The sequence below is a fragment of the Amaricoccus tamworthensis genome, assembly GCF_049800875.1.
Classification (GTDB): Bacteria; Pseudomonadota; Alphaproteobacteria; order Rhodobacterales; family Rhodobacteraceae; genus Amaricoccus; species Amaricoccus tamworthensis.
In genome coordinates this window covers 1-86574 of sequence record NZ_JBNAFV010000019.1, presented here as the reverse complement: position 1 = coordinate 86574, position 86574 = coordinate 1, and the positions used below count along the sequence as shown (strand labels likewise).

The 86574-nt window shown below is 55.5% G+C and carries 83 protein-coding genes; 57 read left to right on the top strand and 26 right to left on the bottom strand.

Annotated features, from left to right (window positions below; genetic code table 11):
- The first annotated feature begins 109 nt into the window (after positions 1-109).
- The 12 genes from tnpA (at position 110) to ACP15P_RS20485 (ending at position 10550) form a co-directional block, all read left to right on the top strand.
- The gene (tnpA, locus tag ACP15P_RS20540; RefSeq protein ID WP_424928839.1) at positions 110-493 is read left to right on the top strand and encodes an IS66-like element accessory protein TnpA; all 384 of its coding nucleotides are present in this window, start codon (positions 110-112) and stop codon (positions 491-493) included.
- Positions 490-843, top strand: a complete 354-nt coding sequence (gene tnpB / locus ACP15P_RS20535; RefSeq protein WP_424928840.1) for an IS66 family insertion sequence element accessory protein TnpB — start codon at positions 490-492, stop codon at positions 841-843. The genes tnpA and tnpB overlap by 4 nt, the downstream gene beginning before the upstream one ends.
- Before the next feature lie 52 nt (positions 844-895).
- Positions 896-2410 carry an IS66 family transposase gene (tnpC, locus tag ACP15P_RS20530; RefSeq protein WP_424928841.1) on the top strand — a complete coding sequence of 505 codons (1515 nt, stop codon included), beginning with the start codon at positions 896-898 and terminating at the stop codon, positions 2408-2410.
- A 760-nt stretch (positions 2411-3170) separates the two neighbouring features.
- Entirely contained in the window at positions 3171-4385 is a 1215-nt protein-coding gene (locus ACP15P_RS20525; protein WP_424930349.1) for an NAD(P)/FAD-dependent oxidoreductase, read from the top strand.
- 98 nt (positions 4386-4483) lie between these two features.
- Complete coding sequence (locus ACP15P_RS20520) at positions 4484-5098, top strand: ribonuclease D (RefSeq protein ID WP_424930348.1); 615 nt, start codon at positions 4484-4486, stop codon at positions 5096-5098.
- A gap of 12 nt (positions 5099-5110) precedes the next feature.
- The gene (locus tag ACP15P_RS20515; RefSeq protein ID WP_424930347.1) at positions 5111-6097 is read left to right on the top strand and encodes a KpsF/GutQ family sugar-phosphate isomerase; all 987 of its coding nucleotides are present in this window, start codon (positions 5111-5113) and stop codon (positions 6095-6097) included.
- Positions 6098-6100: 3 nt separating this feature from the next.
- Positions 6101-6715 (top strand): LPS export ABC transporter periplasmic protein LptC, encoded by a 615-nt coding sequence (gene lptC / locus ACP15P_RS20510; protein WP_424930346.1) that lies wholly within the window; start codon positions 6101-6103, stop codon positions 6713-6715.
- A gap of 88 nt (positions 6716-6803) precedes the next feature.
- Positions 6804-7232, top strand: a complete 429-nt coding sequence (locus ACP15P_RS20505) for an LptA/OstA family protein (RefSeq protein ID WP_424930345.1) — start codon at positions 6804-6806, stop codon at positions 7230-7232.
- The gene (gene lptB, locus ACP15P_RS20500) at positions 7229-7984 is read left to right on the top strand and encodes an LPS export ABC transporter ATP-binding protein (RefSeq protein ID WP_424930344.1); all 756 of its coding nucleotides are present in this window, start codon (positions 7229-7231) and stop codon (positions 7982-7984) included. The genes ACP15P_RS20505 and lptB overlap by 4 nt, the downstream gene beginning before the upstream one ends.
- 42 nt (positions 7985-8026) lie before the next feature.
- A complete protein-coding gene (rpoN, locus tag ACP15P_RS20495; protein WP_424930343.1) occupies positions 8027-9355 on the top strand; it encodes an RNA polymerase factor sigma-54 in 1329 nt (442 codons plus the stop codon).
- A 124-nt stretch (positions 9356-9479) separates the two neighbouring features.
- Positions 9480-10052: a ribosome hibernation-promoting factor, HPF/YfiA family gene (gene hpf, locus ACP15P_RS20490; protein WP_424930342.1), complete on the top strand. Its 573-nt coding sequence runs from the start codon at positions 9480-9482 to the stop codon at positions 10050-10052.
- 33 nt (positions 10053-10085) lie between these two features.
- A complete protein-coding gene (locus tag ACP15P_RS20485) occupies positions 10086-10550 on the top strand; it encodes a PTS sugar transporter subunit IIA (RefSeq protein ID WP_424930341.1) in 465 nt (154 codons plus the stop codon).
- Positions 10551-10612: 62 nt separating this feature from the next.
- Here the strand turns inward: ACP15P_RS20485 and galU are convergent, their stop codons facing one another.
- From galU to ACP15P_RS20465, 4 genes are all read right to left on the bottom strand, one after another.
- Positions 10613-11527, bottom strand: coding sequence for a UTP--glucose-1-phosphate uridylyltransferase GalU (gene galU / locus ACP15P_RS20480; protein WP_424930340.1), 915 nt, complete (start codon positions 11525-11527; stop codon positions 10613-10615).
- A 136-nt stretch (positions 11528-11663) separates the two neighbouring features.
- Positions 11664-12464, bottom strand: coding sequence for a 3-deoxy-manno-octulosonate cytidylyltransferase (locus ACP15P_RS20475; RefSeq protein WP_424930339.1), 801 nt, complete (start codon positions 12462-12464; stop codon positions 11664-11666).
- Positions 12465-12469: 5 nt separating this feature from the next.
- Positions 12470-13267, bottom strand: coding sequence for a 3'(2'),5'-bisphosphate nucleotidase CysQ (gene cysQ / locus ACP15P_RS20470; protein WP_424930356.1), 798 nt, complete (start codon positions 13265-13267; stop codon positions 12470-12472).
- Between the two features lie 214 nt (positions 13268-13481).
- A complete protein-coding gene (locus ACP15P_RS20465) occupies positions 13482-14090 on the bottom strand; it encodes an alpha-ketoglutarate-dependent dioxygenase AlkB family protein (protein ID WP_424930338.1) in 609 nt (202 codons plus the stop codon).
- A 296-nt stretch (positions 14091-14386) separates the two neighbouring features.
- On the opposite strand from ACP15P_RS20465, the gene dnaK reads away from it, so the two are divergent.
- From dnaK to mutS, 3 genes are all read left to right on the top strand, one after another.
- Positions 14387-16309, top strand: coding sequence for a molecular chaperone DnaK (dnaK, locus tag ACP15P_RS20460; protein ID WP_424930337.1), 1923 nt, complete (start codon positions 14387-14389; stop codon positions 16307-16309).
- A 73-nt stretch (positions 16310-16382) separates the two neighbouring features.
- Positions 16383-17531, top strand: a complete 1149-nt coding sequence (gene dnaJ / locus ACP15P_RS20455) for a molecular chaperone DnaJ (protein WP_424930336.1) — start codon at positions 16383-16385, stop codon at positions 17529-17531.
- A 101-nt stretch (positions 17532-17632) separates the two neighbouring features.
- Positions 17633-20263: a DNA mismatch repair protein MutS gene (gene mutS, locus ACP15P_RS20450; RefSeq protein ID WP_424930355.1), complete on the top strand. Its 2631-nt coding sequence runs from the start codon at positions 17633-17635 to the stop codon at positions 20261-20263.
- On the opposite strand, the gene grpE is transcribed toward mutS, so the two are convergent.
- Both grpE and hrcA read right to left on the bottom strand, forming a co-directional pair.
- Positions 20264-20872, bottom strand: a complete 609-nt coding sequence (gene grpE, locus ACP15P_RS20445; protein WP_424930335.1) for a nucleotide exchange factor GrpE — start codon at positions 20870-20872, stop codon at positions 20264-20266.
- Between the two features lie 11 nt (positions 20873-20883).
- Complete coding sequence (hrcA, locus tag ACP15P_RS20440; protein WP_424930334.1) at positions 20884-21951, bottom strand: heat-inducible transcriptional repressor HrcA; 1068 nt, start codon at positions 21949-21951, stop codon at positions 20884-20886.
- Positions 21952-22097: 146 nt separating this feature from the next.
- Between hrcA and rph the strand changes: the two genes are divergently transcribed.
- Genes rph through hemW form a run of 3 tightly spaced genes read left to right on the top strand, consistent with a single transcriptional unit; the run spans position 22098 to position 24572 of the window.
- Positions 22098-22811 (top strand): ribonuclease PH, encoded by a 714-nt coding sequence (gene rph, locus ACP15P_RS20435; RefSeq protein ID WP_424930333.1) that lies wholly within the window; start codon positions 22098-22100, stop codon positions 22809-22811.
- On the top strand, positions 22808-23419 hold the full coding sequence (rdgB, locus tag ACP15P_RS20430) for an RdgB/HAM1 family non-canonical purine NTP pyrophosphatase (RefSeq protein ID WP_424930332.1): 612 nt from the start codon (positions 22808-22810) through the stop codon (positions 23417-23419). Before rph ends, rdgB begins: the two co-directional genes overlap by 4 nt.
- A complete protein-coding gene (gene hemW, locus ACP15P_RS20425) occupies positions 23412-24572 on the top strand; it encodes a radical SAM family heme chaperone HemW (RefSeq protein ID WP_424930331.1) in 1161 nt (386 codons plus the stop codon). The genes rdgB and hemW overlap by 8 nt, the downstream gene beginning before the upstream one ends.
- A gap of 1 nt (position 24573) precedes the next feature.
- On the opposite strand, the gene ACP15P_RS20420 is transcribed toward hemW, so the two are convergent.
- From ACP15P_RS20420 to ACP15P_RS20390, 7 genes are all read right to left on the bottom strand, one after another.
- Positions 24574-25452: a ParB/RepB/Spo0J family partition protein gene (locus tag ACP15P_RS20420; RefSeq protein ID WP_424930330.1), complete on the bottom strand. Its 879-nt coding sequence runs from the start codon at positions 25450-25452 to the stop codon at positions 24574-24576.
- A gap of 15 nt (positions 25453-25467) precedes the next feature.
- Positions 25468-26286, bottom strand: a complete 819-nt coding sequence (locus ACP15P_RS20415) for a ParA family protein (protein WP_424930329.1) — start codon at positions 26284-26286, stop codon at positions 25468-25470.
- Positions 26276-26905: a 16S rRNA (guanine(527)-N(7))-methyltransferase RsmG gene (gene rsmG, locus ACP15P_RS20410; RefSeq protein ID WP_424930328.1), complete on the bottom strand. Its 630-nt coding sequence runs from the start codon at positions 26903-26905 to the stop codon at positions 26276-26278. Before rsmG ends, ACP15P_RS20415 begins: the two co-directional genes overlap by 11 nt.
- Positions 26906-26909: 4 nt before the next feature.
- On the bottom strand, positions 26910-28784 hold the full coding sequence (gene mnmG / locus ACP15P_RS20405) for a tRNA uridine-5-carboxymethylaminomethyl(34) synthesis enzyme MnmG (protein WP_424930327.1): 1875 nt from the start codon (positions 28782-28784) through the stop codon (positions 26910-26912).
- Between the two features lie 2 nt (positions 28785-28786).
- Complete coding sequence (gene mnmE, locus ACP15P_RS20400) at positions 28787-30094, bottom strand: tRNA uridine-5-carboxymethylaminomethyl(34) synthesis GTPase MnmE (RefSeq protein WP_424930326.1); 1308 nt, start codon at positions 30092-30094, stop codon at positions 28787-28789.
- 18 nt (positions 30095-30112) lie between these two features.
- Entirely contained in the window at positions 30113-31396 is a 1284-nt protein-coding gene (rho, locus tag ACP15P_RS20395; protein ID WP_424930325.1) for a transcription termination factor Rho, read from the bottom strand.
- A 79-nt stretch (positions 31397-31475) separates the two neighbouring features.
- Positions 31476-31928 carry a CopD family protein gene (locus ACP15P_RS20390; RefSeq protein ID WP_424930324.1) on the bottom strand — a complete coding sequence of 151 codons (453 nt, stop codon included), beginning with the start codon at positions 31926-31928 and terminating at the stop codon, positions 31476-31478.
- A gap of 297 nt (positions 31929-32225) precedes the next feature.
- Here ACP15P_RS20390 and ACP15P_RS20385 point away from each other — a divergent pair, with 297 nt between their 5' ends.
- The 5 genes from ACP15P_RS20385 to dnaQ are packed head-to-tail and all read left to right on the top strand — an operon-like array spanning position 32226 to position 35249.
- Positions 32226-32429, top strand: a complete 204-nt coding sequence (locus ACP15P_RS20385) for a hypothetical protein (protein ID WP_424930323.1) — start codon at positions 32226-32228, stop codon at positions 32427-32429.
- Positions 32430-32484: 55 nt separating this feature from the next.
- Positions 32485-33120, top strand: a complete 636-nt coding sequence (locus tag ACP15P_RS20380) for a Maf family protein (RefSeq protein WP_424930354.1) — start codon at positions 32485-32487, stop codon at positions 33118-33120.
- Positions 33117-33953, top strand: a complete 837-nt coding sequence (locus tag ACP15P_RS20375; RefSeq protein WP_424930322.1) for a shikimate dehydrogenase — start codon at positions 33117-33119, stop codon at positions 33951-33953. Before ACP15P_RS20380 ends, ACP15P_RS20375 begins: the two co-directional genes overlap by 4 nt.
- On the top strand, positions 33950-34555 hold the full coding sequence (coaE, locus tag ACP15P_RS20370) for a dephospho-CoA kinase (RefSeq protein WP_424930321.1): 606 nt from the start codon (positions 33950-33952) through the stop codon (positions 34553-34555). The genes ACP15P_RS20375 and coaE overlap by 4 nt, the downstream gene beginning before the upstream one ends.
- On the top strand, positions 34548-35249 hold the full coding sequence (gene dnaQ, locus ACP15P_RS20365) for a DNA polymerase III subunit epsilon (RefSeq protein WP_424930320.1): 702 nt from the start codon (positions 34548-34550) through the stop codon (positions 35247-35249). Before coaE ends, dnaQ begins: the two co-directional genes overlap by 8 nt.
- Before the next feature lie 51 nt (positions 35250-35300).
- Here dnaQ and secB read toward each other — a convergent pair whose 3' ends face one another.
- Positions 35301-35813 carry a protein-export chaperone SecB gene (gene secB / locus ACP15P_RS20360; RefSeq protein WP_424930319.1) on the bottom strand — a complete coding sequence of 171 codons (513 nt, stop codon included), beginning with the start codon at positions 35811-35813 and terminating at the stop codon, positions 35301-35303.
- Positions 35814-35897: 84 nt separating this feature from the next.
- The gene (locus tag ACP15P_RS20355) at positions 35898-36392 is read right to left on the bottom strand and encodes an FxsA family protein (protein ID WP_424930318.1); all 495 of its coding nucleotides are present in this window, start codon (positions 36390-36392) and stop codon (positions 35898-35900) included.
- 122 nt (positions 36393-36514) lie between these two features.
- Between ACP15P_RS20355 and ACP15P_RS20350 the strand changes: the two genes are divergently transcribed.
- The 4 genes from ACP15P_RS20350 (at position 36515) to radC (ending at position 39512) form a co-directional block, all read left to right on the top strand.
- Positions 36515-37177, top strand: a complete 663-nt coding sequence (locus ACP15P_RS20350; RefSeq protein WP_424930317.1) for a Tim44/TimA family putative adaptor protein — start codon at positions 36515-36517, stop codon at positions 37175-37177.
- 255 nt (positions 37178-37432) lie between these two features.
- Positions 37433-37765, top strand: coding sequence for a Smr/MutS family protein (locus tag ACP15P_RS20345; RefSeq protein WP_424930316.1), 333 nt, complete (start codon positions 37433-37435; stop codon positions 37763-37765).
- Between the two features lie 65 nt (positions 37766-37830).
- On the top strand, positions 37831-38586 hold the full coding sequence (locus ACP15P_RS20340; RefSeq protein ID WP_424930315.1) for a sulfotransferase-like domain-containing protein: 756 nt from the start codon (positions 37831-37833) through the stop codon (positions 38584-38586).
- A 92-nt stretch (positions 38587-38678) separates the two neighbouring features.
- Entirely contained in the window at positions 38679-39512 is an 834-nt protein-coding gene (gene radC, locus ACP15P_RS20335) for a RadC family protein (RefSeq protein ID WP_424930314.1), read from the top strand.
- Here the strand turns inward: radC and ACP15P_RS20330 are convergent.
- Positions 39509-40687, bottom strand: a complete 1179-nt coding sequence (locus ACP15P_RS20330; protein ID WP_424930353.1) for an acyl-CoA dehydrogenase — start codon at positions 40685-40687, stop codon at positions 39509-39511. The genes radC and ACP15P_RS20330 overlap by 4 nt on opposite strands.
- A gap of 243 nt (positions 40688-40930) precedes the next feature.
- On the opposite strand from ACP15P_RS20330, the gene ACP15P_RS20325 reads away from it, so the two are divergent.
- Genes ACP15P_RS20325 through ACP15P_RS20300 form a run of 6 tightly spaced genes read left to right on the top strand, consistent with a single transcriptional unit; the run spans position 40931 to position 45883 of the window.
- Entirely contained in the window at positions 40931-42070 is a 1140-nt protein-coding gene (locus ACP15P_RS20325; protein WP_424930313.1) for an ABC transporter substrate-binding protein, read from the top strand.
- A 15-nt stretch (positions 42071-42085) separates the two neighbouring features.
- Entirely contained in the window at positions 42086-42529 is a 444-nt protein-coding gene (locus tag ACP15P_RS20320; RefSeq protein ID WP_424930312.1) for a DUF1801 domain-containing protein, read from the top strand.
- Positions 42526-43443, top strand: coding sequence for a branched-chain amino acid ABC transporter permease (locus ACP15P_RS20315; protein ID WP_424930311.1), 918 nt, complete (start codon positions 42526-42528; stop codon positions 43441-43443). Before ACP15P_RS20320 ends, ACP15P_RS20315 begins: the two co-directional genes overlap by 4 nt.
- Position 43444: 1 nt before the next feature.
- The gene (locus tag ACP15P_RS20310; protein WP_424930352.1) at positions 43445-44428 is read left to right on the top strand and encodes a branched-chain amino acid ABC transporter permease; all 984 of its coding nucleotides are present in this window, start codon (positions 43445-43447) and stop codon (positions 44426-44428) included.
- Positions 44421-45176 carry an ABC transporter ATP-binding protein gene (locus ACP15P_RS20305; protein ID WP_424930310.1) on the top strand — a complete coding sequence of 252 codons (756 nt, stop codon included), beginning with the start codon at positions 44421-44423 and terminating at the stop codon, positions 45174-45176. Before ACP15P_RS20310 ends, ACP15P_RS20305 begins: the two co-directional genes overlap by 8 nt.
- Positions 45173-45883, top strand: a complete 711-nt coding sequence (locus tag ACP15P_RS20300) for an ABC transporter ATP-binding protein (RefSeq protein WP_424930309.1) — start codon at positions 45173-45175, stop codon at positions 45881-45883. Before ACP15P_RS20305 ends, ACP15P_RS20300 begins: the two co-directional genes overlap by 4 nt.
- Positions 45884-45980: 97 nt before the next feature.
- Here ACP15P_RS20300 and ACP15P_RS20295 read toward each other — a convergent pair whose 3' ends face one another.
- The 5 genes from ACP15P_RS20295 to chvE all read right to left on the bottom strand — a co-directional run bounded on the left by ACP15P_RS20295 (position 45981) and on the right by chvE (position 51768).
- Positions 45981-46898: a dihydrodipicolinate synthase family protein gene (locus ACP15P_RS20295; protein WP_424930308.1), complete on the bottom strand. Its 918-nt coding sequence runs from the start codon at positions 46896-46898 to the stop codon at positions 45981-45983.
- Positions 46899-46927: 29 nt separating this feature from the next.
- Entirely contained in the window at positions 46928-47851 is a 924-nt protein-coding gene (locus ACP15P_RS20290; protein ID WP_424930307.1) for a Gfo/Idh/MocA family protein, read from the bottom strand.
- A 91-nt stretch (positions 47852-47942) separates the two neighbouring features.
- The gene (mmsB, locus tag ACP15P_RS20285) at positions 47943-49145 is read right to left on the bottom strand and encodes a multiple monosaccharide ABC transporter permease (protein WP_424930306.1); all 1203 of its coding nucleotides are present in this window, start codon (positions 49143-49145) and stop codon (positions 47943-47945) included.
- Between the two features lie 9 nt (positions 49146-49154).
- A complete protein-coding gene (gene mmsA, locus ACP15P_RS20280; RefSeq protein WP_424930305.1) occupies positions 49155-50675 on the bottom strand; it encodes a multiple monosaccharide ABC transporter ATP-binding protein in 1521 nt (506 codons plus the stop codon).
- Between the two features lie 49 nt (positions 50676-50724).
- A complete protein-coding gene (gene chvE, locus ACP15P_RS20275) occupies positions 50725-51768 on the bottom strand; it encodes a multiple monosaccharide ABC transporter substrate-binding protein (RefSeq protein WP_424930351.1) in 1044 nt (347 codons plus the stop codon).
- Positions 51769-51945: 177 nt separating this feature from the next.
- Between chvE and ACP15P_RS20270 the strand changes: the two genes are divergently transcribed.
- From ACP15P_RS20270 to ACP15P_RS20245, 6 genes are all read left to right on the top strand, one after another.
- Positions 51946-52869: a LysR family transcriptional regulator gene (locus ACP15P_RS20270; RefSeq protein WP_424930304.1), complete on the top strand. Its 924-nt coding sequence runs from the start codon at positions 51946-51948 to the stop codon at positions 52867-52869.
- A gap of 307 nt (positions 52870-53176) precedes the next feature.
- The gene (locus ACP15P_RS20265; RefSeq protein ID WP_424930303.1) at positions 53177-54208 is read left to right on the top strand and encodes an extracellular solute-binding protein; all 1032 of its coding nucleotides are present in this window, start codon (positions 53177-53179) and stop codon (positions 54206-54208) included.
- A gap of 33 nt (positions 54209-54241) precedes the next feature.
- Entirely contained in the window at positions 54242-55093 is an 852-nt protein-coding gene (locus ACP15P_RS20260) for an ABC transporter permease (protein WP_424930302.1), read from the top strand.
- Between the two features lie 62 nt (positions 55094-55155).
- A complete protein-coding gene (locus ACP15P_RS20255; protein ID WP_424930350.1) occupies positions 55156-55869 on the top strand; it encodes an ABC transporter permease in 714 nt (237 codons plus the stop codon).
- Positions 55866-56960 carry an ABC transporter ATP-binding protein gene (locus ACP15P_RS20250; protein ID WP_424930301.1) on the top strand — a complete coding sequence of 365 codons (1095 nt, stop codon included), beginning with the start codon at positions 55866-55868 and terminating at the stop codon, positions 56958-56960. Before ACP15P_RS20255 ends, ACP15P_RS20250 begins: the two co-directional genes overlap by 4 nt.
- Positions 56961-56971: 11 nt before the next feature.
- Positions 56972-57754 carry a 5-formyltetrahydrofolate cyclo-ligase gene (locus tag ACP15P_RS20245; protein WP_424930300.1) on the top strand — a complete coding sequence of 261 codons (783 nt, stop codon included), beginning with the start codon at positions 56972-56974 and terminating at the stop codon, positions 57752-57754.
- Here the strand turns inward: ACP15P_RS20245 and ACP15P_RS20240 are convergent.
- Positions 57748-58725 carry a LacI family DNA-binding transcriptional regulator gene (locus ACP15P_RS20240; protein WP_424930299.1) on the bottom strand — a complete coding sequence of 326 codons (978 nt, stop codon included), beginning with the start codon at positions 58723-58725 and terminating at the stop codon, positions 57748-57750. The two genes, ACP15P_RS20245 and ACP15P_RS20240, sit on opposite strands and share 7 nt — an antisense overlap.
- A gap of 176 nt (positions 58726-58901) precedes the next feature.
- Here ACP15P_RS20240 and ACP15P_RS20235 point away from each other — a divergent pair, with 176 nt between their 5' ends.
- Positions 58902-60182, top strand: a complete 1281-nt coding sequence (locus tag ACP15P_RS20235; RefSeq protein WP_424930298.1) for an ADP-ribosylglycohydrolase family protein — start codon at positions 58902-58904, stop codon at positions 60180-60182.
- A gap of 49 nt (positions 60183-60231) precedes the next feature.
- Here ACP15P_RS20235 and ACP15P_RS20230 read toward each other — a convergent pair whose 3' ends face one another.
- Together ACP15P_RS20230 and ACP15P_RS20225 are read right to left on the bottom strand one after the other, a co-directional pair.
- The gene (locus tag ACP15P_RS20230) at positions 60232-61593 is read right to left on the bottom strand and encodes an MATE family efflux transporter (RefSeq protein WP_424930297.1); all 1362 of its coding nucleotides are present in this window, start codon (positions 61591-61593) and stop codon (positions 60232-60234) included.
- Positions 61594-61714: 121 nt separating this feature from the next.
- Positions 61715-62497: a GntR family transcriptional regulator gene (locus ACP15P_RS20225; protein ID WP_424930296.1), complete on the bottom strand. Its 783-nt coding sequence runs from the start codon at positions 62495-62497 to the stop codon at positions 61715-61717.
- Positions 62498-62777: 280 nt separating this feature from the next.
- Here ACP15P_RS20225 and ACP15P_RS20220 point away from each other — a divergent pair, with 280 nt between their 5' ends.
- From ACP15P_RS20220 to ACP15P_RS20180, 9 genes are all read left to right on the top strand, one after another.
- On the top strand, positions 62778-63881 hold the full coding sequence (locus ACP15P_RS20220) for an ABC transporter ATP-binding protein (RefSeq protein ID WP_424930295.1): 1104 nt from the start codon (positions 62778-62780) through the stop codon (positions 63879-63881).
- Entirely contained in the window at positions 63878-64873 is a 996-nt protein-coding gene (locus ACP15P_RS20215) for an ABC transporter permease (protein ID WP_424930294.1), read from the top strand. Before ACP15P_RS20220 ends, ACP15P_RS20215 begins: the two co-directional genes overlap by 4 nt.
- A gap of 13 nt (positions 64874-64886) precedes the next feature.
- Entirely contained in the window at positions 64887-65768 is an 882-nt protein-coding gene (locus ACP15P_RS20210) for a carbohydrate ABC transporter permease (RefSeq protein ID WP_424930293.1), read from the top strand.
- Positions 65769-65797: 29 nt separating this feature from the next.
- A complete protein-coding gene (locus ACP15P_RS20205; RefSeq protein ID WP_424930292.1) occupies positions 65798-67369 on the top strand; it encodes an extracellular solute-binding protein in 1572 nt (523 codons plus the stop codon).
- Positions 67370-67449: 80 nt separating this feature from the next.
- On the top strand, positions 67450-69768 hold the full coding sequence (locus tag ACP15P_RS20200; RefSeq protein ID WP_424930291.1) for a DUF4962 domain-containing protein: 2319 nt from the start codon (positions 67450-67452) through the stop codon (positions 69766-69768).
- 50 nt (positions 69769-69818) lie between these two features.
- Positions 69819-70151 (top strand): cupin domain-containing protein, encoded by a 333-nt coding sequence (locus ACP15P_RS20195; RefSeq protein WP_424930290.1) that lies wholly within the window; start codon positions 69819-69821, stop codon positions 70149-70151.
- 39 nt (positions 70152-70190) lie between these two features.
- Positions 70191-71102, top strand: coding sequence for an NAD(P)-dependent oxidoreductase (locus ACP15P_RS20190; protein WP_424930289.1), 912 nt, complete (start codon positions 70191-70193; stop codon positions 71100-71102).
- A 28-nt stretch (positions 71103-71130) separates the two neighbouring features.
- Positions 71131-71874: an SDR family NAD(P)-dependent oxidoreductase gene (locus tag ACP15P_RS20185; protein ID WP_424930288.1), complete on the top strand. Its 744-nt coding sequence runs from the start codon at positions 71131-71133 to the stop codon at positions 71872-71874.
- Positions 71875-71919: 45 nt separating this feature from the next.
- On the top strand, positions 71920-72822 hold the full coding sequence (locus tag ACP15P_RS20180) for a sugar kinase (RefSeq protein WP_424930287.1): 903 nt from the start codon (positions 71920-71922) through the stop codon (positions 72820-72822).
- Positions 72823-73159: 337 nt separating this feature from the next.
- Here ACP15P_RS20180 and manD read toward each other — a convergent pair whose 3' ends face one another.
- Together manD and ACP15P_RS20170 are read right to left on the bottom strand one after the other, a co-directional pair.
- Positions 73160-74386 (bottom strand): D-mannonate dehydratase ManD, encoded by a 1227-nt coding sequence (manD, locus tag ACP15P_RS20175; protein ID WP_424930286.1) that lies wholly within the window; start codon positions 74384-74386, stop codon positions 73160-73162.
- Positions 74383-75537, bottom strand: coding sequence for a Gfo/Idh/MocA family protein (locus tag ACP15P_RS20170; RefSeq protein WP_424930285.1), 1155 nt, complete (start codon positions 75535-75537; stop codon positions 74383-74385). The genes manD and ACP15P_RS20170 overlap by 4 nt, the downstream gene beginning before the upstream one ends.
- Before the next feature lie 240 nt (positions 75538-75777).
- On the opposite strand from ACP15P_RS20170, the gene ACP15P_RS20165 reads away from it, so the two are divergent.
- From ACP15P_RS20165 to ACP15P_RS20130, 8 genes are all read left to right on the top strand, one after another.
- Entirely contained in the window at positions 75778-76263 is a 486-nt protein-coding gene (locus ACP15P_RS20165) for a flavodoxin family protein (protein WP_424930284.1), read from the top strand.
- Between the two features lie 304 nt (positions 76264-76567).
- Complete coding sequence (locus tag ACP15P_RS20160) at positions 76568-77140, top strand: TetR/AcrR family transcriptional regulator (protein ID WP_424930283.1); 573 nt, start codon at positions 76568-76570, stop codon at positions 77138-77140.
- An 18-nt stretch (positions 77141-77158) separates the two neighbouring features.
- Positions 77159-78235: an efflux RND transporter periplasmic adaptor subunit gene (locus ACP15P_RS20155; RefSeq protein WP_424930282.1), complete on the top strand. Its 1077-nt coding sequence runs from the start codon at positions 77159-77161 to the stop codon at positions 78233-78235.
- Between the two features lie 4 nt (positions 78236-78239).
- A complete protein-coding gene (locus ACP15P_RS20150; RefSeq protein WP_424930281.1) occupies positions 78240-81281 on the top strand; it encodes an efflux RND transporter permease subunit in 3042 nt (1013 codons plus the stop codon).
- Between the two features lie 468 nt (positions 81282-81749).
- Entirely contained in the window at positions 81750-81995 is a 246-nt protein-coding gene (locus tag ACP15P_RS20145; RefSeq protein ID WP_424930280.1) for a hypothetical protein, read from the top strand.
- Positions 81992-84442 (top strand): beta-mannosidase, encoded by a 2451-nt coding sequence (locus tag ACP15P_RS20140; RefSeq protein ID WP_424930279.1) that lies wholly within the window; start codon positions 81992-81994, stop codon positions 84440-84442. Before ACP15P_RS20145 ends, ACP15P_RS20140 begins: the two co-directional genes overlap by 4 nt.
- 3 nt (positions 84443-84445) lie before the next feature.
- Positions 84446-85483: a LacI family DNA-binding transcriptional regulator gene (locus ACP15P_RS20135; RefSeq protein ID WP_424930278.1), complete on the top strand. Its 1038-nt coding sequence runs from the start codon at positions 84446-84448 to the stop codon at positions 85481-85483.
- Between the two features lie 129 nt (positions 85484-85612).
- Positions 85613-86573, top strand: a protein-coding gene (locus ACP15P_RS20130) for an IS630 family transposase (protein ID WP_424926437.1) whose coding sequence is annotated in 2 segments (ribosomal slippage) — positions 85613-85957 and positions 85959-86573 — 960 coding nt in all. Because the reading frame shifts where the segments join, the coding sequence is not laid out codon by codon here.
- The last annotated feature ends 1 nt before the right edge of the window (position 86574 follow it).

Here is an 86574-nt window from a genome sequence, read left to right as displayed (position 1 = left end):
GTAAGCGGTGTTTTGATCCCACCTTCCTGAAGGCTTCCTGATCTGCGAGTCCGTTTCCGAGTATAGATTGGAATTGGAGGCTGGGTTGGTAGGAGATATATCGCTCCATATGGAGGATACTGGCCGTATGGATGTCATGGTCGGTCCTTCCGGGAAACGGCGCTGGTCTGATGCCTATAAGGGCCGTGTGGTCGCCGAAACACTGGTGCCGGGTGTTACCGTCAATGAAGTGGCGCGGCGGCACGAACTGCTGCCAAATCATTTGTCGGCGTGGCGTCGGCTGGCGAAGGAAGGCAGGCTGGCGGTTCCGGATCTGGCCGGAGCGGAGTTTGAGTTTGCGTCGTTGGTGGTTGAGCCTGTGACCGCGCCGGCTCCCGCCGCGTCCAGTGATGCGGTTGAGATCCTCTGTGGCGATGTCACGGTTCGTCTGGGGGCTGATACATCTCCCGAGCGGATAGCGGGGATTGTTCGTGCCCTGTCCGGGTCCGGATGATCTTCCCATCACAACGGGTTCGGATTGTTGTGGCGACGAAGCCGGTGGATTTCCGCAAGGGCCACAATGGACTGGCGGCTCTGGTAAAAAATGAACTGCATAAGGAGCCGTTCACCGGAACCGTTTTTGTGTTCCGCTCGAAACGTGCGGACCGTCTGAAGCTGCTCTACTGGGATGGGACGGGACTGGTTATGACGTACAAGCGGCTGGAGGAGACGACTTTCACGTGGCCTGCGGTTCGAAACGGTCTGATGTCACTTAGCCACGCGCAGTTTGAGGCCCTGTTCTGCGGTCTGGACTGGCGGAAAGTGAAGGCCCTGTCGGCCCGTCCACCGACTGCGGCAGAGTAAAAAACCATCCTTTACCCTGGTCCCCGGGCACTGGTTTTGGTAGTCCGGGATCATGATTTCGACGGCTGATCTTCCGGATGACGTGGATGCGCTCAAGGCCATGATCGTGGCGCAGAGTGAACGGAATGACCGTCTGGAAACTCTGGTTGCATCCCTCAGACAGGCCCTGTTCGGACGAAGATCCGAAAAATCCGATCCTGACCAGTTTGAACTGGCCCTCGAAGATCTTGAGACCGGTATTGCTGAGGTGGAAGCCGAACGTGAGGCTGATCCAGCGGGTGCGCAAACCCGGACCTCAAAGCCGCGCGCAACCAACCGGGGGGCGCTGCCCAAACACCTGCCGCGCATTGAGGAGGTGGTCGAGCCGGACAGCACGATCTGTCGTTGCGGTACCGAACGCCATGTTATTGGCGAAGACGTGAGTGAACGTCTGGACATTGTGCCGGCACGGTTCCGGCTGATTGTGACCCGACGCCCGAAATATGCCTGCCGTTCCTGTGAGGACGGTATCGTCCAGGCCGCCGCACCGGCACACCTGATCCCGGGCGGCATGCCAACCGAAGCCACCATTGCCCATGTGATCGTCAGCAAATACGCGGATCATCTGCCCCTGTACCGGCAGGCGCAGATCTACGGACGTCAGGGGATTGAACTTGACCGCTCCACACTGGCTGACTGGGTTGGTCGCGCGGCATTCGAGCTGCGACCCGTTTTTGATGCCCTGATCTCCGACCTGAAAAAATCGCCGAAGCTGTTCATGGATGAGACCAGAGCCCCTGTTCTTGATCCTGGCCGGGGAAAGACGAAAACCGGATACTTCTGGGCGCTGGCCCGCGACGACCGGGCGTGGGGTGGAGATGATCCGCCCGGTGTCACGTTCACTTACGCGCCCGGACGATCCGGCCAGTATGCGGATCAGATACTGCAGGACTTCCGCGGCATTCTGCAGGTTGACGGGTATGCCGGCTACAACCGGCTGATCAGGCGGCCGTCACAGGGTATTCAGCTGGCCTACTGCTGGGCGCATGCGAGGCGGAAGCTCCACGAGGTTGCCCGGACTGGAACCACACCGATCGCCGATGAGGGTTTGCGACAGATTACCGCCCTCTACAGGATCGAGAAAGAGGTCCGCGGCGAAAGCCCCGCCAGGCGGTTGGCTGCAAGACAGGAGCGCTCCAAACCCGCCCTTGAGGCATTCGGGACATGGCTCACGGCAAACCGTGCGCGGGTGTCAGCCAAATCGCCCCTTGGAGAAGCCCTGAAATACATCGCCAAATACTGGGACGGCCTCTGCCTGTTTCTGACCGACGGGCGCATCGAGATGGACTCGAACCCCGTGGAGCGAACAATCCGCCCCATCGCTCTAAACAGGAAAAACGCACTCTTCGCGGGTCATGATGCCGGAGCACAAAACTGGGCAATCATGGCGTCCCTTATCGAGACCTGCAAACTCAACGCCGTCGATCCCCACGCCTGGCTGACCGAAACCCTCACCGCAATTGTGAACGGCCACCGACAGGCCAACATCAAAGCACTGCTGCCGTGGAACCATCAACCGAAGGTGTGATCAGGACTTCGCTTACGTCGTACCGTCTCTCGTACCAGTGCAAAATTTGAAATCACCAGAAAAAAACACGTAGTACAAAAGGTATCACAAATCTGAACTCGCACTGCGAAATCCATTTCGGAGGCCAAGCCAACACGTGTGCGGTTCATGTGTGTGGCAAACGTGTGTGAAAGAAAATTCTCTGCCGCATAAAGCCAATTTTTTTCAATAGCTTGTACAAAAAAATCTAATGGCGGAGACGAAGGGATTCGTGGACGCAACATCTACCTGCGGCTTCAGGTCACCAAGCAGCAGTAAATACGGAGGTCCAGTACTTAGGCTTCTAGAAATGCAGCAAATGTGATTGAGTCATCGGCTGCGGCCAACACTCCAATGTGTGCTCTCACCCCTATGCGAGATCTCAAGTTGGCTAAGAGAACGAGGTAGCACAAGAGGTACCACATTCCCGGATATCCAAGTTGCTTAGTCTAACGATTTCATATAGATAACAATAATAAATTTCCATCCACTTACCTCTCCTGGGCACCATCGCAATAAATCTCTCGAAACATACATTGAGTGCTCCGGGCGATTTGGACTCAAGAGCCATCCGGAAACTCGATGATCGTAGTCGCGAGCTAACACGAAGCCTCCTCTTGCAAGTAAGGAAAGCCTTAATAAAGGCGTTTCGCGCCAGCGCTCTTTGCTGCGTTCTAATTGCGAATCCCATCGGCGGCAGGTACCGGTTAACGGATGTACGCGACCACGAAACCGGGTGCCGATGAAGTATGACGCAATAGTACTCGGAGCAGGAATGGTTGGTGTCAGTACAGCGCTGGCACTTCAGTCCAGTGGCAGGAAAACTGCGCTCGTTGACCGCCGGGAACCCGGACAGGAAGCAAGTTTTGGTAACGCAGGGATCATCCAGGCGGAAGCGGTGACACCCTACGGGTTCCCGCTCGACCTCGCGACGCTCGGAAGAATCGCCATTGGCAGATCTGGCGCGGTCCGCTGGAACCTTCGCGGTGTTTTCAGTTCTACGCGCCCCCTCGCGGCCTACCTTCGGAATTCTCTACCAGCTACACACGCTAGAGTTTCCGAGCGTTACGGCCGAATGATCCGGAAAGCGACTGAGGATCATGAGAGGCAGATTGGCGCGGCGAATGCTGACCGCCTTGTCAGGCGTGACGGCTTCATTGAGGTGTTCAGGTCAAGTGGAAGTTTGGCGGCGGGAATCAAAGAAGCAGAGCGCGCTCGGTCCAGCTTCGGCGTCAACTCCAGTGTTCTCGACGGCGATGAATTGGCCAAGGCCGAACCCGGCCTCCGTGGCGAATTCGCCGGCGCCATCCACTGGACCGACAGCTGGTCATGCAATGATCCGAGCGCTTTGGTATCAGCCTATGCGAATCTTTTTCGGTCCCGGGGCGGTGAAATCCATCAGGGGGATGCCAACAGTCTTAACGAGCACGAAGGTTCCTGGATCGTATCGATGGCAGATAGGCGCGTGTCAGCTTACAACGTGGTGGTATCATTGGGCGCCTGGTCCCCCGGCCTTCTAAAGCGCTTTGGGTACAACTTTCCGATGATTCTGAAACGCGGATATCACCGGCACGTCGATACGGGCAGCGGACCGCGCCTACCGGTGGTCGATGCCGATAACGCCGTGGTTTTTTCGCCGATGACAGCCGGTTTGAGAGTTCTTACAGGTGCCGAACTCACTCCAATAAATGGACCGGTGAACCGAACACAGATTGATCGGGCGACCGCCCTTGCCGGGGAGATGTTTGACGCCTCCATCCCGGAGGATAGCCCGATCTGGTATGGTACACGACCCTGCATGCCGAACATGCTGCCAGTGGTGGGACCTGCCCCGCGTCACCACGGGCTGTGGTTTAACTTCGGCCATGGACATCAAGGCTTCACTCTTGGCCCAACCACGGCGAGAATTCTCGCGGCAAAGATGGACGGTCTTGCGGATGAACAAGCAGTGCCATAACTACCTCAGTGGTTGGCAGCCAAAGGACGGTAGTTGGGCGCTTCTTTACAAATTTCCCATACCCACCAAGAATTCCGGAACGAAAGAAGGACAGCACCATGGCCAATACACTTCATCAGGGCGATCTTCCGGATGATCTAGATCTGGGGCCGATTGTAGCCATTGATTGTGAGACGATGGGGTTGAGGCCGCACCGGGACCGCCTGTGTCTTGTCCAGATGTCGGCCGGTGACGGCAATGCGCATATGGTTCAAATCGGACAGGATCAGACCTCTGCCCCCAATCTGACTCGCATGCTGACCAATCCGGATCAGCTGAAGCTGTTCCATTTCGGCCGATTTGACATTGCGGTTCTCCTCCACCGGTTCGGCGCTTTGACGGCTCCAGTGTACTGCACGAAAATTGCCTCTCGGCTCGTCCGGACCTACACCGACCGGCATGGGCTTAAGGAATTGACCCGCGAACTCCTCGATGTGGATATTTCGAAACAGCAGCAGTCCAGCAACTGGGGCGCCGAGAAATTGACCGACGCGCAACTGGATTACGCGGCGTCGGATGTTCTGTATCTGCACCGCATGAAGGAGAAGTTGGACGCCCGACTCGCGGTTGAGGGGCGAACGGCGCTGGCGCAGTCCTGCTTCGATTTCCTTCCCACAAGGGCCGCTCTCGACATTGCGGGCTGGGAAGATCAGGATATTTTTTCCCATTCATAGGGCCAAAGCGCAATGACACCACGGCCAGGTCCGACGAATCCGGAAACGCTGATCGCGGCGGGGCAAAAGGTCATCATGACCGAAGCCGCCGCACTGGGGGCGCTCGCTGACTCGCTGGGTACCGCATTTGCATCTGCCATTGAGATGATACTGGCTGCCGAGGGCCGTGTCATCGTGTCAGGGATGGGAAAATCGGGCCACATAGCCCGGAAAATTGCTGCCACGTTTGCCTCGACCGGCACACCATCCATCTTCGTGCACCCGGCAGAAGCAAGTCACGGTGATCTTGGTATGATCACCGGACACGATATCGTTTTGCTGTTGTCCAATTCCGGAGAAACCTCGGAACTGTCGGACCTTATGGCCTACACCAGACGGTTTTCCATACCGTTGATCGGTGTTGCCAGCCGCGCTGAGAGCACGCTTATTCGCAAATCCGACCTTGGTATGGTTTTGCCCCCCGAACCGGAAGCATGCTCTTCCGGTCTGGCACCCACCACTTCGACAACAATGACCCTGGCACTCGGTGACGCACTGGCAATTGCGCTCATGGAGCACCGGGAGTTTTCGCCCGAGGATTTCCGGCGCTTTCATCCTGGCGGGCGCCTTGGAGCAAGACTGGCGACAGTGGCAAACCTGATGCATGACGGAAACGACCTGCCTTTGGTTGCTCTCGGCACACCGATGTCCGACGCCCTGCTGATCATGAGCCAAAAGAGTTTTGGGGTTGTCGGAATTCAGAATTCGGCGGGAGATCTTGTTGGCATCATCACAGATGGCGACCTCAGGAGACACATGAACGGCCTTCTCGACCGTACTGTGGATGACGTCATGACACCCGATCCCACCACCGTGGCCGCGGATGCTCTGGCATCTGAAGCGCTCGGTACAATGAACCGTCTGAAGATCACAACGCTTTTCGCTTTGGAGTCAGACCGCTCGCATAAACCCGTCGGCATCCTTCACATCCATGACTGTCTCCGCGCCGGGGTAACCTGATAGATGGCGGAGGGCCCCGATCTCTATTCGCGGTTTGTTGCGATTTCGAAGATCGTTCTGCCCCTTACTGCGATTGCCCTTCTCGCAGGTTTGTTTCTTATCAAGTCCGACGATGACTTTGGGGGTGAGATTACCTTCTCTCAATCGGACCTGGAACAGTTCGGCAAAGGCCTGCGCATCAGTAATCCCGTGTTCAGTGGCTTCACAAAGTCACGGGACGCATTCCAGTTTACCGCTGATCTCGTAGTTCCCGATGCCGCCCCACCCCAGCATGCGGAGATTACCTCCCTGTCCGGAAAGATAGACTATGTGAACGGCAGGACGATCACCGTTGAGTCGAATTCGGCCAACCTCGACATCCCCGGGCAGATGCTGGACCTGAACGGCGATGTCTCTCTTGGTACTTCGGACGGATACGGGGTCTCGGCGCCACGCCTGAGCCTTAATCTGGGAAATGGTACCCTGAAGGGCGATGAGAGAGTTCAGACCAAAGGCCCGGTTGGCCAGATTGATTCAGGTTCCCTGGAAATTCGACCGTCCAGTTCAGACAGCCAGTCGCGGATATTTTCATTCGGCAAAGGCGTCAGACTGGTATACGATCCCACCGCGACCAATTGACGAGCCTGGATTCCGGATGATTGCCCGACAGTTACTGCTTTTTTTATTTCTTGTTTCCGCCGGAACCGCTCTGGGCCAAGGCACGACCGTGCCATTCAGCGGGCTGAGCCACGACGCATCCCTGCCTGTCGAAATTGCGGCTGACAATCTTGAACTGAACCAGGGAACCGGGACCGCGGTTTTTTCCGGCGGCGTACAGGTCGCACAGGGCGCTTTGCGTTTATCGGCCGAAAAAATTGAGGTCTACTACGCGGAAGATGCCAACCAGTCGAGTGGCAGTGTGGAGAGTATGAAGGCCACGGGCGAGGTACGCCTTTCAAACGGCGCGGAGGCGGCCGAGGCTGAAACCGCGGAGTATTTTGTCGCAGATGGCGTGGTAGAAATGGAGGGCAATGTCCTTCTCACACAGGGAAACAATGCCCTTTCGAGCGAGCGGCTTCGAATAAATCTTGTGGACGGTACCGCAACCCTCGACGGCCGAGTACAAACCATATTCGATCCGGCAACATCACAATGACCCCTCCCCCCCTTAGCGTTACCGATGGCGATCAGGGCCTTCAGGTCCGTAACCTGGCCAAAAGCTACAAAAAGCGCCCGGTTCTTCGAGATGTTTCACTTTCGATCAGACGTGGCGAAGTGGCCGCGCTTTTGGGGCCCAACGGTGCTGGTAAAACGACCTGCTTCTACACAATCGCAGGGCTGATACCTCCTGATACCGGCAACGTCTTTGTCGACGGAACCGACGTAACGTTTCTGCCCATGTACCGGCGGGCCAAAATGGGCATCGGATACCTGCCTCAGGAAGCCTCGATCTTCCGGGGCATGACGGTCGCGAACAACATTCGTTCCATACTGGAACTGACGTACCGCGACCCGGAAAAACGCAATGCGATGCTCGACGAGTTAATGGGGGAGTTTTCGATCACCCATCTTCGCCGCACACCGGCGATCGCGCTATCGGGCGGAGAGCGGAGACGGGTGGAAATTGCCCGGTGTCTTGCGACGCAGCCAAAATACATACTGCTGGACGAACCCTTCGCCGGCGTTGATCCGCTGGCAATCAATGACATTCGATCACTGGTCGGCCACCTGAAGGACCGTGGGATTGGCGTTCTCATCACCGACCACAATGTACGCGAGACGTTGGAAATCGTGGATCGCGCCTATATTCTTCACGGCGGTACCGTGATCATGTCCGGCCCACCAGACCAGGTAATACAGGATGACAATGTCAGACGGGTGTATCTTGGGGACTCTTTTCGAATCTGACACTGGAAGTCTTTCGAAGTCGGATCGTGCCCGGGTAACCTGATGGCGCTGGGTCCCAGACTCGAGGTTCGTCAAAGCCTCTCTCAGAAGATGACGCCACAGTTGCAGCAGGCGATTCAGTTGCTGCAGTTAAACAGCGTTCAGATCGCCGAGTTTGTAAAATCGGAAGTTGAGAAGAATCCACTCCTGGAAATGGCTACACCTGAGCCCGAGGTGTACTCCCCACTTCCGTCCAGTTCCGCAACAACTGAGCACGATGCGGGCCCGTTTCAAAACATCGCGTCAAAGGTATCGCTCACGGAATTTCTGAGGGCTCAACTTAGGGAAATGCGACTGCCTGCGGAAGATTTGGAACTGGCATTGATCGTCGCGGACGAAATCGATCCGGACGGTTACCTCAGGGAACCAGTTTCTGATGTCGCGGGGCGTTATCACATCCGGTCGAAAGACATCGTTCAGGGACTGAAACTGGTCCAGCGCTGCGAGCCTGCAGGCGTCGGCGCAAGGAACCTCCGGGAATGTCTCGCGCTACAGCTTCAGGATCGCGATCGTTTCGACCCTGCAATGCGCACGCTGATCGAAAATGTCGAGCTCGCAATCAATGGCGATTCGGCAGAATTGGCAAGGCTTTGCAGAGTAAGTCAGGACGACATTGAGGACATGCTTCTGGAAATACGGGCGCTCAATCCAAAACCAGGGGCCCGCTTTGGCGAAGATCCTGTCCTCACGACAGCACCGGATGTTTTTGTGTCAATCAATGACGCGGGACACGTTAAAGTTGAAATAAGCACCTTGAACCTGCCTAAAGTTCTGGTGAACAATATCTATGCGACGGAAATATCCGGGCAGAGCGACGAGGCCAGAGCCTATATATCGGAATGCAGGACAAGGGCGAACTGGCTTGTGCGCTCTTTGGAACAAAGAGCCAGAACCATACTGAAGGTCAGCACCGAAATCGCATCTTTTCAGAAAGATTTTTTTCGTCACGGTGTTTCCGGGTTGAAGCCACTTACACGGAAAACCATTGCTAAGCGGATCAAGATGCACGAATCGACAGTCGGCAGAATAGCCAACGGCAAATACCTGTCCTGCGCGCACGGAAACTTCGAACTGCGATATTTCTTCAGTTCATCAATAGGTTCCATCAACGGAGGCCAAGGGTTTTCCGCGACACTGGTACAGAACCGAATGCTCTCAATGATAAAATCCGAGCGTTCGACCGATGTACTTTCGGATGATAAAATCGTAACCATGTTAAGAGATGAGGGGATAGATATTGCGCGCCGAACGGTTGCGAAATACCGTGAGCAAATGGGCGTCCCCTCCTCCTCGGTGCGGAGACGTCAAAAAGCCGGAACCGGAAAGGTCTGAATTCGAAGGGAGGCGAGCAAACAGTCATCCAAGGTTGACATTTTATCCGAGTACGTGGATAGGGACCGCGTTCACGGCGCAGTCCTCAAACGCTAAAACTACAATCTTCCAAAGGAAAAACGATATGCGCCTACAGGTTAGTGGAAAACAAATTGATGTCGGTGATGCTCTCCGGACTCATGTGGAAGACCGCCTCGAAGAAGCCGTAAGCAAATATTTCGACCGTCCCGTGGAAGCATTTGTTACCTTCTCCAAAGACCGCCATGAATTTGTAGCCGACCTGTCCGTTCACCTGCCCACCGGCATGTCGGTTCAGGCCAAGGCGCGTGCCAATGACGTTTACGCAAGTTTCGAAGGCGCGGCCGACCGAATGGAGAAGCAGCTCCGTCGATACAAGCGGCGCCTGAAGAACCACCATCAGCATCGTGCCGATCCGATCCAAGCGATCGGGGAGCCGTCCTACATCCTGGATGGCGGTCAGAATGACGACGCCGAGCCGGACAGCCTTCAGCCGGTCATCATCGCGGAAATGGAAACCAAAATCTCCAATATCTCCGTGGGCGAGGCCGTGATGCAGATGGAGCTTGCCGGAGCCCCGCTGCTGGTGTTCCGCAATGAGAAGCATGGCGGTGTGAATGTGGTATACACCCGCGAAGACGGTAACATTGGCTGGATAGACCCCAGAAACTCCCAATAGATCGCCGCTAAACTACCTGAATGGAGCCCCTTGATGGAGCTGTCTGAAATTGTACGCGTGGACGCTGTTCGCAGTCCGGTGAAAGCAACGAGCAAGAAACGCCTGTTGCAGGATCTCTCGGACATGGCGGATACCGTGTATGGTCTTCCCACAGCTTCCACTTACAAGGCGCTTATGGAGCGCGAGGCCCTCGGTCCGACAGGTGTTGGCCGGGGCGTCGCGATTCCGCATGCAAGGTTCGACGAGGTCGACAGGGTTGTCGGGTTTTTCATTCGACTCGAAAAACCGATTGATTTTGAGTCCGTAGACCGCCAGTCGGTTGATCTCGTGTTCGCCCTGTTCGCGCCAAAATCTGCTGGCGCTGAGCATCTGAAGGCTTTGGCGAGAGTTTCCCGGACCCTAAGGGACGAGCGCGTGTGCGCAAAGCTCCGGTCGACTTTCGATCCGGCCGCACTCTATGCAATCCTGACTGAGGGGACCGCAGAAAAAGCCGCTTGAGGCTTTTCTGTGTAAATTCCCCAGCCGAGCGAAATCATTCGGCCGGGGATAGATCGGATGTATTATCCGTTCGCAGCTTTTGCTGCTGGGACGGGTGCTTCATTTTCAACGACGCCTGCCAGAAAATCGAGGAAATCCTCTCGCAGGTCTGGCCTCGCGAGACCAAAAGCAACGGTTGCCTGGAGATAGCCGCTCTGGGAACCGCAGTCGAACCGACGACCCTTGAACCTGAACGCGTGTACGTTGCCCTTGCGTTCGATCTCGGTAGCAATTGCATCGGTCAACTGCACCTCACCTCCGGCACCTTTCTTGATACGGTCCAGATTTTTAAGCACGTGCGGCGTGAGGATGTATCGACCGATCACCGCGATGTTCGACGGTGCCTCCGCCTCACTCGGCTTTTCGACCATGTTTTTGACCTTCATGGTTCGGCTCGAGGGCTTGTCGACATCCAGAATACCGTAGGAAGACACACGCTCATGAGGAACCTCCATGGCAGCAACCATGTTGCCGCCGGTTTCCTCATAAGCCTCTACCATCTGTTGGAGGCAGGGCTTTTGTGCCTCAATAATATCGTCCGGCAAAATAACGGCGAAAGGCTCGTCACCGATCAGTCGCCGTGCACACCACACAGCGTGGCCCAAACCAAGGCGCTCCTGCTGACGGATATATGCGACTGCGCCGCTGTCCATATCCGTCTGTTCGAGCGTTTTCATCAGTTTGGTTTTGTTTCCGTCAGCAAGCGCTTTTTCAAGTTCCGGAGCGTTGTCAAAGTAGTCTTCCAGTGCGCTTTTTCCGCGGGATGTAACAAAGATGAATTCCTTGATACCCGCCGCCCGCGCCTCGTCGATGGCGTACTGGATCAGAGGCCGGTCCACCAATGGCAGGATTTCTTTCGGTACCGATTTTGTCGCAGGCAAAAACCTCGTGCCCAATCCGGCCACAGGAAAAACAGCTTTGCTAACCTTTTTTGTCATTCGACCTCCTACACATTGGCCTTTAAAAAATACACGGTAGCAGTCTGGAGCATTGTTCCTGTCGCTATCATGAATTTTTTTTTACTCCAAAATTAATCTGTCTCTTGGTAAACGGGACTGTACGCCTCGATCGTGACTACGATACGCCCAGTTCCCGCAATATTCTCTCGATACGTATAACATCAGACGGGTTGTTCAGCTCCCAAAAGGCGTGGCCCCTTGCTTCAACCTCAACACAATGAACGTCGATCCCATTTTCCATGAATCGCAACTGCTCAAGGCCTTCCCAAAACTCGAGGGGCCCCGGCGTCAGGGCTCCATAAGACGCAAGTGCGGCCTGCCTGTATCCATAGACCCCAACGTGATGAAAAACCGGGATCTCTTCTTCGGCCGCGAGCTCGCGTCCGGTATAGGGCACAACTTCCTTGGAAAAGTACAGCGCGCGGCCTGCCCTGTCGAACACCGCAGTCGTGCCTCCGACACGTCCATTCTTCCGATCCTCAAGAAACCCCGCCAATGCGTCCGCATCACAGCGCAACACCGGCGTCACGACCTGTCTTGTTGGGTTTTCATAAAACGACCGGATCAATTCAGTCACAAACCATGGCGGCGTCAGCGGCGCATCGCCCTGAAGGTTAATAATGATATCGTAGTCAGCCCCGAGCCCCTTGGCCACCACAGCACAACGCTCCGTGCCGTTTCTGCAGCTGTCGGGTGTCATTACCACTTCGGCGCCAAAAGCTTCAGATGCTTCAGCTATCCGGGAATCGTCGGTTGCGACAACGACCCGGTCCGCGCCCTCAACCTGCTTGGCGGCCAGCCAGCTTCTATGGATGAGGCTCCGCTTCTGACCGTCAGCCCCCTCAAGTTCGACAAGGGGTTTTCCCGGATATCTGCTGGATGCGTAGCGTGCGGGAATGACGATCAGTGCGGACATTTTTCTCAGCCCTGGTTGAGGGTAATTCCCGGCGCATATGCCACGAAAAATGGATTGTCGAGACCGGGCTTGCCGTATCCAAGGTCGGTGTGGTCGTCAAAGCGCACCACTTTGCCACCAGCACCGATTAGTACGGCGTGACCGGCAGCAGTATCCCATTCCATTGTACGCCCAAGTCGGGGGTAAAGGTCGGCCTCACCAGCTGCCACAAGGCAAAACTTTAAAGAGGAACCCGCGGACCGGAAATCGGACACCTTGTAGGTATTGATATAGTCATCGGTGGCCTGATCCCGATGAGATTTCGAGGCGACCACCACGAGTGCCTCCTCGTTCGGTGCGGAAACCGACATGGGCTTGAGGGCGCCGACCGCGTCAACCGAATGGGGTCCGGTCTCTTCGACGGATCTGCCATCGGCATCAGTGTAAAACAGCCGATCTTTCGCCGGAGCATAAACAACGCCCCGTGTCGGAACGCCATTTTCGACCAAAGCAATGTTCACCGTAAAATCACCACGCCGGTGAACAAATTCCTTCGTTCCATCAAGCGGATCCACAAGAAAAAAAACACCGCCGGTGTCGATGTGGGTGTCGGCCTGCTCTTCGGTTACAATTCGAATGTCCGGAAATGCCCCGGCAAGGCCTTTGCAAATGATTTTGTCAGCCGCGAGATCCGCTTCCGTCACCGGAGAGTCATCCGACTTGGCCTGTACGTCAAAATCCGGCTTGTTGTACACATCCATGATTGCCGCACCTGCATGAAGTGACAGTTCCCGCATGGAAGCAACAATTTTACCGTAATCCATTTTACTCGTCCTCAGATCAACAACCCAAACATTGGAGACCGACAGCTTCTTCGGTCGGAGCAAGCTATGGACCAGAGTTTCCGCACTTGCAAACACTTGGTCGTTCGAAACGTACTTAAGGCGGTATTATGCCTCTTTTTCGACATAATCGTGAAACTCGGACCATAGCACCGCTTCGCTCTCATAAGTTGACGCTGGGGAATTAGGCCAACTCCTAATCAACGACCCGGAGCGTCAAATTGAGCCTACCGCCGCGGGGAAGCAACTCGCTGGACCCAAATTTAATCCTGTCAACGCCGTGATAGACTTGTCGCGCTTCACCACCCAGAACCACAACATCGCCGCTTTGCAACCAAACAGATGCGGTCGGTTCAGCGCGCTCCAATCCACCAACCCTAAAAAGCCCTTCGTCACCCAAGCTGATCGAAACAACGGGCCACGAGAAATCCGCCTCGTCACTATCCGTATGAAGGCCCATTCTTGCGTTTTCCCTGTAGTAGTTGATCAAACAACAATCCGGATCGCGTTCACCGGGGACGAGATCTCTCCAAACCCGTATTGCGGTTTCGGGAATTGCTGGCCAGTTCACTCCGGACGGATGTCGATCAATGTATCGGTAGCCTCTACTGTCACTGAACCAGCCATATTTTCCAGCGGAAGTCATGCCTACGCTCATCGGCTTCCCCCATCTGGTTTTCGGTGAGAAAAGCGGCGCATTCCCAACGACGTCGGAAACTTCTCCGACCAAAGCCTTCTGCTCCAACTTCGGGAGGTAGCTCGGGAGATGAGAAAAACCGTCAATTTTAGGCAATGGTCTCTTCATGGAATTACTACTGTCATCCTGTGCCGTCCATGCCGGCCATATTGGGTTCAAAACGTCCGAAATGAACCGACTGACCCGTGAATTGTGGCGAATTTCCCTTGATCTTCGGCCTCAGCCAATATTTGCCACAAAAAGGTCATTCGTTCAGGTTCGACCGGTTGCAGGCTGCTGGACAGAAACCTATATACCCTCCGAAAAGCGGTTACGCACATTTATGTGAAGTGCCGCACAAGGGATGCGGGCAGGTGCTGGTCACCGGGCCTGTCACGCGAAATTGCCGCTCGAAAGGACTGCTTATGTCGAAAGTCATCGGTATTGACCTCGGTACTACGAACTCCTGTGTCTCCATCATGGATGGCAGCCAGCCACGGGTTATCGAAAACTCCGAAGGTGCAAGAACCACACCCTCCATCGTTGCATTCACCGACGATGAACGCCTTGTTGGTCAGGCCGCCAAGCGCCAAGCCGTAACCAACTCCGAAAATACACTGTTTGCCATCAAGCGTCTCATTGGACGCCGCCATGACGACCCGACGGTCGCCAAGGACAAGGACATGGTGCCCTACAAGATCGTCCCCGGCCCCAATGGCGATGCCTGGGTTGAGGTGAAGGGCGAAAAATACTCCCCCAGCCAGATTTCCGCCTTCACGCTGCAGAAGATGAAGGAAACTGCGGAATCTTACCTCGGTGAAGAAGTGTCCCAGGCCGTGATCACTGTTCCGGCTTACTTCAACGACGCACAGCGTCAGGCCACTAAAGACGCCGGTAAGATCGCTGGCCTCGAAGTCCTTCGCATCATCAACGAGCCGACTGCTGCCGCACTGGCCTACGGTCTCGACAAGGAAGGCTCCAAAACCATCGCGGTATACGACCTTGGTGGTGGTACGTTCGATATTTCGATCCTCGAAATCGATGAGGGCCTGTTTGAGGTTAAGTCCACCAACGGTGACACGTTCCTCGGTGGTGAGGACTTCGACATGCGGATTGTCGAGTATCTTGCCGAGCAGTTTCAGAAGGAAAACGGCGTCGATCTGACGAAAGACAAGATGGCTCTCCAGCGGCTTAAGGAAGCTGCGGAAAAAGCCAAAATCGAACTTTCCAGCTCGTCCCAGACTGAGATCAACCAGCCGTTTATCTCGATGGACCCGAAAACCCACCAGCCCCTGCACCTCGTGCTGAAGCTGACCCGCGCCAAACTCGAAAGCCTGGTTTCGGACCTGATCGTGCGCTCCATGAAACCGTGTGCGGCAGCGCTTAAAGACGCAGGTATCGCCAAGTCTGAAATCGATGAGGTTATCCTCGTTGGTGGTATGACCCGCATGCCGAAAGTCATGGAAGAGGTTTCCAAATTCTTCGGGAAAGAACCTCACAAGGGAGTGAACCCTGATGAGGTTGTGGCCATGGGTGCCGCTATTCAGGCTGGTGTACTTCAGGGTGACGTTAAGGACGTCGTTCTGCTCGACGTGACACCTCTGTCCCTCGGCATTGAGACCCTGGGCGGTGTGTTCACTCGACTGATCGACCGCAACACCACCATCCCGACCAAGAAGAGCCAAATCTTCTCGACGGCTGAGGACAACCAGAACGCAGTGACGATCCGGGTTTTCCAGGGTGAGCGTGAAATGGCCGCGGACAACAAGATCCTTGGTCAGTTCAACCTTGAACAGATCCCGCCTGCCCCGCGTGGCGTGCCCCAGATTGAGGTAACCTTCGACATTGACGCCAACGGCATTGTATCCGTCAGCGCCAAGGACAAAGGTACCAATCAGGAGCAGAAGATCACCATTCAGGCTTCCGGCGGTCTCTCGGATGAGGACATCGACCGCATGGTTCGGGAAGCCGAGGAGAACGCGGACGCCGATAAGGAGCGCCGCGAACTGGTCGAAGCCCGCAACCAGGCTGAAAGCCTGATCCACGGAACGGAAAAATCCGTGTCGGAACATGGCGACAAAGTTGATCCGTCGACTCTTGAAGTGATTGAAATGTCGCTGAAAAACCTCAAGGAAGCGCTTGAGGGTGACGATGCGGAAACCATCAAGGCCCGTATTCAGGATGTCACGGAAGCGTCCATGAAACTTGGCGAAGCCATCTACAAGGCCCAGGCCGAGGAAATGGCAGCGTCGTCCGAAGAGGATGGTGGCGCGGACAACACCGCACAGGAATCCGATGACGTGGTCGACGCCGACTTCGAAGATATCGATGACGACAAAAAATCCTGAACTGGATAATTGCGTCAAAATGGTCTCCCCATAACGGGGGGGCCATTTTGCCGTTTGAAGGGACCACTCCCACATGGCAAAACGTGACTATTACGAAACGATTGGCGTATCCAAAGGTGCCTCCGCTGCGGAGATAAAAAAGGCTTTCCGCAAGAAAGCCATGGAACTGCATCCTGACAGAAATCAGGACAACCCAAACGCCGAAGCCCAGTTTAAGGAAGTCAACGAGGCCTACGAGGTTCTCAAGGACGAACAGAAAAAAGCTGCCTATGACCGCTTTGGGCATGCCGCATTTGAAAACGGCGGTGGCGGAGCCGGCGGATTTCGCGGTGGCCATGCGCATGGCGACTTCTCCAGCGCATTCTCCGATGTATTCGATGATCTGTTTGGCGACTTCATGGGTGGCGGCGCCCGCGCGCGCGGCCAGAGAGCAAGTCGCGGGTCAGACCTTCGCTACAATCTGACGATCACCCTTGAGGAAGCATACGAGGGCAAACAGGCAACCATCAGCGTTCCAGGGAGCGTAGCCTGTGACACCTGTAACGGTTCCGGCGCGGAAGGTGGCGCCGAGCCCGCAACCTGTCCGACCTGTTCCGGTCAAGGTAAGGTTCGGGCGCAGCAGGGCTTCTTTACTGTTGAGCGCACCTGCCCGACCTGCGGCGGCAAAGGTCAGATCATCAAGAACCCCTGTGGCGCCTGCGCCGGAGCGGGGCGTCTTCGTAAAGACCGCACTCTGAATGTAAATATTCCGGCTGGCGTTGAAACGGGAACCCGGATCCGACTCGCGGGTGAAGGTGAGGCGGGTCTGCGTGGCGGACCGGCAGGCGATCTCTACATTTTCATCGAGGTTGCGGACCACCAGATTTTTGAGCGTGACGGCCAAAATCTCTTCTGCCGCATTCCGGTTTCGATGACGACGGCTGCACTTGGTGGTGAGATCGAAGCACCCACCCTTGATGGCGGCCGAACACGGGTGAAAGTTCCGGTTGGAGTTCAGTCCGGCAAGCAGCTTCGTCTGCGGAGCAAGGGCATGCCGGCACTTCGCGGAGCGGGCTCGGGCGATCTTTACATTGAGCTGCACGTGGAAACGCCTGTTAATCTGACCAGCCGTCAGAAGGAACTTCTCGCCGAGTTCGAGGAACTGGGCAGCAAAAACAACAATCCGGAATCCCATGACTTTTTCAGCAAGGTGAAGAGTTTCTGGGACGGGATGACCGGCTGACTTTTCTATCGACCGCCCCCCTGTTAACCCGCTGTAAGCCGATGTAAAACTCACTCGGATCAGCGGGGGCCAACGTGAGCGGTGACGGCAAAATCACACCTATGATGGTGCAATATCTCGAAATCAAAGCGGAGCATTCCGATGCTCTGCTTTTTTATCGGATGGGCGACTTTTACGAACTATTTTTCGATGATGCCGTTAAGGCCAGCGCCGCTCTCGACATAGCTCTAACAAAACGCGGCAGCCATCAGGGTGAGCCCATTCCGATGTGTGGTGTGCCGGCTCATTCCTCCGAAAATTATCTGCTCACCCTGATCCGCAAGGGATTCCGCGTGGCAGTCTGTGAGCAAACGGAGGACCCTGCAGAAGCTAAGAAACGCGGATACAAAGCCGTCGTCCGGCGTGAGGTAGTTCGGCTGGTCACCCCAGGCACGATTTCAGAAGACAGCCTTCTAGAAGCCCGACACCATAATTACCTGGCCGCCTTTTCCGAAATTCGGGGTAATGGTGCGTTCTCGTGGGTGGATATGTCTACCGGAGAGCTCACGGTAGCAGACTGTCCACCCAATCGAATTGGCCAATACCTTGCCAGGTTGGCTCCCCGGGAAGTTCTTGTTTCGGAACAAACCAACAATGAAATTACCGCGGTCATTCAGGACAACGGTGCGGTGGTTACACCGGTGGCGCGATCATCTTTCGATTCGAGCCTTGCGGAAAAACGCATTTCCAACGCTTTTGGCGTTAATTCACTCGACGGTTTTGCCGAGTTTGAGCGCACGGAGATTTCGGCAGTTGGTGCAATCATCGACTACCTGGAAGTCACCCAAAAAGGAAACCTTCCACTCCTCCGTCGGCCAAAACGAGAAACCCAGGGCGCGCAGATGCGGATGGATGCGGCTACGCGCCGCAACCTCGAGCTGACACGAAGCCTGTCCGGTTCCAGAGAAGGCACACTCCTTTCCACGGTCGATCGCACGCTTACCGGCGCTGGTGCGCGTTTGCTGGAATCGCGCATCAACGCACCGTCGACCTCACCAGCTGAAATTCGCGCCACCCAGGACGCCATAAGGCATTTTGTAGAAGATGGATCCCTTCGCCCACAAATTCGGGAACACTTACGTAAGATCCCGGACCTCGAAAGGGCCCTGTCCCGACTTGGTCTCGATCGGGGAGGCCCAAGAGACCTGGCGACCGTTCGAGACGCACTGCAACATGCGAATGATATCTCATCTATTCTGGAAGACGACCTTCCGGAAAACCTTGGACGAAGCAAGTCGGCCCTGACCGGCCATAGCGACCTCATCGAACTACTGGAACGCGCGCTCGTCGCTGAACCTCCAACGCTCGTTCGGGACGGGGAATTCATTGCGGGAGGCTACCTTCAGGATCTGGATGATACCCGACGACTGCGCAGCCAGGGCCGCGAAGTCATAGTCTCACTACAGGAAAAATATCGCGATGAGACCGGCATTTCGGCACTGAAGATCAAACATAACAATGTGTTGGGCTATTTCGTGGAAACTCCGGCAACTCACGCGGAAAAAATGCGTGAAGAGCGGAATTCGAACACATTTTCGCACCGACAGACCACTGCCAACCAGGTTCGGTTTTCCACACTTGAGCTCGCTGAAATAGAAACAAAAATCCTGAATTCCGCGAGCCATGCCCAGGAACTGGAGAAAAGGATTTTTGCCGAACTCCGCCAGGCGGTTCTGGACCGTTACGGTGCAGTATCGGCAGCTGCTGCCGCAATTGCGGAGATTGACTACTGCGCCGCACTTGCGGACCTGGCGGTGGACGGCGACTGGACCTGCCCCGTCATGGATGACAGCCGGGCATTTGAGATCGAAGCTGGACGGCATCCGGTCGTTGAAAGCGCTTTACGCAAAACCGGCCAGCCTTTTGTGGCTAATGACTGCGATCTTTCAGCCGACGGCTCCGATGCGCGTCCACTATGGCTCATCACCGGCCCCAACATGGCCGGTAAATCGACTTTCCTCAGGCAAAACGCACTAATAACCGTTCTTGCGCAAATCGGATCATATGTTCCTGCGACAAAAGCTCGGATTGGAGTGGTCGACCAACTCTTCAGTCGGGTTGGCGCTGCCGACGATCTGGCGCGCGGTCGGTCAACCTTTATGGTCGAGATGATTGAGACTGCCGCGATCCTGAATCAGTCCGGAGAAAACGCCTTCGTCATTCTCGATGAAATTGGGCGTGGCACCGCCACGTATGACGGTCTATCAATCGCCTGGGCGGTGCTGGAACACCTGCATGATGTGAACCAGTGCCGTGCGCTTTTTGCTACTCATTACCACGAACTGACCGCTCTGACGGCGAATTTAACCGGCCTGATGAACGCAACCGTCGCGGTAAGGGACTGGCAGGGAGAAGTGATTTTCCTGCACGAAGTTCGTGAAGGCACAGCAGACCGGTCGTATGGGGTTCAGGTTGCCAAACTGGCCGGCCTGCCTGACAGCGTGATCACCAGAGCCCGCACGGTACTGGACGCACTTGAGCAGGGTGATCGTGACCAGGGTGGCAAGGCCAAGGCATTGATCGACGATCTGCCTCTGTTCAGCGTCGGGATTAATGCCCAGCCCGTATCGGATCCGGGCCAACCATCAGCAGTGGAAAAAAGAATTCGGGACATTCGCCCCGACGATCTCTCGCCAAGGGAAGCCCTCTCCCTGATTTATGAACTCAAGGAGATGGCAAACCAAACTGAGTGATTATTTGCTGTCCGAAGGTTCGGGTTCCTGCGGTACGGCAGGTCCACCGGAGGACACACCGACCTGCGCAGGCCGGAGGAGCCTTTCGCCGATCGTAAACCCGACACTCATGACCTGAATAATGTCGCCACTTTTACTGCCGGGTACAGGAGCCTCAAACATTGCCTGGTGCAATTTGGGATCGAATCTCTCGCCGTTCTGAGGCTCGATTTTGACAATTTTGTGCTTCTCAAACGCGGAAACGAGGTCTTTCTGGGTCAGCTCAATGCCTTCGATCAGACCCGGTGCCGATGCACGGGTTTCGTCGGTGCAGCTCTGCATTGCACGATCAAAGTTGTCGTAGACGTTCAGCATGTCACGTGCAAAGCGGGTTGAGGCATAGAGCTCCGCGTCGCGTTTGTCTCGGTCAGCCCGTTTCCGGATGTTCTCCACATCCGCGAGAGCTCGAAGCAGCCGATCTTTCAGCTCACGGTTCTCGGCTTTTAGAGCCGAGGCTTCCTCTAGTTCGATGTCCTCGTCACTAATTTCCTCATCCTCGGGAAGTTCTGCCTCCGGGTCATCCAGAAACGCTTCGTCGTCCAAATCCCGATACTCGTTTTCTCTGTTCATCTCTGTCTGTCCTAACCCTGAGGTCGACCGGAAATCAGTCGACCGACAAGTTGCGCGGTATAGTCCACAATCGGTACGATTCTTCCGTAATTCAGCCTCGTTGGCCCAATCACCCCGACCGCACCGATGATTTTTCGGTCAGCATTCATATAGGGAGACACAACCAGAGAGGAACCCGAAAGTGAAAAAAGCTTGTTCTCTGAGCCTATAAAAACACGCACGCCCTCACTTGATTCACTCAGTTCCAGCAATTGAGCCAGATCACGCTTGCGTTCCAGTTCGTCGAACAGTTCGCGCACTTTCTCCAGCTGCGCCTCATCATCCGTAGCTTCCAGCAGATTGGATCGTCCGCGGACGATGAGCCTCTCTCCACCTCCTGGTTCCTGGGACCAGACAGCCAAACCACTCTCGATGACAGTCTTTGATTCCTGATCCAGTTCCGCCTTGCGCCTTGCGATCTCAGCGGCGACCACACTGCGCATCTCCGACAGCGTGCGATCTACCAGTATATTGTTAAGAAAATTCGCTGCCGACTGCATGGTCGAAGGAGTCATGCCGGGCGGTGGAGAAAACAAACGATTTTCCACCTGTCCATCTGCCGTCACCAGGACAACCAGAGCCTTATCTGACCCCAGCGACACGAACTCGATGTGCTTAATGGGCGCTTCCGTTTTTGGCGTGAGAACAAGGCTCGCGCCATGGGTCATGCCAGAAAGCAAATCCCCTGCCCGATCCAACACCGCTGAAAGATCCCCGTCATCGGAACTCAGCGTTTTTTCAATTTCCGCGCGCTCGACATTATTTACGTCGCCGACCTCCATGAACCCGTCCACAAACAGACGCAACCCACGCTGAGTAGGCACGCGACCCGCGGAAACGTGCGGGGAATCAAGCAACCCCAGCATCTCCAAATCCTGCATCACGTTCCGGATTGTCGCTGATGAGACCTTCTGCTTCATGGAACCGGTCAGCGTTTTTGATCCTACCGGGCCGCCAGTGTCCAGGTAGGTTTCGACCAGGCGCCGGAAGACCTCCCGGCTTCGTTCATTCAATCCGCCAAGCGGTGACTCGTCATTCATGTCAGTCTGCTCACCTTCTCCACTTCGTCAGGAAACTATGCATCGCAATTCCGCAGGTCAATCTCGCCAATCTCCATCTCGCCGCTGGACCCCAATGGGTTTGCGCGATATGCGGTCACTCACCATTAAACATGCAGGAGACGACAATGCGACCTTCCGGCCGATCAAACGATGCCCTCCGGGACATTACGATTGAAACCGGCGTGACAATGCACGCAGAGGGCTCCTGCATCATCAAAATGGGAAATACTCACGTACTCTGCACGGCAAGCGTAGAGGAAAATGTTCCTCCCTTTCTCCGCAAGTCGGGACTTGGTTGGGTAACAGCCGAATACGGGATGCTGCCACGCGCCACCACTTCCCGCAACCGGCGGGAAGCCACAGCCGGCAAACAATCAGGACGCACCCAGGAGATTCAGCGCCTTATTGGCCGTTCGCTTCGCGCCGGGATTGATCGGGTGGAGTTGGGGGAACGGCAGATCACGGTAGACTGTGATGTCATTCAGGCCGATGGCGGTACGAGGTGCGCTTCGATAACCGGCGGATGGGTGGCGTTGCGGCTGGCGGTCAACAAGCTACTTGCGCAGGGCACCCTCAAAAATGATCCTCTGACCGGTCATGTCGCTGCTGTCAGTTGCGGTATCTACGGGGGGCAACCGGTCCTCGATTTGGATTATGCTGAAGACAGTACCGCTGGCACCGACGCGAACTTTGTGATGACCGACAGTCTCAACATGATTGAGGTTCAGGGAAGTGCGGAAGGCGCCACGTTCTCCCGTGATGAGTTCAATAAGCTTATTGATCTGGCGGAAAAAGGTGCGTCTGAACTGGTCGCCGCGCAGAAAGCCGCGACATCATGACACGTCGCTTTGACGATCCGAAGCTTGTGGTCGCTACGCACAACCAGGGCAAGCTCGAGGAGATCAAAAAACTGCTTGAAGATTATTCCGTGACCGTTATCTCGGCCAAAGAGCTTGAATTACCGGAACCGGATGAGACCGAGAACACTTTCGTGGGCAATGCCCGAATTAAAGCCCATGCCGCCGCCCAAGCGACCGGACTGCCTGCTTTGGCGGACGATTCCGGAATTGAAGTCGATGCGCTGGATGGCGCGCCCGGCGTTTATACCGCTGACTGGGCTGAAGTTAACGGAAAGCGTGATTTCGTCCATGCGATGACCCGTACATGGGAGGCGCTTGAAAAGGTTGACGCTCCTGCCCCAAGGACCGCGCGTTTTCGTTGCACTTTGGTACTTGCATGGCCTGATGGCCATGACGAGGTCTTCGACGGTCGCATCGAAGGTGAATGTGTTTGGCCCATGCGCGGTGATCAGGGGCACGGTTACGATCCAATTTTCGAACCCGTTGGCTACGATATTACGCTCGGTGAAATGGACCGGTGGGAGAAGAACCGCATAAGCCACCGGGGCGATGCATTCCGAAAACTCATCGCAGGCTGTTTTGCCTGAAGACTGGCAACACGGGGGATTTGGTGTCTATGTGCATTGGCCTTTTTGCGCGGCTAAATGCCCCTACTGCGATTTCAACAGTCATGTCAGGAAGACCGTAGACCAGGATCGCTGGGCTCGGGCACTGGTTCGTGAAATCGAAACACAGGCCGAAATTACTCCAAACCGTGTGGTAAATTCTGTCTTCTTCGGGGGTGGCACCCCTAGCCTGATGGACCCGAAAACTGTCGGAGCAGTACTCGACGCGATCGCCAACTCGTGGACAGTTGCGAACGACATTGAAGTATCCCTGGAGGCAAATCCGACTTCGGTTGAAGCAGAAAGATTTCGGAGCTACCGTTCAGCTGGCGTAAATCGATTGTCGATGGGCATTCAGGCTCTCAATAATAGAGATCTTAAAGCGCTGGGGCGAATGCACACTGCTGAGGAAGCAATATCGGCATTTGAGATAGCGCGAACGAACTTCAACAGAGTTAGTTTTGATCTCATTTATGCCCGTCAAAATCAGACCTTGGCCGATTGGCGCAGTGAACTGTCAACGGCCTTGGATATGGCCGTTGACCATCTTTCACTCTATCAGCTCACGATTGAACCGAACACGAGGTTCGGCGAAATGGACAAACGTGGAATCCTGCGCGGAATACCATCAGACAATGCCTCAGCCGATATGTATGAACTGACCCAGGAAATTTGCTCAAAGTACCTGATGCATGGATATGAGGTATCCAACCACGCCCGGAGTGAAGCCGAATGCCGTCACAACCTGATCTATTGGAGATACGGCGATTACGCCGGTATTGGCCCAGGCGCCCATGGACGATATACTCGGCGTTCCAACAGATATGGCACAGTCGCATGGAGCAACCCGGAAAAATGGCTTAGCGAGATTGAGGCCCAAAACACAGGGATACGATCAACAACACCTCTCGACCGTGAGGATCAGGCACGGGAAATGATGTTAATGGGGTTGCGGCTCAAGGAGGGCATTTCGCTGAGCCGCTACAAAAATTTGGCGGGACGAGACCTGAATCAGGCGTCAATCCACGAACTTGAGCATTTAGGAATGCTGGAAAGAGAAGACGACCGGGTAAAAGTCACTTCCCAAGGGCGCCCAGTTCTTAATTCAGTTCTAAATAACATTTTAAATCAATAACTTACGCTGACATCAACTGGCACAGCCTATCGAGGTCTGCGAGATTGGTGTACTTGATCCGTAGCTCACCTGCCTGCTGGCCAGGTTTGTGATCAATCAACACTTTCATACTAAGAGTAGCAGAAAGATCCTCTTCCAACGCCCTCGTATCTGCATCTTTCGATGGCCCGGTAGCCTTCTGTTCGCCAACTTTTTTGGTAAAGTCTTTCTTTGCCAACTGCTCGGCCTGTCTAACCGACAGTTGCCTTTTGACTATCTCAGCTGCCAGTTGTTCCGGTCGACCCGAAGTAATGATAGCGCGGGCATGCCCTGCGGACAGCAACCCCTTCCGAACCATCTCCTGAACCGATTCCGGCAGCGACAGAAGCCTGAGTAAATTCGCAATATGGCTCCTACTCTTGCCGAGTGCCTCAGACAGCCTTTCCTGAGTATGGCCAAACCTATCCATCAACTGTCGATAGCCCAACGCTTCTTCAAGCGCGTTGAGATCTGAACGCTGAATGTTCTCAATAATGGCAAGCTCTAGAACTTCGGTGTCGTTGAGTTCACGAATAATAGCGGGAATTTCATGCAGATTGGCTAACTGGGCCGCGCGCCAACGTCTTTCACCAGCGACAATCTGGTAGTCATCCGGATAGTTTGGATCCAAACGCACAATTAACGGTTGAATGATTCCCTTCTCACGGATCGAGGAGGCCAGATCCTGAAGCTCAGCGTCATCAAATGTTCGCCTGGGCTGATCCGGATTGGCCCGAACACGCTCAATAGCGATCATCTGGTCACCACGCACAGGCATCGCTACGTCAGTCGTAACAGGCTCCATAGGACCTACATCAGCCAGTAAAGCCGACAACCCCCGACCCAGACCCTTTTTTTCCATTAATTTTGGCCTCTCTTACGCGATTTCTTCTGACAATGAGTTCTTCCTGATCCTCGCCAAGAGTTCACCCGCCAATTTTTGATATGCGATGCTACCCGCACTTGTATGATCGTACACCAGAGCAGGAATGGCATGGGACGGTGCTTCGCTCAATCTCACGTTTCGTGGAATGACCGTATCGAATACCAGCGACCCCAAATTTGACCGTGCATCTTCAGCAACCTGACTGGAGAGGTTGTTCCGTTTGTCAAACATGGTCAAGACAACGCCCTCAATCATCAAATCACGGTTTGAACCCGACCTGATTGACTGAACAGTCCGCATCAATTGCGAAAGCCCTTCGAGAGCAAAGAATTCACACTGCAGCGGCACTAAAACGGAATCAGCGGCTACGAAGGCATTTAAAGTGAGTAGGTTTAAAGACGGAGGACAATCGATCAATATAAAGTCATTGTCGACTATATTTTGTGGTGATGTGGCAAACAAATCCCGTATTTTGTGCAACCGTCTAGCATCAGGAACAAGTTCAACATCGGCTGAACTGAGGTCGGGAGTTGCGGGCACAATGGTTAAGCCAGGTACGGCCGTGGAACTGATGCGAATATTGGTATTTTGGTTAGCAAAAATCAAATCATAGGCTGTAAAGCTTCGATCCTGTGTTGCCACTCCTAAACCGGTGGAGGCGTTCCCCTGCGGATCAAAGTCCACCAACAAAACTCGACTACCGAGAGCTGCAAGTGCCGTACCCAGGTTGATTGCCGTTGTAGTTTTTCCAACCCCACCTTTTTGGTTTGCGATTGCAATTACTCGCGGATTTGAACCACTATTTTCCACGTTGGAATGCTCCAATTTCCACAATCGAGGCACCATCGTCCGTCAAACTGGGATGAAGTTTGTAATCCAACTTCCAATTCTGAAGAGCCTCTTCCAACTCTTTATGCACCGATTGTCCCTTGTGAAACAAGCAAATACCGTCAGGATCTCGGTGTTTTTCGGAAAATTCCAGCAATTTTGTCAGAGACGCCAGAGCTCTACCGGAGACAACGCAGGAACCTAACGCAGGCACTTCCTCAATACGAACATTTTTGATTGTTACCGCGACGTCGCAAGCCCTCGCCACCTCCCGAAGAAACGTACACTTCCGTTGGTCACTTTCGATTAAAGTGACTTGAGTATGCTGTTTGCGGTCTGATGCGGCGATTGCAACTACGAGACCTGGAAACCCACCCCCGGAACCGAAGTCACACCAAGATTCCCAGCCAAATGTAGTGCTGGCTAAATCAAAAATTTGCAGCGAGTCGACAAAGTGCCTGTTCCATGCTTCGGATATGGTTGTTTTTGATACCAGATTGATACGCGGGTTCCACTTCTTCAGCGTGGCCAGATAAATCTCCAGTTTTTCCAATGTTTCACGTGAAACATTGAGGCCGTTTGAAAACCCGTTATCAACCATAAAATCAACTTGCCCTGGAAGATGCAGATTTGGAATGAAGTAGAACCAAGGTTAGCGCTGACGGTGTCATACCTTCTATTCTTGAAGCTTGACCCAGTGTCCGAGGCTGAATTCTGTTCAGTTTATCCTGTAACTCCCCCGAAATACCCGAAATACCCAAATAGTCCAATGATTCCGGAATTGTTACGGCCTCGTCATCCCGAAGTTTCTGAACATCAGCAGACTGTCTTGCCAGATATGGCGCATACCTCGCGTCATTGCACAATTGAGAGACGATTTCTTTGTCAAAGTCTGCTATTGAAGGAATGACCTTCTGAAACTTGTCTATGGATACACCCGGAAACGAAAGGTATTCATAAATGTTTCGGCGCACACCATCCTGAGCCACTGAAATGCCTAGATCCCCAGCTTCCTTCGGTGGCAATGTCACAGATTCCAAAGATGTTTGAAGGCTGGAGAGCTTTTTCAATTTGTCTTCATATACTCTCTTTCGGTTCTCCCGAATAAATCCTGAGGTGATTCCAAGTCCGGTTAACCGTTGATCAGCATTGTCAGCTCTTAACGACAAACGAAATTCCGCGCGCGAAGTGAACATACGGTATGGCTCTGTGACTCCCCGGGTAATGAGATCATCAATCATTACCCCGATGTAGGAATCGGCTCTTGAAAAATGGACAGGATTATCGCCTTTAACCTGTAGAGCGGCGTTCAAACCAGCCACGAGTCCCTGACCGGCCGCCTCCTCGTATCCAGTTGTACCGTTGATTTGGCCAGCAAAATATAGTCCAGACATTCCTTTTAGGGATAAACGGCTATCAAGACTGCGCGGATCTATGTAGTCATACTCTACCGCATAACCCGGTTGAAGTATTTCTACGAACTCCAAGCCACTAATTGTAGTGACGTATTGTTGTTGGACATCAATAGGTAGAGAAGTAGAAATGCCATTGGGATATACGACGTCAGTATTCAATCCCTCGGGTTCGAGAAAAATCTGATGCGACTCTTTGTCGGCAAACCTTGAGATTTTGTCCTCAATAGATGGACAGTAACGTGGCCCGACACCACTAATATGACCACCATACATTGCGGATTTTGCCAGGTTACCTCGTACGATGTCATGCGTTTTCGAGTTTGTGTGCGTAATCCCGCAAGAAATTTGTTTTTGGAGGGTTTTTTGGGGCATGAAGGAGAACCTGGACGGTTCATCGTCCGCATTTTGAGTGTCCAAAGCGTCCCAATTTATCGTTTTTCCGTTCAACCTTGGCGGCGTACCAGTTTTTAGTCGCCCTATCGGGAGATTGTAATCGCGAATCCGATCGGCCAGTCTTGTGGATGAACCATCACCCATTCTTCCTGCAGGACTGCTAACGTCACCGATGTGGATCACTCCACCGAGAAAAGTCCCGGTTGTCAGTATTGTTGCTTGACCTTTGATCTTGGTCCCATCAGCCAACTCGATTCCACGGATGTTTCCACTGCGTTCTATTAGATCTACAACCTCAGCATCGAGTACGATTAAATTCTCGTATTGGCTCAACTGTCGTTGAACCGACGCTCGATACAGATTTCTATCCGCCTGTGTCCTGGGGCCCTGTACAGCTGGTCCCTTCCTTCGATTCAAGAGACGATACTGAATACCTGCATCATCAGCGGCAATTCCAATGATACCGTCCAGAGCATCTACTTCCCGTACGATATGACCTTTACCAAGACCACCGATCGCGGGATTACAGGACATTTCACCAATCTTCCGTCGATCATGGGTAACCAGGAGGACTGACACACCGATCCGACAAGCTGCAGCGGCGGCTTCTGTCCCCGCATGACCGCCGCCGACAACTATCACATCGTACGAAGATTGTTTCACGTGAAACATTCCTATTTTCCCAAACAGAAGCTGCTGAATATCACACCAAGTACAGATTCGATATTGAATTTTCCGACAACTTCATCGAGCGCTATCATTGATGCTCTAAGCTCTTCGGCGACCAATTCAACCTCTTCGAAATTATGATCGACCATCGCAATAACGTTGTGCAGATGACTCATACACTCGATTATCAATGACCGTTGCCGTTCATGTGCTGTCAGACCGATATTTGATAGTCGATCCGCAAAAATGAATTTCACCTGCGACAAAAGATGATCTACTCCATCACCCGTCAATCCGGAAACGGAGTTGGAATCGCCCCTGTTGGAGATGTCGGATTTGGCATGTAGGATAATGTCATCGCTTCGAATTGTAACCCCGCCAGGTTTCCTTTCACTGGTTGGGTCGACGAGCACTACACGTAGATCTGCCTGATCGGCCTTGGTAAGTGCTCGCTCGATACCCAGACCCTCGATCACGTCTTCAGTATCTCTTATTCCGGCCGTATCTAAAAAAGTGATCGGAATACCATCAAGATCAACTGATACCTCAATAACGTCCCGTGTCGTGCCAGCGATTTCCGACGTAAGCGCGACATCGCGACCAGCCAGGAAATTTAGCAACGTTGACTTTCCGATATTTGGTTCACCAACGATGGCGACCTGAAAACCGTTTCTGAGACGCTCGGCGGTTTGATGGCCGGACAATGCTGCTTCCATATCTCGGACGAGGTCGCGCAATTTGGTAGAAAATTCTTCCAAAATATTGTCAGGAAGTTCTTCATCCGAAAAATCAATTGATGCAGTGATCATTGATAGATTATTTAAAATAATACTATGCCATTCTTCGCATTTTTTTGATAATCGGCCGCCCATAAGATTTAGGGCCTGCTGTTGCTGCATTTTGGTTTCAGCCGACAGCAGGTCACCCAAACCTTCGGTTTGCGCTAGATCGATACGCTGATTCGTAAGAGCCTGGCGGGTAAATTCGCCAGCCTCTGCCATCCGTAGTCCGTCTAAAGTTCCCAACAGTTTTAGGACGCTATCAACGACAGCACGACTACCGTGAACCTGGAGCTCTACGACGTCCTCGCCCGTAAAACTGGCAGGACCTGGAAAATATAGGACAACTGCCTCGTCCAACATGTCATTGGTCACGGGGTCGACAATGGACCTTACATGCGCGTAACGGGGTTTGGCATCTCTGCCTGTAATTCTGGTAAGAGTATCATACGACTTTGGGCCGGAAATCCTGACTACGGATATACCAGCCCTACCTGGCGCAGTGGCCTGCGCAAATATCGTATCCCTGCTCAACCAACACCCGATTCAATTTTAGCTGTTCATCGAATCAAAGAAGTCGCTGTTCGTTTTCGTCTGCTTGAGTTTACCAAGCAGGAACTCAATCGCGTCAGTCGTTCCCATCGGATTGAGAATTCTGCGCAGAACAAACATCTTCGTAAGATTGGCCTTGTCGACCAGAAGATCTTCTTTTCGTGTGCCGGATTTCAGGATGTCGATTGCCGGGAACACCCGCTTGTCAGCAATCTTACGATCGAGCACGACTTCCGAGTTACCGGTACCTTTGAACTCCTCAAAGATGACCTCATCCATGCGGCTACCTGTATCAATCAGGGCCGTCGCAATAATAGTCAGAGACCCACCTTCCTCTATGTTACGGGCGGCACCAAAGAAACGCTTCGGCCTCTGCAATGCGTTCGCGTCTACGCCACCGGTGAGCACTTTACCAGAGGACGGTACGACCGTGTTAAATGCGCGACCGAGACGGGTAATCGAGTCGAGAAGGATAACAACGTCCCTTTTGTGCTCAACGAGACGCTTGGCTTTCTCAATAACCATTTCCGCAACAGCCACGTGACGCGATGCCGGCTCGTCAAATGTCGAGGCAACAACCTCACCATTCACGGATCTCTGCATGTCCGTGACCTCTTCCGGTCTTTCGTCAACCAGAAGAACAATCAAGAAACATTCAGGATGGTTCTTGGCAATTGAAGTTGCGATGTTCTGCAGAATAACGGTCTTACCACTACGGGGCGGCGCCACAATCAAGCCGCGCTGACCCTTACCGATGGGAGCCACGAGATCGATAACACGTGCCGTCTTGTCCTTGATCGTCGGATCATCAACCTCCAGATTGATCCGCTCGTCAGGGTATAGTGGTGTCAGGTTGTCGAAATGAACTTTGTGTTGAGCGTGTTCCGGATCCTCAAAGTTGATTTTCGATACTTTGATCAGGCCGAAATAGCGTTCGTTGTCCTTCGGCGCGCGGATCACCCCTTCAACTGTATCGCCAGTGCGGAGATTAAATTTCCGAATCTGCGACGGGCTTACATATATATCGTCGGGTCCAGCCAGATAGTTGGCTTCAGGGGACCTGAGATAACCAAACCCATCCTGTAGGACTTCCAGAACGCCATCCCCGGATATCTCGACACCTTCCTCCGCCATATCCTTGAGAATGGCGAACATCATGTCGCCCTTACGCATGCTCGATGCGTTTTCGATCTCCAGCTCTTCAGCCAGTTTCAATAGATCAGCCGGGGTTTTAGCCTTCAGATCAGCCAAGGAAAGCTGTTCGAAATCGGTCGAAAGATCCATTTAGGTACTCGAATAGGGAAGGGGATGTGCCAAATTGGCCGGTGAGGTTGCGCGCTCATGCCACAGGGTGAGGTAAAAGTCAAATAGGACGTGCGACAGCCATTACAACTATCACCACCAAAGCCAATGCGGGGATTTCATTCATAATTCGAAAGTATCGGCTCGTACGCGTGTTCAGGTCGTCGGAAAAATTCTTTCGGACCTTACTGCACCAGTGATGATACCAGGTCAGAAAGAAAACCGCAGCCAGTTTTGGATAAATCCAGAGCCCGCCGGTCCAGTCCACAATACCAGGGGTGGCTATCAGGCAGAGACCAAAAAACCATGATGCTATCATGGGACCCCGCATGAACAGGTCCAGGCGACGTTCCATAATCTTGAACGTTTCCGATACCTCAGTTCCGGGAGCTCCTCTCTCCGCATGATAAACGAATAACCTGGGGAGATAGAACAGTCCGGCCATCCAAGTGATCACACTGAACACGTGCAAAACCTTGGTCCACGGATACAGGTACACCAAAAACTCGATCATAGATTTCTCCACAGGATGTCTGTGCTTGCTAACACGGTTTTTCCAAGGCTCAAGACCAGCTTTCCATTCTTAAAATAGAGATATTTTTTGAATTTTGTGGTGGAAGATAGATCCCCTGAAACACGGGGATTAAATTTTCAATCGAATTTCCCACATAGTTTTCCACAGCCTCGGGAGTTTGTGAATCTCCGATTATCCTTATGACGTTAGCAAAATATTCATAAAATAATCAAGCGAAAACAATGACTTAGAAAATCAAGCTGTGCTCGCCAACAGGTTTATCCCCAGGTGTAAACGTTGCTTTTTACGTGGCAAAAAAAAGTTATCCCACTTGCCCGTGAAAAACCCAGGTTGGGCAAATTCGCTGTTTATGAATTTACGGTTAATGTTGGCGGAATTTGCGGCCGCCTGGTTCAGGGTGGTTTCCCACAAAATCCTGGCGCAACTGTCCACAGATTTATCCGCAAGATTTTGGCGTTGATTTTTGGAAGAACCACCTGATCGAGAGGCGAATCCGTCTGGCGGTCGGGTCTTGCCATTCCGTAGCGCCCTGGTAATGAGGCGCCTACGTAAATTTTGCCTCGAGAGGACCATGTCTGAACCACTGATTCTTGCCTCCGGATCCGCTATTCGTGTCCAGCTCCTGCGGGATGCGGGTGTCGTAGTTGAGACAAAACCGGTGGATATTGATGAAGGCGCTATCACGGCCGCGATGCTTGCGGAGGACGCAAGCGGGCAAGACATTGCCGATACGCTGGCTGAGTTGAAGGCTCAAAAGGTCGCAATGAAGTTGAAAGGCGGTCTCGTTCTTGGTGCGGATCAGGTCCTGATCCAAGGAAGGGAACTTTTTGGTAAACCCGCGTCAATGGAAGTGGCGGGAGATCACCTCAGAAAACTACGTGGAAAAACACATCAGCTTTTGTCCGCGGCCGTGATTTTTGAGGATGGTGCGCCGGTCTGGCGTCATGTTGGAAGAGCACAGATGATCATGCGGCCGTTTTCTGACGAGTTTCTGGAGAACTATCTCGCTGAGCAGGGGGAAAAAATACTCGCGTCCGTTGGCTGTTACATGTTGGAAGCTGGCGGAGCGCAGTTGTTCAGCCGTATCCAGGGGGACTACTTTTCGGTTTTGGGTTTGCCGCTTCTGGAAGTACTTGGATTTTTGCGCACGAGGGGAATTTGTATAGAATGAGCGGAAATCCAATTCTGGCCGGTGTTATTGGGTTTCCAATACAACACTCAAAGAGCCCGTTCCTGCATGGCTATTGGCTAAAACGTTTTAGAATCCGCGGTCATTATGTACCGTTTGCGATTTCTCCTGAAAATTTGGAGCGTGGATTGGCCGCGTTGAATCAGCTTGGGTTCTCGGGAGTGAACGTCACGATTCCCCACAAATCCGCAGTGCTTGAGCTTGCTACATCCGTATCTGATCTTGCTGCCCGGATAGGCGCAGCAAACACCCTGACTTTCGACGGGCGTGGAGGCTTTCACGCGGATAATACAGACTGCTACGGTTTCCTGAAAAATGTCTGTGACGCGGCTCCCGAATGGTCTGCGGAGGAGCGACCAGCATTGGTGGTGGGGGCCGGCGGTGCATCGCGTGCTATTGTCGCCGGTCTTGTCACCGAAGGGTGCACGGAAATCCGAGTAGCGAACCGAACGCGCAGCCGGGCCGAAGATTTGCGACGGCATTTTGGAGACTCCGTGGTTGTGGTTGACTGGCAGGACCTTTCATCAGCAACTGAAAACACCGGTTTGATCATCAATACGACCTCGCTTGGGATGAACGGCGGCCCTGAACTAACCATCGATCTTGTGAAGGCACCCTCGGATGTTGTCGTGACCGACATCGTATATACACCACTCAATACTCCGTTCCTTAGATTGGCGCGCAGCCGTGGATTGAAGACCGTTGACGGGCTGGGCATGCTGCTTCATCAGGCCGTGCCGGGTTTTGAACGGTGGTTTGGAAAAACGCCGACAGTTGACGAGGAGTTGCGTCAAATTATCCTCGATTTGTCATGAATGAACCTTTCCTATTAGGCCTGACCGGGTCAATTGGGATGGGTAAGTCGACAACGGCAAAAATGTTTGCCGAGTGCGGTGTGCCCGTATGGGATGCAGACGCGGTGGTTCATTTGCTGTACAACCGCGGCGGCACTGGTGTCTCCGAGATAGCCAAAATTGTTCCGGAGGCCGTTGAAGATGGTCATGTCATCCGGGAACGATTGCGGGCTGCGGTTACCGGAAAACCGGATCTCGTTGAACGGATTGAAAAGGTTATTCACCCGCTGGTTGCAGAGAACCGGCGCGGTTTCATTGAGACCCACAAACGTGAGCCGATGCTCCTGTTTGACATTCCGCTGCTTTTCGAGACGAACGCGCAGCAGTGGCTGGATGGTGTTGTGGTTGTGACTGCTCCAATTTCTGTTCAAAAAGAAAGAGTATTGAGCCGTCCCGGGATGAATGAAACGCTGTTCAATAATATCCTGGGCCGGCAAACACCTGATGAGATCAAAAAAAAGCAGGCTGACTACATAGTCGAAACCCACCGGGGTATGCAGTTTGCCCGCGAGCGAGTGAAAAGCATCGTAAATGAGATTAGGGGAGCACACGGGAATGCGTGAAATCGTGCTCGATACGGAGACAACTGGGCTGGATCCGTTTTCAGGTGACCGAATTGTAGAAATCGGCGGTGTGGAACTGCTCAACCACGTTCCCACAGGACGAACGTACCATCAGTACATAAATCCGGAACGCGACATGCCTGAAGAGGCATACAGGGTTCATGGCCTGAGTGCGGAGTTCCTGTCAGACAAGCCTGTTTTCTCAGAGATTGCCGATGAGTTTGTGACATTTATCGGTGACTCCAAAATGGTCATCCACAACGCCGCATTCGACGTCAAATTCATCAATGCCGAGCTTGGTTGGGTCAACCGGGGCTCATTTCCGTGGTCACAGGCTGTGGATACTCTTGAAATCGCGCGCCGACGGTTTCCAGGTGCGCAAAACAGTCTTGATGCGCTCTGCCGACGTTTTGGTGTCGACAACTCAAACCGTCAGAAACACGGAGCATTGCTGGACTCGGAACTTTTGGCGGAGGTTTATCTTTCGCTCAAAGGCGGCCGCCAGCACTCAATGTCTCTGAATGTCGCGTCAAACGAGGATGACGGTCCAGTACAGACTGCCCGGAATGCCAGGCCGCGTCCGGTTCCCCTTCCGGCGAGGCTTACAGAGGAGGAAACCGAAAGCCACAAGGCTTTCGTGGCGGAACTCGGTGATAATTCTTTGTGGAGCCGCTATCTTTCAGACGTCCACTGAGAGACTGCCAGTCCCGCACGATGTTGCCGCTCGGGACTGACGTAGTGGTAATCAGGCAGTGCCAGCGGGCTGAGCTTCCTGTGCTTTTTTCGCCGCTTCCGCCTGACGGGCGATGTTGTTGCGATAAAGCGCAAGAAAATCGATAGGCTCAAGATTCAGAGGCGGATAGCCACCGTCATGTGTAATGTCTGCAATGATCCGGCGCAGGTACGGGAAGAGTTGGCGCGGGCATTCGATCATCAGGAACGGATGCAGCTGTTCATCGGGCACGTTTTCCACGTGGAACAGACCGGCATATTCAAGTTCCAGGATGAACACCGGATTATCAGCTACGCTGGATGTTGCGTTGATTTTGATTGCAACCTCATAGCGGTCTTCCGGACGCTTTTTCGCATCCAGATTGACCTGAACCTTGATGTCGGGCTTGCCCTCGGCCGGGATGCCTTTCTGGACAGCAATATTCTCAAAAGACATGTCCCGGATGAACTGGGTAACAATCTGCAGGCGCGGGGCCTGGGGTACGGAAGCTGCTTCCGGTGCGGCGCCGTTGGATTCTTCTGCCATTGATATGGTTTCCTCTTACGAAACTGGGTTTTGCCGGGGGTCTACCACGCCTGAAGCCGGCCGACAACGCGGCAGGTAGCAGCGTCAGCTGTTACGTTTGGTCCAGCCGGAATTGCCGGGTTCCGAGGGCTCGTCGCCATCAAGAACCTCGTAATCAGTCTCAATGGTGCTGTTGTTGCCGGGGTTTCGCCGGGTTCGCGTGGTTCGCGATGTGCCGAATGAGACCGCATGAAGCGCGATATGCGACGCACCCCAGGCTATAACCTTTGTCCGAACGGCTGGTATCAAAAGCAGGAAACCAGTCGCATCAGTGAAGAAGCCAGGCGTCAAAAGCAGAATGCCTGACACAAGTATCAATGCACCATGCGCAATCGGTCCCACGGGATCCTGACCGGATTCGAGGGATCTTTGCAGTTTCGTAAGTGCCTGCATCCCCTGAATGCGCATCAAAGTGGTTCCGATGATGGCTGTCAGGATCACAATCAGGAGTGTTGGCCACAGCCCGATTGCCCCGCCGACCTGTATAAACAAGGCGATTTCGAGGATCGGCACCCCAATGAATAAAAGTAACAGCCACATATACGGCTAAACTCCCTGTCAGCGACACCCTGCTCCGATGGACTTGGCGGTGCATAGTGCTTACATAAGGGCGGAACGTCAAAAACGCCATCGCCGGGCGTGAATTTGTGAAAGGTTGCTCGATGGGGTCCCAGTTGGTCCAAATCATAATACTCGCAGGGATCGCACTGTTTTTGATCCTCCGCCTGAAGAATGTTTTGGGAACACGGGAGGGTTTCGAGAAACCTCGGGAGATCAAAAGTCAGCACGACGGTACCGCCAACCGGAACTTCGAAGTGATCGAGGGCGGTACGGTCGATCACGACATTGCTGACTTCGTTGATGTCGAGAGCGATACCGGCAAAGCGCTGGTCGAAATGAAAAAGGCTGACCCGGAATTCAGTGTTGCCGAGTTTTCCCACGGAGCTCGCGCCGCATATGAGGCCATCGTTGTTGCCTACGAGGAAGGTGACACAGATACCCTCCGTGACCTGTTGTCGCCCGACGTCTATCAGCATTTTGAGGCGGCGATCGATGAGCGTGCGAACAGGGGTTACAGTGTTGACGCCACGTTCGTTGGTATCCGTGAGGTCCGTATCACTGATGCCCTGTACGACAAAACAACCAACGAGGCTGACATAACCGTACGGTTTGTTGGCGAGTTGACTTCCGTGGTCAAGGACGCGGACGGTGAGATCGTTGAGGGATCGCCGGATGAGGTCAAGCAGCAGAAAGATGTCTGGACGTTTACCCGTGACATGACATCGGAAAATCCGAACTGGCTGCTGTCTGGCACCGGTGGATGATAGAGACTTTGGGGGTGGGTCGTGGTTCGGCGACGGAGAAGTCTGACGCCGGAAGACAGGGCGTTATGGGATCGGGTCAAGTCTACGGCCCGACCGTTGAAGCCGGAACCCGTGCGGCAGGAGCCGTTGCCGCACGCACCGGTCGAGACCGTAAGGACTGATCCACAGCCACCCAAATTTCATGCCGGCAATTCTCCGCTAAGGCCGGTAGCGCCTCCGTCGCCCAAGCACAAGTTCAATGCATCGCAGCTCCATATGGACAAGCGGCGCTACGAGAAGATGAAGCGTGGCAAACTCCGTCCGGATGCGAGGGTGGATTTGCACGGTATGACCGCCGAACAGGCTTTTGGTGTCTTAAACGGGTTCATACTATCGGCCCACGCGAGCGGCCACCGACTGGTTCTTGTGATCACAGGCAAAGGTAAGCCTGCCAGAGACAGCTATGGTGCTTCTCAATATGGGGTTCTACGTCACAACGTTCCGCACTGGCTAAATTCACCGAGGCTTGCGGGTAAGATCCTTCAGGTTGAATCGGCTCATCAAAGACATGGCGGGGACGGAGCTTTTTACGTTTACCTGCGGCGCTAGCGGAGCCAAACTCCCAACGAAATTACCGAGTCGACGGTCCCTTGGTAGGACCGCTTGGTGACAGAATGGAACAGCGTGGGGCAACTGTGGCAGAAGTTTCGAGAAGAATCGCCGTTTGGTCGGGGCCCCGAAACCTTTCCAGTGCGATGATGCGGAGTTTCGGAAACAGATCCGACATGTACGATGTCCGCGACGAACCCCTGTATGCCGCCTATCTGGCTCTTTCCGGGAAAACACATCCAATGCAGGAAGAAATTCTTGCGGCCCAGCCGAGCGATTGGAAAGAGGTCATTGCGGACTGCACCGGTTCTGACCTGCCGGACGGTATGTTCCAGTACCAGAAGCACATGAGCCACCACATGCTGCCGGAAATTCTGCGCGACTGGGTCTATGACCTGAACAACGTATTTCTTATCCGAAACCCGCGTCGGGTGGTTGCCAGTTATGCCAACCGGTTTGAAACAGTTTCATTGGACGACCTTGGATTCCGACAGCAGGCCGAACTGTTTGATCGAATAGCGGTTCATACAGGAACGAGACCTCCCGTTGTTGATGCGGAGGAAATTCGTGCCAACCCCGAGGACGTGCTCGGCAGGCTATGCGAGGCAATTGGTATTCCGTTTGAGGCCCGTATGCTGTCCTGGGCGCCTGGGCCACGACCGGGTGATGGGGCCTGGGCGCCACATTGGTATGCGTCCCTGCACAAATCGACAGGTTTTGCGCCACCTGACCAGGAACCTGGGCCCATGTCGACGGAAATGGAAGTCTTAGCCGACACGGCGAAGCCCTATTACGATCACATGCACAAACATCGGATCTGACGCGGCTGCGGGGGCAGAAGCCCATTTTCCGCTCTGGAAACCTTCGCTTAACCCAAGCGTATCACATTTCGCTCCGTGCAGCGGAGTCGGTAATGTCGATTGAAAAACGCAATTTTGGCTTCTCTGAAGAGGCGATGAGGAGCCTTGAGGAATTCGAGAGCCGGCAACCGCCTCCAGAAGCCCAACTTGAACGACCGGATGTCAATTATGCCCGGCCCTTTCTTCCCAACAGGAATGTGCCTGCTTCGGGAAGGCCTCATTACTGGGGCCACAGGGAGCGTTTGCGGCAGAGATTTCTGTCCGGCGGCCATAAGTCGATGCCGGAATATGAGCTGTTGGAACTGATTCTCTTCAATGCGATTCCACGGATTGACGTGAAACCTCTCGCCAAGCAGTTGCTGGAGGTGTTCGGCGATCTGAACGGTGTTATCGCAGCGTCGGAGCATCGTTTGCTGAAAGTTCCGGGAACTACGCAGAAGGTCTATATTCAGCTTAAACTTGCCGAAGCCGTATCCCATCGGATGGCGCAGGCCAAAGTCATGCAAAGGTCGGCGCTCCATTCCTGGGATGACCTGATGACTTACTGCAAAACCACGATGGCTTACCGGGAAACAGAGCAGTTTCGGATACTTTTTCTCGATCCTAAAAATACGGTCATTGCTGATGAGGAACAGGCACGCGGTACCGTGAACCACGTTCCGGTATATCCGCGCGAGGTTGCCAAGCGTTGCCTTGAAATCAATGCAAGCGCGCTAATCCTCGTTCACAATCACCCATCCGGGGACCCAACACCGAGCCGCGCGGACATAGACATGACCGAACAGATCGCGCAGGCCTGTGAGGCAATCGGCGTTCGCGTCCACGATCATGTCATTATCGGGAAGGAAGAAGACGCGTCCTTCCGCTCGCTGGGCCTATTGAACTAACTGAACGCCTGAAGCCCGGTTTGCGCACGACCAAGGATCAGTGCGTGGATGTCATGCGTGCCTTCGTAAGTGTTCACGGCTTCAAGGTTCATCACATGGCGAATAACACCGTATTCGTCCGACACACCGTTGCCGCCATGCATGTCCCTCGATACACGTGCGATATCCAGCGCTTTACCGCAGTTGTTACGCTTCATGAGGCTGATGAGCTCTGCTGGCGCGCGATGCTCGTCGAACAACCTGCCAAGACGCAGACATCCCTGAAGGCCCAGAGAAATTTCGGTCTGCATGTCCGCAAGCTTCTTCTGGACGAGCTGAGTGGATGCCAGCGGTTTTCCAAACTGCTTGCGGTCAAGAGTGTATTGCCTGGCAGCATGCCAGCATGCCTCAGCCGCGCCCATCGCACCCCAGGCGATCCCGTAACGGGCTCGATTGAGGCAACCGAACGGACCGGCCAACCCGGCAACTTCTGGTAGCAGGTTTTCCTCCGGGACAAATACATCGCTCATCTGGATCATCCCGGTCGTCGAAGCCCGAAGTGAGAATTTTCCTTCTATCTTTGGCGCACTCAGGCCTTCCATTCCTTTTTCAAGGATAAAGCCTTTGATCCGGTTTTCATGGGCACCCGATTTTGCCCAGACAATGAACACATCCGCGATCGGCGAATTGGTGATCCAGTTCTTGGCCCCGGAAATCAGAAAGCCACCGTCAACTTTTTTTGCCCGCGTCAGCATCCCGCCAGGATCGGAGCCATGATCGGGTTCAGTCAGGCCAAAGCAGCCAACCCATTCACCGGATGCAAGTTTCGGCAGGTATTTCTGTTTTTGATCCTCGGTCCCGTAGGCAAAAATCGGATGCATAACGAGACTCGACTGCACCGACATTGCGGACCTGTATCCGCTGTCGACCCGCTCAACTTCGCGGGCAATCAAGCCGTAAGACACGTAATTGGCCCCAACGCCACCATATGCCTCCGGGATTGTGGCGCCCAGGAGTCCCAGTTCACCCATTTCAGACATTATTTCGCGATGGAAAATTTCCTTGCGATTGGCCTCGATCACGCGGGTGGCCAGTTTTTCGGAAGCATAGGCCTGTGCCGTGTCCTGGACCATCCGCTCTTCTTCGGCAAGCTGGTCCTCGAGCAGAAAGGGATCTTCCCAGACCATCTTTGGCATTTTGGCTCGGGCTGTCTCGGAAGCCGAATTGTTGAGCTGTGTAGCGGGTTCACCTGGCATATCTGATCCTCCGGAAATCGTTTTAAGCTGGATAGACCTTTGCTGCGGTCACGACAAATGCAGAATATCGCCTTCCACTACAAATTTCAGAACTTTTCGAACTGGATCATACTGGCTATCGTTGCGCAAAACCGCAGCGTGGGAAAAATGCGCTGCGGATTCAGTTCAACGGGAGCAACAGGAATGTACGGTGGAAATGTGTTTGCGGCTATTGGCGTCGCGGTTTTGATGGCCGGTTCGGCGCTGGCCGATCCGGTAAAGGTTGGAATGATAACGACGCTTTCCGGAGGCGGAGCGGGTTTGGGAATTGATGTCCGTGATGGGTTCATGCTGGCTTTAAAACAGTCGGGCAACACGGATATAGAGGTGGTCATCGAAGATGATCAGCGCAAACCGGACACTGCTGTTCAGATCGCTGACAAAATGATCCAGTCGGAAAAGGTCGATGTTTTGACCGGCATCATTTGGTCCAACCTAGCGATGGCGGTGGTTCCATCCGCGACGGCGCAGGGCAAGTTTTACCTCTCGCCCAACGCCGGTCCGTCGGCATTGGCCGGACGGGGCTGTCACCCGAACTATTTCAATGTGGCCTGGCAAAACGACAACCTCCATGAAGCCGCCGGTGCCTACGCCACGGATGCGGGATACTCCAACAGTTTCATTCTCGCCCCGAACTACCCGGCGGGTCAGGATGCCCTCACCGGATACAAGAGGTTTTATGAGGGTGAGCTGGCTGGAGAAATCTACACCAAGCTCGGCCAGACCGATTATGCCGCTGAGATAGCCCAGATCCGGGCGTCGGACGCCGACAGTGTTTTCTTCTTCCTTCCCGGAGGAATGGGCATCTCGTTCCTCAAGCAGTATGCAGGGTCAGGTGTGGATCTGCCATTGACCGGACCGGCCTTTTCGTTTGATCAGGGGATACTTCAGGCCGTCGGTGAGTCTGCGCTCGGTGTGAAAAATACCTCGCAGTGGAGCAAGGACATTGATAACTCAGTCAACGCCGCGTTTGTGAGTGACTTTGAGGCGGAATATGGTCGCCTTCCGTCACTTTATGCGTCCCAGGGCTTCGATACGGCAAACCTGTTGATCTCCGCTGTTGAAACCGCGGACGTCTCGGATCCTGACGCGTTCAGAGCCGCTCTTGAGGCCGCGGATTTTGACTCCGTGCGAGGTGAATTCTCGTTCGCTTCAAACCATCATCCGATCCAGGACATATATGTGCGTGAGGTCATCAAAGAGGGTGATGTTTTCACGAACAAGATTGTGGCAATTGGATTGACCGATCATTCCGACGCCTATGTTGCGGAGTGCAGCATGTAGGCCCTGGAGACTTTCTTGACCGATTCTCGCTGTCGCGCCATGTCGGATGAGGTGGCCCTGGTTTTCCAAGGGTTTCCCTCCCCGGCAAGGGAGACAGTGTCCGAAATTCGCGAACTGATTTTCAGTGTTGCTGACAGCACAGATGGTGTCGGTCCATTGACGGAGTGCCTAAAGTGGGGTGAGCCCGCTTACCTGACGGAAAAAACCAAGAGCGGGAGTACGATAAGGCTTGGCTGGAAATCGGCGGAGCCGGAAATTTGCATGATGCATTTCATTTGCCATTCCGGGCTCATTGATACTTTTTGGGAGCGTTTTGAGGACGTACTCGAGTTTCGAGGAAACCGATCAATCGTGCTCCAGGCGGGCGAGGCGTTACCTGAGGATTATCTGAGAGCATGTATCGCACTGGCGCTCACCTGGCATCTTCGGAAAAAGTCGGAAAGAAGGCCCTCAGTTTGACAGCCTCATTGATTCTGGAACAACTGCTCAACGGTGTTCAGTTCGGGGTCATGATATTCTTGATGGCCGCCGGGCTTACCCTCGTTTTTGGGGTCATGGGTCTGATCAATCTTGCGCATGGCTCACTATACATGATCGGAGCCTTCGCCAGCGCGGCGGTTGCAGCGTTTACCGGATCTTTCTTTTGGGGGCTCGCTGCCAGCCTCGCCGCAGCGGCCGCCGCTGGAGTTTTGGTCGAGGTTCTCGTGATGCGGCGTCTGTACGATCGAGATCATCTGGATCAGGTGCTGGCAACCTTCGCGCTCATTCTGATTTTTTCAGAAGGGACCCGCTGGGTCTTCGGGTCATTTCCACTCTATTTGGATATCCCCGAAGTCCTTTCTGGAGCGGTTCCGATACCAGGCGGAGGACAGTATCCGGTTTACCGTCTTTGCATCATTTTCGTGGGTCTCGCCGTGGGGCTTCTGCTCTATTGGCTGATCCATCACACGCGTCTCGGCATTCGTATACGTGCTGGTGAAAACGATCGGGAAATGATCGATGCGCTTGGTGTAAATATCTCGAAGCTATACACGGCCGTTTTTGCGATTGGTGCCGCACTTGCCGGTTTGGCAGGTGCGATGGTCGGTGCAATTCAGTCCGTTCAGGTGGGAATGGGTGAGCCGGTTTTGATCCTCGCCTTCGTCGTCATTGTCATCGGTGGCATAGGTTCCATCCGCGGGGCATTCATAGGGTCACTTCTGGTCGGAGTAACCGACACGATGGGGAGGTTTCTCCTTCCAGAATTTTTCCGACTGTTTTTTGATCCGGCAGGCGCGACCGCGGCTGGTTCAGCGATTGCGTCAATGGCGATCTATCTTCTGATGGCCGTAGTGTTGATTTTCCGGCCAAGCGGTTTGTTTGGAGCGCGTTGAGTTGAATCGTGAACTGCTGCTGAATTTCGCCATTGGGCTGGGTCTGCCACTTGTTGCCGGTGTCGCGCTACTTTTGGATGAGCCCTTCGTCGTCACATTGGCCACGCGTATAGCCATTCTTGGTCTCGCGGGCGTTGGTCTGAATTTGGCTCTGGGCCTTGGTGGGCTGGTGTCTTTTGGGCACGCCGTTTTTTTTGGAATTGGTGGCTATGCGGTCGGGGTTTTGGCATCCCACGCGCAACTTTATACACCGATTATGACTTGGCCGATCGAGATTTCGGGCAGCAGCTCCATGCCGGTAATCTGGCTTGTCGCCATTGTAGCCTCAGCACTGGCAGGACTTTTGATTGGCGCTATATCGCTGAGAACCTCGGGTGTGTACTTCATCATGATCACGCTTGCCTTTGGACAAATGGCCTATTACTTCGCCATATCCTGGCCAGCTTATGGCGGGGAGGATGGTCTCTCGATCTACGTCCGCAACAGTTTCCCAAGACTGAAATTGCTTGTACCATTCGATTTTTTCGTGGTCGCTTACTGCGTACTCCTTTGCGCAATCCTGTTGTTTTCACGCGTCGCGATTTCGCCCTTTGGCCTCGCCCTGAATGCCACGCGCCAAAACCTGGCAAGAGTTCAGTCCGTGGGGATCGAAACCTACCGCCTTCAGCTGACGGCATTTGTTCTTTCGGCCGTGATTACAGGACTTGCGGGAGCCCTGTATGCGGACCTGAACCGGTATGTTAGCCCATCCATGCTGAGTTGGACGATTTCCGGAGAGATCATGATTTTTGTCATTCTCGGCGGCGTTGGTAGAACCTGGGGACCGGTGTTGGGGGCTGCGGTTTTTGTGATTTTGGAGCAGTGGCTCGGCGGGGTGAGCGAATACTGGCAGATATTCCTGGGAGTGATTTTGCTGGCTGTGGTCCTGTTCGCTCGGGGCGGCCTTTATGGAATGATTGCTGGCGAGGCTCGTCATCATGGATGACCCGGTCCTCGAACTTCACAACCTTTCGAAAAGTTTTGGCGCTTTGCGCGTGACCAATGATGTCTGCCTGAAGGTGGAGCGGAAAACCATCCACGCATTAATCGGACCGAATGGAGCGGGAAAATCTACGCTGATCGGCCAAATCGCGGGCTCAATACTCCCGGATTCCGGTCAGGTGATACTGGATGGCGAGGACATTTCGAATGTCAGCGTTGCCGGGAGAACGAGGCGCGGGCTGGCGCGTAGTTTTCAGGTCTCAGCGGTGATACCTGATTTTACCGTTTTGCAGAATGGGGTGCTTGCCGTTCAGGGATCCCGTGGAATTGTCTATCGTTTTTTCCGGCCCGCCTTGGGGGAGGGGGCCGTGGTCGACCAGGCAAGAACGAGGATTGAGGCTGTGGGTCTTGCGGATCGTGAACATGTTCCGGCCGCAGCGCTGTCCCATGGCGAACGGCGGCGGTTGGAACTGGCGATGGCAACCGCGCTCGATCCAAAGATATTTCTGCTTGATGAACCGATGGCTGGCATCGGGACTGACGGCTCTGAAGAAATCACTACGATCCTCGATGGGTTGCGGCATACCGCGCCGGTCCTTCTTGTTGAGCATGATATGGACGTCGTGTTTCGACTTGCGGATATGGTGAGCGTACTGGTGGACGGAAAAATTTTGGCGACAGGAAAGCCTGCAGAAATCCAGGAAAATCCCGACGTACGTCGCGTATACTTGGGCGAGGATTTTGAATTTTGAGCCCAATTCTCAAACTGTCACAGGTATCAGCAGCCTACGGCCCGTCGCAGGTGCTGTTTGGTGTCGATCTTGAGGTGGAGTCGGGGCAGGTCGTGGCTCTCATGGGGCGGAACGGCATGGGCAAAACAACGACCATCCGTGCCATTTGCGGGTTGCTGCCCGTGCTTCAAGGTAATGTTTCGTTCGACGGCGAAACTGTCAAAGGCAAAAAACCTTACCAAATTGCGCAAATGGGTATCGGATTGGTCCCAGAAGGGCGACGGTGTTTTTCCAGTCTTACGGTTGAAGAGAACTTACTGGCCGTCGCAAGACCCGGGCCGTGGAAACTGGAGCAAATATGGGGGCTGTTTCCCCGACTACTTGAGCGACGCGGACAGGTCGCGCGAAATCTTTCGGGCGGCGAGCAGCAAATGCTGGCAATTTCCCGTGCCCTGGTGACGAACCCGAGACTATTGGTTCTCGATGAGGCGACCGAAGGTCTGGCGCCGGTTGTACGCCAGGAGATATGGAGAGCCGTGGTGGCGTTGAAAGGAAATAGCGGACTGTCAATTTTGATCGTCGATAAATCACTGCGCGAACTGTCACAGGTGGCGGACAGCGTCATTCTTCTGGAAAACGGTCGTTCGGTGTGGAACGGAACGTTTGAGAAATTATCCGCGCACCTTGTCGAGAAATACCTCGGTGTTGGCCGGGTCGGTGTAGACTGACGCTGGATTGAACGCGCTATAATCGACTGCTTTTTTTGGTGGTCCGCTGCAACAGCGGACCATTTATCTGATTCACCATTGAGCAGAAAATCGGCCGCTATTTGCCCCAGCGCAGAGCGATCAAGTCCAAATCCTCAGCAAGACTCAGCAGCCGTGACTTTGTTCGATCCGTCATCGGTCGCAAGGGATGTCGCACGTGGTCGCTACCGATCACACCACCGGCGGCGAAAACGGTCTTACAAGCCCGCAATCCGCATTGCCGGTTTTCGTGGTTGATGAGCGGAAGGCACTTTTGCCAGCCTGCGAGGGCGGCATCTTTGTCACCCGCCAGATAATTTGTAACGATCGGACCAATATGTTCGGGGAAAAGAGCCGATGTCATCGTTCCCGTACAGCCGGCGTCGAGATCGGCCAGCAGGGTAACGGCCTCTTCTCCGTCAAATGGTCCAACAATGTCATCTCCTCCTGCTTCGATCAGAGCCGCAAGTTTGTCGGCTGCGAAAGGACATTCGATTTTGAAGTAGCTTACATTCTCAATTTCTTTGGCCATTCTGGTGAGAAGGGGAACCGAAAGTGTGACCCCGGAAAGTGGAGCGTCCTGAACCATAATGGGAACTGGTACGGCATCACTCACTGCCTGAAAATGCTCGAGTACGCCCGTGTCATCAGCCCGCAAACCGGTTCCGTGGTAGGGTGGCATCATCATCAACATGCTGGCACCCATCGAGTGCGCATCTTTGGCACGCTCGACGACGACATCAGTGGAGAAGTGACTGATCGTTGCAATCATAGGAACCCGACCGGCGACGTGTTCCAGACTTAACCGCATCAGCAACGCGCGTTCGGCATCCGAGAGGACAAACTGTTCCGAATAGTTTGCAAGGATGCAGATTGCGTCGACACCCTGGTCGATCATGCAGTCGAGTACGCGGCGCATGCCATCCTCGTCCACGGCTCCGTCTGCGTGAAATGGCGTTGGGGCTACTGGCAGAATTCCGGTCAATGGTTTGTTCATTTCCGTGTCCTTGTTTTTTTAGGCTTTTGTCACCAGTCGAACGGTTCGACCGTCACGCGTTTTCCAAGTGTGAATGCGTCCGAGACGTGCAGCATTGGTTTCAAATCGACGTCACTTTCTCCGGAATCGAGCAGGTCTGCAAAACGGGCATAAAGTCCGGGATATTCGGCATCATGACCTACCGCCGTTTCCGTTCCATCGATTTCCATTTTGGCGCCGCCTTCGCTTAATTTTGCCGTTCCAACTGTCGTTTCGACCTCGATGTTCCACGCGGGTGGTCCCTGTTCGCGCCAGTCAAGTTCCGCTGAGATTTCCGCCTCACACGGATCGTGGAATTCGAGCTGCGCGGCGATGGGAGTTTGCCGGTTTGACGGAAAAAACAGCTCAGCCTGTTTCAAATGCACAGATTGAGGAAGGATCTCTGTCATAACTGACAGCGCGTTGATGCCGGGATCAAAAATACCCAGACCACCAGCTTCCCAAATCCATTCCTGACCGGGGTGCCACTGGCGAACGTCTTCTTTCCAGCTGATTGCGAGGCGCAGGATCTTTTTGCCTCTCAGCCAATTCCTTGCATGCGCAACCGCTGCGGCGTGTCGGGAATGCCAGGTGGCAAACAAAGTCAGTTCGCGTTCCTTTGCTATCCGAACGAGATCGTGCACCTCACTAAGTGTGGCACCGGGTGGTTTTTCCAGCATCACGTGGCGGCCCGCTTCCAGAGCCAGGCGCGCATCCGAATACCTGACCTGGGGAGGTGTGCAGAGCGATACGCAGTTTATTTCCGGTTTGGCATCCAGGAGAGACGCGAGGTCCCGCCACGCGGGGACGCCCCCTACCTCCGCATTGCGACTGGCGGTAGCGGTCAGCTCAAAGTTTGGATTGGCGGCAATAGCAGGGATGTGCTGATCCCTTGCAATTTTTCCGACGCCAACGATAGCCAGTTTGTGGGTCACCAGTGAAAATCCTTTGATACGTTTTGACTGATTACGCCGATGGAAGGCGGTAATGCAGGAGCGGCCTTTAGGGCTTACAGGGGACCCGAATTCAGCTCTGTTTTTGCTTGTTATAGACATCAAAAATCACAGCTGCGAGCAGGACGAGACCCTTGATGACCTGTTGATAGTCAATGCCTATTCCCATGATCGACATGCCGTTGTTCATGACGCCCATGATGAACGCACCAACGACCGCGCCAATGATTTTACCCACACCGCCAGACATTGATGCTCCGCCAATGAAGACGGCAGCAATTACGTCCAATTCAAGAGCGAAGCCGGCTTTGGGCGTCGCGGTATTAAGGCGCGCGGCGAAAATGAGACCGGCGAGGGCTGCAAGAAAGCCCATGTTCAGGAACGTTAGAAACGTAAGCCGTTCGGTGGGAATGCCGGACAATTTTGCCGCTTTCTCATTGCCGCCGAGCGCATAGATGCGACGGCCCAGGGTCGTGCGCTCTGTGATAAAAGCATACACAATTGTGAGTATGCCCATCGTGATCAGCACGTTCGGCAACCCGCGGAAGGTGGACAATTTGTAGACCAGAAACATCAGTGCACCGGCCACAATCAGGTTCCGGGCGACGAAAAACGCTTGTGGTTCATCCTCGATACCATATGCACGGTTTTGCGCACGCTTTCTCAGGCCCATCCAGATGATTGCAGCTACCGCAATCGCCCCAACCACCAGAGCAAAAACGTTCGGCCGGCCAACTCCGAAGAAATCCGGGATGAAGCCAGTGGATAGAGCCTGAAACGACGCTGGGAAGGGGCCCACTGACTGCCCTGCCAGTAGCCACAGCGACAGGCCCCGAAACACCAGCATGCCAGCGAGGGTCACAATAAACGAGGGAATTTTCCAGTAGGCTACCCAATAGCCCTGCGCCGCGCCGATCAAGGTACCGGTCACAAGACAGGCGATGATCGCCCCAATCACGGGCCAGTCCCACTGAACGATCATTACGGCGGCGAGTGCGCCGACAAATCCCATGACCGATCCTACGGACAGGTCTATGTTGCCGCCGACGATGACGATCAGCATGCCGAGGGCCATAATGATGATGTAACTGTTTTGCAGGAACAGGTTGGTTATGTTTACCGGGCGCAACAGGGTGCCGTCCGTCACCACCTGGAAGAAGAGCATGATCGCTATCAGGGCAAACAGCAGCCCATATTCCCGCATATGGGAGCCGAGGTATTCCAGAACGCTGCGCTCTTCGCTTTGAGTATTCTCTTTTGACGCGCTGTCGGTCATCCCGCTCTCCTAGTTCGTCACGATCATCGACATTATGCGTTCCTGGCTTGCCTCCTCGGCGGAAAGCTCGCCAACGAAGGCGCCCTCGTTCATCACGTAGATCCGGTCACACATTCCAAGCAGTTCGGGCATCTCCGAACTGATCATGACAACGCCTTTTCCGTCGCGCGAAAGATCGTTAATAATATTATAGATTTCAAACTTGGCTCCCACATCGATCCCGCGAGTGGGTTCATCGAGTATCAGAACGTCCGGTTCGGTGAAGAGCCACTTGGACAGTACCACCTTTTGCTGATTGCCGCCGGAAAGATTCATTACTCTTTGAAAGACACTTGGCGTGCGAATTCGCATCGCGTCACGGTACTTTTCCGCAACCCTGGTTTCTTCCTGCAGGCTAAGGATGCCGCTATTGGAGACGCCCGGCAGGTTGGCAAGTGTGATATTGCGCTCGATCGTTTCATCTAGGATCAGGCCGAGTTCCTTGCGGTCTTCGGTAACATAGGCGAGACTTGACGCGATCGCTTTACCAACGGTGGAAAGATCGGCCTCGCGCCCTCTGATCCTCACCGTGCCGCGGGCATTTCGGCCATAGCTTTGACCGAAGAGGCTCATCGCAAGCTCGGTACGCCCTGCACCCATCAGGCCGGCAATTCCAACAACTTCGCCTTCGCGCACGTTGAACGAAACGTTTTTGACGGACTCGCGGTCAGCATGTTCCGGATGGGTAACGCTCCAGTTTTCTACCTCAAACAGTGTTCCGCCGGCACGGCGTTCGCGTTCGGGGTACCTGTTTTCCATGCTTCGGCCGACCATGTCCTGGACGATGCCGTCTTCCGTGATTTCTTCCTTCCGTGCATCCCGTGTGGACACGGTGGCTCCGTCACGGATCACGGTCACGGTATCCGCAATCTTGCGGACCTCATTCAGTTTATGGCTGATAATAATCGACGTGACGCCTCTGGCTTTGAGTTCAACGATCAGATCCAAAAGGGTCTGGCTGTCGCTCTCGGACAGGGCTGCGGTTGGCTCATCAAGGATCAGTAGCTTGACGTCCTTGGACAGGGCTTTTGCAATTTCAACAAGCTGCTGTTTTCCCACGCCCAGGCGATCGACGAGCGTTTGTGGAGCTTCCTTCAAGCCAACTTTTTTGAGGAGGTCACCCGTGCGCTGAAACGTCTCCTGCCAGCTGATCACTCCGCCCTTCGCGTTTTCGTTGCCCAGGAACAGGTTTTCGGCAATCGAGAGCAGCGGAACCAGAGCGAGCTCCTGATGAATAATGATTATTCCAAGGCGCTCACTGTCGTTAATTCCGTTGAATGCGACAGGTTCGCCGTGGAAAAAGATATCACCCTCGTAAGTTCCGATGGGGTAGATGCCCGAAAGCACTTTCATAAGGGTGGATTTGCCGGCTCCATTTTCGCCGACCAGTGCGTGGATCTCCCCTTCTTTGACTGAGAAGGACACATTGTCGAGCGCCCGAACCCCTGGAAAGGTCTTCGAGATTGTGCGCATTTCCAGAATGGTGCTCATAAAGTTGTCCGGGGCTGGAGGGTGGGGCGTTGACCCCACCCGGTTCGCATTATTCGATTTCGGACTTTTCGTAGTATCCTGATCCGATCAGCACTTCTTCCCAGTTACTGGCGTCAACCGATACGGGTTCCAGAAGGTAGGATGGGACGACCTTCACACCGTTGTCGTAGGTTTCGGTATCGTTGATCTCCGGCTCACCACCTCCAAGAAGGGCTTCAACCATGCCTACAGTAACACGTGCCAGTTCACGTGTGTCCTTGAAAACGGTGGAATACTGTTCTCCTGCCAGAATGGATTTCACGGACGGGATTTCGGCGTCCTGGCCCGTAACAATTGGCATCGGAAGATTCCCGGAGCCATAGCCGACACCCTTGAGTGAGGAGAGAATGCCGATGGAAAGCCCGTCATACGGAGACAGCAAACCCTGAACTTGATCTTCGGTGTAATGGGCGGAAAGAAGGTTATCCATTCGCGCTTGCGCGACGGCACCATCCCAGCGCAGTGTGCCGACCGTGTCCATACCCATTTGGCCCGACTTGACGTTAATTTTGCCGCTATCGATCAGGGGCTGCAGAACGCTCATTGCGCCGTCGTAGAAGAAATAGGCGTTGTTGTCGTCCGGGCTGCCGCCGAAGAGTTCAACGTTCCACGTCTCGCTGTCGCCAAAATTGCTTTCGAGGCCGGAGACCAGAGATTCCGCCTGCTGCACGCCGACCTTAAAGTTGTCGAACGTGGCATAGTAGCTTACGTCGCCGCTGTCACGAATGAGCCGGTCGTAGGCTATCACCGGAATATCCAACGCGGCGGCATTGGCCAGTGCATTTGAAAGTGTTGTCCCGTCGATCGCCGCGATCACCAGGGCGTCCACCTCCTTCGTGATCATGTTTTCGATCTGGGCAAGTTGGTTGGGGATGTCGTCCTCAGCGTACTGCAGGTCAGCCTCGTAGCCTGCGGCCTGAAACTGTTCGACCATCGAGTTGCCGTCGGAGATCCAGCGCGCCGAAGATTTCGTCGGCATCGCGATTCCGATGGTCCCCTTGTCCTGAGCCAGGACTGAACCGGCACAAATACCCATACCGAGTGCAAGGGCCATCAGTCCATTTGTAAATGTAGTCATGCTTTCCTCCCGTTGCGGCGCAGCTGTTGTGCTGGACCAGTATTCTTATGTCTCGCATGGACGCCTGAAGCGCCGCCATAATTGAACCCGAATTTGAATAACTTTCCAATTACATTTTTCGACATCTGCATATCTAATCTGGTATAATGTGATATGGAAAACCTGATTACCCGCTTACAGCTTCGGCATGTGCGCCTGCTTCACGCGATTGGAAGATATGGGCAGATTTCGCTGGCTGCGGAAATGCTCTCGGTCAGCCAGCCCGCTGCATCCCGTATGCTTGCTGATATTGAGAAGATAGTCGGTCAGCCTTTGTTCGCGCGCCATCCAAAGGGCATGACCGCTACTTCAATGGGTGAAATTCTGTTGCGGCATGCGAAAAAGATCGTTGGCGATCTGGAGGAGGCAGCAACGGACGTTGAGGCGTTCAGGGCAGGGCGTTCGGGCAGGGTCAAGGTTGGAGCGGTGACGGGACCCGCAGTGGGCTTCCTGGTTCCAGCGGTGCAGGGATTGAAAAAAGGGGCGGAATTTGCCGACATCACCGTCGACGTGGCGCCGAGCGCGGAGTTGATGGCGGGGTTGTTGCGTGGAGACTATGATTTTGTGCTCGCTCGCATTCCACCGGATGTTGATCCCCGCCTGCTGTCAATTGAGCGTGGTCGTGTTGAGGAAATCAGAATGCTTGTACGTGCAGGGCATCCGTTGGCCCCAAAGGACAATGTCACATTCGCTGATATTGCCGATCTCGTCTGGCTTATTCAGGCATCCGGTATGCCGATCCGTGAGGCCGTGGAGCAGGCATTTGTGAACCGCAACATCCCTGTACCGCGGGAGATCATAAACACATCATCACTGATGGTTTCATTGCGGTATCTGATTAACACGGACGCCGTGGCTGCTTGCTCAAAGGAGGTTGTGGAGTTGCTTGTCAACTCTGGTGCCGCGGGGTGGGCGGCGCTGCCGATGAGGGAGACGCTCATTCTCACGCCTTATCATATCATCCGGTTGAAAGGTCGCTCGATAACACCACTGGGCAAACGAATGCTGGAATACCTGAAAAGTGAGTTGGCTTTTTGAATTGGGCAGGTCGGAAAGCGGTAACGTGACCTTTTGTCGGACAGGGCATATTCAACCAACAGTCTTTGAGACCGTTGCGGAGAAATGCGCGAAAAAGTCCTATTTCCTTGCCAAACTGTCCATATAAACGTTTAAACTCTGCATAAGAACTGTCCTTTTGGCTGATTGACTGGTCCCTAAATGGGCCCTGCAAAGAAATTGGCGGCACCGCGGCGGCATTCGGGATTGTTTTCAGTGACAACGCGGGAAAATATCGTGACAGATGAATCCGCTGCAGAGTTATGGCGGCTTAGGAACGGAGAGCGAAATGAAGACCTGCTGGAAAACCGCATGTAGTGTAGCGTCCATTGGGCTCGTCCTGGGTGGTGCCAGTTTTGCGCAGGACTATGCGGGAGAGACCCTCGTGGTCGGTACATGGGGTGGCGACATTGAGCGTCTGCTTCGTGAGCACGCCGCAGGTCCACTTGAGGAGGCAACTGGAGCAAAAGTTGAGTTTTTGCTTGGCGGTTCCGGTGACCGTATGGCCAAACTCTACGCCGAAAAATCCAATCCCACGATGGATGTGACATTCCAGAATATCTATGAGGCCCCGCAGGCTCTGTCGGATGGGCTTGTTGTGGCACCTGACGAGTCATCGGAAATTTACGGCGATCTTTGGGAGGGCATGAACGACGGCTGTTATGCGATGTCCCTGGTTGGTCTGGGCATTGCCTATAACAGGGATCTTGTATCAGAACCGGTCGAGTGGGCCGACATGTGGAACCCGGATTACAAAGGGATGATCGCAATGGCGCCATATCCCAGTTCAGAAGGTGATGGACTGTTGGGTGTTGCGGCACGCCTTGAAGGAACCGATGAGCACGACCCTGATGTCGCCTTTGCCAAGGTTGCCGAACTCGGCGCACCGGCATTGAACTATACGTCGTTGGATGAGGTCTTTGCACTGATGGATGCGGGCGAGGTGGCGATGGCCCCAATGATCTCGGGCTATGTTCTTGCGGCTTTGAAGGAATGGGACAATATTGGGTTCTCTTTCCCCACTGACCCTGGTCCGGTTTTGGTTCGAGACATGGTTTGTCAGGTTGCGAATTCGCCCAATCCCGAGTTGGCGAAAATGTTCATAAAGCTTGCTCTGAGCCCTGCTACCCAGGAAGCCTATGCCGAGGAGCTTCTTTTTGGGCCGACCAACTCGAAGGCGGAACTTTCCGAAGAAGCCGCTGCCGATACGGTGAATACACCTGAAGAGGTTGCTTCCCTTCTGCAGCTGGATTGGCCCTATGTGATCTCGCAGCGTGCTGACTGGACGGACCGTTGGAACAGGGAAGTCCTTGGGCAGTGAATTTTCCATCGGCTACCTTGACCTGGTCGTAACATGAAGCGACCGGGTCCAAAGCATTACCTGTTGGCGCCAGGCGTGCTTCTGGTTTCTTGCGTGTTTCTTGCGCCCTTCCTGTTGCTGGTAGTCCTGAGTTTTTGGACCCAGCCAGAGGGCACGCTGCTGGTCGAGCCCAGCCTGACTGTCGAGAATTATCTTCGGATTTTTTCCGATCCATACTATTTGCGAGGGCTTGCCCGGACGATTTGGCTGAGCTTTGCAACGGTGTTCTTTTCGTTGCTGCTGGGCTTTCCTGCCGCCTACTGGATCGTCCGTCGTGCCGTGCGTTTGCGGCGGATCGTCATGGCGCTGATGTTGTTGCCGATGGTTTGCGGAGCGTTGCTGCCGACGCTTGGCCTCGTCAACATTTTTTCTCCCCTTGGAATCATCAACGGGTCCCTGAAGCAGTTGGGACTGATTGACAGATCCATACCTCTTCTGGGTACGCAAACGGGAATTTTGATCGGGTTGATTCAGGCATTTCTTCCCCTGATGGTTTTGCCGCTTGTTGCGGTCATGGAGCGCCTTCCCCTGGCCCTCGAAGAGGCGGCCATGTCCCTGGGTGCGCGTCCGCCACAGGTTTGGTGGCGGGTTGTCATGCCTTTGGCTGCTCCGGGTATCGTAGCAGGATCTGTATTGGTATTTTGCGCGGCCCTCACGTCATTTGTGACACCTCAAATTCTCGGGCAGGGCAAAATTGCGACCTTTGCGGCGATGACATGGCAGCAGGCAAGCCTCGTGCTTGATTGGCCGTTTGCATCCGCACTTGCCATGGTTATGCTACTGATAATGGCGGCCCTTGCCTGCATGGTCCTGGGCTTCAGGCGCCTGAATTGGGTTCGGCCATGAGGCGCGTCCTGTTGGGTGGTGTTACGGCACTCGTCGTTCTGTTCACGGTTGCCCCGTTGATCGTGCTGGTGTTTTCCAGCTTCGATGACGGGAAGTTCTTTCGTTTTCCACCAAGAGAATTCTCAATGCGGTGGTTTGAGGCAGCGTTTGCCAGCGTGGAGTATCGCAGTTCACTTTTGAACAGCGCGGTTGTTGCGGTGGTGGCAACGTTGATTTCCGTTGTGCTGGGTACGGCTGCGGCGTTGGGCCTGCAGCGTACCGCCTTGAGATCGCGGGCGGCACTTGAAATGGTTCTGCTTGCTCCACTAACTCTGCCGCTGGTGATCTGGGCCATAGCATTGTTGCAGATTTACTCATGGCTGGGGGTAGGAGGCACTTTTTGGGGGCTGGCACTCGCGCACGCCACATTCACCTTGCCATTTTCCGTGAGGGTGATGTTGGCGACACTTTCGGCCATCGAACCGGGGCTGGAGCTTGCGGCCCGTTCACTCGGCGCGCGACCGTGGCGTGCGTTTGCCCGGATAACCCTGCCTCTGGCTTTGCCTGGCATCGCTACCTCCGCGGCGCTCTCGTTCTTCATATCCTTCAACGACGTCATTGTTTCTACGTTCATTGCCGGATCCAGCTGGATGACTTTCCCGGTTCGTCTTTATTCCCAGCTTCGGGGACAGGGGATTGACCCGACGACGCTGGCAATTGGCACAATGATTATAGCCTCCATTCTGATCGTTGTTGCATTGACTGAACTGTTCAACAGGAAGGCGTCCAGGGCTTGAGTGCATATCTGTCAATCCGGAACGTGGCCAAGACGTACGGTCGGTCAATTGCGCTGAACCGCATTGAGATGGATGTCTGCAGGGGTGAGTTTCTTGCTCTTCTCGGGCCGTCCGGATCCGGAAAGACGACGCTTCTTCGCATTCTGTCGGGGCTACTTGACGCGGATCATGGAGAAATCACCCTTGAGGGACGAAACATATCCCGCACACCGGCTTGGGAGCGGGACATAGGGTTGGTCTTCCAGAATTACGCGCTGTTTCCGCATATGGATGTCCGGACCAATGTGGGGTTCGGACTGGAAATGCGACGCATTCGCGGATCTGAAGCCGCGCGGCGCATCGATGAGGCCTTGGATACGGTTTCGATGCTGGAGTTTGGCAGCCGCATGCCGTCGGAACTTTCGGGGGGGCAGCAGCAGCGGATCGCGATTGCGCGGGCCATCGCGATCAAGCCGCGTCTTCTGTTACTGGATGAGCCACTTTCCAACTTGGATGCGGTCTTGCGGCAATCTGTTCGCGTCGAGCTACGCGAGTTGCATGACCGTACGGGGCTCACGACAATTATGGTCACCCATGACCAGGTGGAAGCACTGACGCTATCGGATCGGGTTGCGTTGATGGAATGCGGGGAAGTACTTCAGATTGGCAGTCCTGAAGACCTCTATCAAAGACCCGCGTCCGCGTTTGCAGCCTCGTTTCTGGGGAGCCCACCCGCCAACCTATTGCCCGTAACCCCAGTTGGCGTGCCAGGCGAATTCAAAATTGGCGAAATGCCCTGGAAACCCGCCGGTTCCGTAGCCGAAATCCTGGCTCGACTGACGCATCCCGCGAACATCGCGCTACGGCCAGAAACCCTGTCTCTTTCGGAAAATCATTTACCCGGTTCGATTCCGGGAAAACTGAAGGCGGTTGAATACATGGGGGGTGAACGACTTGCCCATGTGGAGATCTTTGATGAGGGCGGGCCCATAGTTCTGGTGCGAACGGCGGCTGAAGTTCCGGAGCCTGGAACCAAAGTCTTCGTTGTGCCGACCGTGATTACCGGTCTTTACGATACTGAAAACGGATTTGAAGTTTGTCGCTTGGATTGAGGAGTGCGAAGATGTGGACGAATGTTGAAACCTGGGCGAAGCGCAGCCCGGCGAAGCAACAGCTCCGAGAGCAAATCTGGGGTATGCTTGAGGAAACGGGTGTGGCTGTCGGTCCGGCCTTCGGCAATATCCCCAACTTCGCAGGGGCCGACCTGGCAGCGTTTCACCTTTCCCGCAGCACGGAATGGCAGTCTGCCAGGACCGTCAAATGCAACCCTGACCCGCCACAGATCCCAATTCGGCTCCGCGCTCTATATGACGGGAAGATACTGTTCGTCCCGGTACCGGCTCTGACCCGAAATTTCCCGTATCTGAAGCTGGACCCAAAGAAACTTGAAGAGAACGGCGTCAGCTTCGAACTCGCGGCAACCTCCGAAGGGTACATGATTCACGGAGAACGGATCGAGTTTGAAGACGTTCCCGCACTCGATTTTTGCATTGTTGGTTCCGTTGCGGTTTCCAGGGAGGGCGGGCGCACCGGCAAAGGCGCCGGATTTGCTGATCTGGAAACCGGAATATTTCGCGAACTGGGGACCATCCTGGCTGACACCCCGATGGTCACACTCGTCCACTCCACCCAGATTGTGGCGCCGGAGGAGGTCCCGATGATGGAGCACGACAGTCCGCTTTCTATGGTCGCCACGGAAGGCGAGCTCATTCGTATACCTGCGAGCGATACGCTACCGGCCGGCGTGAACTGGGATATGGTTCAGCCGGACCAATTTCGCGATATTCCCTTTCTCGCGACGCTGCGCGACAGGCTACTCGGCAATCATACCGGAGGTGGTCAGTGAGGGGCCGTAGTTTGTCGTTCAACAAGGCTTACGGGCAGCATCGTGATTTTACGTGGGGAGGTATCGCCACCAATTCGACCGACCAGAAGCTCAACTGCGCTCCGCCCGAGGTCGGGCAGAGACTGATGAACAGTGGTGAGGCCAATCAGGGGCCAGGCGCTCATGCCGATGTCATCAAAACCAATCACGGAAACCTCTCCGGGAACATCAATGTCAAGATCACGCAACGCCGAGAGAGCGCCTATGGCCACAAGATCATTGACGCAAACCACCAGGGAAACCTCACGACGCGCCATGCTTTTCTTGGCCTCCGGGCCCAATGCGGCAGTGAGCGGTACGGTTTGCTCCCAGACAATTTCACATTGGCCGAGGGCAGCGTCCACAAATCCCTTGCTCCTCTGAAGGCTCGAGGCGACGTCACCTCCTCCGGAAAGAAGTCCAATGTGTTTGTGTCCAAGGCGAATGGCGTGTTCCGCAATCAACCTGCCGCCAGCTTCATGGTCGGCCTGCACGCAGTCGAGACCAGGGAGGGCGCTGTCGATGGTTACGATTGGAAAGGGTGGTTTGGTCCCGGCTTCGCTGTAATTGGGATGGAGGACTGCGATGGCACCATCCACTCCATGTTCAGCCAGTATGCGCAACGCCTCCGCCTCGCGTTCGGGAGTATCGCCGGAATTTACCAGCAGCGTGGCAAGCCCCTGGGTTTCGGCGTAACTTTGAACCGCTTCGGCAATCTCAGGAAATATCGGGCTGACCAGCGTCGGCAAAATACAACCAATAACATTGTGCCGCCCGGTTTTAAGGGACACTGCGGCCCGGTTGCGCGAATAGCCCAGTTCCTTCGCAACACGACGCACGAGGCTGTCGACTTCGGGCGTAACCTTGTCGAGATCGTTCATGACGTAGGAAACCGTCGCCAGAGAAACTCCTGCGGCGTTCGCCACGTCGCGGATCGTGACCCGTTTGCTCATTCAATTCACCTTAATCTGTATATTGAAACCTTTAACGAGTGGAGCGACGCAAGGCCAGCCAATGCGGGCAGTCGAGTGTGTGCGTGAGGGCGGCGGATTATACGGCGCGACTATTACGCGACACTGTCCCCATCCTTCGCAGTGAGGAGGAGCAGACGTGGGATGCTACCGCGGCCATGGACCATCAGGCCTCGGAAATTTTGCAGTTTTGGGCGTCGAATGCCCCGGGGTCCGGTGCACCTGAATGCCTTATGGCGGGAGCGCTTCAGTCGCTGGAGAACAAGGGGTTCGCGCTGGAAGATTACGGCCAACTCCTGAACGAAGGTTTGGTCTCCGCGAAGTCCCGGGACATCGAAAAACTCTTGCGCATCGACATGCAGCTTCGGGTTATCATGCGTAACGCCAAACCCGACCCCGATCATCCGTCCCAAAAGACTGTCAGATACCATGATTGGGAAAGCTTCTCGTCTGATGTTTCGTGGCCGGATGACATTGACGTCAATCTGGCCGATCTTCCCGACCGGTTACGCGCCGGGTGGTTGGGCCAGTTGGTTGGAGCCGCTGCCGGGACGGCTCTGGAGGGCTACAGTTCCGACAAAATCGCGACGAGCTTTGGTAGTGTTGACCGCTACCTCCGGGTTCCCAACACATATAATGATGACATTACGTTCGAGCTGGCTTTCCTCGAAGCCTATTTGGACCGTGGCGCTTCAATCACCTCGTCAGACATCGCGTCGAACTGGGTGGGTATGATTCCGCTGGGATGGTCGGCTGAGGCTGTAGCGCTTGATGCTCTGCGCCGTGGCATTCTTCCGCCAGATTCCGGCAGCCTGAACAATCCGTTTGACGAGTGGATTGGGGCTCAAATGCGGGGAGCAATCTGTGGCATGGTTGTGCCGGGTCGCCCACGGGAGGCTGCGCGTCTGGCATGGCTCGATGCGCGGATCAGCCATGCGGGCAACGGCATCCTTGGTGAGGTGTTTAATGCCGTGCTTTGTGCGATGGCATTCGGGCCTCGTGATTTGCGCGAAGTGCTTGTCGATTGCATCGAGTTGATACCAGAGACCACCGAATATGGGATGGTGGTGCGCCATGCCCTGAACGTTTGCAAATCGGAAGAAAACTGGCGGAAAGCCTGGAAAGCGTGCGACAGGCGGTACCGGAATTACAATTGGATCCACGTCTACCCGAACGCGGCGGCCCAGATTATCGCGCTGTGGTTCGGGGAGGACGATTTCGACCGGACATTGGCAATCCTGTGTGGGATGGGCCACGATGTGGACTGCAATGCGGCACAGATGCTTTGCGTAATTGGTTTGCGCCGTGGAAGCGAGGTTATTGCCGATCATTGGACCGAGCCATTACTCGCTGGTGATATCATCACCTACATGCGGCGACCGAAGAGTCTTTCATTTGACAGTCTGGTCACGCGGACGCTTGAGGCCACGAAAGTCTGATGATCCGTATGGTTGCCAGGTTGCTGGATAGCGACGCTTGATGCCCGTACTATTCCATGATCGCGCGCTTCCAGGTTCCCCTGAGTAGGCGCAGATGGAAAGGTGCGAGCTTTATCAGTTCCTCAGCGAACAAAAGGGTAAAAACCCACGTCGCTGAAAGGTTCAGGTACAATACCATGACCGCCGTAGCCGGCACCCGGAACAGCCATTGAGACCAGACGAAGACGTGCATGACGTAGACGGTTTCTCCGCCGGCCCTGAGTGTGTTGCCGCATATGGCGTTGGAGCCTTTGGGGAAGGGGAGGACGAGCAGAACCGGAAGGAAGCTCATCAATGTGGCACGGGTGCTGGGGTGCAGATCGGGATAAATCCAAGGCGTCGACAGGCAGACGACCGTGTACACCACCGCAACCAATGCCGATGCAACCATTGCCGCACGCCACGCCTTGGAAAGGAAAGGATCAAGGACGCGGTCGGACGCCTTTCTACCTAGAAGTTGGGCAATCAGAATTCCCGCCGCCTGCGCCCAGCACATTCCAATAGTTCCGGCGACCTGAACCCACGGCATAATGATCGTCATCGCGGCGAATTCGTTGACAGGAAGTTTGGCGTAGATCAGGCCGCACACGCTCATGGCGATGGTTGCACTGGCGAATGTGGCGGCGATCGGGAGGGCAAAAACGAGATGCCGCTTGATGCTTGCGAGGAACGTTCCGTTGCGCCAGCCTGCAATCTTCAGGAGCGCCCGATGTTTTTTTATCAGCATTGCGGCCAGGAATCCGACCTGCAGTACTGAAGCCGCAGCACTTCCGACGGCAGCACCTACCACACCCAAAGCGGGTGCGCCGTACATGCCGTGGATCAAGACAACGCTGACCAGAATATTGAAGGGAACAGCAATTACATAACTTAGGGCGGGCAGGCGCGTGTTACCGCACCCATTGAAAAAGCCGGTCATGCAATGCCCTGCGGCCTCGGCGACGATTACAACCGCAAACACTGCCAGGTAACGTCGCGCCTCTCCCGCAATCCATGCATCATGTGCAAGGCTGTCGATAATGGTGCCCGCTAAAAGACCCAATACGACCAGTCCAATGAGAATGACGGAAATGTTGATGGTCAGTCCTGCAAGCAGCGCCGTTTTCAGAAAGGTCTTGTCACCTGAACCGAAGGCCTGGGCGATCCGAATTTGAGTGGCATTGGAAAACGCTACGATAAGGCCAAGCAAAATCCCGGCGATTGACGCCGATAATCCGAGAACTGCCACGGCGGATTCCCCAAGCGAGGAAACGAGCCAGGCGTCGATGACGACAATACCGTGCAGCATGACGGCCTTGACCGTAAGTGGCCATGCAAGATCGAAAATTGATCTGGTCGACGGAGTTTTTGCGGACGGGTTTTTGGTGGTCATTGGGTGTCCGGTTCGACTCCATGAATTTGTGCGATGAAATCAGCATGTGCCCGCACGCGACGGCATGCAGATTGGCTGTTGTTTAAATGAGGGTGGGTCGCCAGTGGCGAACCTGAAGGTGTCAGCCGTCGTCCGGCTCGAAATAATGTGCGTTGGTTTCAGCTATGGAGGCAATGGTCGAATCGAGTCTGGAAAGGTGCACCATGCCTATCTTGACGGCGCGCTCGGCGTCGCCGGCCAGAATGGCGTCGGCGATGGCCTCATGGTCCTCGAGCAGTTGCGGCATCCGGTCTTCCTTGGACAGTCCGAGATTGCAGAGGCGGTCGACCTTGGCTTTTTCCGTCGAAATAACCTCAAAGGCAAAATCCACTCCTGCAATCGAGCAGAGCGCCTTGTGAAACTCATAATCCAGCACGCCAAAATTTTGGAGGTCGGCTTTCTCGATTACGGCGCGCTGTCTTTTCAGGCATGCGTCAAGAAGTTTTGCAGCCTCTCCATCAGCCCGGGCTGCAGCCCGTCGCAGCACTTCAGCCTCAACCGCTGCCCGCACAAAGCGTGACTTTTCGATTTCCCGGGAGGAAAACCTTTTTACCTCGGTCGCCCGCTGTGGGCGAATTAAAAGCAGGTCGAGATTCGCGAGCCGTGTAAATGCGTCCCGCACCGGCTGGCGGGAAACGCCAAACCTGGCGGCAATTTCTGCTTCCGAGATGCGGTCCCCTGGGCGCAGGCGCAGCGAGGAAATCTCATCAAAGAGATGTTCGAAAATTTCGTCCACCGTCGTACGGCGGTCCTGAGCCAGGTTGTTTTGCATTCGTCGTTCTTTCCTCTTCGCCAAAGGCTTATAGCCACGTTCCGTGATTTCGCCAATTGCTGATCGTGGGAGGTTTTCCTCGATGCCTGCCATGTCGCTGCCTTTCCGGTGCCGATCGCTGTGCCCCTCATCTTCGCCGGAGCCTGACCGTCCATGTTTTCGGACCTGTCCGTCATCGAACAAGTCACATCAAGGCGCTGGGCGATGACGCGATTCCGGTATCCCACATTTTAGACTAGTATTCCAGTTAAAAGACTAGTATCCCAGTTGCAGGGTCAAAACGAATCGCAAAACACGGCTCCCAAAACGGGTTGACGGGCGATCAGGACCAAAACTGCCCGGAAAGCGGGCGCAGGAGCGGAAGGGAGGGCTCATGTCAGGGGTTCGTTTGGATGGCATCGTCAAGGCGTATGGTTCCGTGCAGGTCGTGCATGGCATCGACCTGGAGGTAAAGGAACAGGAGTTTGTTGTCCTGGTTGGTCCTTCCGGTTGTGGAAAATCCACCACTCTGAGGATGATCGCAGGTCTTGAGGAAATATCCGATGGCGATCTGACAATCGATGGACGCACGGTCAACCGGGTGGCACCGAAAGACCGTGATGTTGCCATGGTTTTCCAAAACTACGCCCTCTATCCCCACCTGAATGTGGCCGACAATATCGCATTCGGTCTGCGGATCCGCAAAGAAAGCAAGGAAAAAATCGCCTCTTCCGTTGAAGAGGTTGGGGGAATTCTTGGGCTTACTCCGTATCTTGAGCGTCGGCCGGCAGATCTCTCGGGTGGCCAGCGGCAGCGCGTTGCGATGGGCCGGGCAATTGTGCGGCGGCCCAAGGTTTTCCTGTTTGACGAACCGCTTTCAAACCTTGACGCAAAACTCCGGACCCAGATGCGGGCGGAGATCAAACGTCTGCATAAGCGTCTCGGGGTGACTTCGATCTATGTGACCCATGACCAGGTTGAGGCAATGACACTGGCCGACCGCATCGTCGTCATGCATGACGGCCGGATCGAACAGATCGGCAGCCCCATGGAGCTGTTCCTGAACCCGGCCAATACGTTTGTTGCCGGTTTCCTCGGCTCCCCACCAATGAACATGGTTACTGCGATGGTCGCCTCCGGTGACCAGGGGCCGGTCGCGGAATTTGATGGCCAGCGCATTCAGCTGAAACCAATCCCGTCGCTTCAGAACTCGGTTGGTGAAAAAGTGACGCTCGGCATCCGTCCCGAGTTCGTCAATGTCGGCGACCAGTCCGATCCCAGGCGCGTCAAGGTGGATGTCGACCTTGTTGAAACACTCGGATCGGAGGCGCTCATCCACGCCAATCTTCAGGGCGCGCCGTTTGTCATACGTACCGATACCGTCGGTCAGATGCATGTCCTCGACGGCATTTCCGGTTTCACTATCGAGCCTCACCTCGTGAAGGTATTTGATGCCGAAACGGGGCAGACCCTTCCTGGTCAGGTGCTGGAACAATGAGCGCCGATCTGGATCCCGCCATCGGGCGGACGGAGGAACTTGTCGTTGAAGCGCGCGAGGCGCAGCGTAGTCGCCGCCCGGGGAGCCTTCAGCGGGTAGGCGATCACTTAAAGCGGGAATGGCAGCTATATGTCATGCTGATCCCGACGGTTCTGTGGCTCCTCATCTTTCTTTACAAGCCGATGTACGGCCTGCAGATCGCCTTCAAGGATTATTCGATTTTCCGCGGCGTCGCTGGCAGCCCCTGGATCGGGTTTGAGCATTTTCAGACGCTGTTCGGGAATGATCAGTTCTTAAGGGCGCTGAAAAACACGATTATCATCAGTTTCTACGGCCTTTTGTTCGGCTTCCCGATGCCGATCCTGCTGGCACTGATGTTCAATGAAATTCTGAACCAGACGTTCAAGAAATCCGCCCAGACCATCGTCTATCTGCCGCACTTTGTGTCCTCTGTGATCATCGCGGGTATCGTCATCACGGCGTTCAGCCCCAGTGCGGGTATCGTGAACACGATCATGGGCTGGTTTGGTATCGAGCCGATCTACTTCCTGACTAAACCCGAGTGGTTCCGTCCGATCTTCGTGGGTACGGGCGTCTGGCAGGAGGCTGGCTTCCAGTCGATCGTCTATCTCGCGGCAATCGCTGGTGTGTCACCGACGCTCTACGAATCCGCTGTGGTCGATGGCGCAAGCCGCTGGCAAATGATGTGGAAGATTACCATCCCGTCGATCCTTCCGACCATCATCATCATGCTGATCATTCGCATCGGCAACATGCTCGAGGTCAGCTTCGAGATGATCATCCTGCTCTATCAGCCGGCAACCTACGAGACGGCGGATGTGGTGAACACGTTCATCTACCGGCAGGGCATCCAGGGCGGTCAATACGACCTCGCCGCGGCAGCGGGCCTGTTCAACGCGGTGGTGGCCTTTGTCCTGGTGATGACCGCCAACACGATTTCGAAGCGTTACTCGCGCACGTCGCTTTGGTAAGGGAGCTGGATCAATGATCAATATGAATCTCTATTCGCGCGGCGACAAACTCTTCGTCATCGTCAATATGGTACTGATCGGTCTGTTCACGATCTCAACTCTGTACCCATTCATCTACATCGCGTCGCTGTCACTCTCGACGGGTTTCGAAGCCCGCGCCGGTAACGTGATCATGACACCGGTTGGCTTCACGATCGAGGCTTATAAACAGGTACTGAGTGAGCCGCTGTTCTGGTCCTCGTACATGAACACGTTCATCTACACGATCGGCGGTACCCTGATGAGCCTCGCGTTCATCATCCCTGGGGCCTACGCCCTGTCGCGTCCGCAGCTCTACGGACGTCGGTTCTGGAACCTGATGGTGGCGTTCACCATGTGGTTCAACGCGGGCCTTATCCCATTCTTCCTGAACATGCGGGATCTGGGGCTTCTGGACAGCTATTTTGGCATCATCATCGGTTTCGCGGTCAACGGGTTTAATATCATCCTGCTACGCAACTTCTTCGAGGGCATTCCACAATCGATTGAAGAAGCGGCTCGGATGGACGGTGCCAACGAGTTCCAGGTTCTCTGGAAGGTCTACGTACCGCTCTCGAAGCCGGCGATCGCCACGGTTGCCCTCTTCTGCATCGTTTCACGCTGGAACGGCTTCTTCTGGGCAATGGTGCTGCTCCAGGACGAGGAGAAAATTCCGCTCCAGGTCTACCTGCGAAAAGTCATTGCCGAACTGTCCGACGACGAGGAATTCGCAACATCGCTACTGACTGCGGCGTACTCCTTCGAGACCGTCAGCGCCGCGATCATCGTCTGCTCGATCGTACCGATCCTGCTCATTTACCCCTTCCTCCAGAAATACTTCAGCAAGGGCATCCTGCTGGGCGGAGTGAAGGAATGAACCGTAAGTCTCGCAACAGGGAGGACACCATGCGAAAACTTCCACTGACCCTTGCCATCCTTGGCACCACCGCCATGACGGCACCGGTCTTTGCCCAGGAACTGGAATTGCCGATTGTCGATGAGCCGCTGGAACTGACGGTGCACATGCACTGGCCGCGGGCACAGGGCTACGGCCCCGGTGGTGACACTTCAAAGATCTACCCGGTGGAGGAAGTTGCGCGCGAGAAAACCAACATCCATCTGGTGGACCAGACTTCCGGCCGTAACACGACCGACAATGCTGAAGCGATGAACCTTCTTCTCGCAGCCGGTGATCTGCCGGACATCGTTGGCGGCAACCTGATCAAACAGCCGGTGAACCAGTACGGGCCCGAAGGTGCTTTTGTGCCGCTTAATGATCTGGTTGAGGAGCATGCTCCCAACATCAAGGCCTGGTTTGAAGAGCATCCTGAGATTTGGGATGCCATCGCGGCCTATGATGGCAACGTCTATTACATTCCCTATCTGCCCGACGGCAAATATGCGCGTGCCTGGTTTGTTCGCCAGGACTGGCTCGACGCGCTCGGTCTGGAACGCCCCGACAATGTGGATGAGCTGCACGATGTGCTGGTGGCCTTCCGTGATCAGGATCCGAATGGAAATGGCCTGAAAGACGAAATTCCCTTCTTTGTTCGTGATTGGGAAGAGGTTCTGCGGCTCCTGAACCTGTGGGATGCGCGGTCCACCGGAGCGGATGTCTACCACGAATTTTACGTGAATGACGAAGGCCAGATTGTGCATCCCTATGCTCAGGAAGCCTACCGTGATGCGCTCGCCAATGTCGCTCAATGGTACGACGAGGGTTTGATCGACCCGGAGGTTTTCACCCGTGGCTCATCGGCGCGTGACTACCTTCTGGGCGAGAACCTTGGTGGCATGACCCACGACTGGTTTGCGTCGACTTCAGGCTACAACGTTGCTCTCGCTGACAAAGTCGAAGGTTTCAATTTCATCCCGTTCCTTCCGCCGAAATCCGCCAGCGGTCAGCGCATTGAGGAAAACCGCCGCATCCCCATGAAACCGGATGGTTGGGCAATCACCTATGCCAACGAGCATCCTGTAGAGACAATCAAGTACTTTGACTTCTGGTTCTCCGAGGAAGGCGCCTTGCTGGCCAATTTCGGCGTTGAGGGCAAAACTTGGAACATGGTTGATGGTGAGCCGATTTTCACCGAGGAAGTTCTGGGTTCCGGACAGCCGGTTAACAGCCAGATGTACCTGGAAGGTGCGCAGGTCTATCGTGGCTATCCGCAGGATTACCGCTACGAGTGGCAGTGGACCCGTGATTCCGCGCGTGAGGGTATTGAACTCTACGATACTGAGGATCTTCTGGTTGATCAGTTCCTGGGTGTTTCCTTCAATCAGGACGAGCAGGAAGTCTATGACCGTTACTGGCCGTCCATTCAAACCTACATGCTGGAGCGTCAGCAGGCCTGGATCCTCGGCTCCGGTGATGTTCAGGAAGACTGGGACGCCTACATCGAGGCCATTAACAAGATGGGCTACGAGGACGTGCTTGAGGTGATGAATTCCGCCTACGCCCGTCAGTACGGCGGTTAATCCACGACACCCCGCTAATTCAGGTGCGGCCGATACACGGCCGTACCACCCTGCACATATCCATACGAAAGACGTTTGAAATGCCCGGTGCTTCCGCTCCACTGCTCGATGAACCCAGGTCCGGTAGGCTGACGATCCAGTACGCGCCGAACACCGAAGGCGATGTTACCGAAAATCCGCCCCGCTTCACATGGCTTCCGGTGATTGAGGACGAGGCGCTGTATACACTGCGCGTGTCTACTGATCCGAAGTTCAAGCCAAAGAATACCCAGGTTTTCTCTTCCATTCCGCTGAATTTTTTTACGCCTGACACCACGTTCGCTCCCGGGGAATACTTCTGGTCCTATGCCGTCTGTAGCGATGATGGAAAACCGGCGTCGACCTGGAGTTCGACCCGCAGTTTCACGATCGAAGACGGCCTGCCTGAAACGCCGCTACCGTCCCGCGAAGAGAGGTTTCAGTCATCTCCATCGTCGCATCCTAGGCTTTGGCTTTCGAAGGATCGACTGGCGGAGTTTCGGAAGGCGGTGAAGGCCGATCCCGGGCACTGCACCTGGTCAAATTTCTACGAGAAATCGGTGCTGCCTTGGATGGACCGCGAATTTATGCGTGAACCCGCCGGTTATCCAAACCACCAGCGAACAGCGCCAATTTGGCGTCAGACATATATCGATCTTCAGGAGGTCATGTATGCCATCCGTCATCTGGCAATAGGCGGACAGGTTACCGGCGACCAGGCAATGCTCGACCGTGCAAAGGAATGGCTGCTGGAGGCGGCCTCCTGGGATCCTATGGGCGTAACGTCCAGAGCCTACACCGATGAATGGGCCTATCGCGTGACCAATGCTTTGGCCTGGGGTTATGACTGGCTTTACGATCAGATGTCTGAAGACGAAAGGGTGTCTGTTCGCAAGGCCTTGCTCGAGCGGACCCGTGACATTGCCGAACACGCGATCATCAATGCCAAAATTCACCTTTTCCCGTACGACAGCCACGCGGTCCGCTCTGTTTCATTGACACTGATCCCCGCCTGCATCGCGCTGCTCGGTGATGAGGAAAATGATGAAGCCCGTGACTGGCTGAATTACTGCATCGAGTTTCTCTCGACCGTGTATTCACCATGGGGTGACAGTGATGGAGGCTGGGCGGAAGGCACGAACTATTGGATGATGGGCATGGCCTATCTGATTGAGGCGGCCAACCGGTTAAAGTCCTTCACCGGTATTGACCTCTACCGACGTCCATTCTTCCGGAATACCGGTGATTTCCCGCTTTTCTGCAAGGCGCCGAATACCCGCCGTGCGACCTTCGGTGATGACAGCACCCAGGGCGATTTGCCCTGTATCAAAACTGGTATCAATTTGCGGCAGTATGCCGGTGTGACCGGAAACGGGGCTTACCAATGGTATCATGAGGAGCTGGCCCGCCTGAATCCGGGCACGGAGGGGGCGTTTTACAACTGGGGCTGGTGGGATACCAATTTCGATGAGCTCACATACCTGACCGATTTCCCTGAGGTCGAAGCCAGCGATCCGCCATCGGGAATGCGGCATTTCAAGGGCATAGGCTGGGTCGGTATCCAGCACGAAATGGCTGATCCGGATCAGCACATTCAGTTCGTTTTCAAGTCCTCGCGTTTTGGTTCGATCAGTCACAGTCATGGCGATCAGAACGCCTTCTGCATGTCGGCATATGGCGAGGACATGGCAATTCAGTCAGGGTATTATGTCGCGTTCAATTCGACCATGCATCGAAACTGGCGCCGTCAGACCCGTTCGAAAAACGCAATCCTGATCAATGGTAAAGGTCAGTACGCCGAGAAGGACAAAGCCAGGGCGATGGCGGCCAGGGGCAACATTTTGGCGGCCGAGGAACATGACGATCACATGTACATCCGGGGCGATGCGACCGCGGCCTACCAGTCGCTTTCGCCTGAAGTTACGTTGGCCGAGCGCGAAATCTACTTCGTGCGCGGCAGCTATTTCGTCATCGTCGACAAGGTGGACGCAAGCGAACCTGTGACCGTCGACTGGCTTTTGCATGCCAACCAGCCTTACCAGCTTGGCAACACGTCATTCAGGAATACCGGTGAACGCGCGGGCTTTTATGGTCAGGTGGTATGGTCGGAGGCCGGAAAACCTGAGCTGACACAGGTAACCGGCTTTCCGGATGTGGACCCCTCGGAATATGAGGGTCTTCCGGAGAGCACGTGTCTGCACGCAAAATATCCTGTCGCAACACGACATCGCATCGCAACTTTGCTGGTCCCGTACCGGCTGGCGGAGCCGAAGCGAATTTTCAACTTCATGGACGACCAGGGCTACGATGCCGACCTTTATTTCACCGACGCGGACGAGAACACGTTCAAGGTGGTGATGAAGAAGCTGGCAAACACCTGACCATTGGCGGAGGCCGGTGCCTCAAAGCCTCGCGACATGCGGAGAACAAAATGAGCATAAAGAACTACTTCCCCGGGGCCGAAAACCAGCTTTTCGATGCGGGTGGCGGTCTGACCAGAAAGGTCGCCGCATATAATGACAATCTGATGTGCGTTGAGGTTCACTTTGAGAAGGGAACGGTTGCGGCCCTCCACAGTCATCCTCATGAGCAGATCACCTACGTGATTTCGGGCAGGTTTGAGTTCGTTGTAGGAGATGAAACCTACATCGTTTCCGCAGGCGACTCTCTCTACAAGCAGCCAAACATCGTGCATGGCGCCACCTGCCTCGAGGCGGGAACGCTGCTCGATCTCTTCACACCGCATCGCGAAGATTTTCTCTGAACCATCAGAACCCAGGAACGACTGAAGGGAGTACACGGCATGACGAAACCCGTTATCGGATTTATTGGCCTCGGCCTTATGGGCGGAAACATGGTTGAGAACCTGCAAAACAGGGGCTTTGAACTGGTTGTTATGGACCTCAACCAGGACGCCGTAACCGCGGTACTTGACCGCGGCAATGCGAAACAGGCCGGTTCGCCGAAAGAGTTGGCGGAAGCGAGCGACATCGTGATGTTGTGTCTTACGACGTCGGATGTTGTGGAGAAGGTCGTCTACGGGGACGAAGGCATTCTGGCCGGCATCCGCGAGGGTTCCGTGCTGATCGACTTCGGGACTTCAATTCCCGCCTCAACCCGCAAAATTGGCGCTGACCTGGCTGCGAAGGGTGCCGGAATGATTGACGCGCCCCTCGGTCGCACGCCGGCCCACGCGAAAGACGGCCTGCTTAACATCATGGCTGCGGGCGATCCGGAAACTTTCGAAAAGGTTCGTCCAGTTCTTGAGGAGCAGGGTGAAAATGTCTTCCATCTGGGCGCCCTGGGCGCCGGGCATACGACCAAGCTGATCAACAATTTCATGGGCATGACCACGGTGTGCACGATGAGCCAGGCTTTCGCGGTCGCGGACCGTGCCGGAGTGGATCGCGCACAGCTCTATGAGATAATGTCGACAGGCCCCTCGAATTCACCATTTATGACGTTCTGTAAGAACTATGCGGTGGACGGTGTCAGCGACCTCGGTTTCTCCATAAACAATGCCAACAAGGATCTCGGCTATTTTCTGACGATGGTCGAGGACCTTGGTACCAGAGCGGAGATTGCTGAGGGAACATCCCATAATCTTAACGCCGCGGTGGCTGCGGGCATGGGTGATGGCAACGTGCCGGAGATCTTCGACTATTTTCTGAAACTTCAAAGCGAAGCCGCGCAGCCGAACGCCGTCTCCGCCTAACCCGAACAGATAAAAAGGATACCAAACCATGAAGCTTCAGGGAAAAACGGCCATCGTTACGGGCGGCGGTCGCGACATCGGACGCGCCTGTGCAGTAAAGCTGGCCTCCGAAGGGGCGAACGTCGCGATCAACTATTTCGCCAGCAGCGCTGGCGCCGAACAAACCGTTGCCGAAATTGAGAAACTCGGCGGTAAGGCAATTGCCGTCCAGGGCGATCTTTCGAAAGCCGAAGACGTCGCTACTCTGGTGGATGCTACGGTTAAGGAATTTGGTGCCGTGGATGTGCTGGTCAACAATGCCGGAGGTCTCATTTCGCGCAAAACGATCGCCGAGATGCCGCTGGAACATTGGCAGGCCGTCATGGACCTGAACCTCACCAGCACCTTTTTGCTGGTCAAGGCGTGCCTGCCTCATATGAAATCCGGTGCGATCGTGAACCTCGCAAGTCAGGCCGGTCGTGATGGTGGTGGTCCGGGTGCCGTTGCATATGCTACTTCGAAGGGCGCCGTGATGACCATGACCCGCGGTCTCGCTAAGGAGCTTGGCCCGGAAATCCGCGTAAATGCCCTTTGCCCGGGTATGATCGACACTGACTTCCACAACATCCACACGGCCGACGCCGCGCGCCGCGGGTTTGAGGCTGCAGCAGCCGTGAAGCGCCAGGGTGTTCCCGAGGATGCGGCAAATCTCGTGCTGTTCCTTGCATGCGACGATTCCGCATTCATCACCGGTGCAAATGTCGACATCAACGGCGGCGTTTTATTCTCCTGAGCGGAGAAGTAGTCAACTGCCCAAATTCCTGACGGACGTTTGCAAATGCGCTTTCTCGCCATTGGTGAATGCATGGCTGAACTTGCCCCAGCGTCGAAACCGGGAGATTATCATCTCGGTTTCGCCGGGGACACGTTCAACACGGCATGGTATCTTGCACGGGTAGGTCCCGAGGATTGCCGCGTGTCCTATTTTAGCGCAATCGGTCAGGATGAGATTTCCCGGCAAATGCGTGATGCAATATCTGCCGGTGGGATCGACACGGAATATCTTCTGGAAGTCGCCGATCAAACGGTCGGTCTTTACCTGATTTCGCTCAATAACGGCGAACGCAGTTTTTCCTATTGGCGTGGGCAGTCTGCCGCTCGCCATCTGGCCGATGACCCAGGCAGTCTGCGGCGGGCGATGGAAAACAGCGATGTAATATATTTTTCGGGAATAACTCTCGCCATACTGGAAGAGGCTACCCGGGACACACTATTCGATGCCTTGGGAGCCGCGCGGGCGTCGGGCAAAATGATCGCATTCGACCCCAATCTCCGGCCGGGACTGTGGCCAAGCCCTGAATGCATGAAAGAGGCGGTCATGCAGGGTGCGGCGGTAAGCGATATATCTCTTCCGTCTTTTGAGGATGAAGCAAGCTGGTTCGGGGATGCGGACCCTGAGGCCACGGCCGAACGGTATGCCGCGGCAGGCGTCGACACCGTTGTTGTCAAAAATGGCGCCGGACCTGTCCTGTATCGACAAAGCAGTGAATGTGGCGTCTGCGAGGTTCCCGAGGTTGCGGACGTTGTGGACACAACTGCTGCTGGAGACAGCTTCAACGCCGGCGTGCTCGCAGGGCTGATGGAAAACAGATCGCTGTGGGACAGCGTCTCGCTCGGGTGCCGATTGGCTGGAAAGGTTGTGCAGGGCAGGGGAGCCCTTGTTCCTGTAGACCGACCATAGTGGCTCGTTAGCAACAAGCTAAGCATCAACTTTTCCTGGGTCACTGAACAGTGCCGGGACGGTGAGGATAGGCATGTGTCTGGTCACAGGCCCGCATATTTTTAGTGCCCGTTAGTTGCAATGGCCGCAGGTCTCACCAACTCCGCCTGGCTGGGCTGGCGCACGACTGGAACGCGCGGAGCGTTTTTCCCCGATTTCTTCCTGTCTCCGGCAATGCGCGTCCAGTCACCCATGTATCTTCCTGAAGCAGTGACTGGGCTGTTTGGTATCATGTTGGTCGTAGCGGAGCCCAATAGTTCCCACCGCCTCCGAAAGGCGACGGTCCGATCAAGTTCCTTCAGTAGTTCCAGAGGGTCCCGTCTTCCAGCCTGACAATAGGGTGGCTTCCGGGCTCATAACTGTACCGCTCGGCTTCGGCCTCATCGAAATCGACACCAAGACCCGGGGCATCGCTCACGTAGAACATGCCGTTTGTCATTAGGTGCTCGGATGGAAACAACGCGTCGCATTCCGGCGTGCCCAGCACAAGGTATTCCTGAACTCCAAAATTGGGAGCCCAGGCGTTCAGATGCGCCTGTGCTGCCATGCATAGAGGTGAATGGCTGGGCGCACCATGAAACCCTGTCCGGACATGATGCAGGGCGGCGAGATCGACGATGCGTTTCACGTGGGTAATACCGCCCGCGTAGGTCACGGCGACACGGATGAAGTCGACGAGTTCCTGCTCGATCAGCTTGTTGCACTGCCAAATGGTATTGAACACTTCACCGATCGCAATCGGCACGGTGGAATGCCGGCGGATGAATTTCAGCGCGTCCTGGTCTTCGGCTGGAGTGGGGTCCTCCAGCCAGTAGAGGTCTGCCGGTTCCACCGATTTGGCGAATTCAGCAGCCTCGCGGGGGGTCAGCCGGTGATGCACGTCATGCAGGATTTTTAGTTCCGGCCCAAATTTTTCCCGAATTTCCATGAGAGCACCGGGCATGTACCGCATGTATTTTCCGGAGTCCCAGATCTCGGTGCTCGGGCGTATGCCGGAATAGTCGGTGATGTAGTTACGCATGCCACCCTTTGTTTCTGGAACGGCGTATCCCGCGGTGGGCATCCCCGGAATGCCGCACTGTACGCGCACGGCTTTGTAACCGTCCTCCACATAACACGCGACTGAGTCCATGAGATCCTCAAGATCGGCGCCGGTGGCATGTGCGTAAACCATCGCGCCATCCCGGCTTTTGCCGCCAAAAAGCTGGTAAAGCGGCAGGTCCGCGATCTTTCCTTTGATATCCCAAAGCGCCATGTCGATGGCGCCGTAAGCTGCCATGGCGATCGGACCCCCGCGGAAATACGCACCGCGATAAAACAGTTGCCAAATATCCTCACTGTTGCGTGGGTCGAGGCCGATCAGGTTGGGTATCAGGTAGTCGGTGAGATAGCTTGCAGGCAGCGTTTCGCGGTTGTTCAGCGTCGCATCGCCCAGGCCGTAGATCCCCTGATCCGTGTAAATTTTCAGCGTGACATAGTTCTTTTTCGGCCCGCCAACGAAGACCTTCGCATCGGTGATCTTCATTCCGGCGATCTCCGGGTGAGATGCGTGACATCTGTCCAGTTCCCGTTGGAGCGGATGATGTCGATGATCTGCTGGTAGAGGCTGCCTTCGAGGAAAGTTGGGTAGGGTTCGACTGTTTCACCCTGAATGTCGCGCACAAACTCCCGCGCCAAAATATGCCAGCATTTTTCGGTGTCGCCTTCGACGTCGGGGACGGACGTCTTTATGTCTTCCGGGAGCGGTAACGGTTTCCAGTCGCCCGTCCGCGACCGGTAGTGCAACTGTCCACTACCGTAGTGTCCCTCAATGTAAATTGCGCCCTCGCGCCCGTAAAAGACGATGTGATCCTCGTGAAACCGTGGCACCAGGCCTCCGTGCTTAAACAGGACCGAGACCGGTTTGGTTGCGAACGCGCTCCGCAGTTGTGCGAGCACGGTGTAGGACCATTCGACGTTGCTCTCCCCCCATTTCAGAGAGGGATCGTTGAGGTCAGATGGGATAAAATTTCGCCGCATGGCAAAGTTGTGAACGCCCTCAACAATCGGGGCTTTCTCGAGATCGTCCCGCACCTCACCCATCACCGACAGGATCTCTTCGCCTACTACCGCGCAGGCAATCGACAAGGTATGGGTGAAGTTGTTATTCAGCCTGCCGCCGCCATCCTCTTTTCGATGAGACCAGCCGAAAGGAATGTCGCGTTCAAGATTGAAATGGGAGATGCACTCGATCTCGGTTGGCTCTCCAATTGCGCCATCCGCAACCAGCCGCTTCGCATGCAGAATGCTGGGCGTGTACCGAAAACTGGCTGCGTAGGCGGTTTTCACGCCCCTGGATTTGGACAGCTCGTAGAGTTCCATGGCCGTGTCGGCGCTGTCGGTCATCGGCTTGTCGCAGAACACATGGCAGCCGGCTGCAATTGCCTGTTTGATCGGCTCATAATGCGCACCACCGGGCGTGGCGATTGACACGATACCCGGTCGGCACCGGTCGAGCGCTTCCTGCCAATGCGTGCCGGCAAACGGGATGCCCATCTTTTCAGCCACATCCTCAACAACATGGGTCGTCCTGCCGACCATACCAACGATTTCCGCGCCAGCTCCCCTGAACGCCTCAGCATGACCCTGCCCGGCAAAACCAGTGCCGGCTATCAGCACCTTCGGAATATCACTCACCCGCATCCTCCATTTATGTTATACTAGTATTCTAGTATGGATAAGGGAGGTTGGCAACGATCGTCTCCGGGAGGTAATGATCTTGCCGTGCTGCGTCCGCTGGTCACCCAAACCGAAGCGTTGAGGTACTGGTTATCACGGTAGGTCGATGGCCGGACCCAAATTACGTAATGCGGCTGATGGCTAAAACTCTCTCTACCCTGAGTTGCCCTAACCTCAGACGAGCGCTACACGGGAACAATGTCGCAATTGTTGATCGTCTTTCATTCCATGACCGGAGGTAGCAGGCAGATGGCTGAGGCGGCTGCCGATGCGGCGCGGCCGGAGATATCAACCGTACTGAAGATTGCCGAGGACGCTGGGCCCGCGGATTTGCTCGAGGCAAACGGCTACATATTTTGTGCTCCGGAAAATCTCGCAGCTATCGCGGGCGTCATGAAGGACTTTTTCGACCGTACCTATTACCCGGTGCTCGGGAAAATTGAAGGCAGACCGTATGCACAGATGATTTGTGCGGGATCCGACGGCACGAACGCCGCCCGCCAGACAGCGCGCATCGCCCAGGGCTGGCGACTTCGTGAGATTCAGCCGCCGCTGATCGTTTGTACGCATGCGCAGACACCGGAGGCGATACTTGCCGCCAAGGATATCCCGGAAGAGCAGCTATCCAAATGCAGGGATCTCGGCTCCGCGATCGGGGCGGGCATTGGTATGGGGGCGTTTTAGATTGCCACGTATCTTGAGTTACCTCAGTCGATATCGGTGGCGGCAATAACAGCGCGGCTCAGATCCGACTACTGCCGCAGCGGATAAATGCTTCATAGACTCGGCCTTGGGATTGTTGAGAAGTAGTTGGGAACACCCGTGTCCGATACCCTGATAAAGCGTTTGTCGGAGACGTGTTACTCGCGCGTGTCGTGGTGAACGGCCGGGGAGCGACGCGGCCCCCAAATTCTGAATCGCAATATTTCAGTTTGACAAATTGAGCCCAAATGTCCAAATGCCTACCGCAGGAGGTCACGGTTGCACGATGAACGAAACTGAACGGGCATTGCTGGACGCCGCTTTGCGGGTGTTTTCACGTTACGGCGTGAAGCGAAGTAGTATGAGTGATCTCTGTGAGGAGGCGGGAGTATCGCGTCAGACCTTCTACAATAACTTCCGGAACAAGGATGATATCCTCCGGGCGCTGATCCGCAGCTACACCGAACGTGCCCTGAATGGTATTGAAGCGGGTCGTCAGACCCGTGAGAATCTGGGGGATCTGCTCGATCTGGTGTTTGAGCAGACCGTGGTTGCAGGCTATGACATGGTTGCTGCGATGCCAAATGCGGAAGATTTCGTGGACGGAGTACATGCCAGCAGCAGGGATGGGATGGAGGCCGCACATGAACGGTTTCGTGAAGTGATCACTGATATCCTCTCGCCATATACTGCAGAGCTAAATGAGGCCGGGATTGACGTAATCGCGCTGTCGGAATTCGTGCAGCGCGCCTCAAAATCGGCAGGTTTAAACGCCCGCGATCGTAACCATCTATTCACCCAACTTTCCACGCTGCGTCAGCTTTGCCTCGCAGCGGCCGGACCGTCGAACGGCAGCTGAACAAGGAGCTTCCCGATCATGTTTTTTGCCAGAGACACCGCGCGATGCGCGTTGACCCGCCTTGGGGCAACAGTCCTTTTGGCCACCTTCACACTTGGGATCGCAACCGGGCAGGTCCACGCTGAAACGCCGGTAGTCAAGCTGACCGAGGTCAACGGCGGTTCGGGCGATCTGCGCCGCGTCTTCTTCGGCAAGGTTGTGGCGCGGGAGACCGTCGACCTGGCCTTCCAGGTGGGTGGTCAAATTGTCAAATTTCCTGTCGAGGAAGGCGCCGCGGTACCCGAGGGTGCGCTGGTTGCGGAGTTGGATCTTGAGCCGTTCCAACTGGAACTCGATGAGGCCGAGGCCCGCGCGGCCCAGGTCCGCCGAACTCTCGACCGGTATCAGAGACTGGTCGGCGCATCGGTTTCCGAAACCAGCCTCGAAGACGCGGAAACCGAGGTCGATCTGGCCGAGATTGCCCAAAGAAACGCGGAGCGGTCCCTGCGCAACGCCACACTGAAGGCCCCATTCGACGCTATTGTCGCCGCCCGGTTGGTGCCGAACTACTCAACCGTCAGTGCCGGTACACCTGTGGTGCGGCTGCATGACATGTCGGATGTGAGGATCGAGATTGACGTTCCGGAAACGCTTTTCCAGCGGGCCGGACAGGACCCCGATCTCACCCTCACCGCGCAGTTTCCCGCAAGCGACCGAACCTTCCCGCTGGCAATCCGAGAATTCAATGCCGAGACCGCAGAAGTTGGACAGACCTATCGTCTAACCCTCGGGATGGCCGCCCCTGAGGACATGACCGTGCTGCCTGGCTCCTCTGCCAAGGTTACCGCGGTTCTGAGAACCGGCTCCAGTCGCATTGAACTTCCGGCTTCAGCGATCGTGATCGACAATGATCTCAGCACCCATGTGATGGTCTTTGAACCTGCTGGTTCTAACACCGGTACCGTCACTGCGACACCGGTTGAGATTACGCCAACCGATCGCGGCACCGTGGAGGTTACCGCGGGGCTCGAGCCTGGGCAGGAGGTTGTCGCCATTGGCGGTGAACAGCTTACCGATGGCACGGAAGTGCGCCGGTTCACCGACTTCGGAGACTGAGCTTATGGATATCGCGCGCTCCTCCATAGACCGTCCGGTCTATACCTGGATTATCATGCTGATCTGTCTGCTGGGCGGTATTTGGGGGTTTGCGTCCCTGGGCCGTCTGGAGGATCCGGCCTTCACCATCAAGACGGCCGTCGTGGTCACGCAATATCCCGGTGCTTCGGCCGAGGAGGTGGCGCTGGAGGTTACCGAACCGCTAGAATCGCAGATCCAGAAAATGGGTGAGGTCAAGGACATCGAGTCCATGAACCAGCCCGGCCTCTCCTGGATTACCGTGAACATGAAGGACACCTATGACGGTTCCGAACTGCCCGAGATCTGGACGAAGCTGAGAAATCGCGTTGGCGAGGCGGCGCTGCCATCAGGAACTACGCCGCCCTTCGTCAACGACAGTTTTGGTGATGTCTACGGGCTCTATTATGCGGTGACCGCCCCTGGCTTTTCGGACGCCGAGATTTACCGGCTCTCAAGTTTTCTGCGCCGCGAACTTCTGACCGTGGACGGTGTGGCGGATGTGGTGCTGTCGGGCGTGCCGGACGAGGTGATCTATGTTGAGCCGGATCCAGCGTTGTCGGCCACCCTGGGCGTTTCGCCCAATGCAATGCTTGGGGCAGTTGCCAGTGCCAATGAGATCGTCGACGCAGGAGTGCTTCAGGGTGATGACGGACGAACGCTCGTACAGCGTCCCGAAGGCTCGGACAGCGTGTCGGAAATCGCCTCGCTTTCGCTTGGGGTCGGCGGACAGGTCGTCAACCTGGCGGATTTCGCGCATATTTATCGCGGGCCGGAGGCAAATCCCGACCTGATCGTGCGTCACAATGGCACCGAAGCTTTCACCCTTGGCGTCGCCGGCATCGCCAGCGAAAACATCGTCGAGGTGGGAAAGCGTGTCGATGCGCGGCTGGACCAGTTGCGTGAGGCACTGCCGCTGGGAATCGCGGTTGAGCCGGTCTATCGTCAGCATGCGGTGGTCGAAGAGGCGTCGAACGACTTTCTTATCAACCTTGCCATGTCGGTCAGCATCGTCGTGGTGGTGCTGGCGGCGTTCATGGGCTGGCGCGCGGCCCTTGTTGTAGGCACGACACTGCTCTTAACCGTGGTCGGCACGCTTTTCTTCATGAATCTCGCCTCCATCGAGATGGAGCGTATTTCGCTTGGCGCGCTGATCATCGCCATGGGGATGCTGGTGGACAACGCCATTGTTGTCGCCGAGGGCATGCAGATCGCCATGCGCGGCGGCAGGACTTCACGCGAAGCCGCTACGGAGGCAGCCAGCAAGACACAAATCCCGCTGCTCGGAGCCACCGTGATCGGCATTATGGCGTTTGCCGGGATCGGTCTGTCCCCGGACGCCACTGGCGAATTTCTGTTCTCGCTGTTTGCCGTTATCGCGATTTCTCTCCTGCTCTCTTGGGTGCTCGCCATCACCGCGACGCCATTACTGGGTCACTATTTCTTTAAACGGGGGGCGGAAGGTGACAGCGACGGTTATGATGGCGCAATTTTTCGGAGCTACGCCGCGGTGCTGCGTGCGTCTCTCAAGCTGCGCTGGGTGGTAATTGCCGCGCTGATCGCGGGTACGGCCGTCTGCTATGTTTTGTTTGGCCAAATTAAGCAGCAGTTTTTTCCCGACAGCAACACGCCGCTCTATTTCGTCCATTACAAACTGCCACAGGGCGCATCAATTCATCAGACCACGGACGATCTCGCCGTACTGGAGAATTGGCTGGCGGAACGGGAAGGCGTCGTGGACGTGACGTCCTTCACTGGCGAAGGCGCCTCGCGTTTCATGTTGACCTACGAGTCGCAGAAACCGAACCCGAGCTATGGCCATCTGATCGTTCGGGTCTCCTCACTCGACGTAATTGAGGACGAGATGAACGAGCTTGAGGCTTTCGCGACTGAAGCGCTGCCACAGGGCGAGTTTCGCGTGAAGCGGCTGGCTTTTGGCCCTGGCGGCGGCGCGCCCATCGAGGTCCGTTTCTCCGGTCGCGACTCCAATGTTCTCCGCGCGCTTGCTGACGAAGCCATGATGCGGATGCAAGATGCTTCAGACAACGTCAGCGCTCTGCGTCACGACTGGCGCGAGCGCGAACTCGTCCTGCGCCCGGTCTACGCCGATGACCGCGCCCAGGATGCCGGCATTTCGCGCACGGAAATTACCGAGACGCTGCAATTCGCCACCGAGGGCATTGATGCAGGCACCTTCCGGGAGGGTGACAGACAGATACCCATCGTCATCCGCTCTCCACGCGAGGCTGATCTCGCGCTGACCGACCACATGATCTATTCCGACAGCGGCAATACGCTGGTGCCATTCGAACAGGTGATTGATGGGTTCCGCTTTGAGCCGCAGGATACGCTGCTGTACCGCCGGGACCGTATCCAGACGATCACCGTTGGCGCCGACATCCCCCGTGGCATGACCGCGGCACAGGTTCAGGAAGAGGTACGGGAAACCATTGAGGCGATGGAGCTGCCGGAAGGTTACCACATGGAGTGGGGCGGCGAGCTTGAAAGCGCATCCGAGGCACAGGCTTCACTTGGCAGCCAGTTGCCCCTGAGTGGCATCGTCATGGTGCTGATCTCGGTGCTCCTGTTTAACGCACTGCGACAGCCGCTCATCATTTGGCTGCTGGTTCCGATGGCGGTCAATGGAGTCAGTCTCGCGCTTCTGGGCGCGGGCCTTCCCTTTACCTTCACCGCGCTGCTCGGGCTCCTGTCGCTTTCCGGCATGCTGATCAAGAACGGCATTGTTCTGGTCGAGGAAATCGACCTGACCCGTGAGGCCCACCCCGACATGCCCCTGAAAGAGGCCATCGTCACCGCATCCACCTCCCGCCTGAGGCCCGTCTTCCTGGCTGCAGCAACAACCATTCTAGGGATGCTGCCCCTCCTGACCGATGCCTTCTTCCAGTCGATGGCAGCTACCATCATGGGAGGCCTCGCCTTCGCCTCCGTGCTAACCCTGATCGCAGCCCCTGTATTCTACTTCGTCATGTTTCGCGACGCGGAACGGACGGTGAAGGCTGTCAGCTAAGAGAGGCGCAATTCTTACGGGGCGGCACGGAAGTGCGGGAAAATATAAGGTGCTGGCATACGCCGATTGCCGGCGTATGCCAGTCTTAGGGGATCATAAGCACCTCATTCCGTGCAGACTGAATAGCTGGCTTGCGTAGGCTCAATTACGATCAACGATAGCACTGCGCGAAAAGGCGGCTTAAGCCTTCGGCCGACGAGTGTAACCGCTGCTGCGCAATAAACCCTACCATGTTTGTGCATTGGACCAGGCTAAAGAACTTGTCCCGCGCGCGTGCGTTGGCGCGGGGTTGATCGAAAACCTTTTCGATTGAATTCCATATGAAGTTAGTGCTATCGACAGGTTTATCGATAAACCTCGAAATTGCATTGAGGATAAAATTGGGGCGGAGGAAGAAATGGGGAAAGAAGATTTCCCCGAAACTGTTGGCATCCGCGGCACTTTTGGTCGCGTGTACGTAGATTGCCCATGCCCAGGGGAACAACCGCAAGATCACATTCTAAACCCGAAACGGTGGGCTGGAGTTTTGCGCGCCAGGCTACAGCGTCGATTTTGAAGCTGGCCGGGATCCCGGCCTCGCTTTTCGACAACGCAAACGACCCCTATCAATACGACAAACTTGCCCCTGCGCAGCCCGATCACCCGTTTATGGCCGAACTGGCCCGGCGTGATGCGGTGCTGCCCTGGCGTGACCTTGAGGATGACCCGCAATGAACGTTCAAACCAAAATCGAACCCGTCGCATTGACGCTGGACACCGGTTGGCAGCTCAGCCGTATCGGAGGCGAAGGGGCGCTGGAGGTCGCGCTGCCCTTTGATGTGCATTCCGCGCTGCTGGCCGGGGGCGGCATCGAGGACCCGTACTGGCGCGACAACGAGACCAAAACGGACTGGGTGCATGAGAGTGACTGGCTGGTCGCACGCGACTTCACCCATGGCCCGGTCGAGGGTCGCTATACGCTGACCCTGGAGGCTGTGGACTGTCACGCGGTGGTCAGCCTGAACGGGCAGGAGATCGGCACCCTTGGCAACCGTTTCATGCGTCATGATCTGGACGCAACGGAAGCGCTGCGCGAGGGCGACAACCGGCTGGAGATCCGGCTTCTGTCGAATTCGTCCGAGGCGAAACGCCGGGCCGAACAGGCGCCCTTCCCGGTGCCGCATATCGACTGGAACAACCGCATCCCGCACTACAACTTTCTGCGTAAACCGCAGTGTGATGCCGGCTGGGACTGGGGCATCGCGCTCAGTCCGCTGGGCATCTACGGCGAGGTGCGTCTGCAGCGCACCGATCCGCTGCGACTTGATGACGTTCTTGTGCGCCAGCATCACGATGGCGGGAAAGTCCGTATCGAGGTCGAACTGCAGGTCGATGTGGCCCGTCCGGTTGAGACCAGTGCGCAACTGAAGATCGATGGCCAAACCGTGAGCGCGGATGCGAAGCTCTGGCCGGGTCAGGGAACGGTTACCGTCTCAACGGAGATCGAAAGCCCGCGCCTCTGGTGGCCGGTGGGTCACGGAACGCAGGAGATGTATGATCTGCACGTAGGCATCGGGGGGCAGACCCGTTCCATGCGCATCGGCCTGCGCGAGATCGAGCTGCTCACCGACAAGGACGAAATTGGCCACCGATTTGCCTTCCGCGTCAACGGGCGGGAAATTTTCATGCGCGGCGCCAACTGGATCCCCGCCGACGCCCTGCCGCAGCGCGCCACGCCCGAGGCGGTGGAAGACCTGCTCGACAGCGCGCTCGAGGCAAACATGAACATGTTGCGCATCTGGGGCGGCGGCACCTATGAGCCGGACTGGTTTTACCGGATGTGCTCGGAAAAGGGCCTGTTGGTGTGGCAGGATTTCATGTTCGCCTGCAACCTCTACCCGGCACAGGACCGCGCCTGGCTGGACGGGGTGCGCCTTGAGGCCCGCCAGCAGATCCGCCGCCTGTCGCAACATCCCTGCATGGCGCTCTGGTGCGGCGACAACGAACTGATCGGAGCCCTCGGATGGTTTGACGAGGCCAAAGCCGACCGCGACCGTTATCTCGCTCTTTACGACCGGCTCAATCATGCACTCGAAGAAGCGATTCAGGACGAGGCTCCGGGCGTCCCCTGGTGGCCATCCTCGCCCAGCGTCGGGCCGCTCAACTTTGGAGACGGCTGGCACGACGACACTTCCGGCGACATGCATTTCTGGGACGTCTGGCACTCTGCCAAAGACTTCGAGCACTACCGCACGGTGCGCCCGCGCTTCTGCTCGGAGTTCGGGTTTCAGTCCTTCCCCTCAACCCGACTGATCGAAAGCTTCACCGAACCGCAGGATCGTAATGTCTCGTCCCGGGTCATGGATGTGCATCAGCGCAACAGGGGCGGCAACAGCCGCATTGTCGAGACCATGAGCAGGTATTTCCGTTTCCCCGACAGCTTCGGGGACATGTGCTGGCTCAGCCAAATTGGTCAGGGTCTGGCAATGAAAACCGCCATAGAATTCTGGCGGGCCAACAAGCCGCGCTGCATGGGCACGCTTTACTGGCAGCTCAACGACACCTGGCCGGTGGCCTCCTGGGCAAGCCTCGAATACGGCGGCGGCTGGAAGGCCACGCAATATCTCGCGCGCCGGTTCCATGCGCCGGTGATGGTGACGGCTCAGCCGGATGAGACGACAGGCGACATTGTGCTTTGGGCAGTCAACGACACCGGCAGCCCTGTCAGCATCGACGTCACCGCCCGTTCGGTGCGTTTCGGGGGTGAGATCGCAGAGTTGGACACATGGCAGGCGGTCTGCCCGCCGGACCGCGCCGTCGAGGTGGCGCGGCTTGCAGCCGGGTCACTGATCGATGATGCTTTCCTGCATTTCGACTGGGCCGATCCTAACGGCGTGCATGTTGGTGAGAACGAGTACCTGCCAATGCGCCCCAAGGCCTATGACATCGGCACGCCGCGGATCACTGCCGACACGGGCACCGCACCCGATGGCACGCCACAGGTCACACTCACCACGGATCGACCGGCGCTCTGGGTGACATGGGATCTGGGCGGCGATACGGTATGGTCCGACAATTGCCTGACCCTGCTGCCGGGCCGCCCGAAGGTCCTGCGTGCCACGCGCCAGCGTCGCTCGCACCTGCCTGACAGCCGGCCGGAGGCGCGCGCGCTGAAAGGATAGGACATGGCCCGGCCCGGACCTGGTGGCGACACCGTGACAATGAAGACGATTGCGACTGAGCTTGGCGTGTCGGTGACCACGGTCGCCCGCGCGCTCAAGGACGGTCACAAGGTCGGCCCCGAACTGGTGGCCAGGGTCCGCGACACCGCCGACCGTCTGGGCTATGTCCGCAATCTCGAAGGGGCCAAGCTGCGCACTGGCAGGACGCTCGTTGCCATGGCTTTTCTGAGCTTCACGGAGCAGGAGGAGATCGGCGATTCAGGCTCCATCGGTCTTCTGCAGGGGATCCACAAATGGTTTGCCGGCACCGACTATTCGGTGCGGGCCGTGCCGGTGGCGATGGGCGACCTCGCACTGGAACAGGTGCGGGAAGTGGTGCGCGGGCGCAATGCGGACGGGCTGATCCTCGACCATACCCAATTGCTGGATGACCGCGTTAAATACCTGCTGGAGGCAGATTTCCCTTTTATCACTTTCGGTCGCACGGAGCTGCTTTCTCCGCATGCCTTCTTTGATGTCGATAATGAATACGCCGCCTGGCAGAGCACCGATGCGCTCCTGCGCGACGGCTATCGCCGGGTGGCGCTTGTGGACGGTGACCTGCGCTACAGCTTCGTGCGGCAGAGGCTGCGCGGCTACGAAACGGCCCTGCGCGAACACGGGATCGACCCCGACCCGGCGCTTTACCATCACGACGAACTCAGGGCCGACCGCACCCGCCAGGCCGCGGCTGGCCTGATCAATGCCGGGGCGGACGCCTTTGTCTGCGTCAATGAACTGTCCTTCCTCGGCGTGCGCGCCGGTGTCCGTGACCGTATGGGCCCGGACGTTGAACGTTACGGGTTCGCCCTGCGCTCGGGCACCAACCTTGCCGACTATGTGGCCACCCGGGTCTACACCTCGCATTTCTCGAACCAGCAGGCCGGGCGCCGCCTGGCCGAACTCCTCCTGAAGCGCATCGAAGGCGCCCCGCCCGGGGACTGTCAGGAACTGGTCAAAACCACGCTACGCATCAATGGGACGCCGCAGGATGGGGTGTGAAATCAACAGCGGCACAAGCCACGACTTTTTTTACAAATTGCTTGACTAAAGCGGTTTGCGTTTGATCTGAATCGAATTGGGATTCACAAGCCCGCCTTCGTCTGATTCACTTCTGTTTGGAGGTGGATCATGGGCAAACCTTACTCTTTGGACCTTCGGGAACGGATTTGCGCCTACGTCGCTAAGGGCAATTCGGCCCGTTCAGCGGGGCGGCTGTTCGGTGTGAGCGCAGCCACGGCGGTGCGATTGGCAGCGGAGCACCGTAAACACGGCACGGCGGTTCCCAAGCCGCAAGGTCGTACCGCCGGCCGGTTCGGCAAACTCGCCCCGCACCGGGACTTTTTGCTGGAGATCGTGCAGGCCGAACCGGACATCACGCTCAAGGAACTGGCCGCCGCCCTCGCAGAGACACATGGCGTGGAAGTACAGCTCTCCTCGCTGCACCGCGCGCTCGAACGCGCCGGACTGTCATATAAAAAAAGGACTGATCGCGGCGGAACGTGACCGACCGGCGTTGCTCCAGGCCCGCCGTGATTGGATCAAGCGCCGCCAGCCCCGTATGCGCGCGGAGCCGCACAGGCTGGTTTTTATCGATGAAACTGCCGTGAAGACGAACCTCACACGGTTGCGCGGTCGGGCCCCTGTCGGTGAGCGGCTTTATGCCGGGGCACCTTTTGGCAAATGGGGCACGCAGACCTTCATCGCAGGGCTGACGCAGGATGCCCTGATCGCACCGTGGGTGATCAAGGGAGCCATGAACGGTCCGGCCTTCGACACTTACATCGAAACCCAACTGGCCCCGGCGCTCGAACCCGGAACAGTTGTGATCCTCGACAACCTGTCCACCCACAAAAGCCCGCGTGCGGCACAAGCCCTGAAAGAGCGCGGCTGCTGGTTCTTGTTCCTGCCCGCATACAGTCCCGATCTCAATCCCATCGAAATGGCCTTCTCGAAGCTCAAAGCCCACCTGCGACGCATCGGCGCCAGAACCTTTGAAACATTGTTTCAGGCGCTCGGAGACATCTGCGATCTGTTCGACCCGCAGGAGTGCTGGAATTTCCTCAAAGCTGCAGGGTATGCCTCAGATTAAA

What these genes read in the sequence shown, in the direction of transcription:
- tnpA (WP_424928839.1), top strand. Translation starts at nt 110, where the DNA reads ATGGAGGATACTGGCCGTATGGATGTCATGGTCGGTCCTTCCGGGAAA.
- ACP15P_RS20160 (WP_424930283.1), top strand. Translation starts at nt 76,568, where the DNA reads ATGAACGAAACTGAACGGGCATTGCTGGACGCCGCTTTGCGGGTGTTT.
- ACP15P_RS20180 (WP_424930287.1), top strand. Translation starts at nt 71,920, where the DNA reads ATGCGCTTTCTCGCCATTGGTGAATGCATGGCTGAACTTGCCCCAGCG.
- tnpB (WP_424928840.1), top strand. Translation starts at nt 490, where the DNA reads ATGATCTTCCCATCACAACGGGTTCGGATTGTTGTGGCGACGAAGCCG.
- ACP15P_RS20200 (WP_424930291.1), top strand. Translation starts at nt 67,450, where the DNA reads ATGCCCGGTGCTTCCGCTCCACTGCTCGATGAACCCAGGTCCGGTAGG.
- secB (WP_424930319.1), bottom strand. Translation starts at nt 35,813, where the DNA reads ATGGCAGAAGAATCCAACGGCGCCGCACCGGAAGCAGCTTCCGTACCC.
- ACP15P_RS20375 (WP_424930322.1), top strand. Translation starts at nt 33,117, where the DNA reads ATGAGCGGAAATCCAATTCTGGCCGGTGTTATTGGGTTTCCAATACAA.
- ACP15P_RS20150 (WP_424930281.1), top strand. Translation starts at nt 78,240, where the DNA reads ATGGATATCGCGCGCTCCTCCATAGACCGTCCGGTCTATACCTGGATT.
- coaE (WP_424930321.1), top strand. Translation starts at nt 33,950, where the DNA reads ATGAATGAACCTTTCCTATTAGGCCTGACCGGGTCAATTGGGATGGGT.
- ACP15P_RS20165 (WP_424930284.1), top strand. Translation starts at nt 75,778, where the DNA reads ATGTCGCAATTGTTGATCGTCTTTCATTCCATGACCGGAGGTAGCAGG.
- ACP15P_RS20260 (WP_424930302.1), top strand. Translation starts at nt 54,242, where the DNA reads ATGAAGCGACCGGGTCCAAAGCATTACCTGTTGGCGCCAGGCGTGCTT.
- ACP15P_RS20195 (WP_424930290.1), top strand. Translation starts at nt 69,819, where the DNA reads ATGAGCATAAAGAACTACTTCCCCGGGGCCGAAAACCAGCTTTTCGAT.
- lptB (WP_424930344.1), top strand. Translation starts at nt 7,229, where the DNA reads ATGACCCCTCCCCCCCTTAGCGTTACCGATGGCGATCAGGGCCTTCAG.
- ACP15P_RS20185 (WP_424930288.1), top strand. Translation starts at nt 71,131, where the DNA reads ATGAAGCTTCAGGGAAAAACGGCCATCGTTACGGGCGGCGGTCGCGAC.
- ACP15P_RS20515 (WP_424930347.1), top strand. Translation starts at nt 5,111, where the DNA reads ATGACACCACGGCCAGGTCCGACGAATCCGGAAACGCTGATCGCGGCG.
- ACP15P_RS20215 (WP_424930294.1), top strand. Translation starts at nt 63,878, where the DNA reads ATGAGCGCCGATCTGGATCCCGCCATCGGGCGGACGGAGGAACTTGTC.
- rdgB (WP_424930332.1), top strand. Translation starts at nt 22,808, where the DNA reads ATGACACGTCGCTTTGACGATCCGAAGCTTGTGGTCGCTACGCACAAC.
- grpE (WP_424930335.1), bottom strand. Translation starts at nt 20,872, where the DNA reads ATGAACAGAGAAAACGAGTATCGGGATTTGGACGACGAAGCGTTTCTG.
- ACP15P_RS20245 (WP_424930300.1), top strand. Translation starts at nt 56,972, where the DNA reads ATGTGGACGAATGTTGAAACCTGGGCGAAGCGCAGCCCGGCGAAGCAA.
- ACP15P_RS20135 (WP_424930278.1), top strand. Translation starts at nt 84,446, where the DNA reads ATGGCCCGGCCCGGACCTGGTGGCGACACCGTGACAATGAAGACGATT.
- ACP15P_RS20520 (WP_424930348.1), top strand. Translation starts at nt 4,484, where the DNA reads ATGGCCAATACACTTCATCAGGGCGATCTTCCGGATGATCTAGATCTG.
- ACP15P_RS20475 (WP_424930339.1), bottom strand. Translation starts at nt 12,464, where the DNA reads ATGTCCGCACTGATCGTCATTCCCGCACGCTACGCATCCAGCAGATAT.
- manD (WP_424930286.1), bottom strand. Translation starts at nt 74,386, where the DNA reads ATGAAGATCACCGATGCGAAGGTCTTCGTTGGCGGGCCGAAAAAGAAC.
- ACP15P_RS20155 (WP_424930282.1), top strand. Translation starts at nt 77,159, where the DNA reads ATGTTTTTTGCCAGAGACACCGCGCGATGCGCGTTGACCCGCCTTGGG.
- ACP15P_RS20465 (WP_424930338.1), bottom strand. Translation starts at nt 14,090, where the DNA reads ATGAAGAGACCATTGCCTAAAATTGACGGTTTTTCTCATCTCCCGAGC.
- ACP15P_RS20485 (WP_424930341.1), top strand. Translation starts at nt 10,086, where the DNA reads ATGGAGCTGTCTGAAATTGTACGCGTGGACGCTGTTCGCAGTCCGGTG.
- ACP15P_RS20220 (WP_424930295.1), top strand. Translation starts at nt 62,778, where the DNA reads ATGTCAGGGGTTCGTTTGGATGGCATCGTCAAGGCGTATGGTTCCGTG.
- ACP15P_RS20140 (WP_424930279.1), top strand. Translation starts at nt 81,992, where the DNA reads ATGAACGTTCAAACCAAAATCGAACCCGTCGCATTGACGCTGGACACC.
- ACP15P_RS20210 (WP_424930293.1), top strand. Translation starts at nt 64,887, where the DNA reads ATGATCAATATGAATCTCTATTCGCGCGGCGACAAACTCTTCGTCATC.
- ACP15P_RS20265 (WP_424930303.1), top strand. Translation starts at nt 53,177, where the DNA reads ATGAAGACCTGCTGGAAAACCGCATGTAGTGTAGCGTCCATTGGGCTC.
- ACP15P_RS20190 (WP_424930289.1), top strand. Translation starts at nt 70,191, where the DNA reads ATGACGAAACCCGTTATCGGATTTATTGGCCTCGGCCTTATGGGCGGA.
- ACP15P_RS20325 (WP_424930313.1), top strand. Translation starts at nt 40,931, where the DNA reads ATGTACGGTGGAAATGTGTTTGCGGCTATTGGCGTCGCGGTTTTGATG.
- dnaK (WP_424930337.1), top strand. Translation starts at nt 14,387, where the DNA reads ATGTCGAAAGTCATCGGTATTGACCTCGGTACTACGAACTCCTGTGTC.
- radC (WP_424930314.1), top strand. Translation starts at nt 38,679, where the DNA reads ATGTCGATTGAAAAACGCAATTTTGGCTTCTCTGAAGAGGCGATGAGG.
- mnmG (WP_424930327.1), bottom strand. Translation starts at nt 28,784, where the DNA reads ATGTTTCACGTGAAACAATCTTCGTACGATGTGATAGTTGTCGGCGGC.
- ACP15P_RS20240 (WP_424930299.1), bottom strand. Translation starts at nt 58,725, where the DNA reads ATGAGCAAACGGGTCACGATCCGCGACGTGGCGAACGCCGCAGGAGTT.
- mmsA (WP_424930305.1), bottom strand. Translation starts at nt 50,675, where the DNA reads ATGAGCACCATTCTGGAAATGCGCACAATCTCGAAGACCTTTCCAGGG.
- galU (WP_424930340.1), bottom strand. Translation starts at nt 11,527, where the DNA reads ATGACAAAAAAGGTTAGCAAAGCTGTTTTTCCTGTGGCCGGATTGGGC.
- ACP15P_RS20525 (WP_424930349.1), top strand. Translation starts at nt 3,171, where the DNA reads ATGAAGTATGACGCAATAGTACTCGGAGCAGGAATGGTTGGTGTCAGT.
- ACP15P_RS20355 (WP_424930318.1), bottom strand. Translation starts at nt 36,392, where the DNA reads ATGTGGCTGTTACTTTTATTCATTGGGGTGCCGATCCTCGAAATCGCC.
- dnaQ (WP_424930320.1), top strand. Translation starts at nt 34,548, where the DNA reads ATGCGTGAAATCGTGCTCGATACGGAGACAACTGGGCTGGATCCGTTT.
- ACP15P_RS20390 (WP_424930324.1), bottom strand. Translation starts at nt 31,928, where the DNA reads ATGATCGAGTTTTTGGTGTACCTGTATCCGTGGACCAAGGTTTTGCAC.
- hpf (WP_424930342.1), top strand. Translation starts at nt 9,480, where the DNA reads ATGCGCCTACAGGTTAGTGGAAAACAAATTGATGTCGGTGATGCTCTC.
- tnpC (WP_424928841.1), top strand. Translation starts at nt 896, where the DNA reads ATGATTTCGACGGCTGATCTTCCGGATGACGTGGATGCGCTCAAGGCC.
- rpoN (WP_424930343.1), top strand. Translation starts at nt 8,027, where the DNA reads ATGGCGCTGGGTCCCAGACTCGAGGTTCGTCAAAGCCTCTCTCAGAAG.
- rho (WP_424930325.1), bottom strand. Translation starts at nt 31,396, where the DNA reads ATGGATCTTTCGACCGATTTCGAACAGCTTTCCTTGGCTGATCTGAAG.
- lptC (WP_424930346.1), top strand. Translation starts at nt 6,101, where the DNA reads ATGGCGGAGGGCCCCGATCTCTATTCGCGGTTTGTTGCGATTTCGAAG.
- ACP15P_RS20225 (WP_424930296.1), bottom strand. Translation starts at nt 62,497, where the DNA reads ATGGCAGGCATCGAGGAAAACCTCCCACGATCAGCAATTGGCGAAATC.
- ACP15P_RS20205 (WP_424930292.1), top strand. Translation starts at nt 65,798, where the DNA reads ATGCGAAAACTTCCACTGACCCTTGCCATCCTTGGCACCACCGCCATG.
- ACP15P_RS20145 (WP_424930280.1), top strand. Translation starts at nt 81,750, where the DNA reads ATGCCCAGGGGAACAACCGCAAGATCACATTCTAAACCCGAAACGGTG.
- ACP15P_RS20295 (WP_424930308.1), bottom strand. Translation starts at nt 46,898, where the DNA reads ATGAACAAACCATTGACCGGAATTCTGCCAGTAGCCCCAACGCCATTT.
- ACP15P_RS20420 (WP_424930330.1), bottom strand. Translation starts at nt 25,452, where the DNA reads ATGGAAAAAAAGGGTCTGGGTCGGGGGTTGTCGGCTTTACTGGCTGAT.
- ACP15P_RS20270 (WP_424930304.1), top strand. Translation starts at nt 51,946, where the DNA reads ATGGAAAACCTGATTACCCGCTTACAGCTTCGGCATGTGCGCCTGCTT.
- mmsB (WP_424930306.1), bottom strand. Translation starts at nt 49,145, where the DNA reads ATGACCGACAGCGCGTCAAAAGAGAATACTCAAAGCGAAGAGCGCAGC.
- ACP15P_RS20235 (WP_424930298.1), top strand. Translation starts at nt 58,902, where the DNA reads ATGGACCATCAGGCCTCGGAAATTTTGCAGTTTTGGGCGTCGAATGCC.
- dnaJ (WP_424930336.1), top strand. Translation starts at nt 16,383, where the DNA reads ATGGCAAAACGTGACTATTACGAAACGATTGGCGTATCCAAAGGTGCC.
- rph (WP_424930333.1), top strand. Translation starts at nt 22,098, where the DNA reads ATGCGACCTTCCGGCCGATCAAACGATGCCCTCCGGGACATTACGATT.
- ACP15P_RS20330 (WP_424930353.1), bottom strand. Translation starts at nt 40,687, where the DNA reads ATGCCAAAGATGGTCTGGGAAGATCCCTTTCTGCTCGAGGACCAGCTT.
- ACP15P_RS20345 (WP_424930316.1), top strand. Translation starts at nt 37,433, where the DNA reads ATGGACAAGCGGCGCTACGAGAAGATGAAGCGTGGCAAACTCCGTCCG.
- ACP15P_RS20340 (WP_424930315.1), top strand. Translation starts at nt 37,831, where the DNA reads ATGGAACAGCGTGGGGCAACTGTGGCAGAAGTTTCGAGAAGAATCGCC.
- rsmG (WP_424930328.1), bottom strand. Translation starts at nt 26,905, where the DNA reads ATGGTTGATAACGGGTTTTCAAACGGCCTCAATGTTTCACGTGAAACA.
- hrcA (WP_424930334.1), bottom strand. Translation starts at nt 21,951, where the DNA reads ATGAATGACGAGTCACCGCTTGGCGGATTGAATGAACGAAGCCGGGAG.
- ACP15P_RS20350 (WP_424930317.1), top strand. Translation starts at nt 36,515, where the DNA reads ATGGGGTCCCAGTTGGTCCAAATCATAATACTCGCAGGGATCGCACTG.
- chvE (WP_424930351.1), bottom strand. Translation starts at nt 51,768, where the DNA reads ATGGCCCTTGCACTCGGTATGGGTATTTGTGCCGGTTCAGTCCTGGCT.
- cysQ (WP_424930356.1), bottom strand. Translation starts at nt 13,267, where the DNA reads ATGGATTACGGTAAAATTGTTGCTTCCATGCGGGAACTGTCACTTCAT.
- mutS (WP_424930355.1), top strand. Translation starts at nt 17,633, where the DNA reads ATGATGGTGCAATATCTCGAAATCAAAGCGGAGCATTCCGATGCTCTG.
- ACP15P_RS20305 (WP_424930310.1), top strand. Translation starts at nt 44,421, where the DNA reads ATGGATGACCCGGTCCTCGAACTTCACAACCTTTCGAAAAGTTTTGGC.
- ACP15P_RS20380 (WP_424930354.1), top strand. Translation starts at nt 32,485, where the DNA reads ATGAGGCGCCTACGTAAATTTTGCCTCGAGAGGACCATGTCTGAACCA.
- ACP15P_RS20230 (WP_424930297.1), bottom strand. Translation starts at nt 61,593, where the DNA reads ATGACCACCAAAAACCCGTCCGCAAAAACTCCGTCGACCAGATCAATT.